We start from the raw sequence: 114262 nt of genomic DNA, 5'->3' as shown, positions 1-114262 counted from the left end.
GATCGCGTCGACCCCCTGCAGCGCCCGGGTCGCGCCGGCCTCGGTCTGGCACTCGTCGGAGGCGACCCAGCGGATCCGTACCCTGGCGTCGTGCCGGAAGCCGCCCGCCCGCAGCGCCTCGGTCACCGACAGGTAGGCGTCCGGCAGGTCGACGTACTTGCCGACCAGGGCGATCTCGACGTCGTGCTCCGGCTCGTGCACCCGCTCCAGCAGGGCGTCCCAGGCCGACCAGTCGACGTCGCGGAAGGACAGACCGAGGTGACGCACCACGTACGCGTCCAGCATCTCCCGGTGCAGCACCTTGGGGATGTCGTAGATGCTGGGGGCGTCGATGCAGGCGGCCACGCCGTCGTTGTCGACGTCGCACATCATCGAGATCTTGCGCTTGATGCTCTCCGGGATCTCCCGGTCGGCCCGCAGCACGAGCGCGTCGGGCGTGATCCCGACCTGGCGCAGCGCCGCGACGGAGTGCTGGGTGGGCTTGGTCTTCAGCTCCCCGCTCGGGGCCAGGTAGGGCACCAGCGAGACGTGCACGAACAGACAGTTGGCGCGGCCGATGTCGTGGCGGACCTGGCGGGCGGCCTCGAGGAAGGGCAGCGACTCGATGTCGCCGACGGTGCCCCCGATCTCGGTGATGATGATGTCGGGCCGGTCGACGGCACCTCCCGTGCCGTGGCTGGCCGCGGCACGCATCCTGGCCTTGATCTCGTTGGTCACGTGCGGGATGACCTGGACGGTGTCCCCGAGGTACTCCCCACGGCGCTCCCTGGCGATGACGTCGTTGTAGACCTGCCCGGTCGTCACGTTGGAGCGCCCGGAGAGGTTGACGTCGAGGAAGCGTTCGTAGTGGCCGATGTCCAGGTCGCACTCGGCGCCGTCCTCGGTGACGAACACCTCGCCGTGCTGGAACGGGTTCATCGTCCCCGGGTCGACGTTGATGTAGGGGTCCAGCTTCTGCATCGTCACCCGCAGGCCACGGCTCCTGAGCAGGAATCCCAGGCTCGATGCCGTCAGGCCCTTGCCGAGCGAGGAGGCCACGCCCCCGGTCACAAAGATGTGTTTCGTCGTCTCCACCACGGGCTCTCAGTCTACGCCACGCGCCGCGGCGACGGGCACGGGGACACACCGGGCGTCGCGCCCCGCCGACTCATGCGCTCGTGGGGCCGTCGAGGTATGCCGCGAGCGCGGCGGCCAGCGCGTCCTCCGCCGTGGGCAGCCCGGCCGCGCGGACCAGCGCGCGGGCCCCCAGGTCGGAGCGCAGAGCCTCGTCACGCAGCACACGGGAGACCGCTCCCGCGAGCCGTTGCGCGGTGCCCCCGCGCCCTCCGGTCGCGGCGTCCACCAGGACGCCGGCGTCGCCGAGCACGGTCGCGGTGCCGCCCACGTCGGTGGCCACCACGGGGGTCCCGGCCTGGAGCGCCTCCTGAAGCCAGACGGGCTGACCCTCCCACCGCGCCGAGGAGATCGCGACGTCGGCGGCCAGGAGCAGGTCCGGCACGTCGTCGCGGTGTCCGACCAGGCGCACGTCGGTGCGCTCGTGGGTGGAGGCGGCGCGTGCCTCCAGCGCCGGGCGGTCGGGCCCCTCGCCGACGACGAGGAGGACGGGAGGCGGTCCGTCCACGGACCGGCGCCACGTCGTCGCGACCTGCTCCATCGCGTCGACGAGGGTCATCTGGTCCTTCTGCGCGGCGAGCCGGCCCACGGTCACGAGGACTCGCACTCCCCCGCCCGGGTCCAGCCCGAGCCCCCGGCGGACGCGGGCGCGAGCGTCCTGGCGTTCCTCGGGGGTCGGCACCGCACGTGTCGCGGCCGGCACGACCGCTGGTGCGGCGCCCCGGGCGCCGGCCCGCCGGGCCCGGTCCACCAGGTCGGGCGAGACCCCGAGGACGAGGTCGGCGCCGTGCGCCACGATCTGCTCGAGCACCGCGTAGACGGCGCGGGCCGCCCGTCCCTCCGGCGCCGCGTTGTGCGTGGTGACGACCAGCCTGGGCCGGGCCCTGGAGGCGCGGCGCGCCGTGGCTGCCAGGGCGCCGGCCCGCAGCCCGTGCGCGTGCACGACGTCGGCGCCCGCCATGGTCCGGGCGAGGACGGCGACCGCCCGCCGGTCCTGGGCCGGGCGGGCGCGGGAGCCGACCGGGAGCGGGACGTACGTGACGTCCTCCGGCGGGCCGATCCGGTGCGCCGTGGCCGCGGGGCAGGCCACGACCACCCGATGGCCGGATCCGGCCAGGCCCGTTGCCAGCATCCGCACGTGCGCCGCCACCCCGCCCGTCACCAGGGCGGTCACCAGGAGGACCTTCACCTGCTCACCCTCTCCACGACCTGCCGCCAGGCGTCCGGTGCGAGGTAGCGCACCCCCAGCGACGCCCCGGCCAGGACGAGCGTGGCGAGCACGACCGCCCAGCCGAGCACCTCCACCCATCCTTGCAGGTCGCTGGGGGCGAGGAGCTCGCAGAGCAGGACGACCGGCAGCCCGCCGGCGAGGGCCCCCGCGCCGGCGCGGAGGGCACCCGCGAGCGCAGCAGCACCCCATACCCGCGGACCTCGAGGAGCAGGAGCGCTCCCGCGACGCTCATCCCGATGCTGGACCCCAGTGCGAGCAGGACCAGCGTGCTGCCGGTGCTGGCGGCCGGACGGACCGCGAGCAGCGGCAGCAGCGCAGCCAGGGCCCAGCCGACCGCGGCGGCGGCCGCCGCCCGCCGGGGCGAGCCGACCGCGTACAGCGCCCGCGTCCCCACGGCCAGCAACCCGTAGCCGACCAGCCCCGGGGCGAGGACGGCGACGGTGGCGGGCAGGGCGAGCAGGGCCTGACGGCCGGGACCGTCGGCCCCGGCGTCGAGGAGCAGGAAGGCGGCGCCGACCTGCCGGCGCGCGGCGACGAGGATGAGCGCGGCCGTCACCGACGCGACGGCTGAGAGCACCGTCGCCCGGCGCAGGACCGCGGTCGCCGCCGCCCGCTCACCGGTGAGCCGCGGGAAGGCGACGGTCGCCAGCGGCACCACCAGCACCGAGTAGGGCAGCAGGTAGGTCGCCTGGGCGTAGGTCCATACGGTGATCCCCGCGACGCCCGAGGAGGAGTTCGTGAGCAGCAGGACGACGAGGGTGGTGAGCTGCTGCGCGGCCACCACGGTCACTCCTGCCGCAGCGAGCGCGCCCGCGCGCCGGCCGGTGCCCTGGGGGAAGCGCCAGGTGGGGCGCCAGCGCACGCCCAGCCGGGCCGCGGGCACGAGCAGCGGCAGGCTCAGGGCCACCACCCCGACGGTGGTGCCGCCGGCGAGCACCAGCACGGCGTCGCGGGGCAGCTCGCCCAGGGGCACGCCGGGATCGTAGGTGGCTCCGAAGAGGAGATAGACCGCGACGACGACCAGGCTGGAGAGCAGGGGGGCGAGGGCGGCGGCGAGGAACCGGCGGTGGCCCTGCAGGACGCCGGCCAGGACGATGCCCACGCCGTAGAGGACGACCTGCGGGGCGAACAGCAGCAGCATCAACCGGCCGGCCTCGTGGGCCGCCTGCGGGTCGCAGCCCTCGGGCGACCCGAGCAGCCAGGCGGTGACCGGCCCGGCCGCCAGGGCGACGATCACGGCCAGCGGCAGCAGCACCGCTACCGTCCAGGTCATCAGCGCCGAGGCGGTGCGGTCGGCGAGGTCCTCTCGGCCCCGCTCCAGGTGCCCGGAGACGAGCGGGACCGCGACCGCGGCGAGAGCCCCGCCGGCGGCCACCTCGAAGAGGACGTTGGGCACGGTGTTGGCCGTGACGTAGACCTGGCCCACGCAGGTGGCGCCGACGGCGTCGGAGAAGACCACCCACCGCACCAGCCCGACGGCGCGGGCCAGCAGCGTGATGAGGGCGACCATGCCGGCCGCGAGCAGGACCCCCTGGCCGGAGAGTCGCGGGCTGGGCCGCCCCGTCCGGGGTGGGGTCACCGCGGCCTGCCCCAGCGGTCCAGGTCGCGCAGCACCGGGGTCGACCCGATGACCCGGCTGAAGCTCACCCGCTCGCTGAGCAGGGTCAGGCCCGCAACGACGGCGAGCGCCGCCAGACGCCCGCGCGGGCCGAGGACCTGGGTCGCCGCCAGCCCGACGGCCGCGCCGAGCGGGTTGGCGCCGGTGTCGCCGAGCATCGTCTCCCCCCGCAGGTCCGGCGGCAGGACGACGGTCCCCGAGGCGCAGACGGCGGCCGCGGCCGGGCGGCCGCGCAGCGCCAGCGGCAGCCCCAGGACCAGCCCCACCTTGAGCGCCCGCCCGGGCCGCAGGTCCAGCAGGTTGGCCAGGTTGGCAGAGCCCGCGACCAGGGCCGCGCCGACGAGCGTCGGCCAGCCGCTCCAGGCGCCGACCCTGCGGTCCGACCACAGGCACCCCACCAGCCCGGAGCCGAGCAGGGCAGCGATCTTCACCGTGCCCGTCGTGACCTCGCCGCGGCGCAGCGCGCCGAGGTGGCCGCGCAGACCCTTGGCCGCGGCGGCGTCACCGAGATCGTCGACGATCCCGGCCAGCGCCGCCCCAGCCACCGCGCCAGCGGCGGGCGGGTCGGCGAGGAGCAGCGGCAGCGTGGTCCCGACGGCGAGGGCGAGCCCCTCGACGAGGGTGACGCCGGCACCAGCATGGTTGGTCCGACGCCACCGGGCCGCGCCCGGCAGCCGTCCGTCGCGCTCGGCGTGCAGCACGCCGGCGGTGACCGCCGCGGCCACGCCGGCCGTCAGCGCCAGGGGGCCCGGCCTCACGGCGCCGAGGTCGTGCCTGCGGGGTCGGGAAGCAGCTCGCCCAGCCCCCCGCCCTCCTGCGCCACGTCGGTGCCGGGGACCTCACCCACGCCGCTCCCGTCCTCGGCGGTACCCGGGTCCGCAGGGTCCCCGGAGGTCCTGCCGTCCTTTCGGCCGGTGCTCCCCTCCTCCGCGCCGCCCTCGTCGGTGCCCCCGTCAGGGACGGGCACGCCGACCGAGACCGTGCGCACGGGTGGCACCTGCGGCAGCGAGGAGTCCGCCAGCCGCCCCAGCCCGTAGTGGCCGACCACGCCGTCGAGGGCCCACGCCAGCGCCATGGCGGTCGCGACCTGACCGGTGATGTGCTCGAGGTTGTCGACGGTGGACACCTCCTGGGCGAGGCCGCGGTCGTCCCGCACCGCCCCGACCAGCGGGTCGAGGTGGTCCTCGCCCTCCACCGGAGCCTTCTCGGTGCCCTGCCCGGCGACGACCGTCGGCACGTCGAGCTCGGCGAGCCCCTCCACGAGGTCGAGCCGGGCGGCCAGCGCCTGCTCGCCCGCGGGCTCCTCGGCGTCCGCCGCGTCCAGACCGCCGCTGACCACGACGAAGGTGTCCGGCGGGCGACGGTCGGTGAAGGAGTCGCTCGTCGCGTCGCGCCAGGTCAGGTCGACCAGGCCCTCGTCCTCCAGGAGGGTCGCGGCCTGCCGCCAGGCGCCGAGGTCGCCCGGTTGGTCGGCCCCGGCGAGGACCGCGGCCAGGGCGGTGGCGACGTCGGGATCGGCGCCCTCGCGCGGCTCGGGGACGCGCACCAGGTCCTGGACCGAGCGCAGCGTCTCGCTGCGCGACGCGTCCGGCTCCGCGTCGGCCCACGAGTCGGCGATCTCCACGCTGAGGGCCAGGTCCGCCCCGGCGGTGGAGAGCCGCTCCTCGAGCGCGTCGATGGTGTTGCGGTCGGCGCCCGGCAGCGCGACGACGCCCACGCGGACACCGCTGAGGGTGCCCTCAAGGGCGCGGCCGCTGACGCGGCCGAAGGCCTGCTCGCGCGCCGCGGCACGGGCGTCGGCGGCGTCCACCTGCTCGCGCAGGGTGGTGCGCTCCTCGCGCAGCTGGGAGACCTCGCTCTCCAGGGTGGAGGACAGCCCCTCGCGCAGCGGTCCGGCGCCCAGCGCGATCCCCACCGCGAGCGCGATGAAGACGGCGACGAGCGAGACCACGTGGTATCGGAAGTCGATCAACTAGAACATTCCCTCGAACCAGGCCCACAGGTCGTCCCATCGTACGGCCAGCACGCCGAAGAACGCCCTGCCACCAGGGGTCGCCGCCAGGGCCACGACCAGCGCCAGCAGGCCGGCGAGGACCAGCCAGACGAGGGAGAGCGAGGAGATCCTCGTGCGGTAGAGCAGGCTCACGCCCTTGGCGTCGACGAGCTTGCTGCCGACCCGCAGCCGGGTGAGGAAGGTGCTCGCCATGCCCTGTCGTCCCTTGTCGAGGAACTCCACCAGGGTGGCGTGGGTGCCGACCGCGACGATGAGCTCGGCGCCCTTGTCGTCGGCGAGCAGCATGGCGATGTCCTCGCTGGTGCCCGGTGCCGGGAGCACGACCGCGTCGGTGATGCCGAGGGCCTGCACCCGGTCCAGGCCGGGGGCCCGGCCGTCGCGGTAGGCGTGCACGACCAGCTCGGCCCCGCTGGTCAGCGCAGCGTCGGAGACCGAGTCCATGTCGCCGACGATGAGGTGGGGGCGCAATCCCTGCTCGAGCAGCGCGTCGGCACCGCCGTCGACGCCGATCAGGACCGGCCTGGCCTCGCGGACGAAGGGCAGGAGCGCGTGCAGGTCCTCCTTGTAGTGGTAGCCGCGCACCACGACGAGCACGTAGCGTCCCGCGATATCGGTGCGCAGCTCGGGCAGCCCGATGCCGTCGATGAGCAGCTGCCGCTCGGCGCGCAGGTACTCCATCGTGTTCTCCGAGAAGGCCTCGATCTGGTCGGAGAGGTTGGCGCGGGCGTCCTCCATCTGGGCCTCGACGAGCGCCTTGGTCAGCCGGACCCCGCGCGCCACCACCTCACCGTCGACGTGCAGCTCCTCGCCCTCAAGCGTGGCGATGCCGCCCTCGCTGAGGTGCATGACCTCGGGCCCGCACATGTCGACGAGCGGGATGCCGGCGTCGAGGATGATCTGCGGTCCCCGGTTGGGGTAGGCGCCGGTGGTGCTGGGGGCGGCGTTGACGACCGCGACGGGGCGGCAGGCGATGAGCGCGTGCGCGCTGACCTGGTCCAGGTCGTCGTGGTCGATGACCGCCACGTCCCCAGGCTGCAGCCGCTTGGTCAGGTTCTTGGTGCGCGGGTCCACGCGCAGCGGGCCCGACACCGGACCGGTCGGCTCGTCGTGCCGCCGCGGGGCGCGTCGCAGCATGACCATCAGGCCATCGTCGCACGTCGGGCGAGCAGCTCCCGGGCATGCTCGATCGCCGCGCCGGAGTCGGCGACGCCGCCGAGCATCCGCGCGACCTCTGCCTCGCGCTCCTGGCCGTCGACGAGGACGACCCCGCTGCTGGTCACCTGGCCGTCCGTGCTCTTGCGGACCACGAGGTGCCGGTCGGCGTAGGCGGCCACCTGGCCCAGGTGCGTGACGACCACGACCTGGGCGGTCCGGCCCAGCCGCGCCAGGCGCGCGCCGAGGTCGAGGGCGGCGGTGCCCCCGACACCCGCGTCCACCTCGTCGAAGACGTAGGTCGGCACGGTGCCGCCGCAGACGAGCTCCAGCGCCAGCATGACGCGGGAGAGCTCGCCGCCGGAGGCGGCGCGGGTCACCGACCTGGCCGGCGCGCCGGGGTTGGCCGCAAGACGGATCTCGATCTCGTCCAGGCCGTGGCGGCGCGCGTGGGCCGACCGGCCCTCGCCGACCGGCACCGTCGACGCAGGCTGGTCCGGGCCGCTCCCGGCCGCACCCACCGAGCGGCCGTCGACCTCCTGGCCGGCGTCCCCGGCCCACCGCGGCTCCACGTGCACGGTCACCTCCGCGGTGCCCATCGCCAGGTGCGCCAGCTCCTCGGTGACCTCCCGGCCGACGCGCGCTGCGGTGTCCCGCCGGGCCGCCGTCAGCGCCTCCCCCGCACGACCCACCTGTGCGCGCAGCGTCTCGGCCTCCTCGGCCAGCGCGGCCAGGTCGTCCTCGGAGACGTCGATCTCGGCCAGCTCCCCGGCGAAGGTGCGGGCGAGCTCGAGCATCGCAGAGGTGGTGCCGCCGTACTTGCGCAGCAGGGTCCCCAGACGGGCGCGGCGGCCGTGGACCTCGGCCAGACGCTCCTCGTCCACCTCGACGCCGGTCCCGTAGGCGGCGAGGTCCGCGGCGAGGTCGGAGCTGAGGTAGGCGATCTCCTCGAGCCGGGTCCGCAGAGCGGCGAGATCCTCGTCGTGCTCCGCCGCGGGCGCGAGCACCGAGCCGGCCGAGGCCAGCAGCCCGGTGACGCTGGGCCGGTCGTCCGCGGGGTCGTCGCCGCCGACGAGCGCGTCGTGCACCAGCAGCGAGCCGGACCGCAGCTCCTCCGCGTGGGTCAGCCGCTCGGACTCGGCGCGCAGCGCGTCCTCCTCGCCCTCCTGCGCGTCGACCGCGGCGATCTCCTCCACGGCGGCGCGCAGCATGCTCACGCGCATGCTGCGCTCGGTCGAGGTGCGCACCAGCTCGGCCAGCCGGCGCCGTGCGGCGGCCCAGGAGTCGAAGACCTGGCGGTATGCCGTCAGCGCGGCGTCGATCTGCGCCCCGCCTGCGTCGTCGAGGAGCACCCGGTGCTGCTCGGCGTCGCGCAGCCGCCACTGGTCGGCCTGCCCGTGGACGGCGACGAGCTGCTCGCCCACCTCGGTCAGGACCGCGACGGGCGCGGAGCGACCTCCCACGTGGGCGCGGGAGCGCCCCTCGGCGGCGACGGTGCGGACGAGGAGCAGCCCGTCGGAGGTGTCTCCCCCCGCCTCCTCCACGCGGACGGCGGCCGGGTGCCCGGCTGGGACGTCGACCTCGCCCTCGACGACGGCCCGCGGGGAGCCGCTGCGGACCAGGCCGGCGTCGGCTCTCGCCCCGAGCAGCAGCCCCAGTCCGCTGACCACCATGGTCTTGCCCGCCCCGGTCTCGCCGCTGATGACGTTGAGTCCCTCGGCGAGCTCGAGCTCGGCGTCCTCGATCACTCCCAGGCCCTGGATCCTGATCCGCCGCAGGGTCACGGGGCGCCCCCGTGCGGCGGGGTGCTGCCCGTCGTCGCCGGGCCGCGCCAACCGGTCACCGGCAGCGCGAACTTCCGGACGAGCCGGTCGGTGAAGGGTTCGGTGGAGAAGCGGGCCACCAGCACGGGCGTGTCGGCACGCTGCACCTCGATGCGGGCACCTGGGGGCAGTTCGACGGTGCGGCGGCCGTCGCACCACATCACGCCGCTGACGTAGGAGTGCGGCACCACCTCGACCGCCAGGTGCGAGCTCGGGCCGAGCACGACGGGCCGGGCGAAGAGCGCATGGGCCGAGATCGGCACGAGCAGCAGGGCCTCCACCCCGGGCCACACCACCGGTCCCCCGGCGGAGAAGGCGTAAGCGGTCGAGCCGGTCGGCGTGGACATCACCACGCCGTCGCACCCCCAGGTCGACAGGGGCCGGCCGTCCACCTCGACGGCGACCTCGAGCATCCGCTCCCGGGCCGACTTCTCCACAGCCACCTCGTTGAGCGCCCAGTTGTGACTGACGGGACGACCCTCGTGCAGGACGTCGACCTCGACGGTCATCCGGCGCTCGACGTGGTAGTCGCCGCGCACGATCCGGTCGACCACCGTCTCGATGTCGTCCCGTTCGGCCTCGGCCAGGAAGCCGACCCGACCCATGTTGACGCCCAGGAGGGGCACGCCGGCGGGTCGGGCGATCTCGGCGCCCCGCAGGATGGTGCCGTCGCCGCCGAAGACGACCACGAGCTCGCTGCCGGTGGCGTCGACGTGCGGCGGCACCGGGCTCTTGGCCCCGCCGACCTGGTGGGGGCCGACCACTTCGTGCGACGGCGGAGCCTCCGGCACGACGTCGACCTCGATGTCGTGGTCGCCCAGGCGCGCGGCGAACTCGGCGGCCAGGTCAGCGACCTCGGGCCGCGTCGGGTGGGTCACGAGCATGATGCGCCTGCTCATCGCTCCTCCTCCTGGCTCAGGTCGCGGCGCCGCAGCGCCAGCTCCTCCGGGTCGAGCCCCCAGCCAATCATGCCGGTACGACGCACCCGAAGCCACAGCAGGTACTCGATGTTGCCGGAGCCGCCCACCACCGGCGAACGCTCCACACCTCCCACCGCCAGTCCCGCCCTGTCCACGCTGCGGAGGACCTCGCCCAGGGCCCGGGCGCGGGTCACCGCCGACCGGACGACGCCGCCGTGCCCCAGGCCCGCACGACCGACCTCGAACTGCGGCTTGACCAGGAGCACGATCTCCGCGTCGTCCGTGCACAGCCGCCGCAGCAGCGGGACGACCAGACGCAGGGAGATGAACGACACGTCGCAGACGACGACGCCGACCGGTCCGCCGAGGTCCTCCGGAGAGACGTCGCGGATGTTGGTGCCGGGCAGGTCGAGCACCCTGGGGTCGGCCCGCACCCGCGGGTCGAGCTGGCCGTGCCCCACGTCGAGGGCGACGACGCGGCGCGCACCGTGGGCGAGCAGGACCTCGGTGAATCCACCGGTCGAGGCGCCCACGTCCAGGCAGGACCGGTCGGCGACGTCCAGCCCCTGCGGCTCCCAGCCGCGCAGGGCGTGCTCGAGCTTGAGCGCCCCACGACCGACCCAGCCCCGCGCGATCCAGGCGGACTCACCCCCGACGTCGTCCGTGACGACCTCCAGGCGTGCCTCCGGGCGGACCCGGGTGGCGGCCTTCGTCACCACCGTGCCGTCCACGAGGACGCATCCGTCCCGGAGGAGGGCCTGGGCCTGGGTCCGGGACCGGGCGAGCCCGCGCGCGGTCAGAGCTGCGTCCAGCCGGTCCGTCGTCATCGGGGTGGCCCGGGGCGGCCCTGTCCAGGTGCAGGCGGTTCCACGGGCGGGGAGGTCAGCCTCGACTGCAGCGCCCGGTGCGCCTCCGCCGCCGCGGCCACGTGCGTCTTCGCGCCCTCGGCGACGGTCCGGTCGAAGGCGGCCAGCGCGTCGTCCACGGCACGGTCGCCAGTCCGGGGCCGAGGGTCCGTGGCGGGCGAGGGTGCCGACCCAGCCGGCTCCTCCTCGTGGTCGTTCGTCGTGTCGTCCCGAGGGCCGTCGCTCATCAGTCTCTCCAGAGGTGGGTCAGCTCGGGGATGGTTGCCGCGACGTGGTCGGGTCGCAGCCGGCCCGGCGCCTGCTCGACCTCCGCCCTGGTGGAGACCCCGGTCAGGACCAGGGCGCTGCGCAGCCCGGCTCGTGCGGCGCCGGCGATGTCGGTGTCGAGCCGGTCGCCCAGCATCAGGCAGTCCTCGGGCGCGAGCCCCAGCCGCTCGACGGCGATCCGGTATGCGGGGGCGTGGGGCTTGCCGACCACCTCGGGCAGGACGCCGGTCGCGTTCGCGACCGCGGCGACGAGGGAGCCGTTGCCGATGGCCAGGCCGCGCTCGGTCGGCAGTGTCGCGTCGTCGTTGGTCGCCACCCAGGTGGCTCCGGCGCGCACCGCGTACACCGCCTCGGTGAGGTCGCTCACGTCCAGGAGGGGCCCGTACCCCTGCACCACGGCCGCGACCGGCATCGGATCCCCCGCCAGCCCGGCCTCCCGGACCTGCTCCGGCGCAGCCCAGCGCAGCCCGGCGTCCGCCAGCGCGGCGCCGACGCCCTCGCCCCCGACCCCGAGCACCACCGCTCCCTCCTTGAGCACGAGCTCGCCCCGGTCACGGCGTTCGCGCAGCACCCGGGCGGCGACCTGGGAGGCGTTCAGGACCTCGTCGGCGCCGGTCGGCAGCCCGAGCCCGGTGAGCTGGTCTGCCACCGCCTGCGGCGGTCGGGAGGCGTTGTTGGTCATGAAGAGCACCCGCACCCCCGCGTCCCGGGCGTCGCGCAGCCCCTCGACCGCGCCGGGACAGGCCCGGTCGCCGCGGTAGACGACGCCGTCAAGGTCGCACAGGATTCCGCGGACCCTCATGGACGCCCGGTCTCCGCGGTCCTGCCAGGACCACCGGGCCCGTCCGGCCGACCTTCGGTCGGAGAGCCGTCACGGTCGTCGTGACCGGGCTCTCCTTCATCGTCCGGGTCCTCGTCGTCCCCGAGGTCGATGAGCTCGGGCGCCACGTCCAGGCCCAGCACCTCGGCCGCGTCCGTCTCGCCGTCCGCGTCGAGGTGGGCGGCCTGGGCGTAGTACTCCTGGGCCTCATCCTCGTGACCGTCCGCCTCGAGCGCCGCGGCGTAGGCATAGCGCAGCCGCGCGGCCCACGGCGCCTTCGGGCTGCCCTTGCGCACCAGCTCGCGCAGGTGCTGCACGGCAGCCGCCGTCTGTCCCATGTCCGCCCGGGCGCCGGAGACGACGATCGCCATCTCGATCAGCTCCGCCGGAGGGAGCCGTCGAGCCTCCGGGGTGGCCGCCAGCTCGAGGGCCCTCTCCGGCCTGCCGAGGCCGCGCTCGGCATCGGCCATGAGCGGCAGCAGGTGGTCCGAACCCGAGAGCCTCCGTGCGGTGCGGAACTCAGCCAGCGCCTTGGCCCACTCTCCGCGGCGATAGTGCACCACGCCCAGCGTCTCGCGCACGCCGGCCACGCGCCCGGCACGCCGGGAAGCCGCTTGCGCGTGCTCCAGGGCCGCGTCGAGGTCGTCCTCAGCCACCGCCAGACCGGCGGCCACGAGGTGGCGCGCCGTGCCGTCGGCGTTGTCCTTGCTCAGCGTGAGCAGCTCCTGGCGCATCGCCTTGTCGAGCTGGCGCGCGTCCACGCTCTCGGGGATCTCCGGATCCCGCGGCTTTCGTGGACGGTCCTCCCACTCCCGCGAGCCCCGCCCTCCCCGGTCCTCACGCTCACGGCCCCGCCCCTCGACCCGCGCCGGACGGGCGCCCCGGTCCTCCCGGTACCCGCTTCCTCTCCGGTCGCCTCCGGGTGCCTCCCGGTGCGGCCGCCGACGGTCCTCCCCGCGCGGACGCTCGTCCCGGCCCCCCCGGTCCGAACGATCTCCTCTGGGCGCGCGACCGCCCCCGTCCCGGCCGCTGCGGCCACCGTGCACCCCGTCCCGCTGGGGCCGGTCCCGCTCGTCGTCGCTCATCTGCCACACCTTCCTGGTCCTGTCGCCGGGCCCGGACATGCGAGTAGGCCCTGACCGACACCGTGGTGTTGGTCAGGGCCTACTCTAGAAGTTGGTCCGGCGGTGTCCTACTCTCCCACACCGTCTCCGGTGCAGTACCATCGGCGCTGTCAGGCTTAGCTTCCGGGTTCGGAATGTGACCGGGCGTTTCCCTGACGCTATGACCGCCGTAACACTATCGAGTTGTTCGAACGTTGCCGCGCGTGCCGGGCGCCTGCCCGCACGGGGCGGGTGGGTGCCGGTCGGGGCGTGTTCGTATCTCGAGAGACCGTACAGTGGACGCGTAACATCTTTGTTGTTTTAAGTTGTCGGCTTATTAGTACCGGTCAGCTCCACACATTGCTGTGCTTCCACGTCCGGCCTATCAACCCAGTAGTCTAGCTGGGAGCCTCTCACCCCGTAGGGCATGGAAACCTCATCTTGGAGTGTGCTTCCCGCTTAGATGCTTTCAGCGGTTATCACGTCCGAACGTAGCTAATCAGCGGTGCCCTTGGCAGGACAACTGACACACCAGTGGTTCGTCCATCCCGGTCCTCTCGTACTAGGGACAGCTCTCCTCAAGTTTCCTACGCGCGCAGCGGATAGGGACCGAACTGTCTCACGACGTTCTAAACCCAGCTCGCGTACCGCTTTAATGGGCGAACAGCCCAACCCTTGGGACCGACTCCAGCCCCAGGATGCGACGAGCCGACATCGAGGTGCCAAACCATGCCGTCGATATGAGCTCTTGGGCAGGATCAGCCTGTTATCCCCGGGGTACCTTTTATCCGTTGAGCGACGGCGCTTCCACAAGCCACCGTCGGGTCACTAGTCCCGACTTTCGTCTCTGCTCGACATGTCTGTCTCACAGTCAAGCTCCCTTGTGCACTTACACTCGAAACCTGATTGCCAACCAGGCTGAGGGAACCTTTGGGCGCCTCCGTTACTCTTTAGGAGGCAACCGCCCCAGTTAAACTACCCACCAGGCACTGTCCCTGGTCCGGATCACGGACCGAGGTTAGACATCCAGAACGACCAGAGTGGTATTTCAACGTTGACTCCACGAACACTGGCGTGCCCGCTTCATAGTCTCCCACCTATCCTACACAAGCCGTACCGAACACCAATACCAAGCTATAGTAAAGGTCCCGGGGTCTTTCCGTCCTGCTGCGCGTAACGAGCATCTTTACTCGTAGTGCAATTTCGCCGAGTTCGTGGTTGAGACAGTGGAGAAGTCGTTACGCCATTCGTGCAGGTCGGAACTTACCCGACAAGGAATTTCGCTACCTTAGGATGGTTATAGTTACCACCGCCGTTTACTGGCGCTTAAGTTCTGAGCTTCGCCACCGAAGTGGCTGACCCGTCCCCTTAACGTTCCAGCACCGGGCAGGCGTCAGTCCGTATACATCGTCTTGCGACTTCGCACGGACCTGTGTTTTTAGTAAACAGTCGCTTCTCCCTGGTCTCTGCGGCCGTCGACGCCAACCCGCAAAGGGGTCTCACGTCTTCGGCCCCCCTTCTCCCGAAGTTACGGGGGCATTTTGCCGAGTTCCTTAACCACGATTCACTCGATCGCCTTGGTATTCTCTACCTAACCACCTGAGTCGGTTTGGGGTACGGGCGGCTCGGACCTCGCTAGGAACTTTTCTAGGCAGCATAGGATCACCCTGCTTCCCGCATACACGGTCACCATCAAGCCTCGGACACTGATGGGGCGGATTTACCGATCCCCGGTCCTGCGCTCTTGGACGTGGACAACCATCGCCACGCGGAGGCTACCTTCCTGCGTCCTTCCATCGCTTACCTACTACACGCTAGGGTCACGCGTTCCACTCCCCGCACCACCCCGAAGGGCGGTTGACGGAAAGCTTCAGGCGCTTAGCATCACGCGATTCGGTACTGGGCGGTCCTTCGCCGGTTCCGGAATATCAACCGGATGTCCATCGACTACGCCTGTCGGCCTCGCCTTAGGTCCCGACTTACCCAGGGCAGATTAGCTTGACCCTGGAACCCTTGGTTATTCGGCGGAGGAGTTTCTCGCTCCTCTTTCGCTACTCATGCCTGCATTCTCACTCGTGCCGCGTCCACCCCTCGATCACTCGGAGGCTTCACCCGCGGCACGACGCTCCCCTACCCAGCAGCACGCCTGGACCCCACACGGATGTGAGGCCTGGCAAAGATGCTGCTGCCACAGCTTCGGTGGTGTGCTTGAGCCCCGCTACATTGTCGGCGCGGAATCACTTGACCAGTGAGCTATTACGCACTCTTTAAAGGGTGGCTGCTTCTAAGCCAACCTCCTGGTTGTCTGCGCAACTCCACATCCTTTCCCACTTAGCACACGCTTAGGGACCTTAACTGGTGATCTGGGCTGTTTCCCTCTCGACTACGAAGCTTATCCCCCGCAGTCTCACTGCCATGCTCTCACTTGCCGGCATTCGGAGTTTGGCTGACGTCAGTAACCCGGTGGGGCCCATCAGCCATCCAGTAGCTCTACCTCCGGCAAGAAACACATGACGCTGCACCTAAATGCATTTCGGGGAGAACCAGCTATCACGGAGTTTGATTGGCCTTTCACCCCTACCCACAGCTCATCCCCTCAGTTTTCAACCTAAGTGGGTTCGGGCCTCCACGCGGTCTTACCCGCGCTTCACCCTGGCCATGGGTAGATCACTCCGCTTCGGGTCTAGACCCAGCGACTCAATCGCCCTGTTAGGACTCGCTTTCGCTACGGCTACCCCGCACGGGTTAACCTCGCCACTGAGCACTAACTCGCAGGCTCATTCTTCAAAAGGCACGCCGTCACCAGCCCGCAGGCCAGCTCCGACGGATTGTAGGCACACGGTTTCAGGAACTATTTCACTCCCCTCCCGGGGTACTTTTCACCTTTCCCTCACGGTACTTGTCCGCTATCGGTCACCAGGGAATATTTAGGCTTAGCAGGTGGTCCTGCCAGATTCGTACGGGATTTCTCGGGCCCCGTACTACTTGGGTGGTACGACACGGAGTCGGAAACATTTCGGCTACCGGGGTCTCACCGTCTCTGCCGGGCCTTCCCAGACCCTTCGCCTATGCTACCGATTTCTTACTCCGCACCAGCGTGGTAGCACTGGTACACGCACTCCCACAACCCCCCGTCTGCAACCCCTACCAGGTGTCGCACAGACAAGGTTTAGCCTGATCCGGTTTCGCTCGCCACTACTCACGGAATCACTGTTGTTTTCTCTTCCTGTGGGTACTGAGATGTTTCACTTCCCCACGTTCCCTCCACGCACCCTATATATTCAGGTACGGGTGACAGGCGATGAAGCCTGCCGGGTTGCCCCATTCGGAGATCCTCGGATCGATGTCTGGTTATCGACTCCCCGAGGCTTATCGCAGATTCCCACGTCCTTCTTCGGTTCCTGGTGCCAAGGCATCCACCGTGCGCCCTTAAAAACTTAAAAGCCACAAAGATGCTCGCGTCCACTGTACAGTTCTCAACATACGACCAGGCCCACCCCGGACAGCTCGCCCACCACGCACACCACCAACGGTGCGGGTATGGGAACGACCCCGGGGCCCCGGACGAACCAGAGCAACCAGAACCCCGACCAGCTTCCCGGCCGGGGGCCCGATCCCTCAGGACCCAACAACGTGTCAGCACCGCACCCACCCCGCACGCACCAGCTTTCCCCACCCCCGACGAACGGGAGCCGTACTCACCAGCGACGCACAAGAACCAGGCGCAGCGACAGAGAACCGATGTTCCACCCAGAGCAACCCACCGTGGGACGAACGCCCACGCAGCAGGCCACCTACGACCACGGCCCCGCACCCGAACAGGCGCACGACCACGGCCAGTGACGCTCCTTAGAAAGGAGGTGATCCAGCCGCACCTTCCGGTACGGCTACCTTGTTACGACTTAGTCCCAATCACCAGTCCCACCTTCGACGGCTCCCCCTACAAGAGGTTGGGCCACCGGCTTCGGGTGTTACCGACTTTCGTGACTTGACGGGCGGTGTGTACAAGGCCCGGGAACGTATTCACCGCAGCGTTGCTGATCTGCGATTACTAGCGACTCCGACTTCATGGGGTCGAGTTGCAGACCCCAATCCGAACTGAGACCGGCTTTAAGGGATTCGCTCCACCTCGCGGCTTAGCAGCCCTCTGTACCGGCCATTGTAGCATGCGTGAAGCCCAAGACGTAAGGGGCATGATGATTTGACGTCATCCCCACCTTCCTCCGAGTTGACCCCGGCAGTCTCCTATGAGTCCCCACCATCACGTGCTGGCAACATAGAACGAGGGTTGCGCTCGTTGCGGGACTTAACCCAACATCTCACGACACGAGCTGACGACAACCATGCACCACCTGTGTACCAGCCTTGCGGGGCCCCCGTCTCCGAGGGTTTCCGGTACATGTCAAGCCTTGGTAAGGTTCTTCGCGTTGCATCGAATTAATCCGCATGCTCCGCCGCTTGTGCGGGCCCCCGTCAATTCCTTTGAGTTTTAGCCTTGCGGCCGTACTCCCCAGGCGGGGCGCTTAATGCGTTAGCTGCGGCACGGACCCCGTGGAATGGGACCCACACCTAGCGCCCAACGTTTACGGCGTGGACTACCAGGGTATCTAATCCTGTTCGCTCCCCACGCTTTCGCTTCTCAGCGTCAGTAATGGCCCAGAGACCTGCCTTCGCCATCGGTGTTCCTCCTGATATCTGCGCATTCCACCGCTACACCAGGAATTCCAGTCTCCCCTACCACACTCTAGCCTGCCCGTACCCACTGCAAGCCCGGGGTTAAGCCCCGGGTTTTCACAGCAGACGCGACAAGCCGCCTACAAGCTCTTTACGCCCAATAATTCCGGACAACGCTCGCACCCTACGTATTACCGCGGCTGCTGGCACGTAGTTAGCCGGTGCTTCTTCTGCTCCTACCGTCACAAAAGCTTCGTCAGAGCTGAAAGCGGTTTACAACCCGAAGGCCGTCATCCCGCACGCGGCGTCGCTGCATCAGGCTTTCGCCCATTGTGCAATATTCCCCACTGCTGCCTCCCGTAGGAGTCTGGGCCGTGTCTCAGTCCCAGTGTGGCCGGTCACCCTCTCAGGCCGGCTACCCGTCGTCGCCTTGGTAGGCCATTACCCCACCAACAAGCTGATAGGCCGCGAGTCCATCCACCACCGATAAATCTTTCCACCCCATACCCATGCAGGTTGAGGTCATATCCAGTATTAGCACCGGTTTCCCGGAGTTATCCCAGAGTGAAGGGCAGGTTACTCACGTGTTACTCACCCGTTCGCCACTAATCCACGGTGCAAGCACCGCTTCATCGTTCGACTTGCATGTGTTAAGCACGCCGCCAGCGTTCGTCCTGAGCCAGGATCAAACTCTCCGATAAAAACCTAAACTCTTACCAAAGAGAACAGATTCCTGACAAAAAAGCTACCACGCCCCACCGGGGGCGGCACGACGCAGCAGCACAAAATAAACTATGGCATCAATAATCTGACACGCTGTTGAGTTCTCAAAGATCGGACGCACACCTCAGGACCGGCGCTTTCGCGCCCAGGTCTTGGGGGCTGGACTAGGTTATCTTCCTCGTCGGACCGGAGTCAAATCCGTGGTCCCGCACGCTGTGCGGGTGGGATCCGGAGGTCGATCGCCTGCCCGGGACCGGCCACCTTCCGGTGTCCGTGCCTCCCTGTCGGCTGGCGAGGGACAACACTAGACGAGGTTCGGCCGGTCTACAAATCCGCAGGTCAGCCAGCGTTCCGCGCCGCTGCGAGGTTGCGCCGGCCGCGTCGGAGCAGGGCGACCGCCCCGTGCAGGAAGTCCGCCGCGTCGAGCGTGCGCTCCACGTCGTTGACCTTGACGTTGTTGATGCTGACGCCACCCTCGACCACGAGCCGGCGGGCCGCTCCCCGGCTGTCGGCCAGGCCGGTCTCCACGAGTGCCTGCAGCACGTCTGTGCCGGGGGTGACGTGGGCGCCCGGCAGCTCCCTGGTCGCGTCCGCAAGGGTGCGCGCGTCGATCGTGGCGGGGTCGCCCCTGCCGAAGAGGACCCCGCTTGCGGCCTCGACCTGCTCGGTCGCGGCGGCTCCGTGGACCAGGGTGGTGACCTCCGCCGCCAGCGCCCGCTGGGCCTCCCGGAGATGGGGTCGCTCGACCGCGGCCAGCTCCAGCTCGGCGATCTCCTCCTGCGAGCGGTCGGTGAAGATCCGCAGCAGCTTGCCTGTCTCGGAGTCGGCGACGTTGATCCAGTACTGGTAGAAGGCGTACGGACTGGTCATGTCCGCAGCCAGCCAGACCGCGTTGCCGGCCGACTTGCCGTACTTCTCCCCCGCCTCGTCCGTCACCAGCGGCGTGGTGAGGACGTGGGCCGTGCCCCCCTCTGCCCGGTGGATCAGGTCCACGCCCGCGGTGAGGTTCCCCCACTGGTCCTGACCGCCTGTCTGCAGGCTGCAGCCGTACTCCCGGTAGAGGTGCAGGAAGTCCATCCCCTGGAGCAGCTGGTAGCTGAACTCGGTGTAGGAGATGCCCTCCTGACTCTCCAGCCGGGCCGCGATGGCGTCCTTCTTGATCATCTGGTTGACCCTGAAGTGCTTGCCGACGTCACGCAGGAAGTCCAGGGCGCTCATCGGCGCCGTCCAGTCGAGGTTGTTGACGAGCAGAGCGGGGTTGTCCCCGTCGAGGTCGAGGAACGGGGCGACCTGCTGACGGATCCGCTCGACGTACTCGGCGGTGAGCTCCCGGGTCTTCAGGGCTCGCTCGGAGGTCGGCCTGGGGTCCCCGATGAGTCCGGTCGACCCACCGACCAGTGCCAGGACCCGGTGCCCCGCACGCTGGAAGTGACGCAGCACGATCAGCTGCACCAGGTTGCCGAAGTGGAGCGACGCGGCCGTGGGGTCGAATCCGCAGTAGAGCGTGACCGGGCCCTCGTCCAGCGCCGCGCGAAGCGCGTCCAGGTCGGTGGTCTGCGCCACCAGTCCGCGCCACTGCAGCTCGTCGAGGATGTTCGTCACGGTACGGGTCCTTCCGGGTCGGGTATGTGGCGTGGCGCCCCAGCCTAATGGGAGTGCAGCCACCTACTCCGAGGCAGTCTCGGGTGGGAGGCTGGGGCCGAGCCGTCGACCGGTGAACACCGCTCTCAGCCTGAGGTCGCATGTGAACCTCTATACGTAGATCGTGTCCCGGCCCGCGGGTAGGTCGCCCGTTGAGTGCTACTGGGATGTCGTGCCCCTCTCGGTTCGTGGGTGGGCACTGATCCATTAGGTCGCTACCGGGGCGGTCTCGGCTCACCAGAGAAGGACATACCGACGAGTGCAGGAGGTGGTGGCAGTGATCTTCGTCGGCAACGACTGGGCAGAGGATCACCACGACGTCTACGTGATGGACGAGGCGGGCAAGAAGCTCGCGGCCAAGAGGTTCGGGGAGGGCATCGAGGGCGTCACGGCCCTGCACGCCTTCCTCGGTGCGCACGCCGAGGACCCCGCGCAGGTGCGCGTCGGGATCGAGACCGATCGGGGACTGTGGGTCAACGCGCTGGTCGCAGCGGGGTACCAGGTCCACGCGATCAACCCCAAGGCCGCCGCGCGGTACCGGGACCGGCACCATGTCAGCGGTGCCAAGTCCGACGCCGGCGACGCCAAGATGCTGGCCGACCTGGTCCGCACCGATGCGCACAACCACCGGCTCGTCGCCGGGGACAGCGCGCAGGTGGAGGGCGTCAAGGTCATCGCCCGGGCGCACCAGAACCTCGTCTGGTCCCGTTCCCGGGAGACCAACCGGCTGCGCAGCGCGCTGCGCGAGTACTATCCCGCCGCCCTCGTCGCGTTCGAGGACCTGGACCACCGCGACGCCCTGGCCGTCCTCGGCCGAGCACCCGACCCGCTCACCGGGGCGAAGTTGACCCTGTCCCAGATCAAGGCCGCGCTGCGCGCCGGCGGGCGTCGCCGCTACCTGGACGCCACCGCCGAACGGATCCAGGAAGGGCTACGAACCGAGCAGCTGGCCGCTCCGGCCCCGGTCGTCGAGGCCTACGCCGCGAGCACCAAGGCCCTCGTCGGGCTGCTGGTCGCGTTCAACACCCAGATCGCCGACCTCGAGACCCAGCTGGAACAGTCTTTTGAGCAGCACCCGGACGCCGACATCTACCTCTCGCTGCCAGGCCTGAGTGACGTCCTCGGCGCCCGGGTGCTCGGCGAGCTCGGGGACGACCCCGAACGCTTCGCTGACGCCAAGTCTCGCAGGAACTACGCCGGCACCTCACCCATCACCAAGGCCTCGGGCAAGAAGAAGATCGTGCTGGCCCGGTACGTGCGCAACAAGCGCCTCTACGACGCGGTCGACCAGTGGGCCTTCTGCTCCCTGACCGGCAGCCCCGGCGCCCGCGCCTACTACGACGAACGCCGCGCCGCCGACTACGAGCACCACGAAGCCCTACGCGCCCTGGGCAACCGATGGATCGGGATCCTGCACGGCTGCCTCAAACACGGCACGCCCTACGACGAGCACACCGCCTGGGCACACCGTCACCACGCCGCCGCTTGACAAGTTAGACCCCTGGGATATCTACGTGCGGCCGGTGCCCGGTCCGGTCGCGCCGGTCCGTCCGTCCGTGCCGCTCCTGCGGCGGCGCACGGCCGGCCGGTAGGTCGACACCGTCGGCTCACCGTCGAGCCAGAACCGCCACGGGTAGCGGTCCGGGTCACCTCCCTCACCCGACACCCCCACGCGCGGTCCCCGGGACACCCGCAGGTCGGCACCGTCGACGACGCGGAGGGACACGGGCCCGTCGGGGTCGAGCAGGTCCGCCCCGTGCTCGTCGCGGTCCAGGGCGAGTGCGGAGGCGAGCCGCGCCGGGCCGCGGGCGAGGTCCCTGGCCGGGTGCGGCCGGCTCCGGCCGGCGTCGCGCCGCGAGCGGGCGAGCTCCACGCCGTCGACGATCTCGCCGGCGCGGAGCAGGACCGCGCTGGCCTCCCCGTCCGGGCCGCACACCACGTTGCAGCACCAGTGCATCCCGTAGGAGAAGTAGACGTAGAGGTACCCGGGGGGCCCGAACATCACCTCGGTGCGCGGGGTAGGTCCGCGGAAGGCGTGCGAGCCGGGGTCGCGGGTGCCCGCGTAGGCCTCGACCTCGGTCAGCCGCACGGTGACGCCGTGCGCGGTGAGGTGCCCGCCGAGCAGCGCTGGGGCGACGTCGAGGACCGGTCCGCCGAGCAGCTCGCGCCGGACGCGTCGGAGCCGCGCCACCCCTAGTCCCGCACCAGCGGCATGGTCTCCACCCAGTGCCGGCGCGCGGCGACCTCGTGCAGCAGGTGGGCACGCTGCTCGGCCACGCGCACCGGGGCGGTGCCGCCGTGGGCGTCGCGCGAGGCGATCGAGCCGGGGACGGTGAGGACCGAGCGAACCCCCGGGTGGAGGTGCACGCTGATGGCGCGCAGGTCCTCGTCGCCGAGGTCCTCCAGTCCGATCCCCCGCGACTCGCAGACGCGCACGCACTCCCCCGCGACCTCGTGGGCGACGCGGAAGGGCACGCCCTCGCGCACGAGCCACTCAGCGACGTCGGTGGCCAGTGAGAAGCCCTGCGGGGCCAGCTCCTCGAGCCGGTCTGTGTGGAAGGTGAGGGTGGCGACCATCCCCGAGACGGCCGGCAGGAGGACCTCGAGGGTGTCGACGGCGTCGAAGACCGGCTCCTTGTCCTCCTGCAGGTCCCGGTTGTAGGCCAGCGGCAGCCCCTTGAGCGAGGCGAGCAGGCCGGCGAGGTCCCCGACCAGGCGGCCGGCCTTGCCCCTCGCCAGCTCGGCGACGTCAGGGTTCTTCTTCTGCGGCATGATGCTGGATCCGGTCGAGAAGGCGTCGTCGAGGGTGACGAACCCGAACTCCGCGGTCGCCCAGAGGATGACCTCCTCGGCGAGCCGGGACAGGTCGATCCCGACCATCGCCGCGACGAAGGAGAATTCCGCGGCGAAGTCCCGGGAGGCGGTGCCGTCGATGGAGTTCTCGACGGGCGCGCTCATCCCCAGGTCGTGCGCGACCGAGGCTGGGTCCAGGCCGAGCGAGGAGCCGGCGAGGGCCCCCGAGCCGTACGGCGAGACCGAGGCCCGCCTGTCCCAGTCGGTCCAGCGGTCCACGTCGCGCAGCAGTGCCCAGGCGTGCGCCTGCAGGTGGTGGGCGAGGAGCACCGGCTGCGCGTGCTGCAGGTGCGTACGGCCCGGCATGGCGGTCCCGGGGTGGCGCGCCGCCTGATCCACGAGCGCCTGCACGACGTCGAGGACCTTGCCGGAGATCAGCCTGGCCTGGTCGCGCAGGTACATCCGGAACAGGGTGGCCACCTGGTCGTTGCGCGAGCGGCCGGCCCGCAGCCGGCCGCCCACCTCCGGGCCGATCCGCTCCAGCAGGCCGCGCTCCAGCGCGGTGTGCACGTCCTCGTCGCCGTCGGCCGGCACGAAGTCGCCGGAGCGGACGTCCTCGCCGAGCCCGCGCAGGCCGTCGAGCATCGTCTCCAGGTGCTCCTCGGAGAGCAGCCCGGCCCGGTGCAGGACCCGGGCGTGGGCGCGCGACCCGGCCAGGTCGTAGGGCGCCAGACGCCAGTCGAAGTGCGTGCTCTTGCTCAACGCGGCCAGCGCGTCGCTCGGGCCGCCGGCGAAACGGCCGCCCCACAGGCTCACAGTCATGGGGTCATCTTCTCAGTCCTGGTCCCGCGGCTCGGCGTCGTCCGCCAGCGAGAGCAGCCGGTGCGCCGTGGCGGGGCCCCCGTCGGGCGCCGTGGTGATGACCAGGATCGTGTCGTCGCCGGCGATGGTGCCCAGGATCTCCGGGTCGTCGTTGCGGTCGATCGCGGCGGCGAGGAACTGCGCCGCACCCGGGGGTGTGCGCAGGACCACCTGGTTGCCGACCGCCCGCGCGCTGACGAGCAGCTCCTGGAGCAGGCGCACGAGGCGTGAGGAGACCTCGCCGGCGTCCTGGGCGGGACGAGGGGTCGTGTCGCCGCCCTCCGCCGGCACCGCATACACCAGCTGCCGGCTCCGGCGGACCTTGACCGCGCCGAGGTCGACCAGGTCGCGCGACAGGGTGGCCTGGGTGACCGAGATCCCGTCCTCGGACAGCAGGTCGAGCAGCTGTCCCTGCGATCCCACGGCGTGCCGCTCGAGCAGGTCGGAGATCCGCTGGTGGCGGGCCGCACGCGTCATCGGAATGCTGGTCACCGGTGTGAGTATACAGATCTGTGCATGACTATCCGCACCGCTCGCCCGACGCCGACGAGGGTGCCAGCACCCTCCGGCGGGGCGCCGGTGCGGGCGCGGCTCACCCGTCCCAGAGGTCCCGCAGCAGCAGGAGGCACGCCCGAGCCTGCTCCCGCTGGAACTGCCTCAGGGTGGGCAGCCCGGGCTCGGGAGCCCGACCGCCCGCCTCCGTGCAGAACCCGCCGAGGCCCGCGACCAGGCCGAGCACGTCCTCGTGCGTCGCACCGAGGTCGAGCACCGTGCCCAGGTGGGGACGGACGTCGAGACCGCCGCCCCAGCGCACGTTGACGAGGAGCATCACCGCGTCGGCCCACGCGGCACCGCGGGAGGCCCACGGCCAGTCCACCACCCGCACGCTCCCGTCCGGGGTGACCAGGAGGTTGTCGGCGCGCACGTCGGTGTGGGAGATCGCCTCACCCCGCAGCCGCGGGAGCGTCCGGGCGGACAGGTCCACGAGCTCGTCGAGGCGGTCGGCGACCCAGGGGTCGAGAGGCGTGCCGACCGTGGCCGGACCTGCTTGCCGGATCCGGGCCCAGGCTCCGAGCTCACCGACCAGCTCCTCCTCGAGGGCCGGCCACGTCGTCGGCGCAGCCCGGCCCGCCAGGCGCGTCAGCGACGTGAGGCTGGCGCGCAGCTCCTCGTCGGTCCAGGGGATGCTCGGGTGAGCTCCCTCGACGTCCTCGACGACCAGGGCGACCCAGTCCCCGTCGTCGTAGGCGTCGATCAGCTGCGGGACCTCGGCCAGGCCGGTGAGCGTGCGGAGCACGGCGGCCTCGCGGCGGTGCAGGGCAGGGGTGCCGGGGTTCTGGGCCGGGCTGACGGCCTTGACGAAGGCGCGACGGCCCGAGGCCGTGACGACGCGGTCGGCCGTGCCGGGCGAGAAGCCGCCCGGCTGGGAGACCGCGGTGACGACCGGACCGCCGAGGACGTCCCCGACCCAGGAGCGCAGGTCCGGCGGCAGGTCCCCCCAGGCGAGTCGGACGCCGTACACCGGATCAGCCCGCAACAGGGTCGTCGTCGCCCCAGGGCCGTAGCCGCAGCATCCGCTCACCCTCGCCCAGGCCTGCCCGGGAGCGCTCGCGCAGCTCGTCGAGGTCGTCGGTGCCGGCGCGCAAGAAACGGCCGGTGAAGCCGTCGAGCTCGCCGCCGGCGATGGCCAGCGCGAGCTCCGTGACGTCCTGGGGGTCTGTCCACTCGGTGCGGCCGCGGTGCAGCTCCATCGAGCGGGTCATGTCCGACTCGACCACGCCGGGCGCCATGTCGAAGGCCCGCACGCCGTGCTCGGCGCCGGCCAGCGCCACTCCCCCGGTCAGCCGGGCGAGGGCGGACTTGGACGCGTGGTAGGCCGTGAGCACGTCGCTCTCCCGCGTGCCCGACCCGGAGTTGAGGTTGATGATCCGCCCGCCGCCGGCGGCGATCATGTGCGGCACGACGGCCCGCGTCAGCAGGAACGGTCCGCGCACGTTGGTGACCATCACCTGCCACCACTCCTCGACGTCGGCCTCCCACAGCGGCCGCTCGGTCTCGATCAGGCCGGCGTTGTTGACGAGCAGGTCGATCCGGCCGTGGCTGCCCACCACGTCGGCGACCGCACGCTCGACCGCGGCCGCGTCGGTGACGTCGCACGGCATCCCCTCGGCCCCGTCGGCGACCTGGCCCGATCGGGAGAGCCCGACGACGGCCCACCCGGCCTCCAGCAGCGCGCGCACCAGGTGGTCGCCGATGCCCCGGGAGGCTCCGGTGACCAGGGCGACGCGCGCGCCGCCCATGCCGTCCGCGTTCACCGCTGCACCGCCCCGTGGTGCTCCGCCGCCCTGGCGACCGCCGCGTCGCGCGCCGCGTTGACCTCCTCGGTGGTCAGGGTCCGGTCGGCCGCGCGGAAGTGCATCCGGAAGGCCAGCGACTGCTGGTCGTCCTCGATCTGGTCGCCGGTGTAGACGTCGAAGAGCTCGATCGACTCCAGCAGGTCGCCCGCGCCGGCGCGCACCGAGGCCTCGACGTCGGCATAGCGCACAGACCGGGCGACCACGAGGGCGACGTCCGAGGCCGCCATCGGCTGCGTGGACAACGGGGTCGCCACGATCCGGTGGTCGGAGGCGGCGACCAGCACGTCGAGGTCGAGCTCCGCGGCGGCGGTCCGTCCGGGCAGTCCCAGGGACTGGAGCACCTTGGGGTGCAGCTCGCCGACCCAGCCCACGCTCGCACCGTGCTCCAGCACCAGCTCGACGCAGCGCCCCGGGTGGAAGGGCATCCGCTCGGCCGGTCGCCGCTGGACGCTCACGCCGAGGGCGTCGCACACGGTGTGCGCCCAGCCGACCACGTCGGTGACGTCGACCTGGCGGCCGCCGCCCCACCAGCCGGTCCGGTCGACCTGACCCGCAGCGACGAGCCCCACGTGCCAGGGCTGGTCCGGGACGGCCTCCTTGATCTTCTCGAGGACCTGGTCCTCGGGGCGCTGTCCCACGTCGGGCACGGGCGCCTTGAGCCCGGGAGACGGGAGGGTGACGGTGTCGACCTCGAAGAGGGCTACGTCGTGGGCGCCGCGGGAGAGATTGCGGCGCAACGTGGCCGGCAGCGTCTGGAGCAGCTCGGTGCGCATGAACGGTGCCGCGTCCGACAGCGGGTTGGCCAGCCGCACGGCGGTGCGCCGCGGGTCGTCCGCGGGCAGCCGGAGGTCGTCGAACTGCTCGGGGCCGACGAACGGGTAGGTCTGCACCTCCTGGAGCCCGGCGCCGGCGAGCGCCCGGGCGACGAGCCGGCGGCTGCGCTGGGCGTGGGTGAGTCCCCGGCCGCCGACGGCGCGTGGCACCACGGAGGGGATCTTGTCGTAGCCGTCGATCCGCGCGACCTCCTCGACCAGCGTGGCCGCGTCGGTCAGGTCGGGCCGCCAGCTGGGGGGCTGCACCGAGACCGCGCCGTCGGACACGTCCTCAAGGCCGCAGCCGATCATCGTGAGGATCTCGCGCACCCGCCCGGGGGCGTAGTCGACGCCCACGTAGCGGGTCGGCATCCCCAGGTCGAGGGTGATCGGCCCGGCGGGCCGGTGCTCGTCGACGTCGGTGATGTGCGGGTCGGCGGTGCCGCCACCGTGCTCGACGAGCAGGTCGACGGCCAGCTGGGCGGCGGCCGCCGCGACCTCGGGGTCCACGCCTCGCTCGAAGCGCTTGGAGGCCTCGCTGCTCAGCCTGTGCCGGCGCGAGGTCCGGGCCACGGTGCGGTGGTCGAAGTGGGCCGACTCGACCAGGACCTCCGTCGTCCGGCCGGGGGTGACCTCGCCGTCCTCGCCGCCCATGACGCCTGCGAGCGCCAGGATCCGGGTGCCCGAGTCGGTGATGAGCAGGTCCTCGGGGTCGAGGGTGCGGACCACGTCGTCGAGGGTCTTCAGGGTCTCGCCCGCCTGCGCCCGGCGCACCACGATCGGCCCGTCCAGGGTGTCCAGGTCGAAGGCGTGCAGGGGCTGCCCGAGGGCGAGCATGACGTAGTTGGTGACGTCGACGGCCAGCCCGATCGGGCGCATCCCGGCCTCCGTCAGGCGCCGGGCCATCCACTCCGGTGTGGTGCGCGTGAGGTCGATGTCGCGGACGACGCGGGCGACGTAGCGGTCGCAGCCCGGCACGCCGAGCAGCGGCGCGCCGTCGGCGAGGCGCACCTCATACCCGTCGCCGGTCGCGGGGTCCACGGGCAGCGAGGCGGGGTCGGTGTAGGCGGCTCCCGTCGAGTGGGAGTACTCGCGGGCGACGCCGCGCATGCTGAAGCAGTAGCCGCGGTCCGGGGTGACGTTGACCTCGACGACCTCGCGGTCCAGGCCCAGGACGGGGACGAGGTCGTCGCCGGGCGTGAGCCCGAGCTCGACGACGCGCTCGTCGCCCAGCAGCCGGGGCAGCACGATGATGCCCTCGTGGTCGTCGCCGATGCCGAGCTCGCGGACCGAGCAGATCATCCCCGCGGAGACGTGCCCGTAGGTCTTGCGGGCCGAGATGGTCACCGGCCCGTGCGGGGTGGGCAGCACGCCGCCGGGCAGGATCACCGCGACGAGGTCGCCGACCTCGAAGTTGTGCGCGCCGCAGACGATGCCCTGCGGCTCGCCGGTGCCGTTGGCGGCACCCACGTCGACCTGGCACCAGTTGATGGTCCTGCCGTTCTTCTGCGGCTCGGGGTGCTTCTCCAGCACGCGGCCGACGACGAGCGGCCTGCCCACGCCGCTGGTGTGCAGGCCCTCCTCCTCCAGGCCCACCGCCACGAGGTCGGCGGCGACCTGCTCGCCGGTCACGCCGTCGGGCAGGGCGACGTACTCGCCGAGCCAGTCCAGAGGAATGCGCATCAGCCCTCCATCCCGAACTGCGCGTTGAAGCGCACGTCGCCCTCGATCAGCTCGCGCATGTCGGCCACCGTGTTGCGCAGCATGGCGGTGCGCTCGATGCCCATCCCGAAGGCGAAGCCCTGGTAACGGTCCGGGTCGACGCCGCAGGCGCGCAGCACGTTCTGGTTGACCATGCCGCAGCCGCCCCATTCGATCCAGCCGGTCCCGCCGCAGGTGCGGCAGTCGGGGTCCTCGCCGTGGCAGACGAAGCAGCGGAAGTCCATCTCTGCGCTGGGCTCGGTGAAGGGGAAGAAGGAGGGGCGCAGCCGGCTGGTGATGCCGGGGCCGAACATCGCCTCGGCGAGCCGGTCCAGGGTGCCCTTGAGGTGGGCCATCGTGAGGCCCTCGTCGACCGCCAGGCCCTCGAGCTGGGCGAAGACCGGCGTGTGCGTGGCGTCGAGCTCGTCGGTGCGGAAGGTCCGCCCGGGCACCGCGACGTAGAGCGGCACCCCGCGCTCGATCAGCGCCCTCGCCTGCACCGGGGAGGTGTGGGTGCGCAGGACCAGGCCCGCGTCGGCCGGCTCGACGAAGAAGGTGTCCTGCATCTGCCGGGCGGGGTGGTCCTTGTCGAAGTTGAGCGCGTCGAAGTTGAACCACTCGGCCTCGACCTGCGGGCCCTCGGCGATCTCCCACCCCAGGGCGACCATGGCGTCGGCCATCCGCTCGGCGGTGACGGAGAGCAGGTGGCGCCTGCCCAGCGGCCGACGGGCGGGCACGGCCGTGAGGTCCATCGCCTCCTCGACGAGGATCCGCTCGTCGCGCTCGGCCTCCAGCTCGCCCTGGCGGGCGGCGAGGGCCTGGTTGACGCGACCCCTGGCCTGCCCGACGCGCTTGCCCGCCTCGGCCCTGGCGCTGGGCGGCAGCGCGCCGATCTCGCGGTTGGCCAGCGCCAGCGGGGACTTCTCGCCGGCGTGGGCCAGGCGCGCCGACTTCAGCTCTTCGAGGGAGGTGGCGGCGGCGATCGCGGTCAGGGCGACGGCCACGTCGGCCTCGATGGCCTGCGGCTCCAGGGCGGCGACCTCGACGGGGTCGTAGTTGGTGTTGGGTCCGGACACCTGCGCAAGTCTAGGCAACGGTGGCCGGTGCCCACGACGGGGATTGCCGTCCGTGCCGGTGCCGCGGACGGTCCGCCGTCGGCCGCGCCCGCCGACCTGCGCCAGGAGCGAGGTCACGAGCGGCGCTCCGCGCGCACCGCCCCGGACGCGTGCAGGCACACGGTGGCGGCCATCGCCAGGTTGAGCGACTCCGCCCGCTGGATCGGGATCGAGACGACCTCGTCGCACAGCGCGAGCACCCCCGGGTCCAGGCCCCAGGCCTCGTTGCCCATGACCCAGGCGTGCGGCCCGGTGAGGTCGACCTCGGGCAGCGTCGTGGATCCTGCGCCGTCGGCGGCCAGCAGCCGGATGCCGCGCTCCCGGCAGGCACCCAGCAGCTCGGGGACCGGTGTGCCGGTGCTCACCGGGAGGTGGAACAGCGAGCCGACGGTCGAGCGCACCACCTTGGGGTTGTGCACGTCGACCGAGGCGGCGCTGACGAGCACCGCGGAGGCCCCGAACGCGTCTGCTCCCCGCAGGACGGTCCCGGCGTTGCCGGGGTCCCGGACGTGCGTCAGCACCACCGCGAACCCGTCGGCCGCCACGGCGTCCAGCGCCTGCGCGAGCGGGACGTCGACCGGCCGGGCGACGGCGACCACCCCCTGGGGGTGCTCGGTGTCGGCGAGCGCGGCCAGCACCTGGTCGGTGCACTCCTGGGTCCGCACGCCACCCTCCCGGGCGGCGGCCACGATCTCGGTATGCCGTCGCGCCGCCGCCGGGGTGAGGTAGACGACCTCGGCGGCGTGCACGGCATACCGGAGCATCTCGCGGACGGCCTGCGGGCCCTCCACCAGGAAGAGGCCCTGCTTGTCACGGGCAGCACGACGCCCCAGCGCGGCGACCAGCCGGACCCGTTCGCTGCGAGGGTTGCTCAGCAGCGGGGGGCGGTCGGCGGTCATGCGCCGGGGCGTCGAGGCGGCCGGTCGCGTCGGCGGCTCAGGCCGCGGACTCGGCCTTGGCGCCGTCCGCGGGGACGTTGGCGCGGGACAGCTCCACGAGCGCGGTGAACGCGGCTGCGTCGCTGACCGCGAGCTCGGCGAGCATCCGGCGGTCCACCTCCACACCGGCGGCCTTCAGGCCCTGCACGAAGCGGTTGTAGGTCATGCCGTTGGCGCGGGCGCCGGCGTTGATCCGCTGGATCCACAGGCGACGGAAGTCACCCTTGCGCTTGCGACGGTCGTTGTAGCTGTACACCAGCGAGTGGGTGACCTGCTCCTTGGCCTTGCGGTAGAGCCTGCTGCGCTGCCCGCGGTAGCCGCTGGCGCGCTCCAGGACGACCCGGCGCTTCTTGTGGGCGTTGACCGCCCGCTTCACGCGTGCCACGTGATTCTCCTTGTACTAGTGCTGGGGAAGGGGTGGGAGAAGGTGCCGGCTCAGAGGCCGAGCATCTTCTTCACCTTGCGGACGTCGGACTTGGCGACCACCACGTCGTTCACGAGGCGGCGGGCCTGGCGGGCCGGGCGCTCCTGGAACTTGTGGACGTGGCGCGCGCGCTGACGCATCACCTTGCCGGAGCCGGTGACGCGGAAGCGCTTCTTGGCTCCGCTGTGGGTCTTCATCTTCGGCATGGCCGATCTCCTTATGTTGCTCGCGCCCGGGGGCGGGGTGTGTCTGGGCAGCCGGCCGGCCGGCGCTCAGGCCTGCTCGGTGGTCTGCTCGGTGCTCTCCTGAGCGGTCCGGTCCTCGGTCAGCTCGACCTCGTCGTGGGTCTCGTCGTGGTCGGCGTCGGTCTCGTCCGCGCCGCTCCGGGCGCGCTCGGCGTCGCGCTTCTTCTCCTGGCGCACGGCCGTCTTCTTCTTCGCCGGTCCGATCACCATGACCATGTTGCGGCCGTCCTGCTTGGGCTGGCTCTCGATGTGGCCCAGCTCGGCGACGTCCTCGGCGAGGCGCTGCAGCAGCCGGAAGCCCAGCTCGGGGCGCGACTGCTCGCGGCCGCGGAACATGATCGTCACCTTGACCTTGTCGCCGCCCTTGAGGAAGCGCTCGACGTGGCCCTTCTTGGTGCCGTAGTCGTGCGCGTCGATCTTGGGGCGGAGCTTGATCTCCTTGATGATCGTGTTGACCTGGTTCTTCCGGGCCTCACGCGCCTTCATCGCAGCTTCGTACTTGTACTTGCCGTAGTCCATGAGCTTGGCCACCGGGGGGCGGGCCATCGGGGCGACCTCGACCAGGTCGAGGTCGGCCTCGGCAGCCAGCCGCAGCGCGTCCTCGACGCGCACGATGCCGACCTGCTCTCCGTTGGGGCCTACCAACCGCACCTCCGGAACACGGATGCGGTCGTTGATGCGAGGCTCGCTGATGTGCTGCTCCTTCGTCTGTCGTGGTGACCCGGGCACCAGAAAGGCCTCCTGGCACGAGGTGCGCAAGAGGCCTTCACCACCAGGACGTCCAGACCCGCCGGACGGGTATGTCGTGGCTCGCGCCACCTCATACCGCGGCCCCGGCCGGAACCGGGACCCACCTGGAGACCCGGCAACCCGGAGGCCGGCGCGGGTGGGAGCGAGGAGCCCCTCTTGCACACCGGGCACGCGGAGCACCCGGCTGGTCGTCCTCCATGGTAGCAGACCGCCCCGGGTGATCCCGGCGTCGTCAGCGGCGGACGGGGGTCAGCCGTGCCGGGCGGACCAACCGGAACCCGATCCCGCGGACCGCCTGCAGCCGGACCGGCAGGTCGAGCCGCCGGAGCTTGCGCCGCAGCCGCTTGACCAGCGAGTGCACCTGGGTGACGTCGCCGATGTGCGGTGTCCCCCAGACCTCGTGCTGCAGCTCCTCGAACGTGCGCAGCCGCCCCGGGTCGGAGCTGAGCGCCACGAGGAAGTCGAACTCCAGCGGGGTGAGCGGCACCTCGGAGCGTCCGTCCCCCACCACCCGGCGGTCCTCGTCCAGCAGCAGGGTGGGCCCGGGACCGGTCGCGGGCTCCGTCGTCCGGTCCGCGGGAGCGGCCGTCCCCAGCACGGCGCGCGCCTCCTCCACCGACCCCACGACCAGGACGGGGCCCGCCCAGGCGGTGGCCAGCGTGCGCAGCCCCTCCACCGAGCACGCGGACATCAGCACCACCAGCGCTCCGGACGCAGCACCGACGGCGGGGATGAGCGACACCGCGCCCCCGACCCCGCTGAGCACCTCCCCCTCCTCACCGGCACCCATGTCGTCCGAGACCTGGACCGCCATCTGTGTCACTCACCTCCCCCGGACCGGAGGCAGGTCCCCCGGCGTCGCCTCCGCAACCTACCCCGGCATCCAGGCTCCCTCAAGGCTCTTGACCAAGTCCTTACCTGCTCCTTGCCCCCCTCATACCTGAGCCCTCCACGGCGCCTCCAGGGGCGGGTGCACCGCCCAAAGATTTGAACTGTTCAAGAAAACGTGCTGCAATGAGGCCATGGTCAGGACGACGGAGCGGCAGCGTGCGGCACGGTCCGCCTCCGCCCCCGAGCAGCTCCTCCGTGATGTCGGCCTGCGCGTGACCGTGCCGCGTCTCACGGTGCTCGACGTCGTGGCCGAGCACCCGCACGCGGACGTCTCCACCGTGCTGGAGCGCACCCGGCAGCGCACCGCGGGAGTGTCCGTCCAGGGCGTCTACGACGTCCTGACCGCGCTCACCGCGGCCGGTCTCCTGCGACGCCTGCAGCCCGGTCAGTCCGCGGCCCGCTACGAGCTCGACCGCGGAGACAACCACCACCACGTGGTGTGCCGGGAGTGCCGGACGATCCGCGACGTCCCCTGCACGACCGGCAGCCCGCCCTGCCTCGACGCCTCCCGGCCCGAGGCGGCCGGCTTCGCGGTCGACGAGGCCGAGGTGATCTTCTGGGGCCGGTGCGCCGCCTGCCGGGCGGCCGACGGCCCGGGGACGACCCGCGAGCAGGACCCCCACGAGCAGACCCCGAGGAAGACCGAGAAGAAGGAGAAGGAATGACCGACACCCAACCTGGCTACGTCAACGCCGAGCACGGCGCGGACGGTGCCGCCCCCGCCGGCTCGACCCTGAGCAACGGCGCCCCCAACGACTCCGACCGCAACAGCCTGTCCGTGGGTGCCAACGGCCCGCTGCTGCTGCACGACGTCGCCCTCGTGGAGAACCTCGCCAGCTTCCACCGGGAGAAGGTCCCGGAGCGGCTGCCCCACGCCAAGGGCTCGGGCGCGTTCGGCGTCTTCGAGGTCTCCGAGGACGTCTCCGCCTGGACCAAGGCCGCCGCCTTCGCGCCGGGGGCCTCCAGCGAGGTGCTCGTGCGCTTCTCCACCGTCGCCGGGGAGCAGGGCTCCCCCGACACCTGGCGGGACGTCCGCGGCTTCTCGGTGCGCCTCTACAGCGAGGAGGGCAACCTGGATATCGTCGGCAACAACACGCCGATCTTCTTCGTCCGCGACGCGATGAAGTTCCCCAACTTCATCCGTTCCCAGCGCCGACTGCCCGACAGCGGCCTGCGCTCGCCGAACATGCAGTGGGACTTCTGGACCCACAACCCCGAGACCGCCCACCAGGTCTCCTACCTCATGGGCGACCGCGGTCTGCCCAAGACCTGGCGACACATGAACGGCTACGGCTCGCACACCTACATGTGGGTCAACGCCGAGGGCGAGCGCTTCTTCGTCAAGTACCACTGGCACAGCGACCAGGGCGTGGAGAACCTCACCAACGAGGAGGCCACCGAGCTGGCAGGCAGCGACGCGGACTTCCACCGCCGCGACCTCTTCGAGGCGATCCAGCGGGGCGAGCACCCCAGCTGGACCCTCAAGGTCCAGGTCATGCCCTACGAGGAGGCCAAGACCTACCGCTACAACCCGTTCGACCTGACCAAGGTCTGGCCGCACGCGGACTACCCGCTGCACACGGTGGGCAGGATGACGCTGAACCGCAACCCGCAGAACTGGTTCGCCCAGATCGAGCAGGCCGCGTTCAGCCCGTCCAACCAGGTCCCCGGCACCGGCGTCTCGCCGGACAAGATGCTGCTGGCGCGCGTGTTCTCCTACCCGGACGCCCAGCGGCACCGCATCGGCGCCAACTTCACCCACCTGCCGGTCAACCAGCCCAAGGTCCGCGTCAACGCCTACCAGTTCGACGGTCCGATGGCCTACCTGCACTCCGGCAGCCAGCCGACCTACGTGACGAACTCCTACGGTCGCCCCTGGTCCGACGAGGTCGGGCCGGTGGAGAACGGCTGGGAGGCCGACGGCGAGCTGGTGCGCCAGGCCTACGACCTGCGCGCCGACGACGACGACTTCGGCCAGCCGGGCACCCTGGTGCGCGAGGTCTACGACGACACTGTCCGCGAACGCCTGGTGCAGACGGTGGCCGGGATGATGCCGGACGTGGAGCCGCAGATCCGCGAGAGGGTCTACGAGTACTGGCGCAACATCGACCAGGAGGTCGGCGAGCGGATCGAGGCGGCCGCCAAGGCCCAGATCGAGGTGACCGTCCCGGGGGTCACGCACGAGGACACCGGGTCCGCCAGCTCCCTGCGTGAGCAGGAGGACGACAGGGTGGCCGGCGACCGCTGACCCGGGTATGCGGTGGCGCGCCTCGCGCACCTCACCCGGCGGCCCCGCACCGGACCCCGGTGCGGGGCCGCTGCCGTCCGGACGGGACGGGCGGTGCGCCCGAGGTCGGCGAGGTGCTTGCGCGCCGCGCGCGGGCCTCGGCGCTCAGCCGGCCGGACGCAGGCGGAAGGCGAGGGCGTCGATGCGCGCCCGAGCCTCGCCGTCGGCGGCGATCCGCTCCCCCACCCGCGTGACCAGGGACTGCACCTGGTCCTGGTTGAGGCCGGGCCGCAGCGCCAGGCAGACCTGAAGGGCCTGGGGGTCGGTGGCACCGGGCTCCAGCTCGTGGGCGTCGACCGCCGGTTCAGGCGCGACGGCGGCCGCGACGGCGGCGGCGACGTGCGCGTCCTCGTGCGCGGCCACCCACGGCCGGGCCGTGGCCAGCGCCCACACCATCGACGGTCGCAGCGTGTAGGCCGGCGGTCCGGGCGGGGCGGACAGGTCGAGGGGGATCACCTCGCACCCCTCCTGGACGGCCGCGAGGGCCGCGCGCTGGGCGGTGACGGGCACGGGTCTGGCCCGGTCGTTCCATTCGGCCAGCGCCGCGGTGCTGGTGAACGCCGGCAGCGCACGCTGCCCGTCCGGGGCCACGAGGGTGACCGAGGCCATGTCGCTGGACGCGTCGGCGGGGATGCCGCTGGAGTCGTCGATCTCCCCGGGCACCGCGACGATGCCCACGACCAGCCGGGCGCGCGAGACGGCTGCGACGAGCTCGGCCGGGTCGGGGTCGGGGCTGTCCCCGTCGGCGATCTCCCCCAGAAGCCGGGCGAGCGTGGCGTCGGCCTGCCCGGTGTCGCCGTCGAAACCGGTCCCGGTGAGCGTGCGCCTGCGCCAGGGGACGCCGGCCGTGTCGTGCCCGTCCGCCGGGTCGTGGCCGCTGAAGCGGTGCGTCATCCGAGCACCTCCAGCGCCTCGGTCAGGGTGAAGGCACGATGGTAGAGCGCCGAGCCCAGCACGATGCCGGAGACCCCCACGGTGCGCAGCGCGACGAGGTCCGCCAGCGTGGCGACGCCGCCGGAGGCGACGACGGGCGCCCCCAGCGCCTCGACGAGGCCGCGGAACAGCCGCAGGTCGGCCCCGGTGCGCCGGCCGTCGCGCCTGGCGTCGGCGACCACGTAGGCGCCGGGCCGCTCGTCGAGGAAGGCTGCTCGGGCGGTGGCCACGACCTCCTGCACCGGACCGAGGTCCTCGCCCGAGCCGCGGGCCACGACCCGGTCCCCGAGCACGTCGATGCCGACCGCGACGCGGTCCCCGTGCTCGCGGAGCAGCCCGGCCACCCATCCCGGGTCGCGCAGCGCGGTGACGGCGAGGTTGATCCGGCGGGCACCGGTGGCGAGGGCCTGGTCGACCACCTCGGGGCGGTCGAGCCCGCCGGAGAGCTGCACCGGCACGGGCAGCGCGGCGACGAGGTGGGTCAGCAGCGGCAGGTCCGAGCCGCGGCGGTAGGCCCGGTCGAGGTCGACCAGGTGGATCCAGCGGGCGCCCTGCGCCACCCAGCCCAGCGCCACCCTCAGCGGGTCGTCGTCGCCGTCGACGACCTGCACCGCCCGCCCGCCGGCGACGTCCACCGCCGCCAGCAGGGTCGGTATGACGGCACGCCCGTCGAGGGTCCCGTGCCCCGGGGCCGTTGGTCGCGCGCCACCGCCGTAAGGAGCGCTCACTGCAGCACGCCGAGCTCGCGGCGCAGCCGGACCCCGTCGGCGACCGCGTCCTCGAACCAGCCCACCTCGCGCGGACGCGGCTCGTGCCGGGTCACGCCCTCGAGCGACCCTGCGGCCGCCGGGTCTTCCAGGAGACGGGCCAGCGGAAGGCCGAGGGTGGCGAGCACGGCCTGCAGCATCACGAGAGGGCGGGCACGGGTCTCGTGGAGCAGGTCGACGAGCTCGTCGCGCACCTCCGGCGCGGCCCCGGCGACCCTCACGATCTCGGCCGGGCCGGCGAGCTGGAGGCCCGGCGGGCGCAGCAGGCCGGCGTCCGGCTCCCAGACGACCCAGCCGGGGCCACGTCGGCGGCCGTAGGCGTGCACGGTGAGGACGGCCCGACCCTCGATCTGGAAGAAGCCCAGGGCGGGCCCGGCCCGCCCCGGCACCGGCCGGGCGGCCAGCACGGTCGCCGCGTCGTCGTAGGGTGCCGCGACCCGGGAGTCCCCCGCCACGGTCGCCCCGGTCCACTCGCCGGTGGGCACCAGGAACAGCGGGACCACGCTGCGCGCGGCCCAGTCCGCGACCTCGGTGGGGGCGCCGGCCAGGAGAAGCAGGCCCCTGGAGACGCTCCGCGCAGGCACGGTGCGCGGGCTCGCGGGGTCGGCGGGGCTGGTCACCCGGACATCCTACGAGGGCCGCGCCGGGCCGTCGCCGGGGCGCGGCCGAGGGAAGCGTCGCGGCGACGGCGGTGGGCCGGTGGCGGCCCGCCGGAACCCCGCCGCGCGGCCCGGCAGCCGTTGCCGGCCCCGGACCGCCGGCTCCGTCGCCCTCGTCGGAAGGGCACCGGCCTCGCCGTAGAAGAGCCGCTCGACGACCGCCCGCGCGTGCCGCCCGGCGCGCCGCCACTCCTCGGCCAGGTCGGTCCCGCGTCCCGGGGGTCGGCCCATCACCCGGGAGACACCCTCGGCGTCCCGCAGGCTGCTGGGCACCGAGTCGACCGCGCGGCCTCGCCACACCACGCCCGCGCCGCGGATCCGGGAGGCCAGACGCCACGCGTGCTCGAGCTGGGTCGCATCCTCCGCCCGCACCAGGCCCGCGTCGACGAGGCCGGCGAGCGCCTGCAGCGTGCTGGTGGTCTGGAGCGCGGGCAGCGCGTGCGCGTGCTGCAGCTGGAGGAGCTGGACCACCCACTCGACGTCGGAGAGCCCCCCGCGGCCGAGCTTGAGGTGGGTGCGCGGATCGGCGCCGCGCGGCAGGCGCTCGGCCTCCACCCTGGCCTTGAGCCTGCGGATCTCGTGCACGGCGTGGTCGCTGATCCCGTCCTCGGGCCAGCGCAGCGGCTCGACGAGCTCGGTGAACGCGGCGGCCAGGGCCTCGTCCCCGGCGACGGGCCGGGCCCTCAGCAGCGCCTGGGACTCCCAGCCGGCCGACCAGCGCGCGTAGTAGGCCCGGTAGGCCTCGAGGCTGCGCACGAGCGGACCGCTGCGGCCCTCGGGACGCAGGTCGGCGTCGAGCTCCAGGACCGGGTCGGGGCCCTCGCTGCCGGCGAGGCCCCGGCGCAGCTCGCCCAGGACGTCGGCCGCCTGCTCGCCGGCCAGCTCCGGCGTCGCCCCCGGGAGCGGGTCGTAGACGTACATGACGTCCGCGTCGCTGGCGTAGCCCATCTCGCGTCCACCGAGCCGGCCCATGCCGACGACGACCACGACTGCCGCCGGCTCCTCCTCGCGCCGGGCCAGCACCCGGGCCCGGGCCACGCGCAGGGCGGCCTCGAGATAGGCCTCGGTGAGGTCGGTCAGCGCGGCGCGCACCTGGTCATCGGTCCAGCCCCCGACAAGGTGGCCCAGCACGACCCTGACCAGCTCGCGGGCCCGGACCCCGCGCACCGCGAGGAAGGCCTCCTCGGCCCGCTCCTGCCGCTCGGCGGCGGCCGACATCCGGGTGACGAGGGCGGCCCGGTCCGGGGGTCCCTGGCCGGTCTGGTCGCCCAGCACCGACACCGTCCCCGGCGAGCGCAGGAGGAGGTCCACGGCATACCGGCTCGAGGCGAGGACACCGGCGAGCCGCTGGGCGGCGCTGCCCTCGTCGCGGAGCATGCCGAGGTACCAGTGCGTGGTGCCCAGGGCGTCGCTGATCTGGCGGAAGGCGAGCAGGCCGGCGTCCGGGTCCGCGCCGTCGGCGAACCAGGAGAGCATGACCGGCAGCAGGTGGCGCTGGATCGTGGCCCGGCGGCTGAGGCCGTCGGTGAGGGAGCCGATGTGCCGCATGGCGCCGGCCGGGTCGCGGAAGCCCAGCGCGGCCAGACGGGCACGCGCCGCCTCCGGCGACAACCGCGCCTCCTCCGTCGACAGCCGCGCGACGGCACTGAGCAGCGGGCGGTAGAAGAGCCGCTCGTGCAGGCGCCGCACGTCCCGCTGGACCGCGCGCCAGCGCTGCACCACCGCGGTCTGCGCGTCGCCGCGCTCCCCCATGGCCCGCCCGAGCTGGCGCAGCTCGGCAGGAGCGGTGGGCATCAGGTGGGTGCGGCGCATGCGGTGCAGCTGGACCCGGTGCTCCAGGCAGCGCAGCAGCCGGTAGGCCTCGTCCAGCACCCTGGCGTCGTCGCGGCCGACGTAGCCGCCGTCGCGCAGCGCGGCCAGTGCCTCCAGGGTGGTGCCCGAGCGCAGCTCGTCGTCGGCCCGGCCGTGCACGAGCTGGAGCAGCTGCACGCTGAACTCGATGTCGCGCAGCCCGCCGGGTCCCAGCTTGAGCTGGCGGTCGGCCTCCTCGGCGCGGACGTTGTCCTCGACCCGGCGGCGCATCGCCTGGACGTCGTCGACGAAGTGCTCTCGCCCGGACGCGTCCCACACCATGGGGCGCACGACGTCCAGCCACTCCTGGGTCAGGTGCTCCTCCCCCGCCACGTGCCGCGCCTTGAGCAGCGCCTGGAACTCCCAGGTCTTGGCCCAGCGGCGGTAGTACTCCTTGTGCGACTCCAGGCTGCGCACCAGCGGGCCACGCCTGCCCTCGGGCCGCAGCGCGGCGTCCACCTGCCACAGCGCCCCTTCGGCGGTGCTCTGCCCGCAGATCCGGATGACCGCGCTGGCCAGCGCGGCCCCGACGCCCAGCGCGGCCTCCTCCTCGTGGTCGTCGCGCGGCGCCGCGAGGAAGATCACGTCGACGTCGCTGACGTAGTTGAGCTCCCGGCCGCCGGTCTTGCCCATGGCGACCACGGCCAGGTCGCACGTCTCCTCCCCTTCAGTGTCGGCCCGCGCCAGGAGCAGCGCACCCCGCAGCGCGGCCGCGGCCAGGTCTGCCAGGGCCGCTCCCACCTGCGGCATGAGCGCGACCGGGTCCTCGCTGGTCAGATCGGCCGTGGCCACGCGCAGCAGCTCGCGCCGGTAGGCGACGCGCAGCGCCTCCGCGCCCTCGCGGCCGCTGTGCCCGCGGACCGCCTCGACCACCTGCTCCGGCTCGGGCGGGCGCCCCTCGGCCACCACGCCGACGTGCTCCGGGTGGCGCAGCAGGTGGTCACCGAGGGCGACCGATCCGCCGAGCAGGGCGAGCAGCCGGCGGCGGGGGTCGCCACCGCCGCGCAGCACCGGGAGCACGTGCGCGGCCGCGGGCCGTCCGTCGCGCCCGGTCGCGGACGGGTCGAGCAGGCGCACGAGCATGAGCAGCGCACCGTCCGGGTCGGCGACCAGGCCCAGGTCGGCGAGCAGCGAGACCGTGTCCAGGTCGCCCGCGCGGGCCTCCACCTCCTGCAGGTGCCCCGCCGCCCGGCCGGTGTCGGTCAGCCCGGCCCGGACCAGCCGTCCGGTCCCGCCGCCGGCGCGGCCGCCCCCACCCGTGCTGCGCCCGGGGTGCGCGCCCCGGGGGTCCTGGCTCACGCCATACCCCCTAGAGGCGGAGCAGGTAGCGGTCGAGCTCGAAGCGGGTGACCTGCGAGCGGTAGTCGCCCCACTCCTGCCACTTGTTGCGCAGGTAGAAGTCGAACACCTGCTCCCCGAGCACCTCGGCGACCAGGTCCGAGCCCTCCATCACCGCGACCGCCTCCCCGAGGCTCTGCGGGAGGGGGTCGATGCCCAGCGCCCGGCGCTCGGCGTCGGTGAGCGCCCACACGTCGTCCTCGGCCTCGACCGGCAGGTCGTAGCCCTCGCGGATCCCGCGCAGCCCCGAGGCCAGCACGACCGCGTAGGTGAGGTAGGGGTTGCAGGCGGCGTCGATCGAGCGGACCTCGACACGCCGGGAGTGGCCCTTGCCGATGGAGTACATCGGCACCCGGGCCAGCGCGGACCGGTTGTTGTGCCCCCAGCAGACGTAGGCCGGCGCCTCGCCCCCGCCCCACAGCCGCTTGTAGGAGTTGACCCACTGGTTGGTGACCGCGCTGATCTCGCGGCTGTGCGCGAGCACGCCGGCCATGAAGCGGCGCCCGGTCTGGGACAGCTCGTAGGGGGCCCCCGGCTCGTAGAAGGCGTTGGTGTCGCCCTCGAAGAGCGAGAGGTGGGTGTGCATGCCGGAGCCGGGGTGCTGGGCCAGCGGCTTGGGCATGAAGGTGGCGAAGGCGCGCTCCTGCAGCGCGACCTCGCGCACGACCGTGCGGAAGGTCATGATGTTGTCCGCCATCGACAGCGCGTCGGCGTAGCGCAGGTCGATCTCCTGCTGCCCCGGCCCGCCCTCGTGGTGGCTGAACTCCACCGAGATGCCCATCTGCTCCAGCATCTCGATGGCCGCCCGCCGGAAGTCGTGGCCGTCGCCGCGGGCCACGTGGTCGAAGTAGCCGGCCTGGTCCACCGGGACCGGCCCCACGGTCGGGTCGTAGGGCTCCTTGAACAGGTAGAACTCGATCTCGGGGTGGGTGTAGAAGGTGAAGCCCTCCTGGGCCGCCGAGTCCAGCGCGCGCCGCAGGATGTGCCGGGAGTCGGTCTGCGCCGGCGTCCCGTCGGGCATGTGGATGTCGCAGAACATCCGCGCGGTGCGCTCGCGCCAGGGCAGCACCTGGAAGGTGTCCGCGTCGGGCTGGACGACCATGTCCGCCTCGTAGACGCGGGTGAAGCCCTCGATGACGCTGCCGTCGAAGCCGATGCCCTCGGTGAACGCCTGCTCCAGCTCGGCCGGGGCGACCGCCACCGACTTCAGGGTGCCCAGGAGGTCGGTGAACCACAGCCGGACGAAGCGCAGGTCCCTCTCCTCGATGGTGCGGAGGACGTACTCCTGCTGGCGGTTCATGTCGCCCATCCTGCCGCATCACCGGCATGGTCCTCCGGTGCGGGCGAGCGTGTCCCCGACCCTGCGTCCTCGAGGTCGGCCACCGCACCGGCGTAGTCGGCTCCCAGCCGGACCAGGTCGGCCCGGTAGACCGCGATCGGGCAGCCCCGCCCGTCCGGCCTGACCTCGATGCCCTCCTGGTCCCAGTGCGGCCGCGCCCGGGCGAGCAGGTCGGCGCGCAGGTCCCCCGCGTGGCTGGTGACCCGCCACCAGGTGACCTCGGCGCCCCAGTGGCGCATCACCGCGCCGACCTGCCGCGGACCGGTGCCCACCAGCGCGGCGAGGTCGCCGTAGGAGACCACCCGGCCCGGCGGCACCTGCTCCACGGCGCGCAGGACGCGCTCCACGAGGACCTCGTCCATGGCGTGTCCGCCGGCGGCGTCAGTCGTTGAGCGGGTTGCTGTCCCAGTCCGAGGCCTGCGGGTCTCCGGTGCGCCACTCGTCGTCGGCGCGCTCCTCCTCGTCCCAGGCCTCCGTGCGTGCGGCCGCGATCTCCAGCGCGCGCGAGGCCTCCTCCTGGGTGTCGTAGGGACCGAGCAGGTCGTTGCTGCGGGCCCGCTCGGGGTCGTCGCCCGCCTCGACCTGGCGGGTGCGGGTGTTGAACCAGTACTGCGCGGCCATGCCTGCCTGCCTCTCGTGCTGGGTCCTGCTGGGTCCTGGCCGCGCAGCCGCACGACCTAGAATCCACCCTATGTCGACCACCGCACCTCTCGCCCGGGGGACCGTGAGCCCGCGCCGTCCCGTGCCCGCCTCGATCTCCCGGCCGGAGTACGTCGACCGCCCCGCGCCCGCGCCCTTCACCGGGTCGGAGATCAAGGACGCCGAGACGGTCGAGCGCATCAGGGTGGCCTCCCGGGTGGCGGCCCAGGCGCTGCAGGTCTGCGGACAGCTGGTGCGTCCGGGCGTGACCACCGACGAGATCGACCGGGTCGGGCACGAGTTCCTCCTCGACCACGGCGCCTACCCCTCGACGCTGGGCTACCGCGGCTACCCCAAGTCGCTGTGCACCTCGGTCAACGAGGTGGTCTGCCACGGCATCCCCGACGACCGGGAGCTGCAGGACGGCGACATCTGCAACATCGACGTCACCGCCTACCTCGGTGGCGTGCACGGCGACAACAACGCCACCTTCCTGTGCGGCGACGTCGCCGAGGAGACCAGGCTGCTGGTGGAGCGGACGCACGAGGCGCTCCTGCGAGGGATCCGCGCGGCACGTCCGGGCCGGGAGATCAACGTCATCGGGCGGGTCATCGAGAGCTACGCGCGGCGCTTCGGCTACGGCGTGGTGCGCGACTTCACCGGTCACGGCGTCGGTGAGGCCTTCCACTCCGGGCTGGTCGTCCCCCACTACGACGCCGCCCCCGCCTACGACACGCTCATCGAGCCCGGCATGACCTTCACCATCGAGCCGATGCTCAACCTGGGCACCCACGAATGGGTCGAGTGGGACGACGGGTGGACCGTCCTGACCGCCGACGGACGCCCGTCGGCGCAGTTCGAGCACACGATCCTCATCACCGACTCCGGCGCCGAGATCCTCACCCTGCCCTGACGCGCGAGGGCGCTGGCACCGCATACCCTGTCACCCATGGCAGCGAAGCACATCCTCGGCATCGACATCGGCGGCAGCGGCATCAAGGGTGCCCCGGTCGACCTCGACAAGGGCGAGCTCGCCGAGAAGCGCAAGCGGATCGACACCCCGAAGGGCGCGGCCCCGGGTGACGTCGTCGAGGTCGTCGCCCAGATCGTGGAGCACTTCTCCGGGAGCGTCGCGCCCGGCTCGCCGGTCGGCATCACCATCCCGGCCGTCGTGCGCGCCGGGGTCGTGGAGTCCGCGGCCAACATCGACAAGGGATGGATCGGCACCGACGCCGACGCGATGTTCACCGAGGCGCTGGACCGGCCGGTGCACGTGGTCAACGACGCGGACGCCGCCGGCGTCGCCGAGATGCACTACGGCGCGGGCCTGGACGAGAAGGGCGTCGTGCTCCTCACCACGCTGGGCACCGGCATCGGCTCGGCCCTCTTCGTCGACGGGATCCTCGTGCCCAACACCGAGCTGGGGCACCTGGAGATCGACGGTCACGACGCGGAGACGCGCGCGGCCAGCAGCGTCAAGACCGAGGAGGACCTCTCCTGGAAGGAGTGGGCCGAGCGCCTGCAGGTCTACTACTCCACGATCGAGAAGCTCTTCTCCCCCGACCTGCTGATCGTGGGCGGCGGCGTGTCCAAGGACGCCGAGAAGTTCCTCCCCCGCCTCGACCTGCGCGCCCGCATCGTGCCGGCGCAGCTGAGGAACAGCGCCGGCATCGTGGGCGCCGCCTGGTACGCGCTGGACGAGGAAGGCTGAGCCGGCCTCACCAGGAGGTGTGCCGCGGCCTGCCCTCCTCGTAGCCCGCCGCCCCCTGGATCCCGACCACCGCGCGGGTGTGGAACTCGCCGATCGACCGGGCGCCGGCGTAGGTGAAGGCGCTGCGCACGCCCGAGACGATCTGGTCGAGCAGGTCCTCGACGCCGGGCCGGTGCGGGTCGAGGAACATGCGGCCCGAGGAGATGCCCTCCTCGAAGAGCGAGGAGCGGGCCCGCTCGAAGGCGGACAGGTCCCTGGTCCGGTTCTTCACCGCGCGGGCCGAGGCCATCCCGAAGGACTCCTTGTAGGAGCGGCCGTCGGCGTCGCGCATGAGGTCGCCGGGCGACTCGAGGGTCCCGGCGAACCACGACCCCACCATGACCGAGGCTGCGCCGGCGGCGAGCGCCAGGGCGACGTCGCGCGGATACTTCACGCCGCCGTCCGCCCACACCTGCGCACCGCTCTCGCGCGCCGCCTCCGCGCACTCGAGCACGGCGGAGAACTGCGGCCGGCCGACGCCGGTCATCATCCGGGTGGTGCACATCGCCCCCGGCCCGACGCCGACCTTGACGACGTCGGCCCCGGCGGCGACGAGGTCCTCCACGCCGGCGCGGGAGACGACGTTGCCCGCGACGACGGGGACCCGACGGCCGGTCGCGGCCTCGTGGGCGTCGCGGGCGGTGACCACCTGCGGCAGCGCGTGGAGCATCTTGTCCTGGTGGCCGTGGGCCGTGTCCACGACGAGCACGTCGACGCCGTAGGAGAGCAGCTCGGCCGCCTTGCCCGGCACGTCGCCGTTGATCCCGACCGCCGCACCGACGCACAGCCGCCCCTCGGCGTCCAGGGCCGGGGCGTAGATCGCCGAGCGCAGCAGCCCGGTCCGGGTGACGATGCCGCGCAGCAGCCCGCCGGCCACGACAGGGGCCAGCCCGGCGTGGGCCTCCTCCATCAGGTCGAACGCCTCGCGCAGGTCGACGCCCTCCTCGAGCACGACGCGGGGCTCCTCCATCACGTGGCCGGCGGAGGCGAAGCGGTCCACGCCCTGTGTGTCGGCCTCGGTGACCACGCCGATCGGGCGGCCCGCCTCGACCACGACCGCCGCCCGGTGCGCCCGCTTGTGCATGACCGAGAGCAGCTGGGCCACGGGGGCGGAGCGCTCGACGACGATCGGCGTCTCGTAGACGGGGTGGCTCGACCTCACCCGCTCGACCGTCTTGCGGACCTCCGGCAGCGGGATGTCCTGGGGCAGGACGGCGATCCCGCCGCGGCGCGCCACCGTCTCCGCCATCCGCCGGCCGGCGACCGCTGTCATGTTGGCCACCACGACCGGGATCGTGGTGCCGACCCCGTCGGGGGTGCGCAGGTCGACGTCCAGGCGAGAGGTCACGCTCGAGCGCGAGGGCACCATGAAGACGTCGTCGTAGGTCAGGTCGTGCCCGGGCCGCATGCCGTTGAGGAACTCCACGGGCGCCCAGCGTACGTGGGTGTCCGCGGCCGCACCCAGCCGCCGCCCGTCCGGACCCTCTGGCGGGCGGTGCGCAGGCGGCATACGGTCGGGGTATGCAGCTCACCCACCTCGGCCACGCGTGCCTCCTCGTCGAGGTCGCCGACCAGCGCGTCCTCATCGACCCCGGCAACCTCGCCGACGTCGCCGACGTCCGCGACCTCACGGCGGTCGTCATCACCCACCAGCATGCCGACCACTGCGACCCGGCCCAGGTCCCGGCCCTGCTGCGCGCCAACCCGGCCGCCCGGGTCCTCGTCGAGCCGCAGACCGCCGAGGCGCTCGCCAGGGAGGGGCTCGGCGCCCGCACCGAGCGGATGGAGCAGGGCCAGCAGCTCGGGCTCGGCGGGCTGACGGTGCGCCCGGTCGGCGCCGTGCACGCGCAGATCCACCCCTACGTGGACCGCGTGGGCAACGTCGGCGTGGTGCTGGTCGCCGAGGGCGAGCCGACGCTCTTCCACCCCGGCGACGCGCTGGACGCCGCGCCGGGTGAGGTCGACCTGCTCTGCGTGCCGGTCAACGCGCCGTGGGGCAAGGTGGCCGAGACCGTCGAGTTCGTCCGGCGCGTCGCCCCGGCACGCGGCGTGGTGCCGATCCACGACGGGCTGCTCGCCGAGGTCGGCAGGAAGATCTACCTCACCCACATCGGCGGCTTCGGGGCGGAGGGTGGGATCGAGGTCCTGGACCTGCGCGATGCGGGGGCGACCGACCTGTGAGGGACCCGTCCCCCGCGGGTCCGGCGGGACTCGGCGACCGGCTGCTGGAGGTCGCCGGCAGGGCGGGCTCGCGCTTCCTGCACGACCGTCGCCTGGCGCGGTCGCCGCTGTGGTTCTACCGGCACGGCCTGGGGTGGCTGCTCGGTCAGCGGCTGCTGATGCTGGAGCACCTGGGCCGCTCCTCGGGGCAGGTGCGCGAGGTGTGCCTGGAGGTCGTCGACCGACCGACGCCCGCGTCCTACCGGGTGGTCTCCGGGCTCGGACCCCGGTCCCAGTGGTTCCGCAACCTCCAGGCCGACCCCCGCTGCCGGGTGAGCACCGGCAGGCTGCGGCACGCGGCCGCCACCGCACGCCGGCTGCCTCAGGAGCAGGTGGCGGCCGTCCTGGCCGACTACGCGGCCCGCCATCCCCGCGGGTGGCAGGTCCTGGAGCGCACGATGCGCCAGCACCTGCCGGCCGGGCGGACCTACGGCGAGTTCCTGCCCGTGGTGGACCTGGTCCTGGAGCAGCCCACGGACGGCGCGGGCGCGCACCGCCGGTAGGATGGCTGCGTGGATGAGTCGGCCAGGCGGCCGCGTCGGACCTCCGGGTCCGCCGAGGAACGTCCGGGCTCCTCAGGGCACGGTGGTGGCTAACAGCCACCCGGGGCGACCCGCGGGACAGTGCCACAGAGAGCAGACCGCCCGCCGTCCTGACGGCGGGTAAGGGTGAAAGGGTGGTGTAAGAGACCACCAGCACGCCAGGTGACTGGCGTGGCTAGGCAAACCCCACCGGGAGCAAGACCAGACAGTGCGCGCTCGAGGGCTGCCCGCCCGAGCGCACGGGTAGGTCGCTGGAGACGGTCGGCAACGGCCGTCCTAGATGGATGGTCGCCACCTCCGCAGTGCCGGTGACGGCGCGGAGGCACAGAACCCGGCGTACCGGCCGGCTCATCCACATACCTACCTCGGGCGTCACCGTCCGCGCGGACGTCGTCGTGCCGGCGGGCACCGTCATCACCACCGACCTGGACCCGGCGGCCTGCCGTCAGCCGAGCAGGGCCGCCAGGGTCCGGGCGACGCCGTCGTCGTCGTTGCTCGGCACGAGGTCCGTGGCCGCCGCCACGACGTCCGGGTGGGCGTTGGCCACGGCGAAGGACCGCCCGGCCCAGGTGAGCATCGGCAGGTCGTTGGGCATGTCGCCGAACGCCCAGACCTCGCCTGCGTCCACCGCGGGCTCCTGCTCGTCGCACCACTGCCCCAGGGCGACCGCCTTCGTCACGCCGGGCGGCCCGATCTCGGTCATCCGTACCGCACCGGAGTGGGACACCTCGGCGCGGTCGCCGACGATCCCCGCCACGCGATCGGTCAGCACCTCGGTGCTCAGCTCCGCGTGCCGCACCAGCAGCTTGCCCACGGGTCGTCCGGCCAGCTCCTGCCAGGGACCCAGGACCCATTCCCCCGGGTGGTCGTCGAGCTCCCACCCGGTCTCCGCGGCCGGTCCCTCGACGCCCTCGGTCGCGAGCAGGATCCCGGGTATGCCGTCGCGCAGGTCGGCCAGCAGGGCCGCCAGCACCTCGGGCCCCAGGAGCCGGTGCCCGACCACCCTGCGCGCCGCGACGTCGTAGGTGAAGGCGCCGTTACCGCAGAGGGCGACGGCGTGCACGCCCAGCTCCTCCAGCTCGTGCATCCACCGCGGCGGTCGCGCGGTGACGAGCACGACCGTGATCCCGGCGGCCTCCACCTCGCCCAGCACCTCCCGGGTGTAGCCGGACACGTGGCCGTCGGTGCGCAGCAGGGTGCCGTCCAGGTCGGTGGCCACGACGCGGGGCAGGTCCATGCTCGCTCAGGGCCTCTCGTCGACGATCCGCAGCTCGAAGCGGCTCTCGACCACGTCGGCCGAGACGACCTCCACGAGCACCTCGGTGCCGATCCTGGCCGTGCCCCTGGCGGCCCCGGACACCGGCGGGTCGGTCAGCTGGACGAGCACGCCGTCGCGCAGCCCGTCGACCACCACGCCCGGCAGCTGCTGCCCGACCCGGTCCACCAGGACCGCGGCCTCCACCGCGCTGACGCAGGCTCGCTCCACGGCGCGCACCCGGTCGTCGGCCTCGTCCATGAGGTCGGGCAGCAGCGGCAGCGCCTCGCGCGCCCAGGTCGGCACCTCCGTGCCGGAGGTCAGCGCCGCGCAGACGGCGAGGCCGAAGCGGTCCACGAGCCGCCGCAGCGGTGCCGTGACGTGCGCGTAGGGGGCCGCGATGGCCGCCTGGGACCGTGCACCCTCGGGCGGCAGCTCCCCGTCGAAGGCCGTGTAGCCGGCGCCCCGGAACAGTCGCGTGGCCGCGTCCACGACGGCCAGGTGGCTCGGCGCGGTCGTGTCCAGGCTGCGCAGGAACTCGCCGTAGGCCACGCCCCGGGGCCACTCCGCGCCCAGCGCCCTCGCCTCGCGCCGGAAGCGCGCCACCGCCCCATCGTCGGGTGCGGGCATCGTGCGCAGCACACCGATGCCTCCGTCGAGCATGATCCGGGCGGCCACCATGCCGGTGAGCAGCGAGATCTGGGCGTTCCAGTCCTCCGCCGGCAGCAGCGGGCGCAGCCGGAGCCGGTAGCGTCCTTCCTCGTCGACCTCGACCTCCTGCTCGGGCATCGGCAGGCTGGCGCCGCCCCGCTCGACCTCGCGTCGCACACGCAGCTCGCCCACCTCCTTGAGCAGCAGGAGCGTCTCCTCCGCCCCGCCAGCGTCGACCTGTTCCTGGACCTCCTCGTAGGTGTAGCGGCGCCGCGAGCGCACCATGGCCCGGTAGAGCTCGGCGGTGTCGCGCACGCCCTCGGCGGTCAGCCGCATGTCCCAGACGTAGGCGGGGCGCACCTCGTCGGGCAGCAGGCTGGCCGCGCCCTCGCTCAGCTGCGTCGGGTGCAGCGGCACCCGCTCGTCGGGGCAGTAGACGGTCATGCCCCGCAGCCGCACCTCGGCGTCGAGGGCGCCGCCGGGCGTGACGAAGGCCGGCACGTCGGCGATGGCGTAGCGCACCCGGTAGCCCGCACCGGCCCGCTCGATGTGCATCGCCTGGTCCAGGTCCATCGAGCCGGGCGGGTCGATGGTGACCAGCTCCAGGGCGGTCTCGTCGCGCTCGGGCAGGTGCGGGTCGGCGATCGCCCGCGCGACCTCCTCCAGGGCGGCCGGGGGGAACGTCTCGCGCACCTCCTGCTCCTGCCTCGCCCGCTCGAACGCCTCCTCCAGGAGGCGGCCCCGCTCGGTCTGCGAGGTGGCCCTCGTCAGCTTCCTCGATCGCTGCACCATGGTGGTCACCCTACGTGCCGGGACGTCGCCTACCCTTCCTGACGTGCTGGTTCTGCTGCCCCCGTCCGAGTCCAAGGCGACGCGCGCCAGGGGCGCCGCCCTGCGTCCCGGGACCCTGTCCTGGCCCTCGCTGGCACCGCAGCGTGCCCGCGTGGCGGAGGCGCTGGCGGCGGTCAGCGCCCGCCCGGACGCCGCGCAGGTCCTCGGGGTCAGCCCGAACCTCACCGAGGAGGTCGCCCGCAACACGCGCCTGCTGACGGCGCCGACGCTGCCGGCGCGCGACCTCTACACGGGCGTGCTCTACGACGCGCTCGACCTCGCCTGGCTCGACGCTGCCGCGTCCCGGCGCGCCAGCCGACGGCTGGTGGTCGTCTCGGCGCTCTACGGCGCGGTGCGCATGACGGACCGGCTGGCCCCCTACCGGCTCTCGATGGCGGTCAACCTGCCTGGCGTCGGGCCGCTGTCCACCGCCTGGCGACCCCACCTGGAGGAGGTGCTCCCCTCCGCGGTGGGGCGCGGCCTGGTGGTCGACTGCCGGTCCAGCACGTATGCCGCCGCCTGGGTGCCGCAGGGCGCTCTCGCGCACCGGTGGGTCACCGTGCAGGTGCCCGGCGCGACGCACATGGCCAAGCACACGCGCGGCCTGGTGGCCCGGGCGCTGTGCCGGGTGGCCGACGACCCGCGCAGACCGGAGGCGCTGGTCGACCTGCTCGCGAGCCAGGGCTTCGACGCGGAGCTCCACCCGCCGGCGCGCGCCGGCCGGCCGTGGGTGCTGGACGTGCAGCCCGCCTGAGGTGTCCGGCCGGACGCCCCGTGCCGGGGCCGCGCCCGCCCCGACCCCGCCGTTCAGCGGGTGCGCCGGCCCGGGCCGCCGTCGAGGATCACCGTCGCCCCGGCGACCTCGTCGAACGCCGGGTCGTAGAGGTGGTGCGTGTCGTTGACGAACGCGACCTGTGCGCCGCCGTCCGGCCAGACCTCGATCGCCGTCAGCGAGGCCGGCGCGGTGGCGATCGACCAGGCACGGCCGTGGTCCACCCCCAGCATCCGTCCGAGGACCGACATGAGGACCACCCGGTGGGTGGCGACGACGACGGTGCCTCCACGGGCGATCGCGCGCGCCAGCGCCCGACCCACGCGAGCGTCGAGCTCGTGCCGGTTCTCACCGCCGGGGGGTGCGAAGTCGGCGTCGTTGCGCAGCCGCAGCAGGTCCTCCCCGTGCTCACGCACGAGGTCCGGCATGGCCACGCCGTCCCACTCGCCGAACCCCTGCTCGTCCCAGTCCCGGTCCTCCTCGCGGGTCACGCCGAGGTGGTCGGCGATCGCCTGGCCGGTCTGCCGGGCCCGCTGCAGCGAGGACGAGACCACGCTCAGCGGCCCCTGCTCGGAGCGCTCGACGAGCCGTCGTACGGCCACCGCGGCGGCCCGCGCCTGTGCCATCCCGGTGGCGTTGAGGGAGGGGTCGGCCCCGCCGCGCCCGTCGAGCAGGTGCTGCTGGGTGAAGTCCGTCACGCCGTGCCGCACCAGGACGAGCCTCGTCTCCCCCTCCAGGGTGGGCACCGTCTCGTCGGAGACGTAGACGTCGCTGAGCGGGACCCGCCCCACGCCGAAGGTCGGCCGGGCCGGATCGAGGCCCTCGGGCATCTCCGAGGCATGAGGGCCGCCCCCGTCCGCCGGGGCCCCGCCGTCCCCCTGCCCGTCGGCCTCGTCGACCTCGAGCAGCGCCCACGGGTCCTGCTCCGGCTCGGCGGTGTCCGCAGGGTCCTCCGGCTCCGTCGCGCCCGCCGGGGCGAGGTGGTCGCGCGAGACCGACCGGCCGTCCATCGCGACGTTGGACAGCGCGTCGGCGGCCTTGTTGCGCTCTCGAGGGACCCAGACCAGCTCGACGCTCCCGCCTCGCCGCTGCACCTCGTCGACGAGCCGGCGCGCGTCCAGCGCGAGCCGCCGCATGTCCTCGTGCTTGACCTTCCAGCGCCCGGACATCTGCTCGACGACGAGCTTGGAGTCCATCCGCACCTCGACCGCGGCGTCGTCGGCCAGGCCGAGGTCCAGGACCGCCTGCAGCCCGGCGAGGAGACCGCTGTACTCCGCCACGTTGTTGGACGCCTTGCCCAGCGGCTCGGCCCGCTCGGCGAGCAGCTCCCCGGTCCGGGCGTCCCGGACGAGGGCTCCGTAGCCGGCCACGCCGGGGTTGCCGCGCGAGCCCCCGTCGGCCTCGACGACCAGGGCCCGGCGCAGGCTCACAGGCCGGACTCCGCGGTCCGAACGAGGATCCGGCCGCACTCCTCGCAGCGCAGCACCTCGTCCTCGTCCGCCGAACGGATCCGGGACAGGTCCACCGCGTTGAGCTCGAGCCGGCACCCGTCGCAACGGCGCTGCACCAGGGCCGCCGCACCCGACCCGCTGTGCGCGCGCACCCGCTCGTAGAGCGCGAGCAGCTCCTCCGAGAGGTCGGCCACGACGGCGTCCCGGCCGCCGGCCACCTCCTCGCGCTCGGCCGTCGTGGTGGCGGTCTTCTCGTCGCGGGCGGCGCGCAGCTCCTCGAGCCGCGTCGCGTGGCCGGAGAGCCGGAGCCGGGCCTCGTCCGCCTCGCCCTGCGCCTCCTCGACCCGCTCCATCACCTCCAGCTCCTCGTCCTCGAGCACCGTCTGCCTGCGGGCGAGGGACTGCAGCTCGTGCTGCATACCCTGCAGGTCCTTGGCCGACCCCGCACCCGAGTCGAGCCGTTTCTGGTTGCGCTCGGTGCGGTCGCGCACCTGCTGGACCGCGGCCTCGGCGCGGGCGACCTCCCGCTCCAGGTCCGACAGGACGGTCTGGGCACGCACCACCTCGGCCTCCAGGTCGGCCGCCTCCCCCTCCATCCTGGCGATGTCGACCAGCTCGGGCAGCGTGCGGATCCGGTGGTCCAGCTGGTCCAGGCGGGTGTCGATGGCAAGCAGCTCGAGGAGCCGCGCCTGCATCTGGGGTGCTGCCTTCATCGGCTACCTCCTGCGTCGTGGGGTGGTTGCGCGCCGACCACGAAGTCCCAGGGGTCGGTGCGCACGGTAGAGATCTCGAGGCTCACGCTATCCGGCAGGTGCGCGGCGAGGGTCGCGCGCAGCTGCGGGAGCCACAGCCACTCGCTCGCCCAGTGCCCGGCGTCGATCAGGTAGGGCCTCGCGCCCCGGGCCTCCTCCCGCGCCTCGAGCGCGGGATGGTGGCGCAGGTCCGCGGTGACGTAGACGTCGGCGCCGCTGCTGCGGACGGCGTCGAAGGCGGAGTCGCCGGCGCCGCCGAGCACGGCCACGCGCCGGACGGTCGCGTCGGCCGGCCCGCTGACACGCACGCCGACCGGGGCCGGCGGCAGTGCGGCCTGCAGGCGCGTGGCCAGCTCGGCGAGCGTGACCGGCTCCGGGAGCTCGCCCACCCGCCCCAGCTCCTGGTCCTCGGTGACTTGCAGCGCCTCGGTCTCCCCCAGCCCGCAGGCCGCCGCGAGGGCGTGGCCGACCCCGGGGTCGGCCACGTCGGCGTTGGTGTGCGCGCAGAAGAGCGCGATGTCGTTGACGAGGAGGTCGGTCACCGCCGCGCCCTTGGCGGTCGTCGTGGCGACGGAGTGGATGCCCCGCAGGAGGAGGGGGTGGTGGGTGATGATCAGGTCGGCTCCCGCCGCTGCCGCCTCGGCGATCACCTCCAGGGTCGGGTCGACGGCGAGCAGGATCGTCCTGACGGGCTGGGCGGGGTCGCCCGCGACGAGGCCGACCCGGTCCCACGACTGGGCGCTCTCCGGCGGGTAGAGCTCCTCGAGCACCGCCACCACCTCCCCCAGCGACGGATCGGGCCCCGCCGCTGCCGAGATCGCCCCCGTGCGTCCTGCTGTGTCGTTGTCCACGTGGGCCCGGCCGGGCTCGAACCGACGACCTACGCGGTGTAAACGCGGCGCTCTACCAACTGAGCTACAGGCCCTGGGCCGACCATTGTGCCAGCCCCGCGACCCTGCTCAGGACGCCGGCGGGCGCGGCGGTGCTACAGCGCCCGCACGGCCTCGTGCAGCAGGCCGACAGGACGTTCGTCGTCGGGCCCGTGGACGAGCGTCCAGCGCACCGTCAGGTCCGTGTCGACCAGGAAGGTGCCGCGCCCGGGCCGCCCCTCCCGCTCGTCGAAGACCCCGTAGGCCCTCGACGTCTCGCCGTGCGGCCAGAAGTCGGACAGCAGCGGGAAGCGGTAGCCCTCCCGGGCCGCCCACGCGCGCAGCGAGCGCACGGGGTCGCAGGAGATGCCGTGCACCTGGACCCGGTCGTTGGCGAACCGGTCGATGTCGAGCTGCACCTCCAGCAGCTCGCCGGTGCAGATCGGGGAGAAGGCGAAGGGGAAGAAGACGAGCAGCGCGGCACGCTCGTGGACGGCGTCCGCGAGCGTCACCACCTCGCCGTGCTGGTCCGGCAGCGCGAGGTACGGCGCCCGGTCCCCGACGCGCGGCGGGCCGGGCAGGGGCGTCGGTCGCGGGTCCTGCGCGTCGGGTCCGTTCACCTGCGGCCGACCAGCCGCTGGCCCAGCCACCCGCCCAGGGCCACCCCGCCGGAGGCGGTCAGCGAGCAGGTGGCGCACGCCTCCTGGACGTCATGCGCCTCGACCCGGTCGTCGCGGCCGGCGCCGGGTGTCAGGAGCGCGACGAAGCCTCCGTCGTCGAGCGTGGTGACGGTGTCCACGAGCTCATCGGCGAGGTCGCCGTCGCCGTCCCGCCACCAGAGCAGGACGACGTCGACGATGCCGTCGTAGTCCTCGTCCTCCAGCGGGCTTCCCACCACGGCCTCGACGGCGCGGCGCAGCTCCTCGTCCACGTCGTCGTCGAAGCCGTACTCGACCACGATCTGCCCGGGCGCGAAGCCCAGTCGCTGCACCGGCACGGCCGGCGGGCCGTCGTCCACGTCCACATCCTTTGTCATGTCGCTCTCCATGGTGGCCACCAGCCAACTAGAGGGGCGCCCTGTTGTAAAGACCGGCCCCTCCGACGGGTGAGCCTTCATGACAGACTGAGGCGAGTCACCGTACGTTCGGAAAGGACATGCTGATGCCGCTTGAGCGCCCCGTCGGTCCCATCCTCAACGGTCTGCCCAGCCAGGTGCCGGACACCGACCCGGAGGAGACCCAGGAATGGCTGGAGTCGCTTGACGCGGCCATCGAGGCAGGCGGTCGCCGGCGGGCCCGCTACCTGATGCTGCGGATGCTGGAGCGTGCGCGGGACTCCCAGGTCGGGCTGCCCTCGCTGACCACGACCGACTACATCAACACGATCCCGCCCGAGCGTGAGCCGTGGTTCCCCGGTGACGAGGACATGGAGCGGCGCTACCGTGCGTGGATCCGGTGGAACGCTGCGGTGATGGTCCACCGGGCCCAGCACCCGGACATCTCCGTCGGTGGCCACATCTCCACCTACGCCTCGATCTCCACCCAGTGGGAGGTCGGCTTCAACCACTTCTGGCGCGGGCGCGACCACGAGGGCGGCGGCGACCAGATCTTCTTCCAGGGACACGCCTCCCCCGGCATCTACGCCCGGGCCTTCATGGAGGGCCGCCTGTCCGAGGCCGACCTCGACAGCTTCCGCCAGGAGAAGAGCAAGAAGCACGGCGACGCCGAGCCGCTCCCCTCCTACCCGCACCCGCGGAGCATGCCGCACTTCTGGCAGTTCCCGACGGTGTCGATGGGCCTGGGCCCGATGAACGCGATCTACCAGGCGGCGTTCAACAGGTACCTGCACAACCGCGGGATCAAGGACACCAGCCAGCAGCACGTGTGGGCCTTCCTCGGCGACGGCGAGATGGACGAGCCGGAGTCGCGCGGCCTGCTGCACGTGGCCGCCAACGACGAGCTCGACAACCTCACCTTCGTCGTCAACTGCAACCTGCAGCGGCTCGACGGTCCGGTCCGCGGCAACGGCAAGATCGTCCAGGAGCTGGAGAGCAACTTCCGCGGTGCGGGGTGGAACGTCATCAAGGTCCTGTGGGGCCGCGGCTGGGACGAGCTCATCGCCCGGGACACCTCCGGCGCCCTGGTCAACCTCTTCAACTCCACCCCGGACGGCGACTACCAGACCTACCGGGCCAACGACGGCGCGTTCATCCGCGACCACTTCTTCGGGCGCGACCCGCGCACCAAGGAGATGGTCAAGGACTGGAGCGACCACGACATCTGGTGGAAGCTCAAGCGCGGCGGGCACGACTACCACAAGGTCTACGCCGCCTACAAGGCTGCGATGGAGCACACCGGCCAGCCGACCGTCATCCTCGCGCACACGATCAAGGGCTACAGCCTGGGCACCCACTTCGCGGGGCGCAACGCGACCCACCAGATGAAGAAGATGACCCTCGACGACCTCAAGGGCTTCCGCGACAGCCTGCGCATCCCGATCACCGACGCCCAGCTGGAGGCCGACCCCTACCGTCCGCCCTACTACCACCCCGGGCAGGACGACGAGGCGATCCGCTACATGCAGGAGCGACGCTCCCGCCTCGGTGGCTACCTGCCCAAGCGGGAGCCGGAGAAGGCGGTCAAGCTGAAGCTGCCCGACGAGAAGGTCTACGACGTCGCCAAGAAGGGCTCGGGCAAGCAGCAGGTCGCCACGACCATGGCCCTGGTCCGCATCTTCAAGGAGTGGATGCGCGACAAGGAGTTCGGCAAGCACCTGGTGCCGATCATCCCGGACGAGGCCCGCACCTTCGGCATGGACAGCTTCTTCCCCTCGGCCAAGATCTACAACGTCCACGGCCAGAACTACACCTCCGTGGACGCCGACCTGATGCTGGCCTACAAGGAGTCCGAGTCCGGCCAGCTCTGGCACGTGGGGATCAACGAGAGCGGCTCGGTGGCGGCGTTCACCGCGGCGGGCAGCTCCTACGACACCCACTCGATCCCGATGGTGCCGTTCTACATCTTCTACTCGATGTTCGGCTTCCAGCGCAGCGGTGACGGCATCTGGGCCGCCGCCGACCAGCTCTCCCACGGCTTCATGATCGGCGCGACCGCCGGCCGGACCACGCTGACCGGCGAGGGCCTGCAGCACGCCGACGGCCACTCCCCGCTGCTGGCCTCGACCAACCCGGCCTGCGTCGCCTACGACCCCGCCTACGCCTACGAGCTGGCGCACATCCTGCCCGACGGCCTGCGGCGGATGTATGGCGACGACCCGGAGGACGTCTTCTACTACATCAACGTCTACAACGAGCCGATGAGCCAGCCGGCCGAGCCGGAGGACGTCGACGTCGAGGGCATCCTGCGCGGCATGCACCGCATCAAGCGCACCGAGCCGGTCGAGCAGGGACGGCACGTGCAGCTGCTCGGCTCGGGCGTCGGCGTGCCGTGGGCCCTGGAGGCCGAGGAGCTGCTGCGCGAGGACTGGGGAGTCAGCGCCGACGTGTGGTCGGTCACCTCCTGGCTGGAGCTGCGGCGCGAGGCGATGGACTGCGACGAGCAGGCCTTCCTGCACCCGGAGCAGGAGCGGCGCGTGCCCTACGTGACCAGGCGCCTGTCCGAGGGCACCGGCCCGATCGTGGCCACCAGCGACTACATGCGTGCGGTGCAGGACCAGATCGCCCCCTGGGTGCCGGAGGACTACTACGCCCTGGGCGCGGACGGCTTCGGCTTCGCCGACACCCGCGCGGCGGCGCGGCGGTTCTTCCACATCGACGGCCCGTCGATGGCGGTCAAGGCCCTGCAGATGCTGGCGGACCGCGGCGAGATCGACCCCGACATCCCCCGGCAGGCCTTCGAGAAGTACCGCCTGCTCGACGTCAACGCCGGCACCTCCGGCACCATGGGTGGGGACGCCTGACCGGCGGCCCGCACGGCATACCCCACGGCGGCTCCGGACCAGCACTAGGCTGGACCGGTGCCGCCCCCGCCCTTCGAGACCGCTTCCGTGGGTCCTGGGCCGGACGGTCCCGGCCCGGAAGCGCTGCCGCGCCGCGCCGGTGGGCTGGCCACCCGGGCGGCGCAGCGGATGTCGGTCGAGCATGCGTGGTTCCGCACGCTGAGCCCCGACGACCGCTCCTGGGTCGGGCTGGTGGCCCAGGCCGGCATCAGCGCGCTCCTGCGCTGGTACGCGGCCGGTGCGCCGGAGGACGACGTGTCCGGCGAGCTGTTCGCGTCGGCGCCGCGCAGCCTGGCACAGACGATCACGCTGCGCCAGGCGCTCGACCTGACGCGCACCGCCATCGCGACCGTCGAGGACGCGGTCCCGGAGCTGGTCGACGACGACGAGCAGGCGAGGCTGCGCGAGGCGGTGCTGCGCTACTCGCGCGACGTCGCCTTCGCCGCGGCCGCCGTCTACGCCCGGGCCGCCGAGCAGCGCGGCGGGTGGGACGCGCGGCTGGAGTCCCTCGTGGTCCACGCGGTGGTGCGCGGCGAGGCCGACGACACCCTCGCCTCGCGCGCGGCCGAGCTGGGCTGGGAGGAGGTGACCGGCGTGTGCGTGGTCGTCGGGGCACTGCCCCGCGGTGAATCCGGTCCCGCGCTCACGGCGCTGCGCGACGGTGCCCGCCGGCTGGGGCGGGAGGCCCTGATCGCGGCGCTGGGCTCGCGGCTGGTGTGCGTGCTCGGCGGCGCCGAGGACGGGCTCGAGGACGCGGGCCGGCTGACCGCCTACTTCGGGCCCGGGCCGGTCGTCGTGGGTCCGCGGGTCCCCCACCTGTTCGCAGCGGGTCGCAGCGCCCGGGCCGCGCTGTCCGGCAGCGACGCCTGCCGGGCGTGGGTGCGGGCACCCCGACCGGTGGCCGCCGACGAGCTGCTGCCGGAGCGGGCCCTGCTCGGCGAGGTGCCGGCGCGCCGGATGCTGGTGGACCGCGTCTACCGCCCGCTGCGCGACCATCCGTCCTCGCTGCTGGAGACGGTCCAGGCCTACCTGGACCAGGGCACCACCCTGGAGGCCACCGCGCGCGAGCTCTTCCTGCACGCCAACACCGTGCGCTACCGGCTGCGCAAGGTCGCCGACGTCGTCGGGCTGGACGCGCACACCCCCCGCGACGCGTGGGTGCTCCAGGTGGCACTGGCGCTGGGCCGGATGACCGACCAGCCCCTCCGCCGTCGCAGCGGCTGATCCTTTTGTAGGGTTCCTACAAACAACGACCGAGCTTCTCGTCGGGATCGCTGTCGTTCGCGCGCGGCCCTCCCCGGCAGAGTGGAGTGGTGCTCGTGATCGTCGCGCCCGGACAGGGCTCCCAGTCCCCCGGCTTCCTCGGCCCCTGGCTCGACCTTCCCGGCTTCCGGGACCTGCTCGAGCAGCTCTCGGACGTCGGCGGCCTCGACCTCGTGGCGCACGGCACCACCTCCGACGAGGACACCATCAAGGACACCGCCGTCGCCCAGCCGCTGATCGTCGCGGCGGGGCTGGCGACGCTGCGCACGCTCTTCGCCGACCCCGCGCAGACCGGCCGCGCGGTGAGCGCCGTCGCCGGCCACTCCGTGGGGGAGATCACTGCGGCCGCCGCCGCGGGGGTCCTGGGCCCGGAGGAGGCGATGATCTTCGTGAGCGAGCGCGGGCGCGGCATGGCGCAGGCCGCGGCCGCCGGCCCCACCGGCATGAGCGCCGTCCTGGGCGGAGACGCCGAGGAGGTGCTGGCCACCCTGGCGCGTCACGGCCTGACGCCGGCCAACCTGAACGGCGCCGGGCAGGTCGTCGCGGCGGGCACGCTGCAGCAGCTGGCCGCCTTGCAGGAGGACCCACCGGCCGGGGCCAGGGTCATCCCGCTCAAGGTCGCCGGCGCCTTCCACACCCACCACATGCAGCCCGCCGTCGACCGGCTGGCCGCCCTCGCCGAGGGCCTGTCCCCCACCGACCCCCAGGTGACCCTCCTGTCCAACGCCGACGGTCGCCCCGTCGCCAACGGCCAGCAGGTCCTGGCCCGGCTGGTCGCGCAGGTGTCCAGCCCGGTGCGCTGGGACCTGACCATGCAGACCTTCGCCGAGCTCGGCGCGACAGGCCTCATCGAGCTGGCGCCGGCCGGCACCCTCGTCGGGCTGGCCAAGCGCGGCCTGCGCGGGGTCGAGACGCTGGCCCTGAAGACTCCCGACGACCTCGATGCCGCCCGCCGGATGGTCGGCGAGCACGGCGCCGCCGACCCGACCACGGCCGACGGGCCGAGCCACCACCAGGAGGACCCGCAGTGACCAACAAGACCCTCGCCGCGCCGCAGGAGCTGCGCTACGCGCGCATCCACGGGCTGGCCGGCTACCGGCCCGAGCGCGTGGTCACCAACGACGAGGTCATCGAGTTCATCGACTCCTCCGACGAGTGGATCCAGCAGCGCTCCGGCATCGTCACCCGGCACATCGCGGCACCGGAGGAGTCGGTCATCGACATGGCCGAAGCCGCGTCCAGGGACGCCATCACCAAGTCGGGAGTGGCGCCCGAGCAGATCGGCGCGGTGATCATGGCGACGGTCACCCACCCCTACCAGACCCCGGCCGCCGCACCGGAGCTGGCCTTCCGCCTGGGCATCCCCGACCCGGCCGCGCTCGACATCTCGGCAGCGTGCGCCGGGTACTGCTACGGGATCTCGATGGCCAACGACATGGTGCGCGCCGGCACGGTCGACTACGTGCTGGTGATCGGCGTGGAGAAACTGTCCGACTTCACCGACAAGTACGACCGCGGCACCGCCTTCATCTTCGGCGACGGCGCAGGGGCGGCCGTCGTGGGCATCTCGGACTTCCAGGGCATCGGCCCCACCCTCTGGGGCAGCCTGGGTGACAAGCGCGACCTGATCACCCAGCGTGAACCGTGGACCGGTCTGCGCGGCGGGATGGAGGAGTCCGGGCGGCAGGACGCCCTCGACTGGCCTGCCTTCGTCATGCAGGGCCAGTCGGTCTTCCGTTGGGCCGTCTACGACATGGTCCCGGTCGCGGTGAAGGCCGTGGAGGCCGCCGGGATCACCCCCCACGACCTGGACGCGTTCGTGCCGCACCAGGCCAACATGCGCATCACCGACGCCATGGTCAAGGCGCTCAAGCTGCCCGAGCACGTCCCGGTCGCCCGGGACATCGCCGAGACCGGCAACACCTCCGCCGCGTCCGTCCCCCTGGCCATGGCCCGGATGCTCGACGAGGGCGAGGCACCGCACGGGGGCCTCGCGCTGCAGATCGCGTTCGGCGCCGGGCTGGTCTACGCCGCGCAGGTCGTCGTCATGCCCTGAGCACCCACCGGTTCCCGAGGCCCGGCGGGCACACATCCGGGTCAGCCCCAACCGCAACCACAAGGAGTAGCGAACCATGGCTCTGAGCGAGCAGGAGATCCTCTCGGGTCTCGCCGAGATCGTCAACGAGGAGACGGGCCTGGAGCCCGAGGAGGTCCAGATGGAGAAGTCCTTCACCGAGGACCTGGACATCGACTCCCTGTCGATGATGACGATCGTGGTCAACGCCGAGGACAAGTTCGGCGTCCGCATCCCCGACGACGAGGTCAAGAACCTCACCCACGTCAAGGACGCGGTCACCTACATCGCGAACAACCAGGGCTGACCCGTCCGGCGGGCGGTCGCGGTCCCACCGCCTCCGCCCGCCGGCCCCAGCCCGGGCCGGCAGAGCGCCATGTCGGCCGACCGGCCGGTCCACCACCCGGCCGCGACCCGCGTGCCGGCGTGCACCGCATACTCTTGAGCGCCGACCGGCGGAGCCGTCGGCCGGCGCCCATCACCCCGAGGCGGCCCACCGCCGCCGCCCGTCCCTCCTGGAGGCCGAGCAGATGTCCGTCAGCCCGACCCACAAGCCTCGCCGCGTCGTCGTGACCGGGCTCGGGGCCACCACTCCCGTCGGGGGCACCGCCCCGCAGACCTGGGAATCGCTCCTGGCCGGCCGCTCCGGCGTGCGCCCGCTCACCCAGGACTGGGTCGCCGAGCACGAGCTGCCGGTGACCTTCGCCGGGTCCCTCCACACCTCCCCCGCCGACGTGCTCGCCAGGGTCGAGGTGCGCCGCAACGACCCCTCCGGTCAGTACGCGCTCGTGGCCGCGCGCGAGGCGTGGGCCGACGCCGGGAGCCCCGAGGTCGAGCCCGAGCGCCTCGGCGTGGCCATCGGCTCCGGCATCGGCGGGGTGTGGACGCTGCTGACCCAGTGGGAGGTCCTCAAGGAGAAGGGACCGCGGCGGGTCTTTCCCCTCACCGTGCCGATGCTGATGCCGAACGGACCCGCCGCCGCGGTCTCCCTCGACCTGTCCGCCCGTGCGGGCGCCCACTGCCCCGTCAGCGCCTGCGCCTCCGGCGCCGAGGGTATGGGGCTCGCGCTCGACATGATCCGCGACGGCAAGGCCGACGTGATGGTGGCCGGCGGCACGGAGGCGGCGATCCACCCGCTGCCGATCGCCGCCTTCGCCTCGATGACGGCGCTGTCGACCCGCAACGAGGAGCCGGAGCGGGCTTCCCGCCCCTACGACGTCGACCGAGACGGCTTCGTCATCGCCGAGGGCGCCGGGCTCATGGTGCTCGAGGCCGAGGAGCACGCCCGGGCCCGCGGGGCCCGGATCTACGCCGAGATCGTCGGCTCGGGCACGTCCAGCGACGCCTACCACATCACCGCGGGACACCCCGAGGGCGAGGGCGCCGCGCGGGCGATGACCGAGGCCCTCACCGACGGCGGCCTGACGGTGGAGGACATCGTGCACATCAACGCGCATGCCACCTCGACCCCGGTCGGCGACCTGGCCGAGACGCGTGCCATCCACCGCGCCTTCGGGACGCGCACGGACCAGATCGCGGTCACCGCCACCAAGTCGATGACCGGGCACCTGCTCGGTGCCGCGGGTGCTCTCGAGGCCGTGCTCACCGTCCTGGCCCTGCACGACCGCCAGGTGCCGCCGACGATCAACCTCGAGAACATGGACCCCGAGATCGACCTCGACGTCGTGACCGGCGCGCCGCGCGCCCTCGGCGACGGCGACCTCGCCGCGCTCAACAACTCCTTCGGCTTCGGCGGGGTCAACGTGGCGCTGGCGTTCCGGAGCTGGAGCTGACCGCGGGCCACGCCCCCCGCGACCCGGACGCCGCACGCGGGTAGGCTCGCGGACGCTATGCACATCCTGCGCGTCGCCAACTTCGTGAGCCCGACGTCGGGTGGCATCAAGACGGCGCTGCAGGCGTGGGGCGAGCACTACCGCGCCCTGGGCCACCGGGTCTCGCTCATCATTCCGGGGCCCGGACCGGAGATCAGCGAGGAGTCCCAGGGCACCGTCTTCCGCGTGCCCGCGATGCCGATCCCCGGCACCGGCTACTCCCTGATCTGGGACCGGCGCGGGCTGTCCCGGCTGATGGACGCGATCGACCCCGACGCGCTGGAGGTCTCCGACCGGTCCACCACCCGCTGGATGGGCCGGTGGGCGCGGCGCCGCGGCATCGGCTCGGTGATGATCAGCCACGAGCACATGACGGGGATCATGGTGCGCCGCACGCCGGTGCCCGACACCCCCGCGGTGTGGACGGCCGACCTGATCAACCGTCGCAGCGCGCACGACTACGACGCGATCGTCTGCCCGAGCCGCTTCGCCGCCGAGGAGTTCCACCGCAACGGCATCGACGCGCACGTCGTCCCCCTGGGGGTGGACCTCGAGACCTTCGTGCCGACCCGCGACCCCAGGGCCTACGTGCCGCCGGCACCGGGTGAGATGGTCCGGCTCGTGCACTGCGGCCGCCTCTCCCCCGAGAAGCGTCCGGCGCTGTCGATCGAGACGGTCCGCGAGCTGGTCCGGCGCGGCATGGACGTGGAGATGACGGTGTTCGGGCACGGCCCGCTGCGCGACCGGCTGCTGGAGCGCTCACGCAACCTGCCGGTCGTCTTCCACTCCTACATCAGCGACCGCCGCGAGCTGGCCGTCAAGATGGGTACCGCCGACGTGGCGGTCGCACCCGGCCCGCTGGAGACCTTCGGGCTGGCCGCTCTCGAGGTCATGGCCTGCGGCGTGCCGGCGGTGTGCACCGACGAGGGCGCCCTGCAGGAGGTCGTGGGCGAGGGCGGCCACGTGGCGCACTCCACCCCCGCCGCCTTCGCCGACGGCGTGGAGGCGCTGCTGGCACGTCCGGGCTCCCACGTGCGGGCCCGCCAGCAGGCGGAGCGGTTCAACTGGCGGGCGTCCGCCGAGCGGATGCTGGCGGTCCACGAGCAGGTGCGTGTCGGCGTGCAGGGGGGCGGGCGGCGCTGAGCCGCCTCCTCCCGCCAGGCCCGGGGTCGTCCCGACCCCTCAGCCGACCTTGTGCAGCCAGGTGACGGGCGCGCCCTCGCCGGCGTGCCGGTAGGGCTCCAGCTCGGCGTCCCAGGCCGCGCCGAGCACCAGGTCCAGCTCGGCCATGATGGTGGCCGCGCTGCCGCCGGCGGACTCGACCACGGTCCGCAGCCGGTCCTCGTTGACGACCACGTCGCCGTTGGCCGACAGCCTGGCCTGGTGGATGCCGAGCGCAGGCGTGTGCGTCCAGCGCATACCGTCGCTGCCGCGGCTGGCTTCCTCGACGACCTCGTACCGCAGGCCGTCCCAGCCGCGCATGGCGCTGGCGATGTGGGCGCCGGTACCGGACTCCCCCGTCCAGGAGAACTCGGTGCGCATGGCGCCGGGCGCGACCGGCTGCGCGACCCAGTCCAGGGCAACCCGGGTGTCGAGGACACCTTCGAGCGCCCAGGCGATGTGCGGGCACAGCGCAGTAGGGGTGGAGTGCACGAACACCACCCCGCGGGTCATGACTCGTGGCATGACGACGGACATCCTGGGCCTCCTGTGTGGTGAGGGACGTCTTCCCCAACGACCTCGACCACGGGCGGCTGCCCCGTCCACTGTGCGGTTGTGGGTCACATCATGCTCCTTCGTCACTCCAGTATCAAGTGCATCGGTGAAAGTCAGACGAGCGACGGCGTCGCGGCGAGTCAGGGCGCGACCCCGAATCACCTCGCCACACAGGCGACTCTCAGGAATCTCGCCTCATGCGCCACGTCCGTTACTTCAGTCACAACACGCGGGGAAACTTGGTGCTTCCGTGATCTTTTCGTAACATTTGATCCGGCGCCTTGTCCCGAACTTCGCGCCTGAGCATGTCCCCTGTACGACGACAGGTTCTCCCGTGCACCTGTCGGCCCCCACACATCGGGCTGTGGTCCCCCCCACGGTCCCGGAGGTCCTATGAAGTCCACCGTCCCCGCCCGCGCCTCGAACCGCGGGAAGCACCGCTCTGCCAGCGCCACCCCGCGCAGCGGCGCCGCAGCCCTGATGATCGGCGGCCTCGTCGCCGGCACCGTGGCCACCGCCGGTGCCGCCACCCTGGGCGGCGAGCCGGCCGACCCGGCGAGCGCCCTGAGCGCCAAGCTCACCGAGCCGACGACCACGACCACCCAGGACGCGAGCGCCGACGCCTCGCGCGCCGCGCAGCTCCTCTCGCTGCGCAGCGGCTCGCTGGACCAGCTGCGCGAGCAGTCCGCCGCCGACCGCAGCCAGGCCCGCTCCGCCCCCGAGGACACCGACGCCGCACTGACCCTGCTGGGTCAGGAGCGCGCCACCTTCACCGGCACGACCATCGAGGTGCAGGAAGCAGTCCTCGAGGAGCCCGCCTCGACCCCGGCCGTCGACCAGGAGCAGGCCGCGCAGCAGACGACCCAGCAGCAGGCTCCCCAGCAGCAGACGACCCAGCGGCAGGCTCCCCAGCAGCAGACGAGCCAGCGGCAGGCTCCCCAGCAGCAGACGACCCAGCAGCAGACGACCCAGGAGCAGACGACCCAGCGGCCCAGCCAGCCCGCCGCCCAGCCACAGCCTGCGGCGCCCGCCCCGGTCGGCGGGTCCGTGCTCGGCGTGGCCGCCGCCTACGTCGGCTACCCCTACCAGCTCTACGGCACCCCGCCGTCCTCCTTCGACTGCTCGGCCTACACCTGGTGGGTGTTCCAGCAGGCCGGAATCAACATCCCGCGCACGGTCTCGGGGCAGAAGGCCGCCGTGACCCCCGTGTCCAACCCGCAGCCGGGGGACCTGGTCTTCTACGGCGACTACTACCACGTCGGCATCTACGCCGGGAACGGCATGACCTACGAGGCCCTCAACCCCAGCACGGGCGTGCGCTACGGCCCGATCATCTCCAGCAACGTCTGGTACGGCCGGATCGGCTGAGCGCCCTCCGCACCGCACGCGAGACCCCCGCGACCCCACCGGTCGCGGGGGTCTCGCGCTGCCCAGGACGGACCCGCGCGCCCCGTGCTAACGTCAGTCATGCGCGTCGCCGACCTCCTGAAGAAGAAGGGCAGCTCCGTCGTGACCCTGCCGTCCGCCGCGACCGTCGCGCAGCTCATCGAGACTCTCGACGACAACAAGATCGGTGCCGTCGTCGTCGTCGACGACGCCCAGGTCGTCGGGATCGTCTCCGAGCGCGACGTCGTCCACCACCTGCGTGGCGGGCACGACCAGACATCCACGCTGTCCCAGCTCATGACCACCGACGTCCAGTCGGTCACCGCCACGGACGACCTCGTCCAGCTGGCCACCACCATGACCGAGCGACGGCTGCGGCACCTGCCGGTCATCGAGGACGGGGCCCTCACCGGCATCGTCTCGATCGGCGACGTCGTCAAGGCCCGGCTCGACGCCCTCGAGGCCGAGCGGGACATGCTCGAGGACTACCTGAGGTCCTGAGCCGTCCTCGACAGCGGTTAGGATCGGTCGCTGCGGGCCAGTAGCTCAGCCGGTCAGAGCAGCGGACTCATAATCCGTCGGTCGCGGGTTCAAGCCCCGCCTGGCCCACCCGAGGGCTCTTCCGAGCGTGACCGCACCCGCCTACCCAAAGGTCACAATCCAGTGACAACCCCGGCGCGCTCCTGACGCGGCACGGAGGGTGCAGTTAGTGTGCCCCTCATGACGCAGACCCCTGCGCCCGACGGGCGCGCCCCCGGCAAGCCTCTCGTGGTGCTGGACAAGGTCAACAAGCACTTCGGCGATCTCCACGTCCTGCAGGACATCGACCTGACCGTGCACGAGGGCGAGGTCGTCGTCGTCATCGGCCCCTCCGGGTCGGGCAAGTCGACGCTGTGCCGGACCATCAACCGGCTCGAGGGCTTCGAGTCGGGAAGCATCACCATCGACGGTCAGGAGCTGCCCCAGGAAGGCAAGGCCCTGGCCACCCTGCGCGCCGACGTGGGCATGGTCTTCCAGTCCTTCAACCTGTTCAGCCACAAGACCATCCTGGAGAACGTCACGCTGGGACCGGTCAAGGTGCGCGGGGCGAAGGCGCCGGCGGCCAGGAAGCGCGCGATGGAGCTGCTCGAGCGGGTCGGGGTCGCCCACCAGGCCGAGAAGTATCCCGCCCAGCTCTCCGGCGGTCAGCAGCAGCGGGTGGCCATCGCCCGCTCCCTGGCGATGGAACCGCGAGTCATGCTCTTCGACGAGCCGACCTCCGCCCTCGACCCCGAGATGATCAACGAGGTCCTCGACGTCATGACGCAGCTGGCGCACAGCGGCATGACCATGATCGTGGTGACCCACGAGATGGGCTTCGCCCGCAAGGCCGGGGACCGCGTCGTCTTCATGGCCGACGGCGCGATCGTGGAGGAGAACACCCCCGAGGAGTTCTTCACCCACGCGCAGTCTGCCCGCGCCAAGGACTTCCTCGGCAAGATCCTCACCCACTGAGATGAAGGAGAACCACTCGATGAGCACCACCAAGACCCTGCGGCTGGCCGCGATGGCGAGCATCGCCGCGCTGGCCCTCACCGCCTGCGGATCGGACGACGGCGATGCCGGCGACAGCAGCGACGCCGGCGGCGACAGCGGCGGCATCACCATCGGCATCAAGTTCGACCAGCCCGGGCTCGGGCTCAAGGACGGCGACACCTACAAGGGCATGGACGTCGACGTCGCCAAGGCCGTCGCGGAGAAGCTGGGCTTCTCCGAGGACCAGATCACCTGGCAGGAGTCGCCCTCTCCGCAGCGCGAGCAGCTGCTCAAGACCGGACAGGTCGACATGGTCGTGGCGACCTACTCGATCACCGACAAGCGCAAGGAGGAGGTCTCCTTCGCGGGTCCCTACTTCGTGGCCGGCCAGAGCCTGCTGGTCACCTCGGACAGCGACATCACCGGCCTCAACGACACCCTGGACGGCAAGCTGGTGTGCTCGGTCACCGGCTCGACCTCGGCGCAGAAGATCAAGGACGAGGTCCCCGGCGTCGAGCTCCAGGAGTACGAGACCTACTCCCAGTGCGCCGACCTGGTCGCCAACGGCACCCTGGACGTCCTGACCACCGACGACGTCATCCTGGCCGGCTACGCCAACCAGGACGCCTACCAGGGCAAGCTCAAGCTCGTCGGCGACACGTTCTCGCAGGAGAACTACGGGATCGGCCTGCCGATGGGCTCGGACAAGTGCGAGGACATCAACGGCTACATCAAGGACATGTGGGACGACGGCACGATGGAGAAGATCATCTCCGACAACCTGGGCGACTTCGCCTACAACAAGGAGCTGAACCCGCCGGAGGCCGGCGGCAACTGCACCTGAGCCGACCGGACCACCCACCCTGCTCGCTGACACCGGCGGGTATGACGTGAGGTCACGTCATACCCGCCGGGGTCCCGTCCGCCCGGGAGACCCATGCAGACCATCCTCCAGGACTTCGGACTCCTGGCCGCCTTCTGGATGACGATCAAGCTGACCGCCTGGTCAGCGATCTTCTCGCTGGTCATCGGCACCGTCGTCGCGATCATGCGGCTCTCCCCGGTGGGCGTCCTGCGCAACGTGGGCACGGCCTACGTCACGCTCCTGCGCAACACCCCGCTGACGCTGATCATCCTGTTCTGCAGCATCGGCGTCTACGGCCAGCTCGGCATCGTCCTCGCCTCCCGTGACGCACCGGGGGGATTCATCGACACCAACAACTTCCGGCTGGCCATCCTCGGCCTGTCGGTCTACCACGCGGCCTTCGTCTGCGAGGCGATCCGCTCCGGCGTCAACACGATCCCGCTGGGCCAGGCCGAGGCGGCTCGCTCGATCGGCCTCACCTTCGGTCAGAGCCTGCGCCAGATCGTCCTGCCGCAGGCGTTCCGCGGAGCGATCACCCCGCTCGGCAACACCCTGATCGCGCTGACCAAGAACACCACGATCGCCGCCGCGATCGGGGTGGCGGAAACGGCGCTGGTGATGAAGAACGTCGCCGAGTTCGACCCCGGCCTGCTGTGGACGGCCTTCGGGCTGATCGCGCTCGGATTCGTGCTGCTGACCGTCCCGATGGGGCTGTTGACGTCCTACTTCGCCCAGAGGCTGGCGGTGAAGCGATGAGCGCCGACACCAGCGTCCTCTTCGACGTCCCGGGCCCGCGGGCCCGCACCCGGCACCGGATCCTCGCCGTCGTCGGCGGCCTGATCGTGCTGGCCGTCCTGGCCTGGGTGCTGCTGCGGATGGACGAGAAGGGCCAGCTCTCGCCCGACAAGTGGATGGGGGTGCTCAGGTGGGACGCGTGGCGCTACTACCTCCTCCCCGGGCTGCGCTCCACCCTGATCGCGGCCTTCCTGGCCATCGTCATCTCGATGGGTCTCGCCCTCCTGCTGGCGATGACACGCATGTCGGAGAACTTCCCGCTGCGCTGGGCCGCCACCATCTTCGTGGAGTTCTTCCGCGGCGTCCCGGTCCTGATCATGATGCTCTTCGCCTTCTACTTCCTGGTGATGATGGGCTGGCTGCCCAGCAGCGTCAACCCGCTGGTCGGCACCGTGACCGGGCTGGTGTGCTACAACTCCTCGGTGCTGGCCGAGGTCATCCGCAACGGCGTGGCCTCGCTCCCGTCGGGCCAGCGCGAGGCCGGTCTGTCGATCGGGTTGTCCCCCTCCCAGACCCGCCGGATGATCCTCATCCCCCAGTCGCTCACCGCGATGATGCCCACCCTGGTCAGCCAGGTCATCGTCATCACGAAGGACTCGGCGCTGGGCTACATGATCCTCTACCCCGAGCTGGTCACCTCCGCGCGCCAGCTCGGCTCGGGGGCGGGCGCTCCCTTCCAGGCCTATGTCATCGCCGCGGTCGTCTTCATCGCGGTCAACTACGGCATCGACCGGCTGGCCCGGTGGGTGGAGTCCAAGCAGCGCCGACGGGGCCGCTCTTCGGGCAAGGTCGCCAACCCCCAGGACGTGCCGATGGTGGGCGCCGCGGTGCGAGGCACCGCGAACACGCCCGGCCACGGCTGATCCCGTCGGCGGAGCCTGGCACGCCACGCGGCCGGCCTGGACACACAGCCTGGCACCGAGGCGGCGGCTTCCGCGTTGAAGGTCGAGGTCGATGGTGAGGTCTTCGAGGTGCGGGCGGAGGGATGGGCAAGCGACGACCGGCCGCCTACGATGCGCTCCGTGATCCATCCCTACCGCCTGGGCAGCCTCATCGGCGTCGTCGGCGCCACGGTCTTCGTCCTCCTCAACCATGGAGCACTCCCGGGAGCCTGGCCGACGGCCGCTCTGGTCGTCTATACCGCCGCCGTGCTTTTCTACCTCTGGGCGGTGTGGTTGCGCCCCGCCTCGACGCTCCCGGCCGGGGAGTCGCCGCAGCGCGGGGCGGGTCTGGTCTACCTGGTCTCGGTCACGGGGATGCTCCTGTTCTTCTTCCTCGGCCGTCTGGCGCTTGCCCAGGCAGACCATGAGGACCTCATGCCGTCCCTGGTGGCCCTGGGTGTCGGCGTGCACTTCGTGCCGTTCGCCGCGGCCTTCCGGGCCCCCGTCTTTGGCGCCCTGGGGTGGCTGCTGGCCGGGATCGGGACGATCGGTCTCGTGGTCGGCTGGCTGGGGGCCGGGGTCGTTGCTGCGGCTGCAGCAGCCGTCACCGCCGGTGTCGTGATGCTGACAGTGATGGGTGCTGGGGCGCTCATGGCTCCTCGAGGCGGCTGAACGAGGTCTGGTGCCGAGATCCACCTTGGCCCGGAGAGCCGCGAGTGAATATCCGGAACAACCACGGCACGGCCACGCCGTACCAGGTTCTGGCACCGATCGACGAGACGGAGGAAGCCCCAGAGCCCCACGCTCCCCGACGTCACCCACTACTCCTGCCGCGTCAGCTGGCCCACGAGGGCCAGGACTTCGTCGCCACCCGCCTCGAGCTGGTGGACGCATCATTTGAAGACATGCACCGCAACGGTGAGCCGATCCCATACCCACTGTCCTCGCGCACCTACTCGGGCAGGTTCAATCTCCGCGTCGACGGTCTTCTTCGCTTCATTCGCCGGGGGAATGTCAGGCGTCGTAGAGTTCCGAAGGTGAAGGTGGAGCATCGGAATTGGTTCGGCCGGGTGAATCAGCGGCGCGCGCTGGAGGATCTGCGGACCCGAGCGCCCAATTTTCGCGAAGAGGAGCTGGCCCAGGCTAGCTGGCACCATGACCTGCACCGCAGTCGGCTGCCCGACGAGCGTCCTGGTGACCCGGAGCCAGGTGGGTCATGGGAGCTGGCACGACAACTGATCGATATGTATGAGGCACCCGACCCTTCCATCATCAGGGGGGTGTTTGTCGCGGACGGGCCGCTTGAGGACCGGGACATGCTGCTCGAGGGACGCTTTCACGGCGTGCACTTTTTCATGGGGGTACGCGTGACCCGCATCATGGACGAGTACCGAGGTGACGGGACCCGGGTGTGGGGCTGGGCCTATGACACGTTGGAGGGGCACCTGGAGCAGGGCCGCATGACGTACGAGGTGGTGAAGGACCGGAGCACGGGCCGGGTGGATTTCGTGACTCGCGGGGTTTCCCGGCCTGCACCCACCGTTGGACCGGTGGTGAAGTTCGGCTGGTCCCTGTTCGGCAGGCGCACGCAACTGAGGTTCTACCAGCGCTGCGGTGACCGCGTGCAAGACCTCGTCACCGAGTGCCTCGAGCGCGGAGGCTCGCTTCCGCAAGCCGTTGTGATCGAAGGCTTGGTACATGCCCCTTCTGATGCTGATGCCCGGGCCTGGGACCGGCTCGCCGTGCACCGCGAGCACCCCGGCTGAGCGCATCGGTCAACCCAGGAGCGACATCAACGCGACGGGGTCCTCCACGGTGACCGTCATTCCCGGATGCAGCAGGCGGCCAGTCGGTTCGATAGCTGATACCGGCTCACGGAAGGTGAGACAGAGTGCATCATCGGCATTGGTGGCAAACGTGATCCCTCGATCCGCCAGCGACAGGTGCGCGGGGCCGGCTGTGCGCAGCCAGGAGAACCCGCCGGTTCGCTGCACGCTTTCGATGTTTGAGCGCGCCGTCCGCAACCGCCACGGGCCGAAGCGGACGATGAGCTCCTCCGGTGTGACGGTCACCATCGACGTGCTCGGAGTGACTCCAAAGAGCGCGGCAGCAGAGCGGTAGGCCTCCGCGAACCGGAACGGGAAGACGTGGACCGGACCAACGAGGCTGTCGGCCAGTCTCTTCGGCCCGTCGGCCGCCTGCTCGGTGCGTAGGAACTCCTCGGGCACTTCCCGCGTGCACACCTCTACGCCGTCTCGCGGCCGGCCGCCAGCCTCCTTCGCCGCGGACAGGCAGAAACGAACCCACATGTTCAGCTGGATCTCCTTGGCCAGCCGCAGATAGCTGTACAACAGCTGTACCGAGGGGGTGGCGCTGCGGGCCCAGGTCTCTACCGTGAAGACGAGGTCCTCACCCTCTGGCTCCGCGCTGAAACGCACCTGACCAGCCTCGAGATGTCCTTGTAACGTGGCCAACCTCAGGGACTGCGGTCCGACCTCGACGACTCGCACCGGCCCGTCCCACGGCCCGGGCATCTTCAGCACCATCTCCGCGCCCACGACCAGATCACCCACCTCATCCCGCTCGACACCCACGACCTCGCGCGGCACGAACCGGAAGAAGCCGCCGACGATCTTCGCCATCAGCTCCTCGGCCGAGTTCTGCGGCTCCATGATGGCGACGGTGAAGGTCCGGTGGAATAGCGGTCCCACGCCTGCACCCGCGAGCTGACTGTTCTCATCGAGCAACTCCCGCGGCAGCGTCGGCGGTAGGTCCTCGTTGCAGTCACCCACCTCGAGACGACGGTGCAGCGGCGTGGTCATCCACAGGTAGCGCCAGGAGACCAAGCCGGTCCCCACCATCCAGCGCGCGAGCATCGACATCATCCAGGAACTCCTCGGTCCGTCGGCAAGGCGGCTCAGCGCCCTTGGCGTTACTGTTCGTAGTGCTCGATTACCCCACGCAGCAATACTGACACGGGAGGCCGGATGCTGGAGCAGACACCGCACTGGATGAGCAGACGCAGCACCTACCTACGGGCATCGTCGCTCGGATCGGTCGCGCTGTGCATCGGGCTGTGGGTGCGCGGCAAGACCGTCGACCAGTCCGAACGCGGCAACGCCGAGCGTCGAGCGCTCTTCGTCGGCCTGTGGCCACCCACCTTGTGGCTCATCGGTGACGCCCTGGAACGGCACGAGCGCCGACATCTGCGCTGATGCGACAGAGGAACCCCGGCCGGCGGTCAAGACCCTCACGGTGGGAACACCCCGCTGGAGAGGTACCGGTCGCCGCGGTCGCAGACCACGAAGACGATCGTCGCCCCCTCGACATCCTCGGCCACCTGCAGGGCGGTCCAGCAAGCGCCGCCCGCGGAGACACCGCCGAAGATGCCCTCCTCGCGGGCCAGCCGGCGGGCGGTCTCCTCGGCGTCGGTCTGGGTGACTTCTACGGTGCGGTCCACCGCCGACGGATCGAAGATCTTCGGCACGTACTCCGGTGGCCAGGCGCGGATCCCGGGGATCTTCGCGCCCTCCGCGGGCTGGACCCCGACGATCCGGACAGCGGGGTTGCGCGACTTCAGGAACCGCGAGACCCCGGTGATCGTGCCGGTGGTGCCCATCGCGGACACGAAGTGCGTGATCCGTCCGTCGGTCTGACGCCAGAGCTCCGGGCCGGTGCCCTTCTCATGGGCACGGGGGTTGTCGGGGTTGCCGAACTGGTCCAGGACCCGGCCTCTACCCTCCCGCTCCATCCGTGTGACGACGTCGCGGGCCTCTTCCATACCGCCCTCGGAGGAGGTGAGAACCAGGTCGGCCCCGTACGCCTTCATGGTCTGGATCCGCTCGGTGGAGGCGTTCTCAGGCATCACGATGACCAGCGGGTAGCCGCTGATCGCCGCCGCCATCGCCAGGCCGATCCCGGTGTTGCCGGACGTGGCTTCCAGCAGGGTGTCACCGGGGGAGATCTCCCCTCGCTCCTCGGCGCCCCGGATCATGCTGATCGCCGGCCGGTCCTTCACCGAGCCGGCCGGGTTGTTCCCCTCCAGCTTGGCGAGCAGCACGTTGCCGCGCCGTTCGTTCTCCGCTCCCGGAAGTCGCTGCAGACGCACCAGCGGGGTGTCGCCGATGAGGTCCTCCATCGTGAGGTACGGCCCAGGGTTGCCCAGCCGCCGCAGTCCACGGCGGCGGTCGCCGAGGAATCGCGGCCGAAGCCCCGTGACGTTCATGTCCGGACCCTAGCGGCTCGGCAGGCTCGGTGCCTGGAACTGCCGCTGGGGCCGTGAGCCACGGCTAGTGCCAATTGGCCAGGTGGCGAGTTGCCACCTCCAGGTCGGCCGTGCCGCTGGCGACCGCGATGACCAGGTCGTACGCGTCGTCGTCGGGTGCTGCAAGATCGATGCCGTTGAGGCCGTAGAACACGACTACGGCGAGCCATCCCAGCCGCTTGTTGCCATCGACGAGCGGATGGTTGACGACGATGGACTCCAGGAGCGCGCCGGCCTTGGCGTCGATGTCCGGATAGGCGTCACGTCCGAAGACGCTGGCGCTGGGGCGGTGGGCAGCGGAGTCCAGCACCCCAAGATCCTGGATCGGCCCCACGCCCAGGTCCGCGGCCAGGGCGATCAGGTCTTCGGTGGTCAGGTACTCCAAGCGTCAGCGTCCGAGACGCTCGAGCAGATCGGCGTACCGCTCTCGCCCGCGTGCGGACAGCTCGCGAACACGGTCCTCGTGTCCGCGCCGCGCGGCCGCTTCCCGGATCGCCCGCACCGTGGCCTCCTGCTTGCTCACACCCTCGGCCTCGGCCAGGGCCGCCAAGGCTCGCTCGTCCTCCGGAGACAGCCGCAGAGTCATCGCCATCCGGTTATGGTATCACTCTGGTATCTGACGCTGTGCCCAGAAGATCCGAGAGGGTCATCGCTGCTCCTCGGTCGAGAGGCAACCTGCTGCGAACGATGCGTCATTGCTGCGCTCACATGGGAAAAGGCCCCTGAACTTGCGTTTCCGCAGTTCAAAGGCCTTCTCACGACGCTCCCCCGGTTGGACTCGAACCAACATGCAGGATTGTTGGACTCGCGTAGACACAACCGGACATACGTGCCTCTGACCTGCAGAAACAGCCGCATCGCTGCGGCTCCAACTGTCCGCCGAAGGCCCATCAGAGGACACTTCTTGCCGTACGATCCGATGCATGAACGATGCAAGATCGCTCCGCCGGCGCTTCGGGCAGGGGACGCGGATGCGATCGGGACGCTGGCAGGCGCGCTTCACGGTCCCGCTCGGGCACCCCTCCGGACGCGGCGGCCAGACCGTCACGGCACCCCACACCTTTGAACCGACCACGTACGGCAAGGAGGCCGCCGGGGATTGGCTGCGCGACGAGGAGCGGCGCCTCAACGCCGACGGGGCAGCGTGGGTCACCCTCGCCGAGCTCGCCGAGGCCGAGCGAGCACGGGCCGAGCGCGAGGCCGTCGTCACGTTCGGCGACTACTCCGCTGTCTGGCTCCGCACGCGCCGAACCAAGAACGGTCCCCTGCAGGAGTCAACTCGTCGCGGCTACCGGATCTGGCTGGACAAGTACCTCCTACCAACCCTCGGGCACCTCCCCCTCGACCAGATCACCCCGACGGTCGTGCTCCGCTGGTACGAGGACGTTCTCCCCCACGACAAGCCGAAGACGACGCGCGAGTGCTACGCCCTCGGCTCGGCCATCATGCGGACGGCGACGGCCGCAGACGGCGTGCTTGCGGGAGCTGTGAACCCATTCAAGATCGACGGTGCCGGTTCCATCGGCGGGCGCTCCCGCGCCCGGACCGAAGTGATCGACGACCAGGACCTGCGGCTGATCATGTCGACCATCCGGCCAGAGTGGCGGGCGATGGTCGCGCTCGCCCTCGGTTGCGGGCTGCGGTTCGGAGAGATCATCGCGCTCCGCCAGTCCGATATCGACCTTCGGACGACACCGCCCGTCGTGCGGGTCAACCGCGCCGTCGGCACCGGTCCAGGTGGTCGCCGCTACGAGAAGGGCCCCAAGAGCAAGGCGGGAGCACGCGACCAGCGCATGCCCGTCGCCGTCGTCGACGCTGTCACCGAACACCTGCGATCGTGCGGCACGGGCCGGGATGGGCTTCTCTTCCCTGCCCCCGATGGCGGTTGGCTGTCCGAGACGACGTTCCGGAAGGCTTCAGGCGGCTGGCTCGCTGTCCGCGAGGCGGTGGGTCGCCCCATCAGGTTTCACGACCTGCGTGCGACCGGCGCCACGCGGATGGCCCAGCGCGGGGCGCACATCGACGAGGCCAAGGTGTTCCTCGGGGACAGCTCGACCCAAGCGGCCGAGCGCTACGTGCGAGCCACACAGAGCCGGATGGACGAGCTCACCGCGGCTGCGTTCGCAGCCGTCGACTTCGGGACCGCGGGCACACGATGACGGGGACGGACCGGTACGAGCTGCGCACGCTTGGGTATCGGCCGGTCAACTGGCCCCCGGCTTAGGTCCTGGTGGCCCTAGCGGCCAGCCCTGAGGGCTCGACGTCGCTCCGTACCACCTGGCCGCCATACTTCTCCAGGGACGTAGCCAAATTTTCCAGGGACGTCACCGGACTTTTCCGGAGATGTGGCCGACTTCCCCAGAGACGTGGCCCTGACCTGCGGCGATGCTGACAGGGGCGCTCAGGCGACGGCTGCCTGACAGAGGACCAGAGACGCGCCCCCGCCCAGGGAGAGACGCTGCTAGGGACGTTGGGGGGGACGCACCATGACCTGCGCAAACGCCCGCATCAGAGCCACGCGGGCATGCCCGGCAACCCACGGGGACGACGCCGTCAGGGGCGCGGGCGTGAGCGCAGGGGGGACGCTTCCGGAGACGTAACCGGGAGCGCACTCACGTCATCGTCTGGGCCACATCGACGCGGTGTGGAAGGAGACGACGATGAGCGTAGCGATCTGTCTTGGGGTGGACACCCACGAGCGACCGCCCATGCGGTGGGCGCGGGACCACCGGCATGACTGGGGCCGGACCGAACCGGGGCTGTTGGTCGTCTCGGACCTGCTCGACCTGCCGCGCCGGCTGGGGCAGACGGCACCGGAAGGGAGGAATGCGGTGCTGGCGGCACTCGCCCGCACGGCCGAGCACGACGTGGGAGCGGTCTCGGTGATCACGTGGCTCCTGGTCCCGGGAGCGGTGAACCTGGCTAGGCAGCTGGCCGACCTCTCCCCCGACATCGACGCTCTGGTCGCCGGACAGCTGTGGTTGACAGTTCGGTCCTACCGCGGCGACCCGCCGCGACGCGTTGCAGCCACGCTGCTGGCCCGGACCCGGCGCGAGGTGATGGCCGACGTCGGTGTCGGTGACGCGGCGCCGCGTCGCGACCGCGTGTGGGCATCAGCGGTCCCGATGGGGACGGTCCCGGAGGCGCCCGACCTCGACACCGGGCCGGACCCCGAGTGCGAGCTGGCTGAGCTTCTCGAGGACGCTGCCGCCACGGGCGCTCTGACCCGCGAGGACCGAGCCCTGCTCCTGGACGTGGCCAGGGAGGCGGCCCGGCTCAACGTACCCGCGCGACGGGGCCGGGGTGGCCTGATGACCCCGTCGGTGGCCGAGCTCGTCGCCGAGGACTACGAAGCGTCGGCGCGGACGGTCCGTCGCCGGACGGCCAGGGCCGTCGCCGGCCTCGAGTCGTTCCACCGGTCGACCCCCGTGACCCACCTCCGGCGTCAGCCGAGACCACGTCTGGGCGGCAAATCTCTATGAGACGTGCGGCGCTAAGCGCTGGTCCGCCGCCGGCTGTAGACGGATCCGTCTACACCGGGCTACGCTGCTCTCATGGGTGAGACGACGACGATCCGTATCAGTCGGGACACGCACGCAATGGTGACCCGGCTCGCGGCCGAGCGCCACGAGACGATCGACGAGACCGTGAGCAACGCGATCCGGGCGCTTCGCCAGGACGCCATGGGGCGCGATCTGGCGGCTGACCTCACGGCCGACGAGAGTGCGTGGCTGGATGCTGACGCCGGGTGATGTCGTCGAGCTCGATCTCGGGATGCCCTCGGGCAGCGAGGCGGGACTTCGGCGGCCGGCCATCGTGGTGACAGCCCGTCGGGTCTTGCGGGGGGAACCGAACGTCGTCCAGGTCGTCCCCCTGACCCGGACGCTCCGTCACAGCAGCACCGAGGTGGTCATCGATCCCGACGAGGCCAACCGGCTGGTGGCACCCTCGTCGGCGCAGTGCCAGCATGTGCGCTCCGTCGCCACGACGCGCATCCACGAGCGCACGGGAAACGTCGGCCCGGTCGTCCTCGGTGAGGTCCGCGAGACGCTTGCGCTACTCATGGATCTGTAACTCAATGTGCGCAATGGCCTCCGATCGGTCAGTCAGGAGCCCCTGACATCCGGGGGCTCAGCGGCTGGGACCGTGCAGGGCGGGACCGGAGGGGGCAGGACTGCGATCCTCTGGCCGCATCCGCACGCGTTTCGGCTCGGCTCCGCGGGACGCCGGTGTGGCCTGTTGCTGGGGGTCGATCATGCGGAACCACAGTGCCGAGGTCGCCTCGTCGTCCGGTAGCGGGCCCTGGGCGGTCGCCTGCTCCAGCCGGTCGGGTACGTCGACGCCGGCACGGTGCAGACGGTCCAGCCGCTGGGCCAGCTGCGGGGTGAACCAGTCCCGGTGTCCGACGTGGTCGACGATCAGATGCTCCCAGTGCCGGAGCGCGTCGGGCAGCTGACCGGTGACCCGGCACAGGAGGCCGCGTGCGTACCGGCCGGCCGCTCCCCCTGCATCCGGCGGTCCCACAGGTCGCGAGTCAGCGTGGTCGACGCCTCGGGCGGCCCGCCACACGGCGAGGTCGGCGAGGAGTTCAGGGCTGAGGTGGTGCGCGAGGGGCGCGGCCCACGGTTGCCCGGGGGTGGTTCCCTGACGCACCTGGGTCGCCAGCGCCCGCACGCGTTCCCCGCGCGCGGTCAGGTAGCCGGCCCAGACGGGGTCGGTGGCCAGCCGCTTGGGGATGGCGTGCAGCCACGGGAGTGGACCGAGCGCCGGTGCACGGTCCAGACGCGAGAGCAGGACGGCGGCAGGGTCGTCGGCGTCGCCGAGCCCCCGGTAGGTGGATGCTTCCGTAAGCGACCGGAGGGCGTCGCGGCCGTCGGCCTGGGTGAGCATCAGGTGCGCACGCAGGCTGGGCCACGCCGGTGCGTGGGGCAGGCCCGGGACCAGCGCGTCGGCAGCAGAGTCGAGGTCATGGCCCCAGCCGGGGCCCAAGAGCCTCTCGGCGCCTGCCAGGAGGCTGTCCTCGTACCTGGTTGTCGAGTCGTGGAGCAACGCCACCGGGTCGGCTGCTCGTGCCCTCTCGGTGGTCGCCAAGACCGCGGCGCCGTCACGTACGAGCACGCCCTGCAGGACCTCGGTCGCGGTGGCCGGGCTGGTCGTGGCGATCAGTGGCAGGGTGTGCCCATCTGTGTCGATGGCCGACACGATGTGCACGTGGTTCTCGTGCCGACCCCGGGTGAGCATGGTGTAGAGCAGCTGCCGGGACTCCTGCCCGGTGATGATGCCGTGGATGGTGTCGGCGGTGAGCCCCTGAGCCGAGTGCACGGTCGCGGCATACCCGAGCTCGACGTGCTCGGCGACGTAGCCCGCCGGCAACCTGGCCCGCAGCCCGGAGCTGAGGTGACGGACGCGCAGGGCTCGTCCTTCGACGGCGGTGACGGTCCACCGGTCACCGTTCTTGACCCAGTCGGTGCGCCCGACGCCCAGCCGTCGGTCGTTGCGCCGGGTGATGACGATGTCCCCGGCGGACGCGTGCGTGCCGTCGGCGAGGAGCACCTGGCGGCCGGGGGTGCTGTTTCCCAGGCGCGCGGCCCGGGCGCGGATGTTGAGGCTGGTGACGAGCTCGCGGGTGGGTGCGAGCATGAGGCAATCCCGCCCGCTCGCGCAGTCGCTGGACCAGGCGGTGAAGACGGCCTCGACGGTGGTGGCCGGGTCCCCGACGTGCACCCGGTCCCGGTCGAGGTAAAACCCGAGCGCGGAGGCGTCGCCGGCCCGCAACGCCAGGGACGCCTGCGCCTCGGCGGGGTCGGCGAACCGGACCACCTCGTCCAGGCGTACAGCGCCGTGGGCGGTGGCGATGTCGCGGAGCACTCCGCCGGCACCGACGGCGGCCAGCTGCTGGTCGTCGCCGATGAGCCGGACCGAGGCACCCCGGCCCAGCGCGTGCGTGATCACGCGGTCAAGGGTGAGCGTGTCCGCCATGCCCGCCTCGTCGACCACCACGAGGGTGTCGCGGTCGATCGCCTCCTCCAGCCAGGACCGGCGCCCGTGCTCGAGGTCGTGGTCGAGCTTGGCCAGCGTCTCGGACGGTATGCCCGTCGCCTCGGCGAGCACGCTCGCTGCGGCCGCCGAGGGCGCGAGCCCGATCACCGGACCGACGTGGCCTCGCCATGCGTCGGCGAGGACCCGCACGGCGGTGGTCTTCCCGGAGCCTGCCGGGGCCAGGACGAGCTGCACCCGGCGACCGCTGCAGGCCAGCGCCAGGACCAGGTCTGCCTGCCCGCGGTTGAGGTCCCTGCCCAGCACTGACGCCTCGAGCATCGCGAGCTGAGCGTCCTCAGGGGCAAGCGCGGCACCATCGGCGCGGGCGGCGGCCGAGGTGATCCGCTCTTCGGCCTCCAGGACCCGCAGGCTGGTGTAGTGGTCGCTGCCGGTGTGCCGGTAGACGCTGGTGCCGTCGCTTCGTCGCAAGCCGTCCTGCTCGCCGATGGGATCCAGGTCCGGGGTGAGGTTGACCGAGCGCGCCACCGTCGCCGCGTCGACGACCCGCCCCACGACGCCGGCGACCATGCTCGGGTGCAGGTCCAGGCCACGGACCTGACGTTGGGCCTCGGCGTGCAGGTGCCAGACCTGCCAGGTGGCCCGCCGCGCCTCGACCTCGGCGACCACCCTCTGCGCCGCCTCGCCGACCCACTCGTCGGTGACCTCCTGCGTCGGGCGCCCTGCCTGGCCCTGCACGGTCGTCACCATCTGCTCGATCCCCTCCGCCCCGAGGACCCCGGCCGCCTTCGCCCACCACGTCTCGCGCTGCGCCGTCAGGGATCGCGGCTCGTGCTTGGCCGCCCGGGTCTCCAGGTTGGCCCGCTGAGCCAGGGCGATCTGCTCCACCGGTGTCGGCGGCCGCCCGTGCGCCTCCAGGAACTCCCGGGACAGCACCTCCTGCCGGGCGGTGATGTCACCCCGGCGCCGGGACCACAGCTCGCACAGCGCGCGGTCGACCCCCTCGACCTCACGGACCGGCCGCCTGTCGCCGGTCCCGCCCGGCCGCTCGACGAAACGGACCCCCAGGGCAGCACGCAGGTGAGCCTCGACGGCAGTGTTGTAGGCCTCCGACGCGGCGACGACATGCTGGTGCAGCACCCGCCCGTAGATCGAGAGCCACTTGCCCTCGAGCGTCTGCACCTTGTTGGCGACTGCGACGTGGGTATGCAGGTCGGGGTCGCCGTCCCGGGAGTCCCGGTGGGTGAAGGCCGCCGCGATCAGGCCCCTTGTCTCGACCTGGCGTGCCCCGTCCTTGCCCTCCCGCGTGTACAGAACCTGGCGCTCGAGGAAGGCCAACGCGTCCTGCACCGCGGCGTCGTGCGCCTCCGCGACCGTCCTGGAGATCTCTGGCGGGGCGATGGCCCACAGTGTCGACACCGACTTCACCGGGCTGAACGTCAGGTCATACCCGGCCACGGCGGTCCGCTGCGGCGGCGAGTACCGAGCCACCGCCGAGGCCAGCTCCCGGGCATCACGCGGCTCCCTCCCCTGCTCGCGGACGAAGTACTCCCGTGCCACCTCGCTGCGCGCTGCGGCGACCTGCGCCAGTCGCTTCGCAGGCTCGGTCGAGCCGTCAGCACCTACGTCCAGCCGGCGGGCGACCTCCGCGTTGAACCCTCCTGCGTCGCTGTCGTAGACCCGGTAGGGCGCACCCAGCGCCACACCCGTCAACGGGTGGCGGCCGGCGCCGAACAGGTTCGCCATCTGCTCCGAGGTGACGCGGTCGCCGGACTCGAGCCCGTCGATCCCGACCAGGCCGGACCCGGTCCAGCGACCGGGCGACTCACCCTTCGCCGCGTAGTAGTCCTCCAGCCCTCGGCGACCGATCCCGGTGTCGTCCCCCGCGGCGACCTGGCGGGTGAGGTACTCATACCCCGACCCCGCCGACAGCTTGTGCAGCGTCATCGTCACGCACCCCAAGGCCGCAGCCAGCTGGCGAGTGGCCACGGAGCGGGCCAGGATGAAAGAGGTGCGGGTTCAGCACAGCGGAGAATCGGTAGGGACGTCGGTCGACTTGCAGGTCGCATCTCGTGCGCGGGCCAGGACGGCAAGCTAGGCGGTCGGTAGCGGACGGGGCCAGGCATGCATACATGGCAGAGTCGCCGGTCTGGGTGGCGTGGTCGTGTCGCCAGGGCGAAGGTGACGGGTCACAGTGGCCAACTTGAAGGGCGTTCGACGGGAGCGAGTAGCGCGTCGTCGCGACCTTGCGGCGCCAGCGGGCCGAACGCCGCCCCGTCACGTCTGGCATGCCACGGGCATCATGCCTGACGGTGGGCCGCAGGGCGGCGCTGGCCGACGGAGTGCGTGACTCGCTCTATCCAGAGGTGCGTGACATCACGACTCCGCCGAGTAGAGCGCATTCCGAATGGGGTTCGGGGTGGGATTTCGTAGGGGTGGGTGGGCACGCCTTCGGCGCGGACTCGCTCGGGGACGTTGACCGGCAAGGGCCAGTTGGCCAAGGGGCGGTCTGCGATCTATTCACCCTCAAGGAGACTACTGAACTCGGCAGCTGACAACTTCATTCGTCCGTCGCCTGAGATCATTTCGCCCTTGGCGGTCGGTCGGAAGGTCCCGGCAGGACCTCCAGTGATCACGAATACGCCCGGGGAGATGGGAGACTCGCGCACGAAGAGCAGAACTGTATCCCCCTCCCTGAGGGGTTCCATACCCGAGACAACATACAACTCGCCGCCGACCCAGCCGCCAGCCTGTTGCACGGTGATCTCGGACCCAACGTTCAAGGCCGTCGTGGCAGATCCATCACCACGTGAGAAGTCAACTACTTTGGCGCTAAAGCGAGTCACCGGCAATGCGGCAGCCTTGATTTGGGCCGGAGATGGCGTGTAGTTCGTACCCGCGTACGGATTTATCCGCGGATCGTCACTGGAGTAGTCGGGCGTTTCCCATCCACCTTCAGCTTCTTTTAGGTCTACTAGCACGGCATATTGCGACTGTCGAGTCAACTGATCCACTGAATCGTACTCAGCCCAGTCCATTGCATAGGTAGCCGCGGCTGCAGCACCGCCATCAGCAGTTTCCGAAGTGTCAACGGAGCACGCAACAGTGGAAGCTACAGCCAGAGCAACCACCCCTTGGGCGACTCTCTTGTACCGCCGCAGTTCGCGCCCGCTGTGCCGGTCGTCGTCGTGAGTCATCAGAGAAGTCCTCTCAGTACAACTGGGAAACCCGGTTCCGATCCCACGGCTGAGGCAGGTACACGGTGTTGCGATCGCGACCATGCTTCATGATCGACAGTGAGGTGGTGTTCGGATTATCAGGAAGCGACAATGTATGCCCGAACTCATGCGTGACGACACTCCGAGCGAACGTGTTCCAAGTTCTCGCATCCTCAGCGATACGACGAGAGTTCACATGGATCTGAAAGTGATACTGAGGACTATGCAAGTACCGGACCCAACCGTATGCATCGTCTGAGTACGATCCGACCGAAAGCGTGTTAAGGGAACCTGTGGTGACACGCTGAATATTCACTTCCGGTACGGCGTTCCACGAGTTCGAACTTCTCTGGATGACATCAAGCCATGCCGCACTGTAGTTGCCAGTTTTGTAAGTGAAGTGCGCCGACGGCATCCCGGCATGTGTCGCTACTGGCATGCCAGCTACTGCCAAGACGCTCGCGACAAAAACGGCTGCGGCGCGTTGTTTCACTCTACGAGATAGAGTGACGCGAACCTTCTCTCGACGACTGTGCTCCATTGCACTGCCTCTCTGGTCGGGTCAACGGACGGTACCGTAGGAGGTTGCCCCTGCACAAGGGGCCAGCGGGATTTCGTGTTGCTGCGAATGAGGCCAAGCGCAGTGCTCGGTTCTGCACAGGAACCGGTCCTGGTAGATCGTCTGCTCCTGTTGGAAGGATGTTGGGACCGTGCCGACCCCCGGGCCTATCCCGCGGGCCCGGCATGATGTGCGGGTGGCACGTTGGTACGGTCCAGGATGACCGCATCGGCACCGGACTAGGGGCGGTACGAACGCAGAACTCTGCCGCTGTCGTCGCGTAGCGTCCGACCATGCCGCCGAGCGCTGGTCTGGGGCTATGGATCAGCTGGCAGGTGACCCCTGCGGGCGGCCGGGCTGTCATAGGTGTCGCACGAGGTAGTCGCACCATGCGTCCTCGTCATCCGGACGGGTGCGGTGGTGCAGCCCAGGCCGGGCCCGCGGCGTCTTCTCAGGCGACGGGAAGAGATCGAACAGCTCCAACTGGCCCGGCAGCGGGAAGATCTCGTCGTCCCACTGAACATGTTGCAACACCGGTGCATCGATACCCAGGGCTGAGTCGCGCAGCACGCCGCTGGCGGCCATCGCCTCCATCATAGGGTCTGGGGCGGTCAAGCCGAACTTCCCGAGCACGGGCTTCAGCGTTGGACCGAGCCGTGCGCACACTCCAAGCCCGTAACGCGCCCCCATGGATAGACCGAGGTACCCCACGCGGTCCCCCGTCCAGACCCCAGGCACCGGTGGCGGCCGCAAGCGTCGCAAGCCAGTCCTCAGCCACGCGGGAGTGCACCAACTCAGGCCCTTCATCCAGAACGCGTTGCTGGTATCCCAGAATCCCGTCTCCCGGCGTGGCCCGGTCGCCGTGGAAGGGACCGTCAATGGCGACACAGGCCAGTCCATCGGTCCGTGCCAGGCGCAGCGCGTGACGTTGATGACGCGCGATGGCTTTGTGCCCGCTCCCGCCATGTCCGAGCAGAACCACAGGCGCCCCGAGCGGCCGAGGAGGTAGCCAGGCGACAGCGGGGACCTCACCACGGTCATCTACGACACTGAAACGCACCTCCACCAACCCGTCGATGTCCCTCCTGCTCAGCTCACGCATCTCGGGCATAGCGTTAAGTCAAGCATCGGTCGTGGCTGACAGGGGCAGGCCCGCGGTACTTCTCAGCATCGTTTACTGCCGCATGCTTCGCGGCACGTTTGATCACCGCAAGTCTCTCCGAGCGGACCGGAAACATTTGTGAGAGATCTGGGCTATGGTCCTGTCACCGTCCCGAGTGGGGGACACTGACAAGGAGGTCTCATGATCACCTTCAGACGCGCACTCACGCGAATCGGGGCCCTGCTCGCGACGACAGCGATGATCTTCGGACTCACCGTTGCGCCCGCTGCTGCGGCCCACGTCCACGATTACTCCGGCTACGCAAAGCCGGAGTCACGGCGCCCAGGCCTCGTGGACGGCCACCTACCAGAACAATGTCGGCACGGGTGAGGCCTTCTTCCGCTATGGCGACGGCTTGGTGGACCGCTACGCGACATCGGGCACCACGAAGTACACCATCTACCCGAAGAAGCGCTTCTACCCGTGCTCCTCCACCACGTATACGCAGAAGATGGATACGTGGATCTCGGGCACTCGGACATCTCTGGCCACCGCCAGCACGACGGTGGCTGGAGGCTCTCCTTGCTGAGAGGCGCTCCCGGCCCGGTCCGGCGGTGGTTCCGCCGGACCGGGCCAGCAACAGGAGTACTGCTCCTGGGCGCGACCGCAGTGCTCTCCTCCGGGATTCAGAGCAGCTCGCGCGTGGCCCTGGCAGAGGGCCTCGACGCCAACTGGAGGGGAGCGTTCGACCTTCTGGTCAGTCCGCCCCATGCCGCGCCCGCCCTGTGCGGCACCGCTGTTGGGGGAAGGAGGGTGGCCCCGAACTACTCCGCAAGCGGAGCCGCGCGCACGCTCACGCGGGCGGATCTCGACGCGGTCCGGAAGGTCGCCGGGGTGGAGGTCGCGGCACCCATCGGCATGGTGGGCCAGGTCCAGGGCACGACCCAGCAACTCGTCGTCGCCGTGCCCTACGACACGAAGGACCGTGGGTATCGGCTCGACGCGGCCATCCAGTACGACGACGGTGTGACGAACCGCACGATCGCTGAGGCGGCAGCCCATCTTGTAATGGGCACCAGTCCCGGTGAAGTCCTGTCCGTGGGTGGTGGCACAGCGACCGATGAGGGCATGCTCGCCGGACTGCTGAGTTTTCCCCCGCTGACACAGACCATCGTCGCAGTCGATCCGCAAGCCGAGATGGCCCTGCTCGGGGAGGATGGAGGCTTCCTCTCCGGGCTCGCAACCCTGGCCCGGGACGACCAGCGCACCCTCTCCGAGCTGGGCCCCGCATGGCAAGAGACGGTGCAACGGTGGGACGCAGTCGGGACTGTGCCGGACCCCAGCACCGCGGTGGCCGTGCCGGTCGTCGTCAACGACGAGCCCCAGTTCTCACTCACGGCCAGCATCACGGCCACCGAGCTCGACCTGACCACCGTGGCCTCTCCGCTCTTCGAGGAGGACCCCGTGTCCGGGTCCCCGATGGCCTCTACCGGCCTGGAAGCTGCGTGGCAGGATCTGCCCTCCACCGGGTTTCTGGCCGAGAACAGCGAGGCGTTCGACTCTGCCTTCCTCCCGCTGACCCAGGAGCCGACGACGGTGGCTGCGTCCTGGCTGCCCGGCATGGACACCCTGGGAGTCGTGTCCCAGAGTGTCCTGACGGTCCAGCGGTCCGTGCCGTCCGAGGTCCGTTACGAGCAGCGTCCAGGTGTTGACGGTAAGTGCGCGATACGCGCGGTTCCGGTATCGGATCCGGTGGAGTTCACTTGGCTGCTGGACAGCGAGTGGACGGCCGATGGACCCGGCCCCAAGGGGTCTGTGCTGCTGCCCGTCTACCGCGAGAGCACACCCGCCGAGCAGCCCGCAGACATCGCACCGTTGGTCGTCGGCCGTTACTCCAGCACGTCGGTGGACTCCGGTGTCGACCTGGCCTCGTACGTGCCTCTGGGTGCCTACGAGGTGGGGTCGACGTGGCTCCTCGGCGAGGACCCCACTGCCCAGGTCGACGACTCCCGTCAGCTACGCGCATCTCTCGACGGCCTCGGGCTGACCGCGGCGTCCCCGGGCGCGATCACCGACCTGCAGGGCGGGCTGGACCTCATAGGGCACGACCCGATCGACGCGATCCGGGTCCGGGTCGGGGGGATCTCCGGCTACGACGAGCAGGGGCGCCAACGGGTCGCTACCGTCGCGCAGCAGATCCAGCGCCTGGGACTGCGCGTCAGCGTCGTAGCCGGGTCCTCGCGTGAACCGACGCTCATCGAGGTCCCGAGCTATCCGACGGCCGACGAGCCGGGGCCTCTGGGCTGGGTCGTCCAGGAGTGGTCCACGCTGGGCGCCGCTCGGACGGTCGAGTCCAGCTTTGACGCGGTGGGGCGCAGCCTGCTCTGGCTCGCGCTCCTCACCGCAGGGATGGCCTCGCTGGCAGCGGCGACACTCACCGGGGTGGAGCGCCGCACCGAGGTCGCCGTGCTGCGCCGCCTGGGGTGGCGGAACTCCGACCTGGCGCGCTGGATGTGGTCCGAGCACGCCGTCGGGGCCTCCCTTCTGGCCGCCGCCCTCGCCTTGTCGTGGTGGCTAGCGGCCCGGTCGGGACAGGCCTCGGCGCCGCTGGTCGGGTCGGTCCTGGCCATCACCGCCGGGGTCTACGTGATCGGCGCGTTGCTGTCGTGGTGGACGGCCGTCAGGCGTAACCGGTCTGACGACGAGGCCGCGCACGGCCGGACGAGACCAGCAGCCACCACACCGGCGCGCATGGTCGGGCGCATGACCGTCTCTGCTCCGTTGTCGACCGTGCTCACCGTTGTCGGGGTGATCGCTGCAGGGGCCGGGGCAGGAGCGGCGCACCTGGCGGTGCTCTCCGCTCGGCGGGACGCTGGCCGGACCCGTCTGGCGAGCCTCATCAGCGAGACGCTGCTGCCGCTGCACCTGGCCCTGGTCTTCGTCGGCATCGGGGGCGCCCTGCTCCTGCTCGCCCTCTCCGGCCACGTCCAGGCACAGGTGCGGCGGGTTGTGACCACGGTCCTCGCCTCGGCAGGCTGGACCCCCAGGGCCATCCGCGGGCTGTGGTTCGGCCAGGTGCTGGTCTGCGTCGCTGGGGCGGTCCTGCCCGCCCTGGTCCTGTCCTGGGCCGTGACCCGGTTCGCTGGCAGCTCCTCCGCCTGGCCTGTGGCCACGACGCTCGTCGGGGTGGTCGCCGCCGCGGCGACCCTGCTCCTCTCACAGTGGAAGGTGAGGCATCCATGAGCGAACCGCTCCTCGTCGGTCGCGCTGCACCCGATCCGGTCACGGATCCGGACTCGCGGGCCCGCTCGGCACCAGACCTGATCACCCTGGACGGTGTAAGCCTCTGGTTCGGCCCCGACCAGCAGATCCGGATCGTCGAGGAACTCGATCTGCGGGTCGAACCCGGCCAGTGGCACTGCATCGCCGGGCGCAGCGGCTCGGGCAAGACTTCCCTGCTGCGCGTGGTCGCCGGCCTGGCCGAGCCCAGCGACGGCCGTGTTCTGTGGGCCGGCACGTCCATCAGCGGCTGGTCCGAGGACCGGCGTGCCCTTTACCGCCGGGCCACCATCGGCTACGTCGACCAGGTCAGCGCGGTCATCCCCGGCTTCTCCACCCTGGAGAACGTCCTCATGCCCGCCGTGCCGGGCCGCCGGGCCCACGCCCTGACCGACCGCGCGGCCAATCTTCTCGGCCAGCTCGGCCTCGGCGACCGGACCACGCTCCGGGCCGAGCTACTCTCTGGTGGGGAGCGTCAGCGCGCCGCACTGGCCCGTGCCCTACTCCTCGAGCCGCCACTGCTGGTCCTTGACGAGCCCACTGCGAGCCAGGACCGGGCGACCGCCGACCGGGTCATCGACCAGCTCGCGGCGCTCGTCGACGCCGGCACAGCCGTCATCTGCGCCTCCCACGACCCCCACGTCGTCGCCGCGGCGCAGACCGTTACCCGTCTCGAGTAGGGGCTTGCGTCAGGGCTCCGCGCCGACGTCCCCGAGCAGGACCCAGGCGTAGGCGCCGTGGACCGACTCCTCGTCGGAGGGCTCGTAGAGGCCCGCCCGGACGTCGCGGGAGAGTCGCTCGAAGATCTTGAGGAGTAATTGTCAAGACCTGTGGATCGGCGTGTCATGCGACGTGTTGCTGGCCTCCTGATTCCTCGGGTCGTTCGACGAGGTTGCCGTGCTCGAAGGTGGCGCCGGCGCGGACGAGGGCGACGAGGTGCGGGGCGTTGACCGCGCGCCAGCGTCGTTGCGCGGACTCGATGAGCTTGAACGCCATCGCGATGCCCGCGGCGCGCGAGCCCGGGCCCTTGGTGACGCGCTGGCGGAGGCGGACGGTGGCGAAGGTCGACTCGATCGGGTTCGTGGTGCGCAGATGCACCCAGTGCTCGGCCGGGAAGTCGTAGAACGCGAGGAGCACGTCCAGGTCCTCGGTGATCTTCGCGGTCGCCTTGGGCCACTTCGCGCCGTAGGCCGCCTCGAACGTCTTCGCCGCGGCCTGCGCGTGCTCGCGGTCGGCGGCGTTGTAGATCTCGGCCAGGGAGGCCTTGGCGTCCTTGTGGACCGACTTGGGCAGCGCGTTGAGGACGTTCCCGATCTTGTGCCACCAGCACCGTTGCTCGACGGTCTCGGGGAAGACGTCGCGCAGCGCGCGCCAGAACCCGAGGGCGCCGTCGCCGACGGCTAGGACGGGGGCGGCCATGCCGCGGCGTTTGGCCGAGCGCAGCAGGTCGGCCCAGGACTCGGTGGACTCACGGTGCCCGTCGTCGAGGGTGATCAGCTCCTTGGTGCCGTCGGCGCGGACCCCGATCATCACCAGGAGGCAGACCTTGTCCTGAGTGAGGCGGACCTTGAGGTGGATGCCGTCGACCCAGACGTAGACGTAGTCGGTGCCGGCCAGGGACCGCTGGTTGAACGCGGCAGCCTCGCCCTGCCACTGCTCGGTGAGCCGGGTGATCGTCTTGGCCGACAGGCCGGCCGAGGTTCCGAGGAACTGCTCGAGCGCCGGGACGAAGTCGCCCGAGGACAGCCCGTGCAGGTACAGCAGAGGGAGCACCTCGGCCAGCTGCGGGGACTTGCGGGCCCACGCGGGCAGGATCGCCGAGGCGAACCGTGCCCGCTGGCCGGTGGCCTCGTCGGTGCGTCGGTCGTTGACCCGTGGCTGGCGCACCGGGACCGCCCCGGCAGCGGTGGTCACCTCCCGCGGCGCGTGGTACCCGTTGCGGACCACGAGCCGGTGACCGTGCTCGTCGACCTCGTCGGCGAACCGCTCGACGTACGCGGTGACCTCGGCCTGCAGCGCCGCGGCGAGCATCTGCCTCGCGCCGTCGCGGACGATCTCATCGAGCAGCGACCCGCCGCTCGTGGCCGCGTCGACGTTGGACTCGATCTTCTCCTGGACTACCTTGAGCATGGGCGTACCTTCCCGAGCCGGCGCTCCAACGCCGACCCTGATCAGAACTTGCATGGGCTTCAGATCTTGCTCGGGAGGTACGCCACTTGCACGTCACCCCGCCGAGGGCCATCCAGTCGGGTGGCCGGGGGGATTCTCACCCCCCCGGCTCCCACAGAACCGTGCGTGACAGTCTCCCGTCACACGGCTCTTACCACCCTGTCGGAAGGAAGTCCCGGGTCCAGGCCCAGTGGGCGAACCCACGCGTGTAGCGAGCGACCAGCGCCCGCCACCACGCCTTGACCTTCTTGAACCCATGCAACGCTCGATACTTCTTGCGGGCCCACCGCACCAGATAGGTGTTGATGCGGCGCAGCAGGGGATACAACTCAGAGCGATAGAACGCCCCGTAGTACTGCATCCAGCCCCGCACGATGGGATTCATCCATCGGGCGAGGTCGGTAAGGCTTCCACCGGTGCGCAGGTGGATGCGCCACCTGCGAACCTGTCTGCCCATCGCCACCAGGGCTTCCCGGGACACCGCGGGCAAGAACGAGGCGAACTTCCGCCCGTGCTTGTTCCGCGCCGACCGGGTCCGGAAGGTGTAGCCCAAGAACGTGAACGACTCGTGCTCGTGAGAGCCGCGCCGGTTGTCGTCCTTGCAGTACACGATCTTGGTCTTGTCCGGGTGCAGTTCCAGCCCGACCTCGATCATCCGGGCAGCGATCGCCGAACGCAGCCGCTCTGCGTGGCCGCGTGTGGCGGCATGCACCACCACGTCATCGACGTAGCGTTCGAACTGGACGGAGGGGAACTCCCGGGCCATCCAGGCATCGAACGCATAGTGCAGAAACAGGTTCGCCAGGACCGGTGAAACCGCGGACCCCTGCGGGGTGCCACGGTCTCGGTCCTGAACGCTGCCGTCGGGATGCACCATCGGCGCAGCCAACCAGCGCCGCACGTACAGCACCACCCAACGGTCCTCGGTGTTGGCCTCCACCGCCTTGAGCAGCAGGTCATGGTCGACGCTGTCGAAGAACGCGCGGATGTCCAGATCGAGCACCCAGTCCTTGCTCCAGCATCGTCGCCGGGTCACCGCTACCGCATCCAGGGCCGACCGCCGCGGCCGATACCCGTAGGAGTCAGGGTGGAACATCGGTTCCACCCTGGCCTCCAGCCGGGCCGCGACCACGGTCTGGGCGATCCTGTCCGCGACAGTTGGTACCCCGAGCACCCTGACCTTGCCGTCAGGCTTGGGGATCGGCACCGCGCGCACCGGCGGCGGGAAGTAGGACCCCGAGGACATCCGATTCCAAACCTTGTACAGGTTGCCCCGTAGATCGGCCTCGAACTCCTCGATGGTCACCTCATCCACCCCCGAAGCGCCCTTGTTCGCCTTCACCCGCTCATACGCCTGCCACACCTCCCACTTGGAGATCTCGAACGACTTGCCTTCCGTCAGTGACGTGCTCACCGCGGTTCCTCCCACCCTTGTGGTTGACCCGACGAACAGATCACGGTGGCCTGGCCCCTTCGCTCCACGCCCATTACAGGCACTTCGCCGCTACTACGAGCCAGTCCGCCAACCCATCCCGCATCGGTACTCAGCACCTCGCAGTTTCTGCTGCTTGGTGGTCTTCCTCTCTCCACCCCCACGGGTAGACGTATCGGGATGGGCCTTCCCACGTTCCGTGCAGCAGCCGCAGACCAGGCTCGCGTCGCCTTCATGCCGGACACCACCTGGCCAGTCAGCGGGCTCCCGCCAGGCTCATCCCGGGGACAACCTGAAACCCCGGTTTCGATGTCGTGTTGATTATCATCTCGACACTTCAACGGCGATTCACTCACGTTCGCCTTCCTGATCCCTACCTGACACCTCAACCGGTGCCTTCTCCTCATCGCTCACCACCCCGGCCTTGCAGCCAGGGCAGCATGAGGCGGTTTGGAGCCTCCCCCACGCAGGGCGACTCCGAAGGGCCTTCCTTCATCAGCTGCACAGCACCGTCCTCAGCAACGACTACCTACACATCGCACCTCCGACGTTCGTGGCACACCAGGTTCTGATCATTGCTCGAGGTCCTGCACGGAACAGGATCTACCCGCAGGCGGGGCAAGGCGGCTAGTCACCGGGAGTCTGGCGGCAGCGATGTGCGCGACCCTTTCTCTGGTGTTGCTGACTGGGTGTTCTGGAGGCGGCGAAAGAGAGAAGGCTGCTGCAAGTGAACCGCAGGTCCAGGCCACGGAGCCTGCTCCAACCCGGAGCGCCGGCGGGCCGGCAACGCCGGACTCGGCCCAGGGGGACCCGGATGGTTCAAGCCTCACGGTGACGGCGTGGGGCGTGCCGATCCCGGACGCGCCAATCGACCGGAGCAATGAGGCCGAACTAACTAGGCAGTGGTGGACCGCCAAGGCACAGTGCCTGTCGGACGATGGTTTTCCAGCGTTCTACGACCGGTGAGGGCATCACGATCACTGGCGGCGGCGTCGACCAGAAGGCGGCCCGTCAACCCGCGTCCACAGCCTGCGAGGAGGAGACGACGGCCCAGCTGGGCCCACTGCCGGCGGCCATCCCGTACTCCGTGGAGGAGTTGCGGGCCCAGCACGCGCTTCTGGTTGATTCAGCCAGCTGCTTGGAAGAGGCGGGCTATCCGCCGGCCTCGGCGCCGCCCAGCGTGGACTCCTTCGTGGCGAACGAGCACCTGTTCTATGCGGGGCACGAGCAGGCTGAAGCCAACCGCTGGAGCCCTTACCCGGAGGACCCGAACGCCTACCTGCAGGCCGTGAAGACCTGCCCATACCCCATGGGCCCGCAGATTACGGCTTGGCTCGCGGAGAACTCATGACCATCCGCGACGCACCTCCCGTCGGAACTAGCTAGCTCGGCAGGCGAAAGGCAACACCTGAGGGCCGCATCAAAGACCCGACTCTGCCGCAACCGGGGCGGTGCTGAATGCGTCAGGCGATAGTTTCGAAGTGCAACCGTAGGCCAAGGACATGGGCAACCTTGACCACGGTTGCCAATGAGGGGTTTCCGTCCGCGGAGAGTGCCTTGTACAGGCCTTCTCGGCTCATCCCGGCCTGTCGGGCGATCTCGCTCAGGTTGCGAGAGCGAGCGATGGCTCCGAGCGCGGCAGCGATGACCTTCGGGTCATCCTCGGCTTCTTCCAGGACCGCTTCCAGGTAGGCGGCCACGTCCTCGAAGGTGTTGAGGTAGTCCGCGCTGTCGAAGGGGGCGAATGTCTCGTTGGTCATGGTCGGTTCCTTTTCCATTCGGCGGCGATGTCGTGGGCCTTGCGGATGTCTGTTTCCTGGGTCGACTTGTCGCCACCGGTCAGCAGCAGGACGACCCGGTCGTCGTGGGTCAGGTAGTAGATGCGATATCCCGGGCCGTAGTTGATTCGCATCTCGCTGACGCCCTGCCCGACAGGCTTGACGTCGCCGGGGTTACCCGCCGCGAGCCGGTTGATCCGGACCAGCACGCGCGCGGCCGCACGTTGGTCCTTCAGCTTGCCCAGCCATCGATCGAACGTTGCGGATCGGACGACCTGCACCATATGTGAACTGTAGTTGACACCAAGTTTGTCGTGCAAGCCGTCCCGTGACGCACTGTTTTGCCGCGGGCCGCTAGTTCCGGCTAGTGCCACTTGGCCAAGTGGCGAGCTGCCACATGGTGGTCGGCCGTGCCGCTGGCGACGGCGATGACCAGGTCGTATGCGTCGTCGTCTGGTGCATGGAGATCGATGTCGTTGAGTCCGTAGAACACGACTACCGCGAGCCATCCCAGGCGCTTGTTGCCATCGACGAGCGGGTGGTTTACGACGATGGACTCCAGCAGCGCGCCCGCCTTGGCATCGATGTCTTGGTAGGCGTCATGTCCGAAGACGCTGGAGCTGGGGCGGTGGGCCGCCGAATCCAGCAGGCCAAGGTCCTGGATCGGACCTACGCCCAGGTCCGCTGCCAGGGTGAGCAGGTCCTCGGTCGTCCGTACTCCACGGGTCAGCGTCCGAGACGCTCGAGCAGGTCCGCGTACCGCTCTCGCCCACGTGCGGACAGCTCACGCACACGCTCCTCGTGCCCGCGCCGTGCGGCCGCCTCCCGGATCGCCCGCACCGTCGCCTCCTGCTTGCTGACACCCTCGGCCTCGGCCAGGGCTGCCAAGGCTCGCTCGTCCTCCGGAGACAGTCGCAGAGTCATCGCCATTGGGCCATGGTATCACTCTGGTATCTGACGCTCAGGCCGCGCGTGTGCCGCGGTGGAGACGCTCGCCTCTGTTGCCCGATTCATGCTGTTCAGGGAACACCGCTAAGCACACATGCGGAGGGGGTTCGGCAGGCGCCGGCCTTGCGCCTCGAGCGCTGGGCGTGCGGCAGACGTAAGTGGCCACTCGCGGCTACCCAGCGGCCTTGGGGGATGAGTGCGGCCACACGGGCCGCCCCTCACCCAGGAGACGACCATGGCTGCCACCTTCACCCGCAAGCTCGTGTCGCTGGCCGAGGCGGCCGACGTCCTCGCGGTCTCGACGAAAACCGTTCGCCGCTACATCGCCGACGGGCACCTCGACGCCGTCCGGCTCGGGCGCAAGACGCTGCGGATCAAGCTCGACTCGATCGAGAGGTTCATCGACGCCCGGCCAGTCGGAGGGTGGCGCCGGACCGGCTGAGGGGGTCAGATGCGTGCCCAGAAGCGACCGAGAAGGGTCATGACGGCTCCTCTCGGTCGAGGAGGCAATCAGCTACGAACGATGCATAGTCGCTGCACCCGAAAACGAAAAGGCCGCTGAACTTGCGTTTCCGCAGGTCAGGGGCCTTTTCCCAGCGCTCCCCCGGTTGGACTCGAACCAACAACCTGCCGGTTAACAGCCGGCTGCTCTGCCAATTGAGCTACAGGGGAATGGTGCAGCGAGGACACACCCTAGCAGCCGTCCTGTCCCCTCCCGAAATCCGGTCGTCATCACCAGCGGGCGCCGGTCGGCGCCGGTGGGTCGACGCCGTCAGGGGCGCTGCGGCAGCGGGTCCATGCCGGTCTGGTCGCGCAGCTCCTGCCGGGCCGCCAGCACGCGTGCGGCCAGGTCCGGGTCGCCGGCACGCGCACCGTGACCGAGGATCACCTGCTCGCGCAGCTCACGGGTGCGCAGCACCTTGCGCACGGTGACCCGCGCGGTGCGGCGGGGCCCGAGGTCGACGGCGCGGGTCAGCACGACGCTGGCCGTGGTGCGGTCCCGGAAGACTCCCGCCACGCGTCCGGGGCCGGTCAGCCGCTGCAGCCGCCACCCGCGCGGCTCGTGGCCGTCGACGAAGCTCACCGACAGCGTCCATGCCTCGGGGTCCCAGGCTCCGGTGTCGACCAGGTGCCAGGGCCGGTCCAGCAGCGTCTCCCCCTCGGGCGTCCGCTCCAGCAGTCGCCAGGTGGTGAGCACCACCCAGCGTCCACCGTCGTCCTCGCGCGCACTGGCCAGCACCTGCTCGCCGCGGCCCAGGTCGGCGAGCACCGCCCGGGGCACATCGTCGGGTCGTTCTTCGGGACGCACCACCGGTCCGTCCAGCGTCTTCCTCCGGAAGCGGTCGCGCAGCGCCATCAGCTCATCCTGTCCTTGAGGGCAGCGCGCTCGCGCTGCAGTCCCATCAGCTCCTCGACGAGCCTGCGCGCCTCGGGCGAGCCCTCGGGCTCGCGCTGGGCCATGCCCATCGTCGCCGCGATCCGCTGCTCCAGGCCGGCCAGCCGCACCCGCAGCACCAGGGAGTCGACGTAGACCGTCGGCGGCATCCCGGTCTCGGCGTCCAGGCGGGTCGGCAGCGGGGCGACCGCCAGCTCGTGCACCAACGGCCGCACCAGCGGCGGGGTCTGCGCGAGGACCGCCTGGTTCCAGGCGGCCGCGCTCAGCCCGTCCGCGGCCCAGACGCCGCCGGCCTGCTGGAGGGCGTGCCAGACCGCCTGGTGCACCGGCGCCCGCAGCTGTCCGGCGGGCAGCTCGTCCATGTCCTCGGCGAAAATCGCCAGCGGATACTGCAGCGCGACCTGGAGCAAGTTACGCTCGGCGACCTGCACGGGGTCGGTGAGGTCGGGAGCCGGTGCCGGCGGCCCCTCCTGGCCGGACCCCCCGTGCCCGGACTCGCCCTGGCCGACGGTCGTGGGGTGGCCGCGCGCGGGACGCCCGCGGTCGCCCCTGCGGGTCCCGCTGCGCTGCACCTCGACCGTCAGCGCCGAGGGGTCCACGCCCATCCAGCCGGCCACGTCGCGCACGTACTCCGGGCGCAGGGCGGCGTCCTTGACCCCCGCCAGGATCGGGGCGACGGCCCGCATCGCCTGGACCCGCTCCTGCGCCAGGGTGAGGTCGTAAGGAGCAAGCGTGGTCCGCACCGCGAACTCGAACATCGGGATCGCGCCCTCGACGAGCGCCTGCACGGCCTCCGGCCCACCGCGCAGCCACAGGTCGTTGGGGTCCTGGCCCTCCTCGGCCACCGCGACGAAGGACTGCGCCGCCCAGCGCTCGTCGTGCTCGAAGGCCCGCATCGCCGCCTTCTGCCCGGCGGCGTCGCCGTCGAAGGTGAACACGACGCGCGCCGGCGCCCGGCCCGCCTCGTCGCGAAGGATGCGCCGCAGCATCGTGACGTGGTCGTCGGCGAAGGCGGTCCCGCAGGTCGCCACCGCCGTGCCGACCCCGGAGAGGTGCGCGGCCATCACGTCGGTGTAGCCCTCCACCACGACCGCGCGGCGCTCGGTCGCGATCGCCTTCTTGGCCAGGTCGAGCCCGTAGAGGACGGCCGTCTTCCTGTAGATCGGCGTCTCGGAGGTGTTGAGGTACTTCGCCGCGATCCGGTCGTCGTCGTAGAGGCGGCGTGCCCCGAACCCGACGGTGTCGCCGGCGATCGAGCGGATCGGCCACATCACCCGGCCCCTGAAGCGGTCGTACAGACCGCGCGAGCCCCGGCCGACCAGACCGCCGACGACCATCTCCTGCTCGGTGAAGCCCTTCTCACGCAGGTGGCGCGCGAGAGCCTCACCGGAGTTCGGGGAGTAGCCGACCATGAACTGACGGGCGTGGTCGCCGTCGAAACCCTTGTCGCGCAGGAACGCCCGGGCCGCCCGTCCCTCGGGACCGTCCAGCAGCGCATGGTGGTAGAACTCCTCGGCCACCCTGTGCGCCTCCATCAGTCGGGTCCGCTGCCCGGTCGGGACGGTCTGCCCGTCGTCGCGCCCGCCCCTTGTGCCGGGACCCGTCTCGTCGTAGCGCAGGGTGATGCCGAGCCGGTCGGCCAGCCGCTCGACGGACTCGGCGAAGGTCAGGTGGTCGATCTTCTGCACGAAGTCGAGGACGTCGCCGCCCTCCTCGCAACCGAAGCAGTGGAAGTAGCCGACCGCCGGACGCACCGTGAAGGAGGGCGTCTTCTCGTCGTGGAAGGGGCACAGACCCTTCAGGGTGCCCACTCCCCCGCCGCGCAGCGTGACGTGCTCGCGCACGACGTCCTCGATCGAGGCGCGGTCCTTGACGACCTGCACGTCCTCGGGCTTGATCCGACGGGCCATCACGCACCTCCTCGGCAGCACCGGCCTGGCAAAAAGAATCTGGTTGTGGGAAGGAGTCTAGGTCGGGCAGCGTTGGCCCTCTGTCACCCGCCCACAGGCGGGTGCCCGGCGGCCCGTCAGGACGGACGACGGACGCACCGGGGACGACCCACGACGACATCGAAGGTCTGACCACCCATGCACGAGCCTCTCCCCGCGGCGACGACCACGGTGCTGCGCACCCTCGTCGTGGCAGCCTTCGTCGTCATCCTCAACGAGACCCTGCTGGTCAACGCGCTGCCCCAGCTGATGGACTCCCTGCGCATCGACGAGCGCGCCGCCCAATGGCTCTCGACCGGCTTCATGCTCACCCTGGCCGTGGTCATTCCCACGACCGGCTGGCTGCTCCAGCGGCTCGGGGTGCGCTCGGCGTTCCGCCTGGCCATGGGCCTGTTCATCCTCGGCACGGCCGCCTCCATCGTCGCGCCGAGCTTCCCCTTCCTGCTCGCCGGCCGCGTCGTCCAGGCCGGCGGCACCGCGATCATGATGCCGCTGCTGATGACCACGCTCATGAACCTCGTGCCGCCGAACGCGCGCGGCCGGATCATGGGCAACGTGACGCTGGCGATCGCGGTCGCCCCGGCGCTGGGCCCGGCCGTCTCCGGCCTGGTCCTGCAGTGGCTCGACTGGCGCTGGCTCTTCGGCCTGGTGCTGCCGATCGCGGTCGTCGTCGCCCTGCTCGGCCTGCGCGCGCTGCGTGTCGCGGAGGTCACCGACCCCGACGGTCCCCGGCCCCGCCTGGACGGCCTCAGCGTGGTGCTGACCGCGGTCGGCTCCGGTTCGCTCGTCTACGGCCTCGCCGAGGCGGGCGGCGGCACCGGGGAGGGTCCGGCCCCGCTCCTCCCCGCTCCCGTCGCGGTCCTCGTCGGCCTGCTCGGACTGGCGCTGTTCGGCTGGCGCCAGCTGCGGCTGCAGCGCTCCGGCTCCCCGTTGCTCGACCTGCGGGTGCTGCGCCACGGCCAGTACACCGTGGCCCTCGCCCTGAGCTCGCTCGCCTTCATGAGCATGATGGGGCTGATGATCCTGCTGCCCCTGTACCTCCAGCAGGTCCGTGACCTCTCGGTGCTCCAGACCGGGCTGCTCCTCATGCCCGGCGGCCTGATCATGGGCCTGCTCGGCCCGCGGGTCGGCCGCTGGTTCGACCGTCTCGGCGGCCGGCCGTTGGTCATCCCGGGCGCGCTGGTCCTGCTCGTGGCGCTGGTCGCAATGACCGCGGCGACCCTGTTCGACCCATGGTGGCCCTTCCTCCTCGGGCATGTCACCGCCAGCGTCGGTCTTGCTCTGATGATGACCCCCGCCTTCACCGGCGGTCTCGGCGCGCTGCCCCGGCACATGTACGCCTTCGGCAGCGCCCTGCTCGGCACCGTCCAGCAGGTGGCCGCCGCCGCCGGCACCGCGCTGTCCATCGCCGTCCTCGCCTGGCGCCAGGCCGCACTCCTCTCCGGCGGGAGCGTGCCGGACACCGCGATGGAGGCAGGCGTGCGCGCGGCACTCATCGTCGGTGTCGGCCTCGCCGTGGTGGTCGTGCTCGTCTCGCTCTTCGTGCGCAGTGGCCCCGGTGGCGAGCCGGTCGGCGCCGGCTCCCCGGAGGAGGAGGCGACCGTGGGAGACCCCGAGGCCACCGACGGGACGGACGGCACCGACGAGAGCCAGCTGCATACCCCCGCCTCGCTAGGCTGAGGCATGGCCTCCCCCACGAGCCCGGCGACGCAGGTCGAGGTCGGTGGACGCACGGTGCGGATCAGCAACCCGGACCGGGTCTACTTCCCCGACCCCGGACTGACCAAGCTCGACCTCGTCCGCTACTACGAGTCGGTCGGCGACGGGATCGTCAGGGCACTGCGCGAACGGCCGTGCATGATGCACCGCTTCCCCGACGGCATCGCCGGGGAGCGGGTGCACCAGAAGCGGCTGCCCCGCGGCGCGCCGGACTGGGTGGAGACGGTCCGTGTCACCTTCCCGCGGTGGAACCGGACGGCCGACGAGCTGTGCGTCACCGAGCTGGCGCAGGTGGTGTGGTCGGTGCAGATGTCGTGCGTGGAGTTCCATCCGTGGAACAGCCGCCGCGGCCACGTGGAGCAGCCCGACGAGTGGAGGATCGACCTGGACCCCGGCGACGACTGCGACTTCGCCACCGTCCGTCGGGTATGCGGTGTGGCCAAGGAGGTGCTCGACGAGCTGGGGGCGGTGGGCTGGCCGAAGACGACGGGCAGCAAGGGCATCCACGTCTACGTGCGCATCCCTCCCGATCACGGGTTCGGCGACGTGCGCCGGGCCGCGCTGGCCTTCGCCCGCGAGGTGGAGCGACGCACGGACGAGGCGACGACGACGTGGTGGCGCAAGGACCGGGACCCGCGCAAGGTCTTCGTGGACTTCAACCAGAACGCCCGGGACCACACGATCGCTGCGGCCTACTCCGTGCGCGCGACCCCCGACGCGCGGGTCTCGGCGCCGATGACGTGGGATGAGGTCCCCGACTGTGACCCCGGCGACTTCACGGTGCTGACGATGCCGGCCCGTTTCGGCGAGCTGGGCGACCTGCACGCGGGGATCGACGACGCCGTCTTCGACATCGCGCCGCTGCTGGAGTGGGCGGCGCGCGACGAGGCCGAGGGGGCGGAGCCGGCTCCGGAGCCGGACCCTGACTGACCCGTCGGCCGCCGCCCGTCAGTGGGTGGGCGGTCGCGCCGGCAGCCGGACGCGCATGACCGTGCTGCCCGTCTCGGACTCGATCTCGATCGCCCCGCCGTGCCGCTCGACGACGATGCGTCGGGCGATGTCCAGGCCCAGGCCGGTCCCCTTGCCCACCGGCTTGGTCGTGTAGAACGCCTCGAACGCCCTGCCGACGACCTCCTGCGGCATGCCTGGGCCGGTATCGGCGATCTCGACCACGACCCCGCCGTCCTCGCCCGGGCGTGACGTCAGACGCAGGGTCCCGCGGCCGTCCATGGCGTCGATGGCGTTGTCGACGAGGTTGGTCCAGACCTGGTTGAGCTCACCGGCGAAGGCCTCGATGCGCGGCACCCCCTCTCCGTAGTCGCGGACCACCTCCACGCCCTCCCTGAGCCGGTGGCCCAGGACCAGCAGCGTGCTCTCGATGCCCTCGCGCACGTCGAGGCGCTGCAGTGCCGCGCGGTCCAGCTGGGAGTAGGACCGCACCGCGGTGACGAGCTCGGAGATCCGTCGCGTGGACTCGGCGATCTCGGCCCGCAGCATGCCGCTCTCCAGGCTGCTGACGATCCAGTCCAGCCCGGCCTGCACGGCGCCCCGTCCGACGACGCCGACCAGCTGGTCGCACCAGGCCACGTCGGCGCTGGCGCTGGCCAGCACCGGGGCCAGCTCCCAGGTGCGGTCGGCCCCGTCGCGCTCCAGGCGCTCGACGAGCACGTCCTCGAGGTCGGCCAGGTCGACGTGCGGCGGTGCCGGCCGGGCGGCCAGGTCGCGTCGCAGCGTGTCGAGAGCGACGAACTGCTCCGGGGAGATGCCGTGCTGGCCCAGCTCGGTCAGCGAGCTCAGCAGTCGGTCGTCGGCCGCCCCGAGCGAGTCGACGGCGCGGGCCGCCGCCGCCGCGGGGTTGTTGATCTCGTGGGCGAGGCCTGCGGCGAGCTTGCCGAGCGTGGCCAGCGCGTCACGCTGGCGGGCGGTGGCCTCGATGTAGAGCGCGAGCCCGTAGAGACCCCGGATGAGGTGGCCGCCGAACGGGAACCAGGCGTCGGTGAGGTCGCGCAGGGCCGTCGAGGGGACCTCCAGCATGCGGCCCGGCCCGGCCCCGATCCCGGTGGCGAGATAGACGCCGGACTCGACCCAGGCGCGGAAGCCGCCGGCCCACTTGCCGGGCGCGTCCATCCGTCCGACCAGCATGTCCTCGTCGGTGGTGCGGCGGCGCAGGTCGACCTCGCCCTCGACGAGCACCCACCAGGAGTAGGCGTAGGCACCCTCGGCGAACAGCAGCTCACCCCGACCGAAGGACGTCTCGCGCCCGGCCGCGACCAGCTCGGCCAGCTGCTCGAGGGTAAGGCCGGCGAAGAGGTCGATGGCCCGGAGGTCCTCTGCGTGCACGGCTCTGCCTCTCAGGTGGTGGCGAGATAGCGGTGGACGAAGTGGACCGCCATCGCGCCCTCGCCGACGGCAGAGGCGACCCGCTTCATGGAGTCCAACCGCACGTCGCCGGCGGCGAACACCCCGGGCAGGCTCGTCTCCAGGGCGAAGGGGGGACGCTCCAGGCCCCATCCGTGCCCGTCGGCGTGCGCCAGCTCGGGCCCGGTCAGCACGAAGCCCTTGGTGTCGCGCAGCACGGACTCACCCAGCCAGTCGGTGCGGGGGACCGCGCCGATGTAGGCGAACACCCAGCTCGTCGCGACCTGCTCCTCCTGCCCGGTGTCCCGGTCGCGCAGCGTGATCTCCTCCAGGTGACCGTCGCCCCGTCCCCGGACCACCTCGGTGCGGTGCCGCACCTCGATGTTCTCGGCCGCCTCGATCCGGTCGACCAGGTACCGCGACATCGAGGCGGCCGTCGACTCGCCGCGCACCAGCACGACAACCTTCCGGGCGTGCCGCGCGAGGTTGAGCGTGGCCTGCCCGGCGGAGTTCGCGGCGCCGACGACGTAGACCTCGTCGCCCTCGCACTGGCTCGCCTCGCTGGCGGTCGCCCCGTAGTAGACGCCGCGCCCGGTGAACTCGTCGAGCCCCTCACCCTCCAGGCGGCGGTAGGAGACACCGGTGGTGACGACCAGGGCCCGGGCCTCGATCTCCCCCTCGCCGTCGAGCAGGACCGCCCGCACGGGCCCGCGCTGCTCCAGGCCGACGACGTCGCGGGCCACCACCATCTCGGCTCCGAACCGGGCGACCTGGGCCACTGCTCGGTGCGTCAGATCGGCACCGCTCAGTCCGCGCGGGAAACCGAGGTAGTTCTCGATCGCGGCGCTCTGCCCCGCCTGGCCGCCGGGCGCCTCGCGCTCGACGACGACCGTGCTCAGCCCTCGGACGCGGCGTACACGGCCGAGGCCAGGCCGGCGGGCCCGCCGCCGACGATGCACAGGTCGTAGAGCGGCTGCTCGGCCCGGGTGCGCAGGCCCAGCGCCGTGGCCAGCTCGGTGCTGCTGGGTGCCTTCAGCGTCGGGCCGTCGGGCAGCAGCACGAGCGGGAGGTCCGCCGGACCGGCCTTCGCCGCCGCGCGCAGCCGCTCCCCCTCCTCGTCCTGCTCGACGTCGATCCACCGGTAGGGCACGTGGTTGCGCACCAGGAAGTGCTTGGTCAGGTGCGCCTCCTCGGACCACCGGACGCCGACGACGCGGACCTGCGACCTGAGGTCGGGGTTGGCGTGCCGCCAGTCGTCGAGCAGGTCGTCGACGACCGGGTAGAGGCGCTCCTGCGGCGGGTCCCACGGCTTGAGCAGGTAGTGGTCCGGCCCGACGTCGTTGATCGCCCGGATCGCGGCCTCGGTATCGGCGTAGGCGGTGAGGAGCAGCTGCTTGGCACCGGCCGCCTGCGGGCGTGCGCGCTCCAGCAGCTCGATGCCGCTCATTCCCGGCATGCGCTGGTCGGTGACGATGAGGGCGACCGGCTGCTCGCGCAGGGCGAGCCGGTCCAGCACGTCCAGCGCCTCCTGGCCGGACGTCGCACCGATCACCCTGTAGTCGGCGCCGTAGCGCTGGCGCAGGTCGCGTGTGATGGCTGCGGACACCATCGGGTCGTCGTCGGCCGTCAGGATCGCTGGCTTGCTCATGCGTGCCCTTCCGACGTCACGAACTAGGTGGAGCATAGGCCGTCGGGCGTCGTCGGCGCCAGGGTGCGCGGGCCACCGCCGGAGGGCGGCTCAGCCGGTCCGCACGTCCACGACCAGCCGCAACGGGTCGTGCAGCACGAAGACGCGGTAGGGACGGGGCTCGCCCCGCACCCCGACGAACACCTGCAGCGTGCCCTCGAAGGGCGTCGTCCGCCGCACCTGGACCACCCCGCCCAGGTCGCCGGGTTCGAGCACGAGGGTGCCGTCCGCGTAGACGTCCGAGCCGGGGTCCGGGTAGGCCATGCCGGTGAGCACGAGCCCCAGGACGCTGTCGCCCGCGACCCCCGCCGGTGCTCCGGAGCCGTCGAGGGTGGGGGCGTCGGTGTAGGCCGCCCGCCAGCCCGGGTCGTCGGTCCCGGTGAGGTCGAGGACCACCCGGTCGAACCCGTCGTGCCGTCCGGCGCGGAGCGTGGGGGCGAACAGGTCGCCGCCGGCTCCCGGCCACGGCTGGCCCACCGACTCCTCCAGGGGGTCGACGAACGCCGGCCCGGCGACGGCGCCCGGGGCGCCGGAGGCGGTGCCGCCGCTCGTGGGCGCGGTGGTGCCGTCGGCGCCGGTCGGGGCCGCCGTGCCGTCCGAGCTCCCCGTGGGCTCCGGGCGCTCGGTCCTCGGCGCGTCGGTCCTCGGCGCGTCGGTCCTCGGAGCGTCCGTGCTCGGCGCGTCCGTGCTCGGCGCGTCGGTCCTCGGCGCGTCCGTGCTCGGCGCGTCCGTGCTCGGAGCGTCCGTGCTCGGCTCGTCCGTGCTCGGAGCGTCGGTGGTGGACGCCGGAGGGACCACCACGGAGACGAGCAGCCAGTCGTCGCCGAGCTCGCGCAGGTAGCCGCCCCGGGAGAGCGTGTGGATCCAGAAGTCCTCGGCGGCCTGCGCGTCCTCCGGGCAGCCCTGGTCGTCGGTCGCCAGGTCGCCGGCGGGGAAGCGTCCCTCCGCGGACAGCGTGAGGTCCTGCTGGAACCAGCCACCGCCGCAGTCGTCCGCGGCGAAACCCCACCCGCGCCCGGCAGCATCGCCGAACTCCAGGGTCGTTCTTCGCGGGTCGGCGCCCACCACCTCTGCCGCCGGGGTGCTGGTCCCCCACAGGTCCTCGGCCAGGACCCAGGAGGTGCCCTCCAGCGCGCCGGCCGACGGGACGGTGGGCTGCTCCGTCCCGCTCTGCGATGACTGCGCGCCGACGACGTCGGGCGCTGCGAAGACGAAGGTGGTGTATCCGTCCGGCACCGCGGCCGGGGCGGTCGGCGCCGTGCCGGACCCGCCCGCCAGGCCGGTCTGCACCGCCACGCCCACGGCGGTGACGATCGCCGCGCCGGCGACGATCGCCGCACCCGCCCCGCGGCGGGCGCGCCGCCGCCGACCCGCGGCCCACTGACGGTCCACGTCCATCCCGCCCCCGAGGTCCGCGCCGCCGTCCAGCAGGTCGGCGGCACCGTCCAGCAGGTCATGGAGCTCCCGATCCCGCAGCTCGCTCATCGTGTGCCTTCCTTCTCCCGCTGCTCGGCCCGCCCGGCCGTCAGCTCCTCGCGCAGCCGGGCCACGGCCTGGTGGGACAGGCTCTTGACCGTCCCGATCCTGATCCCCATGACCTCGGCGGTCTGCGCCTCGGTCAGGTCCTCGAAGTAGCGCAGGACCAGCGCCGCCCGCTGCCGTGGCGGCAGCGTCCGCAGTGCGTCGTGCACCTCCTGGTCCCTGGCGCGCTCCTCCGTGCCGTCGGCCATGGAGCGCTCGGGAAGGTGACCGGAGACCACCTCACGCCGGGTCCTGCGCCACAGCGAGACCCGCTGCCGGTAGATCACCCGCCGCACGAAGGCGTCGGGGTGGTCCACCGACTCCCACCGTGAGGCCAGGGCGACGAGCGCCTCCTGCAGCAGGTCCTCGGCCGTCGTCGCGTCGCCGCACATGAGGTAGGCGGCGCGCCGCAGCTGGGCCTGCCGGGCCAGGACGAAGTCGGTGTACGCCGGGTCGGTCGTCACCATGTCTGCCCTGACCTCTCACTCGCCGCCGCCGGACCCGCTCACCCACCGTGTCGCACGAGGGCTCCGAATGGTTCAGTCTGCCCCCCGGGGTGGGTAGCCGGGAAGGGCCAGCGGCCTGCCGTCCTCCCAGCCGCGCAACGCGCAGGTGACCGCCTCGCCGCACGCGGCCGCCACGTCCGGAACCTCTCGGCGCCCTCGGGCACTCACCCGGTCAGCTCTCGCACGATCTCGGCCGCGGGCCGTTCCTGGATGGCCCGCCAGCCGCTGCCCGCCCACACGTGGACGCCCTGGACGTCGCCCGCCTCGGCCGCCGCCCTGCGGACCGGGGAGCTGACCTGCCCGACGACCGGGAACGCGCTTGGTGCCAGGGGCCCCATCTCGTCGACGAAGGCGTTGCGGACCGCGCCGGCGACCCTCCCGGTGAAGGCCCGGGTGGTGACCCTCTCGGTCAGCGAGGGGTCGCGCAGCGCACGCCGGTAGGTCGACGTGGTGCCCGCCTCGTCGGCCATCAGCAGCGCGGTGCCGACCTGCACGGCGACCGCCCCGGCCTCGAGCGCACGACGGACGTCGCCGGAGGTCGTCACACCGCCGGCCGCCACGAGCGGGAGCTCGCCGGCGGCCCCGGAGCGGACCACCTCCAGCAGGCCCAGGTGGTCGACGACCTCCGGGTCGGCCAGCGGGTCGTGGCTGCCCCGGTGGCCACCGGCCTCGTGGCCCTGGAGCACGAGCACGTCCGCGCCGGCCGCGTGCGCCGCCAACGCTTCCGCGCCCGAGGTGACCGTGACGTGCACCTCGCAGCCGGCCGCGCGCCAGCGCGCCACGGCGTCCGCGCCGGGCACCCCGAAGGTGCAGGACACCACCGCCGGGGCGAAGGTCTCCACGAGCGCCACCTTGTCCGCCCAGTGGTCGGTGCTGCCCCAGGACGGGGTGCCCGGATCGACGCCGAGCGCCGCGGCCCGAGGCAGCAGGGCGTCACGGTATGCCGTGACGGCGGCCTCGTGCGCGGCCCGGTCCACCCGGTGCGGCACGAACAGGTTGATCCCGAACGGCCGCGCCGTGAGGTCGCGCACGTCGACGACGTCCCCCGCCACCTGCTCGGGGGTGCGGTAGCCGGCCGGCAGCATGCCCAGCCCGCCCGCCTCGCAGACCGCTGCCACGAGCGGCGGGAGGCTGACCCCGCCCGCCATGGGGGCGCTGACGACGGGGACCGCGAGGTCGCTCAGCAGACTCACTCCATACCTCCTGCTAGGTGGTGCCGCCACGGTGGACGACGAGGGCTCGGGCGTCGCTGAGGCTGGCCACCTGGTCCACGACCGCCCGCAGGGCGGCGTCGTCGTCGGGCGCCGCGTCGTAGGCTTCGCGGTGGACCGGGTCCAGGGTGCCGGGGTCGCGCCGGTAGGCCTCGACCAGGGCCGCGATGACGGCCCGCTCGGCGTCCATGACGGTGCGGCGCTCCTCGCTCAGCATGACGAAGTGGGCGGCGACCGCCTTGAGCGCGGCCGCCTGCGCGCGGACCACGTCGGGCACCACGAGGTCGGCGGAGTAGCGGCTGAGCACCCCGTCGCCGTAGCGCTCGCGGGTGGCCAGCTCGACGGTGTGCACGAAGTGGCCGATGAGCCGGGAGGTCATGTCCTTCAGGGCGGCCAGGTCCGCGCGCCGACCGTCGTGGCGCTCGGGCACCCACCCGGTGGCGAGCACCTCCTGCAGCGCGGCCCGGAGCGCCCCGACCTCCAGGTCGGGGGCGTACCAGTCGCGGGCCAGCTCGGCGACCACGGTCTGCACCTCCGGCGAGCGCAGCGCGGCGGGGTCGACCCGCCCGGAGGCGATCGCGTCCTCGACGTCGTGCACGCAGTAGGCGACGTCGTCGGACCAGTCCATGACCTGCGCCTCCAGGCAGCGGCGGTGGGGGGCCTGCGAGGGCGACCCGGTCCGCACCCACGCGAAGACCTCGGCGTCGTCGGCGTAGACCCCGAACTTGCGCGACCGGTGGTCGGGCCCACCGCCGCGCTGCCAGGGGTACTTGGTGGCGGCGTCGAGGCTGGCGCGCGTCAGGTTGAGCCCCGCGGGGCGCCCGTCCGGGTGGGACCGCTTGGCCTCCAGCCGGGTCAGCACCCGCAGCGTCTGGGCGTTGCCCTCGAAGCCCCCGATGCCGGCCGTCAGCTCGTCCAGCGCCGCCTCGCCGTTGTGCCCGAAGGGCGGGTGGCCGATGTCGTGGGCGAGGCAGGCGGTGTCGACGACGTCCGCGTCGCAGCCGAGCGCGGCCCCGAACTCGCGCCCGATCTGGGCGACCTCCAGGGAGTGGGTCAGCCGGTTGCGCACGAAGTCGTCGCTGGTCGGGCGCACCACCTGGGTCGTCGCCGCCAGCCGGCGCAGCGCCGCCGAGTGCAGCACGCGGGCGCGGTCGCGGGCGAAGTCGTGCCGGTCCGAGCGCTTCTGCGCGGGGTCCTCGGCGACCCAGCGCTCCCGGTCGGTGGCGGCATACCCTGCCACGTCGCCGTCCGTCGGGGTGCTCACCCTCGACAGGGTATGCGGTGCACCCCGGCGGTCGTGCGAGGCTGGGTGCGTGCGTATCACCGAGCTGTGGGTCTATCCGGTCAAGTCGCTCGCCGGCCAGCAGGTCCAGGAGGTCGAGGTCGAGCCGTGGGGTCCGGCCGGGGACCGGCGCTGGGCGCTGGTCGACGAGGCGGGCGAGAAGGTCACGGCCCGCGAGGAGCACGCGCTGCTGGGGCTGCGTGCCACGCAGGTGGACGAGGAGACGATCCGGATCCACGACCGCGACGGCGGGAGCATCCTGGTCGACACGCCGCTGGGGGTCCCACCGGTGCCGGTGAGCCACTCCCGGCAGGGTTTCGCGGCACCGGCGGACGAGGACGTCAACTGGTGGATCGCCGAGCGCGTCGGCCGGCCGCTGCGGCTGGTCTGGCAGGAGGACCCCACCGTGCGGCGCGTCTCCGGCGCGCACGGCGGGCTGGACGGGGACACGCTCTCGCTGGCCGACGCCGGGCCGCTGCTGCTGACCTCGCAGAGCTCGTTGGCCCGGCTCCAGGCGTGGGTGGGTGAGGAGCCGGTGCTGTCGATGGGCCGGTTCCGCCCCAACGTCGTGGTCGACGGCGAAGACCCGTTCGAGGAGGACGGCTGGGGCAGCGTCCGGCTCGGGGACGTGGAGCTGCGCACGGCCGAGACGTGCGACCGGTGCGTGATGGCCACGATCGACCCGCAGACCCTCGTCGGCGGCAAGGAGCCGACGGCCACGCTGGCGCGCCACCGCAGCTGGGAGGGCAAGACCTGGTTCGGCACCCGGCTCGTCCCGCTCGGGGTCGGCACCCTGCGCGTGGGCGATCCGGTGGTGCCTGGCTGACCGGGTCAGCCAGGACGGGGCGCGTCGCCCTCGGACGTGCCCAGGTCCACGCCGGCGTCGAGCCCGCGACGACCGACGACCAGCTCGCGCAGGCGGCGCGCGCCGTCGCGGAGCACGGGCCCCAGCGGGCGCGGCGGCACGTCGCGGTAGCCGCCGAGATCGAGCCCGGCCTGCTGCTCGAAGAAGCTACGGGCCGCCCTGTCCCCCGTCCGCAGCCACGACCAGCCCATCGAGGCGACGTAGAACGGCAGGAAGGGCAGCCCCAGGCAGTACGCCCACTGCCGGCTGTGGACCAGCTCGTGGCGGATCAGGGTCGGCCGCCGGGCGACGAGCAGGTCGAGGTCGTGGCGGCTGATGACGACGTCGCCGACGGTGAACGCACCGGCGGCCGGGAACGACCAGCGGTAGCGGTCGGCCAGGAAGCAGCGCTCGGGTCCGCGGCGCACCCGGCAGCCGCCCGCCCCCGCGACGAGCAGGCCGAGCGGGGTCGAGAGGTTGATCCAGTTGAGGACGTTGCGCACGCGCACGTCGGTGCCCAGCGGCAGCGCCCCGGGCAGCATCTCCGCCGGGAGCGGGACGGGGGACGTGGCGCGCAGCGGCGGCCGGGTCGCGACCACTAGGCGTACCGGGCCTGCGCCCGGGCCCGGGCCTTGGCGGCCTCGGCCTCGCGGTCCTTGGGCGGGGCGGTGGTGACCAGGCTGTCCAGCAGGTCCTGCGTGGCCGCCGCGACCCGCCGCACCGCGTCGGCGTAGGCGGCCTCGTTGGCCTTCGAGGGCTTCGTGGCTCCGGCGACCTTGCGCACGTACTGCAGGGCGGCGGCCCGGACCTCCTCGGTGGTCGCCGGGGGTGCGAAGTTGTTCAGCGGTCGGATGTTGCGACACATGCCTCAGACCCTGCCACGCGCGCCCGGCTACTGTCTGCTCCATGGGACCGACACCGGGCACGAGCATTCCTCCCACCCCTGCGGCCGGACCGCTGGTCGATCCGGACGAGCTGGCCGGCCAGCTGGACGGGGACGACGCCCCGACCCTGGTGGACGTGCGCTGGTCGCTGGGCTCGGGCGCGGAGAGCAACCGTGCCGCCTACCTCGAGGGACACCTGCCGGGCGCGGCCTTCCTCGACCTGGAGAGCGTCCTGTCCGACCCGGTGGCCGAGTCCGGTGAGGGCGGCAGGCACCCGATGCCGGCGCCGGAGCGGGTGCGCGAGGGGCTGCGCGCCGCGGGGGTGCGGCAGGGGCGTCCCGTCGTCTTCTACGACGCGCGGACCTCCGTCTCCGCGGCGCGTGCATGGTGGGTGGCCAGCTACTACGGCGTGCCTGCGCGGGTGCTGGACGGCGGCCTGGCGGCCTGGGCGCGGGCGGGGCTGCCCGTCGCGACCGGTGAGGCAGACGTCAGCGCGGGCGACGTCGAGCTGACCGCGGGCGGCCGCGAGCTGCTCGACGCGGCCGACGTGGCCCGCTGGCTGGCCGACGGCGGTCAGCTGCTCGACGCCCGCCCGGCCGACCGCTTCCGCGGCGAGAACGAGGTCGTCGACCCGGTCGCCGGGCACATCCCGGGCGCTCGCAGCATGCCCTCGACGGAGCTGCTCGACGAGGACGGCGCCTTCCTTCCGGCTGCGGCGGTGGCGGGCAGGGTGCGCTCGGCCGGGGCTTCGCCGGGCGCACGTTCGGCGGTCTACTGCGGCTCGGGCGTCACCGCGGCGCACGTCGCGCTGGCGCTGGAGGCGCGCGGCCTGGACCGCCCCGCCGTCTACGTGGGCAGCTGGAGCGACTGGATCAGCGACCCCGGCCGCCCGGTCGCGACCGGTCCTGCCTGAGCCTCACCCCTGGGCGAAGCGCTCAACCAGCTCCCGGCCGAAGGCCGGCAGGTCGCCCGGGTTGCGGCTGCTGACCAGCCAGTCGTCGACCACGACCTCCTGGTCCACCCAGGTCGCCCCCGCGTTGCGCAGGTCGGTCCGCAGGGACGGGTATGAGGTCATCGTGCGTCCGCGCACCGCGTCGGCCTCGGTGAGGATCCAGGCGCCGTGGCAGATCACCGCCACCGGCTTGCCCGCGTCGACGACGGCCTTGGTCAGCGCGACGGCGTCCTGGTCCATCCGGATCTTGTCGGCGTTGGCGGTGCCGCCGGGCAGCACCAGCGCGTCGTAGTCCCCGGCCGACGCGCCGGCCGCGGCGACGTCGACCGGCTGGACGTGGCCCTTCTTGCCCTCCACGGAGCCGTCCTTGGGGGAGACCAGGTGCGGCGTGCCGCCAGCCTCCACGACCGCCTCCCACGGGCTGGTCAGCTCGCTGTCCTCGAAGCCGTCGGTGACCAGGAAGGCGATGTCCTTGCCGTCCAGCCGTGCCATCTGCTCGCTCCTTCGATCGTCGTGCGGGGTCCGCCTCCACCGTAACCAGCGGTCCCCGGCGGCGCAGCGCGGGAGGACCGGCGGCAGCCGACCGGGCGGTTCAGCCGCCGTCGGTCACGTCGGGCTCGGCCACGGCGACCGCCTCGCGCTGCGCGTCGTCGAGGTCGCGGGAGTCGAGCCACCTGTCGGGCAGGGCGACGATCCGGGAGGAGCCGGCACGGCCCCGCGGGCCGTCGGCACCCTCGTGGGGCCACGGCTGCTCCGGGTCGAGGCCGTCGATGAGCCGGTCGAGGTCGGCCAGTGTGTGGACGAGGCCGAGCTGCTGGCGCACCTGGCCGCCGACGGGGAAGCCCTTGGTGTACCAGGCGATGTGCTTGCGGATGTCGCGGCAGCCCTTGGCCTCCTCGTGATGGAAGGCGACGAGGAGCTCGGCGTGCCGCCGCAGCACCCGGCACACCTCACCGAGGGTCGGCTCGACGCGGACCCGGGAGCCGGCGAAGGCGGCGGCCAGGTCGGTGAACAGCCACGGCCGGCCGAGGCAGCCGCGGCCGACGACGACCCCGTCGCAGCCGGTCTGCTCGACCATGCGCACGGCGTCGTCGGCGGACCAGATGTCCCCGTTGCCGAGGACCGGGATCGTGGTGACTGCTGCCTTGAGCTCGGCGATCCGGCTCCAGTCGGCCTGCCCGGAGTAGGCCTGGGCCGCCGTGCGGGCGTGCAGCGCAACGGCCGCCGCGCCCTCGGCCTCGGCGATCCGCCCGGCGTCGAGGAACGTGTGGTGGTCGGCGTCGATGCCGACCCGCATCTTGACGGTGACCGGCAGCCCGCCGGCGGACGCCTCGCGCACGGCGGCGCGGACGACGCCGCGGAAGAGCTCGGTCTTCCAGGGCAGGGCGGAGCCGCCGCCCTTGCGGGTGACCTTGGGCACCGGGCAGCCGAAGTTGAGGTCGACGTGGTCGGCGCGGTCCTCCTGCACCAGCATCCGGACCGCGGCGCCGACCGTCGCCGGGTCCACGCCGTAGAGCTGCACCGAGCGCGGCGACTCCTCGGGACCGTGCTCGATGAGCTTCATCGAGACCGGCGTGCGCTCGACCAGCGCGCGGGAGGTGATCATCTCGCTGACGTAGAGCGCCGACGAGCCGGACGCCCCGCCTGCGGCCGCCCCCTCGGCACCGTACTCGCGGCACAGCTGGCGGAAGGGCCGGTTGGTGATGCCGGCCATCGGGGCCAGCACCACCGGTGAGTCGATGGTGTGCGGCCCGATCTGCAGGGGCGGCAGGAGTGCGGTGGCGGTGCTCATGACGGCTCGATTGTCCCACCGCCGGGCGTCTGCCCCGAATCGTCGCCGCTAACGCAGCCCGGGCGGGTCGCCTCGCACCGCGCCCGGCCCCGGCCGCTAGCGTCGTCCGCGTGACCTCCTCCACCGTGCTGCTGACGGGCCTGCTGACCGGCCTCGGCCTCATCGTGGCCATCGGCGCGCAGAACGCCTTCCTGCTGCGCCAGGGGCTGCGTCGCGCACCGGTCCTGCCTCTGGTGCTCTTCTGCACGCTGGCGGACGCCGTGCTCATCGGCCTCGCGGTGGTAGGCGTGGGCGCGGTGGTGGAGGCCTGGCCGGGGTTCCTGTCCTTCGCCCGGTGGGGCGGGGGCCTGTTCGTCATCGGCTACGGCCTGAGCGCGGCCTGGCGTGCGCTCCACCCGGGCGAGGCCCTCGACGTCGCGACCACCTCCTCGCGCGGCGGGCCGGTCGCGGCCTCGCTGGCGACGATGGCGGCGCTGACGCTGCTCAACCCGCACGTCTACCTGGACGTGACGATGCTCGGCACCATCGCCAACGGCCACGGCGAAGCAGGGCGGTGGTGGTTCTACGCCGGCGCCGTCACCGGCAGCGCGCTGTGGTTCTCGGTGCTGGGGCTGGGCGCGCGCCGGCTGGCGCCCTTCTTCTCCCGGGCGCGCTCCTGGCAGCTGCTCGACGGGGTGATCGCGGTGGTCATGGGGACGATCGGCGTGGGCCTGCTCGTGGGCGCGTAGTCAGGCCCGGTAGCGTCCGGACCATGGCCACGCACGAGGTCACCAACCAGCCGCCGCCGCGCGTCGACGTCGACGAGCTCGCGACCAACCTCCCGCTCCTGGAGGGCGTCCGGCGCCACGACGCCTCCTGGGCGCTCGAGGAGCTGCAGGAGGTCGGCCGGCTGGTGGGCAGCGCCGACCTCCAGGCCGACGCCGCGGCGGCCCACCGCAACCCGCCCGTGCTGCGCACCCACGACCGCTGGGGCCGCAGGGTCGACGAGGTGGACTACCACCCGGCATACCACCGCATCATCGGCGAGGCCGTCGCGCGCGGCGCCCACACGGCTGCCTGGGCCGACCCTCGACCCGGTGCCTCGGTCGCGCGCGCCTCGACGTTCATGATGTTCGCGCAGGTGGAGCCCGGTCATGCCTGCCCCGTGTCGATGACGCACGCCGCGGTGCCGAGCCTGCAGCTCTCCCCCGACCTCGCGCAGGCCTGGTTGCCACGGGTGCTCAGCCGTGACTACGACCCCGTCCTGGGGGCCGGCAAGGGCTCGGCGCTCCTCGGGATGGCGATGACCGAGAAGCAGGGCGGCTCGGACGTGCGCGCCAACACGACCCGTGCGGTCGACGCCGGGGACGGCACCCACCGGCTGACCGGTCACA

General features: G+C 71.7%; 105 protein-coding genes, 3 tRNA genes, 3 rRNA genes and 1 other RNA gene (2 of these 112 running past the window's edge). 40 read left to right on the top strand and 72 right to left on the bottom strand.

Annotated elements, in window-relative coordinates; all coding sequences use genetic code 11:
• The 16 genes from DV701_RS01860 to tyrS form a co-directional block, all read right to left on the bottom strand.
• Window positions 1–1077, bottom strand: partial view of a CTP synthase gene (locus tag DV701_RS01860; RefSeq protein ID WP_114926833.1) — the 5' portion only. 624 nt of this gene lie to the left of the window's left edge; 1077 of the gene's 1701 nt are visible here — the first part of the coding sequence; it begins with the start codon at window positions 1075–1077; the stop codon falls past the left edge of the window.
• A gap of 70 nt (window positions 1078–1147) precedes the next feature.
• Window positions 1148–2302 carry a glycosyltransferase family 4 protein gene (locus tag DV701_RS01855; protein WP_202863602.1) on the bottom strand — a complete coding sequence of 385 codons (1155 nt, stop codon included), beginning with the start codon at window positions 2300–2302 and terminating at the stop codon, window positions 1148–1150.
• A gap of 4 nt (window positions 2303–2306) precedes the next feature.
• Window positions 2307–3923: a murein biosynthesis integral membrane protein MurJ gene (gene murJ / locus DV701_RS01850; protein WP_114926831.1), complete on the bottom strand. Its 1617-nt coding sequence runs from the start codon at window positions 3921–3923 to the stop codon at window positions 2307–2309.
• On the bottom strand, window positions 3920–4720 hold the full coding sequence (locus DV701_RS01845) for a hypothetical protein (RefSeq protein WP_114926830.1): 801 nt from the start codon (window positions 4718–4720) through the stop codon (window positions 3920–3922). Before DV701_RS01845 ends, murJ begins: the two co-directional genes overlap by 4 nt.
• A complete protein-coding gene (locus DV701_RS01840) occupies window positions 4717–5934 on the bottom strand; it encodes a copper transporter (protein WP_114926829.1) in 1218 nt (405 codons plus the stop codon). The genes DV701_RS01845 and DV701_RS01840 overlap by 4 nt, the downstream gene beginning before the upstream one ends.
• Window positions 5935–7116, bottom strand: coding sequence for a putative cytokinetic ring protein SteA (steA, locus tag DV701_RS01835; protein WP_407669336.1), 1182 nt, complete (start codon window positions 7114–7116; stop codon window positions 5935–5937).
• Window positions 7116–8912 carry a DNA repair protein RecN gene (gene recN, locus DV701_RS01830; protein WP_114930577.1) on the bottom strand — a complete coding sequence of 599 codons (1797 nt, stop codon included), beginning with the start codon at window positions 8910–8912 and terminating at the stop codon, window positions 7116–7118. The genes steA and recN overlap by 1 nt, the downstream gene beginning before the upstream one ends.
• Window positions 8909–9850 (bottom strand): NAD kinase, encoded by a 942-nt coding sequence (locus DV701_RS01825; RefSeq protein ID WP_114926828.1) that lies wholly within the window; start codon window positions 9848–9850, stop codon window positions 8909–8911. Before DV701_RS01825 ends, recN begins: the two co-directional genes overlap by 4 nt.
• Window positions 9847–10698, bottom strand: coding sequence for a TlyA family RNA methyltransferase (locus DV701_RS01820; RefSeq protein WP_114926827.1), 852 nt, complete (start codon window positions 10696–10698; stop codon window positions 9847–9849). The genes DV701_RS01825 and DV701_RS01820 overlap by 4 nt, the downstream gene beginning before the upstream one ends.
• Window positions 10695–10964: a hypothetical protein gene (locus DV701_RS18640; RefSeq protein ID WP_114926826.1), complete on the bottom strand. Its 270-nt coding sequence runs from the start codon at window positions 10962–10964 to the stop codon at window positions 10695–10697. The genes DV701_RS01820 and DV701_RS18640 overlap by 4 nt, the downstream gene beginning before the upstream one ends.
• Entirely contained in the window at window positions 10964–11806 is an 843-nt protein-coding gene (locus DV701_RS01810) for an HAD-IIA family hydrolase (protein ID WP_114926825.1), read from the bottom strand. The genes DV701_RS18640 and DV701_RS01810 overlap by 1 nt, the downstream gene beginning before the upstream one ends.
• Entirely contained in the window at window positions 11803–12585 is a 783-nt protein-coding gene (locus DV701_RS01805; protein ID WP_114926824.1) for a tetratricopeptide repeat protein, read from the bottom strand. The genes DV701_RS01810 and DV701_RS01805 overlap by 4 nt, the downstream gene beginning before the upstream one ends.
• 418 nt (window positions 12586–13003) lie before the next feature.
• Window positions 13004–13120: ribosomal RNA gene (gene rrf, locus DV701_RS01800) — 5S ribosomal RNA — on the bottom strand.
• 124 nt (window positions 13121–13244) lie between these two features.
• Window positions 13245–16370 (bottom strand): 23S ribosomal RNA (locus DV701_RS01795).
• A gap of 410 nt (window positions 16371–16780) precedes the next feature.
• Window positions 16781–18302: ribosomal RNA gene (locus DV701_RS01790) — 16S ribosomal RNA — on the bottom strand.
• Together the 16S, 23S and 5S rRNA genes form the textbook arrangement of a ribosomal RNA operon.
• Before the next feature lie 361 nt (window positions 18303–18663).
• Complete coding sequence (gene tyrS / locus DV701_RS01785) at window positions 18664–19926, bottom strand: tyrosine--tRNA ligase (RefSeq protein ID WP_114926823.1); 1263 nt, start codon at window positions 19924–19926, stop codon at window positions 18664–18666.
• A gap of 316 nt (window positions 19927–20242) precedes the next feature.
• Between tyrS and DV701_RS01780 the strand changes: the two genes are divergently transcribed.
• On the top strand, window positions 20243–21454 hold the full coding sequence (locus tag DV701_RS01780; protein ID WP_114930575.1) for an IS110 family RNA-guided transposase: 1212 nt from the start codon (window positions 20243–20245) through the stop codon (window positions 21452–21454).
• A 21-nt stretch (window positions 21455–21475) separates the two neighbouring features.
• Here DV701_RS01780 and DV701_RS01775 read toward each other — a convergent pair whose 3' ends face one another.
• The 12 genes from DV701_RS01775 to DV701_RS01720 all read right to left on the bottom strand — a co-directional run bounded on the left by DV701_RS01775 (window position 21476) and on the right by DV701_RS01720 (window position 32775).
• Window positions 21476–22156, bottom strand: a complete 681-nt coding sequence (locus tag DV701_RS01775; protein WP_114926822.1) for a DNA-3-methyladenine glycosylase — start codon at window positions 22154–22156, stop codon at window positions 21476–21478.
• Between the two features lie 2 nt (window positions 22157–22158).
• Window positions 22159–23580 (bottom strand): argininosuccinate lyase, encoded by a 1422-nt coding sequence (argH, locus tag DV701_RS01770; protein ID WP_114926821.1) that lies wholly within the window; start codon window positions 23578–23580, stop codon window positions 22159–22161.
• Between the two features lie 12 nt (window positions 23581–23592).
• Entirely contained in the window at window positions 23593–24111 is a 519-nt protein-coding gene (argR, locus tag DV701_RS01765; RefSeq protein WP_407669335.1) for an arginine repressor, read from the bottom strand.
• Window positions 24112–24211: 100 nt separating this feature from the next.
• Window positions 24212–25141, bottom strand: a complete 930-nt coding sequence (locus tag DV701_RS01760; RefSeq protein WP_114926819.1) for an aminoglycoside phosphotransferase family protein — start codon at window positions 25139–25141, stop codon at window positions 24212–24214.
• 4 nt (window positions 25142–25145) lie between these two features.
• Window positions 25146–25919, bottom strand: coding sequence for an SDR family NAD(P)-dependent oxidoreductase (locus tag DV701_RS01755; RefSeq protein ID WP_114930573.1), 774 nt, complete (start codon window positions 25917–25919; stop codon window positions 25146–25148).
• Between the two features lie 11 nt (window positions 25920–25930).
• Complete coding sequence (gene pheT / locus DV701_RS01750; protein ID WP_114926818.1) at window positions 25931–28471, bottom strand: phenylalanine--tRNA ligase subunit beta; 2541 nt, start codon at window positions 28469–28471, stop codon at window positions 25931–25933.
• Window positions 28471–29565: a phenylalanine--tRNA ligase subunit alpha gene (gene pheS / locus DV701_RS01745; protein WP_114926817.1), complete on the bottom strand. Its 1095-nt coding sequence runs from the start codon at window positions 29563–29565 to the stop codon at window positions 28471–28473. The genes pheT and pheS overlap by 1 nt, the downstream gene beginning before the upstream one ends.
• 113 nt (window positions 29566–29678) lie before the next feature.
• Window positions 29679–30503: a TrmH family RNA methyltransferase gene (locus DV701_RS01740; protein WP_114926816.1), complete on the bottom strand. Its 825-nt coding sequence runs from the start codon at window positions 30501–30503 to the stop codon at window positions 29679–29681.
• A 37-nt stretch (window positions 30504–30540) separates the two neighbouring features.
• Window positions 30541–30927, bottom strand: a complete 387-nt coding sequence (gene rplT / locus DV701_RS01735) for a 50S ribosomal protein L20 (RefSeq protein ID WP_114926815.1) — start codon at window positions 30925–30927, stop codon at window positions 30541–30543.
• Between the two features lie 50 nt (window positions 30928–30977).
• Window positions 30978–31172, bottom strand: a complete 195-nt coding sequence (gene rpmI / locus DV701_RS01730) for a 50S ribosomal protein L35 (protein ID WP_022920816.1) — start codon at window positions 31170–31172, stop codon at window positions 30978–30980.
• Between the two features lie 66 nt (window positions 31173–31238).
• Entirely contained in the window at window positions 31239–31940 is a 702-nt protein-coding gene (gene infC, locus DV701_RS01725) for a translation initiation factor IF-3 (protein ID WP_228255161.1), read from the bottom strand.
• Window positions 31941–32193: 253 nt separating this feature from the next.
• On the bottom strand, window positions 32194–32775 hold the full coding sequence (locus DV701_RS01720) for a winged helix-turn-helix domain-containing protein (RefSeq protein ID WP_114926813.1): 582 nt from the start codon (window positions 32773–32775) through the stop codon (window positions 32194–32196).
• A gap of 208 nt (window positions 32776–32983) precedes the next feature.
• Here DV701_RS01720 and DV701_RS01715 point away from each other — a divergent pair, with 208 nt between their 5' ends.
• Window positions 32984–33517 carry a Fur family transcriptional regulator gene (locus DV701_RS01715; RefSeq protein ID WP_114926812.1) on the top strand — a complete coding sequence of 178 codons (534 nt, stop codon included), beginning with the start codon at window positions 32984–32986 and terminating at the stop codon, window positions 33515–33517.
• The gene (locus DV701_RS01710) at window positions 33514–35100 is read left to right on the top strand and encodes a catalase (RefSeq protein WP_114926811.1); all 1587 of its coding nucleotides are present in this window, start codon (window positions 33514–33516) and stop codon (window positions 35098–35100) included. The genes DV701_RS01715 and DV701_RS01710 overlap by 4 nt, the downstream gene beginning before the upstream one ends.
• Window positions 35101–35244: 144 nt before the next feature.
• On the opposite strand, the gene DV701_RS01705 is transcribed toward DV701_RS01710, so the two are convergent.
• From DV701_RS01705 to DV701_RS01675, 7 genes are read right to left on the bottom strand one after another with little or no spacing between them, the layout of a single operon-like run.
• Window positions 35245–36033, bottom strand: coding sequence for an SseB family protein (locus DV701_RS01705; RefSeq protein WP_114926810.1), 789 nt, complete (start codon window positions 36031–36033; stop codon window positions 35245–35247).
• Window positions 36030–36800, bottom strand: a complete 771-nt coding sequence (locus DV701_RS01700; RefSeq protein WP_228255160.1) for a HisA/HisF-related TIM barrel protein — start codon at window positions 36798–36800, stop codon at window positions 36030–36032. The genes DV701_RS01705 and DV701_RS01700 overlap by 4 nt, the downstream gene beginning before the upstream one ends.
• Complete coding sequence (locus DV701_RS01695; protein ID WP_114926809.1) at window positions 36797–37459, bottom strand: hypothetical protein; 663 nt, start codon at window positions 37457–37459, stop codon at window positions 36797–36799. Before DV701_RS01695 ends, DV701_RS01700 begins: the two co-directional genes overlap by 4 nt.
• Before the next feature lie 9 nt (window positions 37460–37468).
• On the bottom strand, window positions 37469–40648 hold the full coding sequence (locus tag DV701_RS01690; RefSeq protein ID WP_114926808.1) for a bifunctional [glutamine synthetase] adenylyltransferase/[glutamine synthetase]-adenylyl-L-tyrosine phosphorylase: 3180 nt from the start codon (window positions 40646–40648) through the stop codon (window positions 37469–37471).
• 10 nt (window positions 40649–40658) lie between these two features.
• Entirely contained in the window at window positions 40659–41987 is a 1329-nt protein-coding gene (locus DV701_RS01685; protein ID WP_114926807.1) for a glutamine synthetase family protein, read from the bottom strand.
• A complete protein-coding gene (locus DV701_RS01680) occupies window positions 41984–42388 on the bottom strand; it encodes an MGMT family protein (RefSeq protein ID WP_114926806.1) in 405 nt (134 codons plus the stop codon). Before DV701_RS01680 ends, DV701_RS01685 begins: the two co-directional genes overlap by 4 nt.
• A 19-nt stretch (window positions 42389–42407) precedes the next feature.
• Window positions 42408–42647, bottom strand: a complete 240-nt coding sequence (locus tag DV701_RS01675) for a methionine aminopeptidase (RefSeq protein ID WP_114926805.1) — start codon at window positions 42645–42647, stop codon at window positions 42408–42410.
• Window positions 42648–42717: 70 nt separating this feature from the next.
• Between DV701_RS01675 and map the strand changes: the two genes are divergently transcribed.
• The gene (gene map / locus DV701_RS01670; protein ID WP_114926804.1) at window positions 42718–43578 is read left to right on the top strand and encodes a type I methionyl aminopeptidase; all 861 of its coding nucleotides are present in this window, start codon (window positions 42718–42720) and stop codon (window positions 43576–43578) included.
• Between the two features lie 36 nt (window positions 43579–43614).
• Window positions 43615–44376 carry a polyphosphate--glucose phosphotransferase gene (gene ppgK, locus DV701_RS01665; RefSeq protein ID WP_114926803.1) on the top strand — a complete coding sequence of 254 codons (762 nt, stop codon included), beginning with the start codon at window positions 43615–43617 and terminating at the stop codon, window positions 44374–44376.
• Window positions 44377–44383: 7 nt separating this feature from the next.
• Here ppgK and DV701_RS01660 read toward each other — a convergent pair whose 3' ends face one another.
• Complete coding sequence (locus DV701_RS01660) at window positions 44384–45841, bottom strand: GuaB1 family IMP dehydrogenase-related protein (RefSeq protein ID WP_202863601.1); 1458 nt, start codon at window positions 45839–45841, stop codon at window positions 44384–44386.
• 95 nt (window positions 45842–45936) lie between these two features.
• Here DV701_RS01660 and DV701_RS01655 point away from each other — a divergent pair, with 95 nt between their 5' ends.
• The 3 genes from DV701_RS01655 to rnpB all read left to right on the top strand — a co-directional run bounded on the left by DV701_RS01655 (window position 45937) and on the right by rnpB (window position 47532).
• Window positions 45937–46596, top strand: a complete 660-nt coding sequence (locus DV701_RS01655) for an MBL fold metallo-hydrolase (protein WP_114926802.1) — start codon at window positions 45937–45939, stop codon at window positions 46594–46596.
• Window positions 46593–47138, top strand: coding sequence for a nitroreductase family deazaflavin-dependent oxidoreductase (locus tag DV701_RS01650; RefSeq protein WP_202863600.1), 546 nt, complete (start codon window positions 46593–46595; stop codon window positions 47136–47138). The genes DV701_RS01655 and DV701_RS01650 overlap by 4 nt, the downstream gene beginning before the upstream one ends.
• A gap of 14 nt (window positions 47139–47152) precedes the next feature.
• Window positions 47153–47532: RNase P RNA component class A (gene rnpB, locus DV701_RS01645), an RNA gene on the top strand.
• 90 nt (window positions 47533–47622) lie between these two features.
• Here the strand turns inward: rnpB and DV701_RS01640 are convergent.
• Window positions 47623–48414: an HAD family hydrolase gene (locus DV701_RS01640; RefSeq protein ID WP_114926801.1), complete on the bottom strand. Its 792-nt coding sequence runs from the start codon at window positions 48412–48414 to the stop codon at window positions 47623–47625.
• Window positions 48415–48420: 6 nt separating this feature from the next.
• Window positions 48421–49875, bottom strand: coding sequence for an RNB domain-containing ribonuclease (locus DV701_RS01635; RefSeq protein WP_114926800.1), 1455 nt, complete (start codon window positions 49873–49875; stop codon window positions 48421–48423).
• Window positions 49876–49918: 43 nt separating this feature from the next.
• On the opposite strand from DV701_RS01635, the gene DV701_RS01630 reads away from it, so the two are divergent.
• Window positions 49919–50668: a YaaA family protein gene (locus DV701_RS01630; protein WP_114930565.1), complete on the top strand. Its 750-nt coding sequence runs from the start codon at window positions 49919–49921 to the stop codon at window positions 50666–50668.
• Between the two features lie 53 nt (window positions 50669–50721).
• Here the strand turns inward: DV701_RS01630 and DV701_RS01625 are convergent, their stop codons facing one another.
• The 6 genes from DV701_RS01625 to DV701_RS01600 all read right to left on the bottom strand — a co-directional run bounded on the left by DV701_RS01625 (window position 50722) and on the right by DV701_RS01600 (window position 54794).
• Window positions 50722–52116, bottom strand: coding sequence for a bifunctional RNase H/acid phosphatase (locus DV701_RS01625; protein ID WP_202863599.1), 1395 nt, complete (start codon window positions 52114–52116; stop codon window positions 50722–50724).
• Window positions 52113–52850, bottom strand: coding sequence for a zinc ribbon domain-containing protein (locus DV701_RS01620; RefSeq protein WP_114926799.1), 738 nt, complete (start codon window positions 52848–52850; stop codon window positions 52113–52115). Before DV701_RS01620 ends, DV701_RS01625 begins: the two co-directional genes overlap by 4 nt.
• Window positions 52847–53740, bottom strand: coding sequence for a Nif3-like dinuclear metal center hexameric protein (locus tag DV701_RS01615; RefSeq protein ID WP_114926798.1), 894 nt, complete (start codon window positions 53738–53740; stop codon window positions 52847–52849). The genes DV701_RS01620 and DV701_RS01615 overlap by 4 nt, the downstream gene beginning before the upstream one ends.
• Window position 53741: 1 nt before the next feature.
• Window positions 53742–53814, bottom strand: a tRNA-Val gene (locus DV701_RS01610).
• Between the two features lie 60 nt (window positions 53815–53874).
• Window positions 53875–54378, bottom strand: a complete 504-nt coding sequence (locus tag DV701_RS01605; RefSeq protein ID WP_228255159.1) for a redoxin domain-containing protein — start codon at window positions 54376–54378, stop codon at window positions 53875–53877.
• Window positions 54375–54794, bottom strand: a complete 420-nt coding sequence (locus DV701_RS01600; RefSeq protein ID WP_114926797.1) for a DUF3052 domain-containing protein — start codon at window positions 54792–54794, stop codon at window positions 54375–54377. Before DV701_RS01600 ends, DV701_RS01605 begins: the two co-directional genes overlap by 4 nt.
• 125 nt (window positions 54795–54919) lie before the next feature.
• Here DV701_RS01600 and aceE point away from each other — a divergent pair, with 125 nt between their 5' ends.
• The 7 genes from aceE (at window position 54920) to DV701_RS01565 (ending at window position 64027) form a co-directional block, all read left to right on the top strand.
• The gene (aceE, locus tag DV701_RS01595) at window positions 54920–57676 is read left to right on the top strand and encodes a pyruvate dehydrogenase (acetyl-transferring), homodimeric type (RefSeq protein ID WP_114930559.1); all 2757 of its coding nucleotides are present in this window, start codon (window positions 54920–54922) and stop codon (window positions 57674–57676) included.
• 57 nt (window positions 57677–57733) lie between these two features.
• Window positions 57734–58939 carry a PucR family transcriptional regulator gene (locus DV701_RS01590; protein WP_228255158.1) on the top strand — a complete coding sequence of 402 codons (1206 nt, stop codon included), beginning with the start codon at window positions 57734–57736 and terminating at the stop codon, window positions 58937–58939.
• A gap of 89 nt (window positions 58940–59028) precedes the next feature.
• A complete protein-coding gene (locus DV701_RS01585; RefSeq protein ID WP_114926796.1) occupies window positions 59029–60009 on the top strand; it encodes an ACP S-malonyltransferase in 981 nt (326 codons plus the stop codon).
• On the top strand, window positions 60006–61034 hold the full coding sequence (locus DV701_RS01580; RefSeq protein WP_114926795.1) for a beta-ketoacyl-ACP synthase III: 1029 nt from the start codon (window positions 60006–60008) through the stop codon (window positions 61032–61034). The genes DV701_RS01585 and DV701_RS01580 overlap by 4 nt, the downstream gene beginning before the upstream one ends.
• Before the next feature lie 76 nt (window positions 61035–61110).
• Complete coding sequence (locus DV701_RS01575; RefSeq protein WP_114926794.1) at window positions 61111–61359, top strand: acyl carrier protein; 249 nt, start codon at window positions 61111–61113, stop codon at window positions 61357–61359.
• Window positions 61360–61582: 223 nt separating this feature from the next.
• Window positions 61583–62845 (top strand): beta-ketoacyl-ACP synthase II, encoded by a 1263-nt coding sequence (fabF, locus tag DV701_RS01570; RefSeq protein ID WP_114926793.1) that lies wholly within the window; start codon window positions 61583–61585, stop codon window positions 62843–62845.
• Between the two features lie 57 nt (window positions 62846–62902).
• Window positions 62903–64027, top strand: coding sequence for a glycosyltransferase (locus DV701_RS01565; RefSeq protein ID WP_114926792.1), 1125 nt, complete (start codon window positions 62903–62905; stop codon window positions 64025–64027).
• Window positions 64028–64066: 39 nt separating this feature from the next.
• Here DV701_RS01565 and DV701_RS01560 read toward each other — a convergent pair whose 3' ends face one another.
• A complete protein-coding gene (locus DV701_RS01560) occupies window positions 64067–64582 on the bottom strand; it encodes a DUF3145 domain-containing protein (RefSeq protein ID WP_228255157.1) in 516 nt (171 codons plus the stop codon).
• Between the two features lie 411 nt (window positions 64583–64993).
• Between DV701_RS01560 and DV701_RS18390 the strand changes: the two genes are divergently transcribed.
• The 9 genes from DV701_RS18390 to DV701_RS01515 all read left to right on the top strand — a co-directional run bounded on the left by DV701_RS18390 (window position 64994) and on the right by DV701_RS01515 (window position 71808).
• Entirely contained in the window at window positions 64994–65968 is a 975-nt protein-coding gene (locus DV701_RS18390) for a C40 family peptidase (protein WP_228255156.1), read from the top strand.
• Between the two features lie 99 nt (window positions 65969–66067).
• The gene (locus tag DV701_RS01550; protein WP_114926791.1) at window positions 66068–66487 is read left to right on the top strand and encodes a CBS domain-containing protein; all 420 of its coding nucleotides are present in this window, start codon (window positions 66068–66070) and stop codon (window positions 66485–66487) included.
• Window positions 66488–66521: 34 nt separating this feature from the next.
• Window positions 66522–66595: transfer RNA gene (locus DV701_RS01545), tRNA-Ile, on the top strand.
• Between the two features lie 111 nt (window positions 66596–66706).
• Entirely contained in the window at window positions 66707–67480 is a 774-nt protein-coding gene (locus DV701_RS01540; RefSeq protein WP_114926790.1) for an amino acid ABC transporter ATP-binding protein, read from the top strand.
• Window positions 67481–67499: 19 nt separating this feature from the next.
• Window positions 67500–68345 carry a glutamate ABC transporter substrate-binding protein gene (locus DV701_RS01535; RefSeq protein WP_114930551.1) on the top strand — a complete coding sequence of 282 codons (846 nt, stop codon included), beginning with the start codon at window positions 67500–67502 and terminating at the stop codon, window positions 68343–68345.
• Between the two features lie 93 nt (window positions 68346–68438).
• Window positions 68439–69122 (top strand): amino acid ABC transporter permease, encoded by a 684-nt coding sequence (locus tag DV701_RS01530; protein WP_114926789.1) that lies wholly within the window; start codon window positions 68439–68441, stop codon window positions 69120–69122.
• Entirely contained in the window at window positions 69119–70024 is a 906-nt protein-coding gene (locus DV701_RS01525; RefSeq protein WP_114926788.1) for an amino acid ABC transporter permease, read from the top strand. Before DV701_RS01530 ends, DV701_RS01525 begins: the two co-directional genes overlap by 4 nt.
• 159 nt (window positions 70025–70183) lie before the next feature.
• On the top strand, window positions 70184–70714 hold the full coding sequence (locus DV701_RS01520; RefSeq protein ID WP_162802750.1) for a hypothetical protein: 531 nt from the start codon (window positions 70184–70186) through the stop codon (window positions 70712–70714).
• Window positions 70715–70758: 44 nt separating this feature from the next.
• Window positions 70759–71808, top strand: coding sequence for a DUF1990 family protein (locus DV701_RS01515; protein WP_202863598.1), 1050 nt, complete (start codon window positions 70759–70761; stop codon window positions 71806–71808).
• A gap of 9 nt (window positions 71809–71817) precedes the next feature.
• Here the strand turns inward: DV701_RS01515 and DV701_RS18385 are convergent, their stop codons facing one another.
• Window positions 71818–72927, bottom strand: a complete 1110-nt coding sequence (locus tag DV701_RS18385) for a DUF1990 family protein (RefSeq protein WP_202863597.1) — start codon at window positions 72925–72927, stop codon at window positions 71818–71820.
• 126 nt (window positions 72928–73053) lie between these two features.
• Between DV701_RS18385 and DV701_RS01500 the strand changes: the two genes are divergently transcribed.
• Complete coding sequence (locus DV701_RS01500) at window positions 73054–73257, top strand: hypothetical protein (protein WP_202863596.1); 204 nt, start codon at window positions 73054–73056, stop codon at window positions 73255–73257.
• Between the two features lie 35 nt (window positions 73258–73292).
• On the opposite strand, the gene cysM is transcribed toward DV701_RS01500, so the two are convergent.
• The 3 genes from cysM to DV701_RS01485 form a co-directional block, all read right to left on the bottom strand.
• Window positions 73293–74267, bottom strand: coding sequence for a cysteine synthase CysM (cysM, locus tag DV701_RS01495; RefSeq protein WP_228255155.1), 975 nt, complete (start codon window positions 74265–74267; stop codon window positions 73293–73295).
• A 64-nt stretch (window positions 74268–74331) separates the two neighbouring features.
• The gene (locus DV701_RS01490) at window positions 74332–74691 is read right to left on the bottom strand and encodes a type II toxin-antitoxin system death-on-curing family toxin (RefSeq protein WP_114926785.1); all 360 of its coding nucleotides are present in this window, start codon (window positions 74689–74691) and stop codon (window positions 74332–74334) included.
• A gap of 3 nt (window positions 74692–74694) precedes the next feature.
• Window positions 74695–74898, bottom strand: a complete 204-nt coding sequence (locus DV701_RS01485) for a toxin-antitoxin system HicB family antitoxin (protein WP_114926784.1) — start codon at window positions 74896–74898, stop codon at window positions 74695–74697.
• A gap of 331 nt (window positions 74899–75229) precedes the next feature.
• On the opposite strand from DV701_RS01485, the gene DV701_RS01480 reads away from it, so the two are divergent.
• The 4 genes from DV701_RS01480 to DV701_RS01465 all read left to right on the top strand — a co-directional run bounded on the left by DV701_RS01480 (window position 75230) and on the right by DV701_RS01465 (window position 78380).
• Window positions 75230–76465: a tyrosine-type recombinase/integrase gene (locus tag DV701_RS01480; protein ID WP_114926783.1), complete on the top strand. Its 1236-nt coding sequence runs from the start codon at window positions 75230–75232 to the stop codon at window positions 76463–76465.
• 501 nt (window positions 76466–76966) lie between these two features.
• Window positions 76967–77788: a hypothetical protein gene (locus DV701_RS01475; RefSeq protein ID WP_114926782.1), complete on the top strand. Its 822-nt coding sequence runs from the start codon at window positions 76967–76969 to the stop codon at window positions 77786–77788.
• A 72-nt stretch (window positions 77789–77860) separates the two neighbouring features.
• Window positions 77861–78058 (top strand): hypothetical protein, encoded by a 198-nt coding sequence (locus DV701_RS01470; RefSeq protein ID WP_114906012.1) that lies wholly within the window; start codon window positions 77861–77863, stop codon window positions 78056–78058.
• Window positions 78042–78380, top strand: coding sequence for a type II toxin-antitoxin system PemK/MazF family toxin (locus tag DV701_RS01465; protein ID WP_114926781.1), 339 nt, complete (start codon window positions 78042–78044; stop codon window positions 78378–78380). Before DV701_RS01470 ends, DV701_RS01465 begins: the two co-directional genes overlap by 17 nt.
• Before the next feature lie 57 nt (window positions 78381–78437).
• Here the strand turns inward: DV701_RS01465 and mobF are convergent, their stop codons facing one another.
• The 3 genes from mobF to DV701_RS18080 all read right to left on the bottom strand — a co-directional run bounded on the left by mobF (window position 78438) and on the right by DV701_RS18080 (window position 84665).
• Entirely contained in the window at window positions 78438–82292 is a 3855-nt protein-coding gene (mobF, locus tag DV701_RS01460) for a MobF family relaxase (protein ID WP_162802749.1), read from the bottom strand.
• Window positions 82293–82819: 527 nt separating this feature from the next.
• Entirely contained in the window at window positions 82820–83500 is a 681-nt protein-coding gene (locus tag DV701_RS18085) for a hypothetical protein (protein ID WP_162802748.1), read from the bottom strand.
• A gap of 940 nt (window positions 83501–84440) precedes the next feature.
• Complete coding sequence (locus tag DV701_RS18080) at window positions 84441–84665, bottom strand: hypothetical protein (RefSeq protein WP_162802747.1); 225 nt, start codon at window positions 84663–84665, stop codon at window positions 84441–84443.
• A gap of 1219 nt (window positions 84666–85884) precedes the next feature.
• Here DV701_RS18080 and DV701_RS01450 point away from each other — a divergent pair.
• The gene (locus DV701_RS01450) at window positions 85885–88425 is read left to right on the top strand and encodes a hypothetical protein (RefSeq protein WP_162802746.1); all 2541 of its coding nucleotides are present in this window, start codon (window positions 85885–85887) and stop codon (window positions 88423–88425) included.
• Entirely contained in the window at window positions 88422–89141 is a 720-nt protein-coding gene (locus DV701_RS01445; protein ID WP_114926777.1) for an ABC transporter ATP-binding protein, read from the top strand. Before DV701_RS01450 ends, DV701_RS01445 begins: the two co-directional genes overlap by 4 nt.
• Window positions 89142–89304: 163 nt before the next feature.
• Here the strand turns inward: DV701_RS01445 and DV701_RS01435 are convergent, their stop codons facing one another.
• Window positions 89305–90591: an IS256 family transposase gene (locus tag DV701_RS01435; RefSeq protein WP_114926776.1), complete on the bottom strand. Its 1287-nt coding sequence runs from the start codon at window positions 90589–90591 to the stop codon at window positions 89305–89307.
• Between the two features lie 190 nt (window positions 90592–90781).
• Window positions 90782–92044, bottom strand: coding sequence for a group II intron reverse transcriptase/maturase (gene ltrA, locus DV701_RS01430; protein ID WP_202863595.1), 1263 nt, complete (start codon window positions 92042–92044; stop codon window positions 90782–90784).
• A 955-nt stretch (window positions 92045–92999) separates the two neighbouring features.
• Here ltrA and DV701_RS01425 point away from each other — a divergent pair.
• Entirely contained in the window at window positions 93000–93413 is a 414-nt protein-coding gene (locus tag DV701_RS01425) for a hypothetical protein (protein ID WP_114926775.1), read from the top strand.
• 112 nt (window positions 93414–93525) lie between these two features.
• Here DV701_RS01425 and DV701_RS01420 read toward each other — a convergent pair whose 3' ends face one another.
• From DV701_RS01420 to DV701_RS01405, 4 genes are all read right to left on the bottom strand, one after another.
• Window positions 93526–93822 (bottom strand): addiction module antidote protein, encoded by a 297-nt coding sequence (locus DV701_RS01420; RefSeq protein WP_114926774.1) that lies wholly within the window; start codon window positions 93820–93822, stop codon window positions 93526–93528.
• Entirely contained in the window at window positions 93819–94124 is a 306-nt protein-coding gene (locus DV701_RS01415; RefSeq protein ID WP_114926773.1) for a type II toxin-antitoxin system RelE/ParE family toxin, read from the bottom strand. Before DV701_RS01415 ends, DV701_RS01420 begins: the two co-directional genes overlap by 4 nt.
• An 80-nt stretch (window positions 94125–94204) precedes the next feature.
• Window positions 94205–94504 (bottom strand): type II toxin-antitoxin system death-on-curing family toxin, encoded by a 300-nt coding sequence (locus tag DV701_RS01410; protein WP_324616623.1) that lies wholly within the window; start codon window positions 94502–94504, stop codon window positions 94205–94207.
• Window positions 94505–94566: 62 nt separating this feature from the next.
• Window positions 94567–94764 (bottom strand): CopG family transcriptional regulator, encoded by a 198-nt coding sequence (locus tag DV701_RS01405; RefSeq protein ID WP_228255154.1) that lies wholly within the window; start codon window positions 94762–94764, stop codon window positions 94567–94569.
• Between the two features lie 259 nt (window positions 94765–95023).
• Between DV701_RS01405 and DV701_RS01400 the strand changes: the two genes are divergently transcribed.
• Window positions 95024–95230, top strand: a complete 207-nt coding sequence (locus DV701_RS01400; protein WP_114926771.1) for a helix-turn-helix domain-containing protein — start codon at window positions 95024–95026, stop codon at window positions 95228–95230.
• Window positions 95231–95387: 157 nt separating this feature from the next.
• Here the strand turns inward: DV701_RS01400 and DV701_RS01395 are convergent.
• From DV701_RS01395 to dnaG, 3 genes are all read right to left on the bottom strand, one after another.
• Window positions 95388–95460: transfer RNA gene (locus DV701_RS01395), tRNA-Asn, on the bottom strand.
• Between the two features lie 100 nt (window positions 95461–95560).
• A complete protein-coding gene (locus tag DV701_RS01390; protein ID WP_114926770.1) occupies window positions 95561–96145 on the bottom strand; it encodes a hypothetical protein in 585 nt (194 codons plus the stop codon).
• Window positions 96145–98094 carry a DNA primase gene (dnaG, locus tag DV701_RS01385; protein WP_114926769.1) on the bottom strand — a complete coding sequence of 650 codons (1950 nt, stop codon included), beginning with the start codon at window positions 98092–98094 and terminating at the stop codon, window positions 96145–96147. The genes DV701_RS01390 and dnaG overlap by 1 nt, the downstream gene beginning before the upstream one ends.
• 177 nt (window positions 98095–98271) lie before the next feature.
• Between dnaG and DV701_RS01380 the strand changes: the two genes are divergently transcribed.
• Both DV701_RS01380 and ligD read left to right on the top strand, forming a co-directional pair.
• Window positions 98272–99813 (top strand): MDR family MFS transporter, encoded by a 1542-nt coding sequence (locus DV701_RS01380; RefSeq protein ID WP_114926768.1) that lies wholly within the window; start codon window positions 98272–98274, stop codon window positions 99811–99813.
• Window positions 99814–99816: 3 nt separating this feature from the next.
• Window positions 99817–100782: a non-homologous end-joining DNA ligase gene (ligD, locus tag DV701_RS01375; RefSeq protein WP_114926767.1), complete on the top strand. Its 966-nt coding sequence runs from the start codon at window positions 99817–99819 to the stop codon at window positions 100780–100782.
• Window positions 100783–100800: 18 nt separating this feature from the next.
• Here ligD and DV701_RS01370 read toward each other — a convergent pair whose 3' ends face one another.
• From DV701_RS01370 to DV701_RS01345, 7 genes are all read right to left on the bottom strand, one after another.
• On the bottom strand, window positions 100801–102192 hold the full coding sequence (locus DV701_RS01370) for an ATP-binding protein (RefSeq protein ID WP_114926766.1): 1392 nt from the start codon (window positions 102190–102192) through the stop codon (window positions 100801–100803).
• 11 nt (window positions 102193–102203) lie between these two features.
• Window positions 102204–103169, bottom strand: coding sequence for an NAD(P)/FAD-dependent oxidoreductase (locus tag DV701_RS18630; protein WP_228255153.1), 966 nt, complete (start codon window positions 103167–103169; stop codon window positions 102204–102206).
• Window positions 103106–103858, bottom strand: a complete 753-nt coding sequence (locus DV701_RS18625; RefSeq protein ID WP_228255152.1) for a response regulator — start codon at window positions 103856–103858, stop codon at window positions 103106–103108. Before DV701_RS18625 ends, DV701_RS18630 begins: the two co-directional genes overlap by 64 nt.
• A 90-nt stretch (window positions 103859–103948) precedes the next feature.
• A complete protein-coding gene (locus tag DV701_RS01360; RefSeq protein ID WP_114926765.1) occupies window positions 103949–105382 on the bottom strand; it encodes an AMIN-like domain-containing (lipo)protein in 1434 nt (477 codons plus the stop codon).
• Window positions 105379–105885 (bottom strand): SigE family RNA polymerase sigma factor, encoded by a 507-nt coding sequence (locus tag DV701_RS01355; RefSeq protein ID WP_114926764.1) that lies wholly within the window; start codon window positions 105883–105885, stop codon window positions 105379–105381. The genes DV701_RS01360 and DV701_RS01355 overlap by 4 nt, the downstream gene beginning before the upstream one ends.
• 203 nt (window positions 105886–106088) lie before the next feature.
• Window positions 106089–107117 (bottom strand): NAD(P)H-dependent flavin oxidoreductase, encoded by a 1029-nt coding sequence (locus DV701_RS01350; protein ID WP_228255151.1) that lies wholly within the window; start codon window positions 107115–107117, stop codon window positions 106089–106091.
• A 13-nt stretch (window positions 107118–107130) separates the two neighbouring features.
• Window positions 107131–108399, bottom strand: a complete 1269-nt coding sequence (locus tag DV701_RS01345) for a deoxyguanosinetriphosphate triphosphohydrolase (protein WP_228255150.1) — start codon at window positions 108397–108399, stop codon at window positions 107131–107133.
• Between the two features lie 49 nt (window positions 108400–108448).
• Between DV701_RS01345 and DV701_RS01340 the strand changes: the two genes are divergently transcribed.
• Window positions 108449–109243, top strand: a complete 795-nt coding sequence (locus DV701_RS01340) for an MOSC domain-containing protein (protein ID WP_114926763.1) — start codon at window positions 108449–108451, stop codon at window positions 109241–109243.
• A 5-nt stretch (window positions 109244–109248) separates the two neighbouring features.
• Here DV701_RS01340 and DV701_RS01335 read toward each other — a convergent pair whose 3' ends face one another.
• Both DV701_RS01335 and DV701_RS01330 read right to left on the bottom strand, forming a co-directional pair.
• Window positions 109249–109860 (bottom strand): hypothetical protein, encoded by a 612-nt coding sequence (locus DV701_RS01335; protein WP_202863594.1) that lies wholly within the window; start codon window positions 109858–109860, stop codon window positions 109249–109251.
• Entirely contained in the window at window positions 109860–110126 is a 267-nt protein-coding gene (locus tag DV701_RS01330) for a DUF2277 domain-containing protein (protein ID WP_114926762.1), read from the bottom strand. Before DV701_RS01330 ends, DV701_RS01335 begins: the two co-directional genes overlap by 1 nt.
• A gap of 41 nt (window positions 110127–110167) precedes the next feature.
• Here DV701_RS01330 and DV701_RS01325 point away from each other — a divergent pair, with 41 nt between their 5' ends.
• The gene (locus DV701_RS01325; protein ID WP_114926761.1) at window positions 110168–111058 is read left to right on the top strand and encodes a sulfurtransferase; all 891 of its coding nucleotides are present in this window, start codon (window positions 110168–110170) and stop codon (window positions 111056–111058) included.
• Window positions 111059–111061: 3 nt separating this feature from the next.
• Here DV701_RS01325 and DV701_RS01320 read toward each other — a convergent pair whose 3' ends face one another.
• Together DV701_RS01320 and dusB are read right to left on the bottom strand one after the other, a co-directional pair.
• Window positions 111062–111589 carry a type 1 glutamine amidotransferase domain-containing protein gene (locus DV701_RS01320; protein WP_114926760.1) on the bottom strand — a complete coding sequence of 176 codons (528 nt, stop codon included), beginning with the start codon at window positions 111587–111589 and terminating at the stop codon, window positions 111062–111064.
• Window positions 111590–111689: 100 nt separating this feature from the next.
• Window positions 111690–112889: a tRNA dihydrouridine synthase DusB gene (gene dusB / locus DV701_RS01315; RefSeq protein WP_114926759.1), complete on the bottom strand. Its 1200-nt coding sequence runs from the start codon at window positions 112887–112889 to the stop codon at window positions 111690–111692.
• A gap of 110 nt (window positions 112890–112999) precedes the next feature.
• Here dusB and DV701_RS01310 point away from each other — a divergent pair, with 110 nt between their 5' ends.
• Entirely contained in the window at window positions 113000–113617 is a 618-nt protein-coding gene (locus tag DV701_RS01310; protein ID WP_114926758.1) for a LysE/ArgO family amino acid transporter, read from the top strand.
• A gap of 23 nt (window positions 113618–113640) precedes the next feature.
• Window positions 113641–114262 carry the 5' end (the start) of an acyl-CoA dehydrogenase family protein gene (locus DV701_RS01305; RefSeq protein ID WP_114926757.1) on the top strand. Its footprint extends 1004 nt past the window's final position, so 622 of the gene's 1626 nt are visible here — the first part of the coding sequence; its start codon is at window positions 113641–113643; its stop codon lies beyond the right edge, outside the window.

Source organism: Ornithinimicrobium avium (assembly GCF_003351765.1).
GTDB lineage: Bacteria > Actinomycetota > Actinomycetes > Actinomycetales > Dermatophilaceae > Ornithinicoccus > Ornithinicoccus avius.
This window is presented reverse-complemented; position numbering and strand designations above follow the sequence as displayed.

Bases quoted from the DNA above. Each gene is read 5' to 3' on its own strand.
- DV701_RS01320 (WP_114926760.1), bottom strand. From the start codon at position 111,589: ATGGCACGGCTGGACGGCAAGGACATCGCCTTCCTGGTCACCGACGGC.
- DV701_RS01720 (WP_114926813.1), bottom strand. From the start codon at position 32,775: ATGGCGGTCCAGGTCTCGGACGACATGGGTGCCGGTGAGGAGGGGGAG.
- DV701_RS01620 (WP_114926799.1), bottom strand. From the start codon at position 52,850: ATGAAGGCAGCACCCCAGATGCAGGCGCGGCTCCTCGAGCTGCTTGCC.
- DV701_RS01325 (WP_114926761.1), top strand. From the start codon at position 110,168: ATGGGACCGACACCGGGCACGAGCATTCCTCCCACCCCTGCGGCCGGA.
- DV701_RS01500 (WP_202863596.1), top strand. From the start codon at position 73,054: ATGAGCAGACGCAGCACCTACCTACGGGCATCGTCGCTCGGATCGGTC.
- DV701_RS01810 (WP_114926825.1), bottom strand. From the start codon at position 11,806: ATGAGGGTCCGCGGAATCCTGTGCGACCTTGACGGCGTCGTCTACCGC.
- DV701_RS01710 (WP_114926811.1), top strand. From the start codon at position 33,514: ATGACCGACACCCAACCTGGCTACGTCAACGCCGAGCACGGCGCGGAC.
- DV701_RS01635 (WP_114926800.1), bottom strand. From the start codon at position 49,875: ATGGTGCAGCGATCGAGGAAGCTGACGAGGGCCACCTCGCAGACCGAG.
- aceE (WP_114930559.1), top strand. From the start codon at position 54,920: ATGCCGCTTGAGCGCCCCGTCGGTCCCATCCTCAACGGTCTGCCCAGC.
- dusB (WP_114926759.1), bottom strand. From the start codon at position 112,889: ATGAGCACCGCCACCGCACTCCTGCCGCCCCTGCAGATCGGGCCGCAC.
- DV701_RS01465 (WP_114926781.1), top strand. From the start codon at position 78,042: ATGCTGACGCCGGGTGATGTCGTCGAGCTCGATCTCGGGATGCCCTCG.
- DV701_RS01540 (WP_114926790.1), top strand. From the start codon at position 66,707: ATGACGCAGACCCCTGCGCCCGACGGGCGCGCCCCCGGCAAGCCTCTC.
- DV701_RS01705 (WP_114926810.1), bottom strand. From the start codon at position 36,033: ATGACGCACCGCTTCAGCGGCCACGACCCGGCGGACGGGCACGACACG.
- rpmI (WP_022920816.1), bottom strand. From the start codon at position 31,172: ATGCCGAAGATGAAGACCCACAGCGGAGCCAAGAAGCGCTTCCGCGTC.
- map (WP_114926804.1), top strand. From the start codon at position 42,718: ATGTCGACCACCGCACCTCTCGCCCGGGGGACCGTGAGCCCGCGCCGT.
- dnaG (WP_114926769.1), bottom strand. From the start codon at position 98,094: ATGGCCCGTCGGATCAAGCCCGAGGACGTGCAGGTCGTCAAGGACCGC.
- DV701_RS01360 (WP_114926765.1), bottom strand. From the start codon at position 105,382: ATGAGCGAGCTGCGGGATCGGGAGCTCCATGACCTGCTGGACGGTGCC.
- DV701_RS01435 (WP_114926776.1), bottom strand. From the start codon at position 90,591: ATGCTCAAGGTAGTCCAGGAGAAGATCGAGTCCAACGTCGACGCGGCC.
- DV701_RS01415 (WP_114926773.1), bottom strand. From the start codon at position 94,124: ATGGTGCAGGTCGTCCGATCCGCAACGTTCGATCGATGGCTGGGCAAG.
- DV701_RS01535 (WP_114930551.1), top strand. From the start codon at position 67,500: ATGAGCACCACCAAGACCCTGCGGCTGGCCGCGATGGCGAGCATCGCC.
- DV701_RS01420 (WP_114926774.1), bottom strand. From the start codon at position 93,822: ATGACCAACGAGACATTCGCCCCCTTCGACAGCGCGGACTACCTCAAC.
- cysM (WP_228255155.1), bottom strand. From the start codon at position 74,267: ATGAACGTCACGGGGCTTCGGCCGCGATTCCTCGGCGACCGCCGCCGT.
- DV701_RS01380 (WP_114926768.1), top strand. From the start codon at position 98,272: ATGCACGAGCCTCTCCCCGCGGCGACGACCACGGTGCTGCGCACCCTC.
- DV701_RS01470 (WP_114906012.1), top strand. From the start codon at position 77,861: ATGGGTGAGACGACGACGATCCGTATCAGTCGGGACACGCACGCAATG.
- DV701_RS01655 (WP_114926802.1), top strand. From the start codon at position 45,937: ATGCAGCTCACCCACCTCGGCCACGCGTGCCTCCTCGTCGAGGTCGCC.
- DV701_RS01600 (WP_114926797.1), bottom strand. From the start codon at position 54,794: ATGACAAAGGATGTGGACGTGGACGACGGCCCGCCGGCCGTGCCGGTG.
- DV701_RS01485 (WP_114926784.1), bottom strand. From the start codon at position 74,898: ATGGCGATGACTCTGCGGCTGTCTCCGGAGGACGAGCGAGCCTTGGCG.
- DV701_RS01355 (WP_114926764.1), bottom strand. From the start codon at position 105,885: ATGGTGACGACCGACCCGGCGTACACCGACTTCGTCCTGGCCCGGCAG.
- DV701_RS01530 (WP_114926789.1), top strand. From the start codon at position 68,439: ATGCAGACCATCCTCCAGGACTTCGGACTCCTGGCCGCCTTCTGGATG.
- DV701_RS01715 (WP_114926812.1), top strand. From the start codon at position 32,984: ATGGTCAGGACGACGGAGCGGCAGCGTGCGGCACGGTCCGCCTCCGCC.
- DV701_RS01575 (WP_114926794.1), top strand. From the start codon at position 61,111: ATGGCTCTGAGCGAGCAGGAGATCCTCTCGGGTCTCGCCGAGATCGTC.
- DV701_RS01565 (WP_114926792.1), top strand. From the start codon at position 62,903: ATGCACATCCTGCGCGTCGCCAACTTCGTGAGCCCGACGTCGGGTGGC.
- steA (WP_407669336.1), bottom strand. From the start codon at position 7,116: ATGGTCATGCTGCGACGCGCCCCGCGGCGGCACGACGAGCCGACCGGT.
- pheT (WP_114926818.1), bottom strand. From the start codon at position 28,471: ATGCGCATTCCTCTGGACTGGCTCGGCGAGTACGTCGCCCTGCCCGAC.
- DV701_RS18080 (WP_162802747.1), bottom strand. From the start codon at position 84,665: ATGGCCGCCAGCGGCGTGCTGCGCGACTCAGCCCTGGGTATCGATGCA.
- DV701_RS01405 (WP_228255154.1), bottom strand. From the start codon at position 94,764: ATGACTCTGCGACTGTCTCCGGAGGACGAGCGAGCCTTGGCAGCCCTG.
- DV701_RS18385 (WP_202863597.1), bottom strand. From the start codon at position 72,927: ATGATGTCGATGCTCGCGCGCTGGATGGTGGGGACCGGCTTGGTCTCC.
- argH (WP_114926821.1), bottom strand. From the start codon at position 23,580: ATGACTGTGAGCCTGTGGGGCGGCCGTTTCGCCGGCGGCCCGAGCGAC.
- DV701_RS01390 (WP_114926770.1), bottom strand. From the start codon at position 96,145: ATGGCGCTGCGCGACCGCTTCCGGAGGAAGACGCTGGACGGACCGGTG.
- DV701_RS18390 (WP_228255156.1), top strand. From the start codon at position 64,994: ATGAAGTCCACCGTCCCCGCCCGCGCCTCGAACCGCGGGAAGCACCGC.
- DV701_RS01675 (WP_114926805.1), bottom strand. From the start codon at position 42,647: ATGGCCGCGCAGTACTGGTTCAACACCCGCACCCGCCAGGTCGAGGCG.
- DV701_RS01400 (WP_114926771.1), top strand. From the start codon at position 95,024: ATGGCTGCCACCTTCACCCGCAAGCTCGTGTCGCTGGCCGAGGCGGCC.
- ppgK (WP_114926803.1), top strand. From the start codon at position 43,615: ATGGCAGCGAAGCACATCCTCGGCATCGACATCGGCGGCAGCGGCATC.
- DV701_RS01445 (WP_114926777.1), top strand. From the start codon at position 88,422: ATGAGCGAACCGCTCCTCGTCGGTCGCGCTGCACCCGATCCGGTCACG.
- DV701_RS01685 (WP_114926807.1), bottom strand. From the start codon at position 41,987: ATGAACCGCCAGCAGGAGTACGTCCTCCGCACCATCGAGGAGAGGGAC.
- DV701_RS01330 (WP_114926762.1), bottom strand. From the start codon at position 110,126: ATGTGTCGCAACATCCGACCGCTGAACAACTTCGCACCCCCGGCGACC.
- DV701_RS01740 (WP_114926816.1), bottom strand. From the start codon at position 30,503: ATGACCGCCGACCGCCCCCCGCTGCTGAGCAACCCTCGCAGCGAACGG.
- DV701_RS18625 (WP_228255152.1), bottom strand. From the start codon at position 103,858: ATGAGCAAGCCAGCGATCCTGACGGCCGACGACGACCCGATGGTGTCC.
- ligD (WP_114926767.1), top strand. From the start codon at position 99,817: ATGGCCTCCCCCACGAGCCCGGCGACGCAGGTCGAGGTCGGTGGACGC.
- DV701_RS01825 (WP_114926828.1), bottom strand. From the start codon at position 9,850: ATGAGCAGGCGCATCATGCTCGTGACCCACCCGACGCGGCCCGAGGTC.
- DV701_RS18640 (WP_114926826.1), bottom strand. From the start codon at position 10,964: ATGAGCGACGGCCCTCGGGACGACACGACGAACGACCACGAGGAGGAG.
- fabF (WP_114926793.1), top strand. From the start codon at position 61,583: ATGTCCGTCAGCCCGACCCACAAGCCTCGCCGCGTCGTCGTGACCGGG.
- DV701_RS01560 (WP_228255157.1), bottom strand. From the start codon at position 64,582: ATGTCCGTCGTCATGCCACGAGTCATGACCCGCGGGGTGGTGTTCGTG.
- DV701_RS01755 (WP_114930573.1), bottom strand. From the start codon at position 25,919: ATGGGCGGCGCGCGCGTCGCCCTGGTCACCGGAGCCTCCCGGGGCATC.
- DV701_RS01680 (WP_114926806.1), bottom strand. From the start codon at position 42,388: ATGGACGAGGTCCTCGTGGAGCGCGTCCTGCGCGCCGTGGAGCAGGTG.
- DV701_RS01480 (WP_114926783.1), top strand. From the start codon at position 75,230: ATGAACGATGCAAGATCGCTCCGCCGGCGCTTCGGGCAGGGGACGCGG.
- DV701_RS01550 (WP_114926791.1), top strand. From the start codon at position 66,068: ATGCGCGTCGCCGACCTCCTGAAGAAGAAGGGCAGCTCCGTCGTGACC.
- DV701_RS18085 (WP_162802748.1), bottom strand. From the start codon at position 83,500: ATGACTCACGACGACGACCGGCACAGCGGGCGCGAACTGCGGCGGTAC.
- DV701_RS01640 (WP_114926801.1), bottom strand. From the start codon at position 48,414: ATGGACCTGCCCCGCGTCGTGGCCACCGACCTGGACGGCACCCTGCTG.
- DV701_RS01525 (WP_114926788.1), top strand. From the start codon at position 69,119: ATGAGCGCCGACACCAGCGTCCTCTTCGACGTCCCGGGCCCGCGGGCC.
- DV701_RS01820 (WP_114926827.1), bottom strand. From the start codon at position 10,698: ATGACGACGGACCGGCTGGACGCAGCTCTGACCGCGCGCGGGCTCGCC.
- DV701_RS01475 (WP_114926782.1), top strand. From the start codon at position 76,967: ATGAGCGTAGCGATCTGTCTTGGGGTGGACACCCACGAGCGACCGCCC.
- DV701_RS01425 (WP_114926775.1), top strand. From the start codon at position 93,000: ATGGTTTTCCAGCGTTCTACGACCGGTGAGGGCATCACGATCACTGGC.